At 50.2% G+C, this 113,848-nt stretch carries 109 protein-coding genes, 5 pseudogenes and 1 riboswitch (1 of these 115 cut by a window edge); of the genes and pseudogenes, 65 read left to right on the top strand and 49 right to left on the bottom strand.

Annotated elements, in window-relative coordinates:
* Positions 1-896 carry the 5' portion of an MATE family efflux transporter gene (locus B5E82_RS04950; RefSeq protein ID WP_087306389.1) on the bottom strand. 454 nt of this gene lie to the left of the window's left edge, so the window shows 896 of its 1,350 coding nt (coding positions 1-896); it begins with the start codon at positions 894-896; the stop codon falls past the left edge of the window.
* A gap of 323 nt (positions 897-1,219) precedes the next feature.
* Here B5E82_RS04950 and B5E82_RS04945 point away from each other — a divergent pair, with 323 nt between their 5' ends.
* The 16 genes from B5E82_RS04945 to B5E82_RS04870 all read left to right on the top strand — a co-directional run bounded on the left by B5E82_RS04945 (position 1,220) and on the right by B5E82_RS04870 (position 19,084).
* Positions 1,220-1,678: an Lrp/AsnC family transcriptional regulator gene (locus B5E82_RS04945; RefSeq protein WP_087306388.1), complete on the top strand. Its 459-nt coding sequence runs from the start codon at positions 1,220-1,222 to the stop codon at positions 1,676-1,678.
* An 85-nt stretch (positions 1,679-1,763) separates the two neighbouring features.
* Positions 1,764-2,600, top strand: a complete 837-nt coding sequence (locus B5E82_RS04940; protein WP_140393087.1) for a hypothetical protein — start codon at positions 1,764-1,766, stop codon at positions 2,598-2,600.
* Positions 2,601-2,717: 117 nt separating this feature from the next.
* A complete protein-coding gene (locus tag B5E82_RS04935; RefSeq protein ID WP_087306385.1) occupies positions 2,718-3,389 on the top strand; it encodes a response regulator transcription factor in 672 nt (223 codons plus the stop codon).
* A 27-nt stretch (positions 3,390-3,416) separates the two neighbouring features.
* A complete protein-coding gene (locus B5E82_RS04930) occupies positions 3,417-4,439 on the top strand; it encodes a sensor histidine kinase (protein ID WP_087306383.1) in 1,023 nt (340 codons plus the stop codon).
* Positions 4,440-4,619: 180 nt separating this feature from the next.
* Entirely contained in the window at positions 4,620-5,387 is a 768-nt protein-coding gene (locus B5E82_RS04925; protein WP_087306381.1) for an ABC transporter ATP-binding protein, read from the top strand.
* Entirely contained in the window at positions 5,380-7,365 is a 1,986-nt protein-coding gene (locus tag B5E82_RS04920; protein ID WP_087306380.1) for an ABC transporter permease, read from the top strand. The genes B5E82_RS04925 and B5E82_RS04920 overlap by 8 nt, the downstream gene beginning before the upstream one ends.
* Positions 7,366-7,480: 115 nt before the next feature.
* Complete coding sequence (locus tag B5E82_RS04915; RefSeq protein ID WP_087306378.1) at positions 7,481-10,207, top strand: DEAD/DEAH box helicase family protein; 2,727 nt, start codon at positions 7,481-7,483, stop codon at positions 10,205-10,207.
* Between the two features lie 76 nt (positions 10,208-10,283).
* Positions 10,284-10,949 (top strand): site-2 protease family protein, encoded by a 666-nt coding sequence (locus B5E82_RS04910; RefSeq protein WP_242966248.1) that lies wholly within the window; start codon positions 10,284-10,286, stop codon positions 10,947-10,949.
* Positions 10,950-11,158: 209 nt separating this feature from the next.
* A complete protein-coding gene (locus B5E82_RS04905) occupies positions 11,159-11,812 on the top strand; it encodes a GOLPH3/VPS74 family protein (RefSeq protein WP_087306376.1) in 654 nt (217 codons plus the stop codon).
* Between the two features lie 15 nt (positions 11,813-11,827).
* Positions 11,828-12,085 (top strand): helix-turn-helix domain-containing protein, encoded by a 258-nt coding sequence (locus tag B5E82_RS04900; RefSeq protein ID WP_087306374.1) that lies wholly within the window; start codon positions 11,828-11,830, stop codon positions 12,083-12,085.
* Positions 12,086-12,216: 131 nt separating this feature from the next.
* Positions 12,217-12,570, top strand: coding sequence for an arsenate reductase family protein (locus tag B5E82_RS04895; RefSeq protein ID WP_087306372.1), 354 nt, complete (start codon positions 12,217-12,219; stop codon positions 12,568-12,570).
* Positions 12,571-12,645: 75 nt separating this feature from the next.
* A complete protein-coding gene (locus tag B5E82_RS04890) occupies positions 12,646-13,245 on the top strand; it encodes a hypothetical protein (RefSeq protein WP_087306370.1) in 600 nt (199 codons plus the stop codon).
* 38 nt (positions 13,246-13,283) lie between these two features.
* Positions 13,284-14,375: an RluA family pseudouridine synthase gene (locus B5E82_RS04885; RefSeq protein WP_087306367.1), complete on the top strand. Its 1,092-nt coding sequence runs from the start codon at positions 13,284-13,286 to the stop codon at positions 14,373-14,375.
* 374 nt (positions 14,376-14,749) lie between these two features.
* Complete coding sequence (locus tag B5E82_RS04880) at positions 14,750-16,687, top strand: beta-glucoside-specific PTS transporter subunit IIABC (RefSeq protein ID WP_087306365.1); 1,938 nt, start codon at positions 14,750-14,752, stop codon at positions 16,685-16,687.
* Between the two features lie 137 nt (positions 16,688-16,824).
* Entirely contained in the window at positions 16,825-18,240 is a 1,416-nt protein-coding gene (locus tag B5E82_RS04875) for a glycoside hydrolase family 1 protein (protein ID WP_087306363.1), read from the top strand.
* Between the two features lie 4 nt (positions 18,241-18,244).
* Entirely contained in the window at positions 18,245-19,084 is an 840-nt protein-coding gene (locus B5E82_RS04870) for a PRD domain-containing protein (protein WP_087306361.1), read from the top strand.
* A gap of 103 nt (positions 19,085-19,187) precedes the next feature.
* Here B5E82_RS04870 and B5E82_RS04865 read toward each other — a convergent pair whose 3' ends face one another.
* The gene (locus B5E82_RS04865; RefSeq protein ID WP_087306359.1) at positions 19,188-19,823 is read right to left on the bottom strand and encodes a hypothetical protein; all 636 of its coding nucleotides are present in this window, start codon (positions 19,821-19,823) and stop codon (positions 19,188-19,190) included.
* 273 nt (positions 19,824-20,096) lie between these two features.
* On the opposite strand from B5E82_RS04865, the gene B5E82_RS04860 reads away from it, so the two are divergent.
* Positions 20,097-20,723 (top strand): GNAT family N-acetyltransferase, encoded by a 627-nt coding sequence (locus B5E82_RS04860; RefSeq protein ID WP_087306356.1) that lies wholly within the window; start codon positions 20,097-20,099, stop codon positions 20,721-20,723.
* A 13-nt stretch (positions 20,724-20,736) separates the two neighbouring features.
* Positions 20,737-21,096: pseudogene (locus B5E82_RS04855) on the top strand (VOC family protein); the annotation flags it as partial.
* A gap of 151 nt (positions 21,097-21,247) precedes the next feature.
* Here B5E82_RS04855 and B5E82_RS04850 read toward each other — a convergent pair.
* The gene (locus tag B5E82_RS04850) at positions 21,248-21,673 is read right to left on the bottom strand and encodes a MerR family transcriptional regulator (RefSeq protein WP_087306352.1); all 426 of its coding nucleotides are present in this window, start codon (positions 21,671-21,673) and stop codon (positions 21,248-21,250) included.
* 145 nt (positions 21,674-21,818) lie between these two features.
* Here B5E82_RS04850 and B5E82_RS04845 point away from each other — a divergent pair, with 145 nt between their 5' ends.
* From B5E82_RS04845 to dnaK, 16 genes and pseudogenes are all read left to right on the top strand, one after another.
* The gene (locus B5E82_RS04845; RefSeq protein WP_206415625.1) at positions 21,819-22,910 is read left to right on the top strand and encodes an aldo/keto reductase; all 1,092 of its coding nucleotides are present in this window, start codon (positions 21,819-21,821) and stop codon (positions 22,908-22,910) included.
* 132 nt (positions 22,911-23,042) lie between these two features.
* A complete protein-coding gene (locus B5E82_RS04840) occupies positions 23,043-24,050 on the top strand; it encodes a DUF362 domain-containing protein (RefSeq protein ID WP_087306350.1) in 1,008 nt (335 codons plus the stop codon).
* A 25-nt stretch (positions 24,051-24,075) separates the two neighbouring features.
* Positions 24,076-24,603 carry a Holliday junction resolvase RecU gene (locus B5E82_RS04835; RefSeq protein WP_087306348.1) on the top strand — a complete coding sequence of 176 codons (528 nt, stop codon included), beginning with the start codon at positions 24,076-24,078 and terminating at the stop codon, positions 24,601-24,603.
* A gap of 244 nt (positions 24,604-24,847) precedes the next feature.
* Positions 24,848-25,813, top strand: a pseudogene (gene hisZ / locus B5E82_RS18825) (ATP phosphoribosyltransferase regulatory subunit); the annotation flags it as partial.
* Between the two features lie 21 nt (positions 25,814-25,834).
* Positions 25,835-26,503, top strand: coding sequence for an ATP phosphoribosyltransferase (gene hisG, locus B5E82_RS18820; RefSeq protein WP_275533158.1), 669 nt, complete (start codon positions 25,835-25,837; stop codon positions 26,501-26,503).
* 73 nt (positions 26,504-26,576) lie between these two features.
* Positions 26,577-27,629, top strand: coding sequence for an acyltransferase family protein (locus B5E82_RS04825; RefSeq protein ID WP_087306344.1), 1,053 nt, complete (start codon positions 26,577-26,579; stop codon positions 27,627-27,629).
* Positions 27,626-28,927 (top strand): histidinol dehydrogenase, encoded by a 1,302-nt coding sequence (gene hisD / locus B5E82_RS04820; protein ID WP_087306343.1) that lies wholly within the window; start codon positions 27,626-27,628, stop codon positions 28,925-28,927. The genes B5E82_RS04825 and hisD overlap by 4 nt, the downstream gene beginning before the upstream one ends.
* A gap of 11 nt (positions 28,928-28,938) precedes the next feature.
* Entirely contained in the window at positions 28,939-29,526 is a 588-nt protein-coding gene (hisB, locus tag B5E82_RS04815; RefSeq protein ID WP_087306341.1) for an imidazoleglycerol-phosphate dehydratase HisB, read from the top strand.
* Between the two features lie 34 nt (positions 29,527-29,560).
* Positions 29,561-30,619, top strand: coding sequence for a bifunctional phosphoribosyl-AMP cyclohydrolase/phosphoribosyl-ATP diphosphatase HisIE (gene hisIE, locus B5E82_RS04810; RefSeq protein WP_242966249.1), 1,059 nt, complete (start codon positions 29,561-29,563; stop codon positions 30,617-30,619).
* A gap of 119 nt (positions 30,620-30,738) precedes the next feature.
* Positions 30,739-31,080, top strand: coding sequence for a hypothetical protein (locus B5E82_RS04805; protein WP_087306338.1), 342 nt, complete (start codon positions 30,739-30,741; stop codon positions 31,078-31,080).
* A 27-nt stretch (positions 31,081-31,107) separates the two neighbouring features.
* Positions 31,108-31,797, top strand: coding sequence for an AzlC family ABC transporter permease (locus B5E82_RS04800; RefSeq protein ID WP_087306337.1), 690 nt, complete (start codon positions 31,108-31,110; stop codon positions 31,795-31,797).
* Positions 31,794-32,120: a branched-chain amino acid transporter permease gene (locus B5E82_RS04795; protein ID WP_087306335.1), complete on the top strand. Its 327-nt coding sequence runs from the start codon at positions 31,794-31,796 to the stop codon at positions 32,118-32,120. The genes B5E82_RS04800 and B5E82_RS04795 overlap by 4 nt, the downstream gene beginning before the upstream one ends.
* A gap of 28 nt (positions 32,121-32,148) precedes the next feature.
* Positions 32,149-34,068: a DUF2142 domain-containing protein gene (locus tag B5E82_RS04790; protein WP_087306333.1), complete on the top strand. Its 1,920-nt coding sequence runs from the start codon at positions 32,149-32,151 to the stop codon at positions 34,066-34,068.
* Between the two features lie 75 nt (positions 34,069-34,143).
* Positions 34,144-34,788 (top strand): DUF3786 domain-containing protein, encoded by a 645-nt coding sequence (locus tag B5E82_RS04785; RefSeq protein WP_162610706.1) that lies wholly within the window; start codon positions 34,144-34,146, stop codon positions 34,786-34,788.
* A 116-nt stretch (positions 34,789-34,904) separates the two neighbouring features.
* A complete protein-coding gene (locus B5E82_RS04780; RefSeq protein ID WP_087306330.1) occupies positions 34,905-35,744 on the top strand; it encodes a MerR family transcriptional regulator in 840 nt (279 codons plus the stop codon).
* 220 nt (positions 35,745-35,964) lie between these two features.
* A complete protein-coding gene (gene dnaK, locus B5E82_RS04775) occupies positions 35,965-37,722 on the top strand; it encodes a molecular chaperone DnaK (RefSeq protein ID WP_087306327.1) in 1,758 nt (585 codons plus the stop codon).
* Positions 37,723-37,861: 139 nt separating this feature from the next.
* On the opposite strand, the gene B5E82_RS04770 is transcribed toward dnaK, so the two are convergent.
* Positions 37,862-38,677: an alpha/beta fold hydrolase gene (locus B5E82_RS04770; RefSeq protein ID WP_087306325.1), complete on the bottom strand. Its 816-nt coding sequence runs from the start codon at positions 38,675-38,677 to the stop codon at positions 37,862-37,864.
* Between the two features lie 344 nt (positions 38,678-39,021).
* Between B5E82_RS04770 and B5E82_RS04765 the strand changes: the two genes are divergently transcribed.
* From B5E82_RS04765 to B5E82_RS04755, 3 genes are all read left to right on the top strand, one after another.
* The gene (locus tag B5E82_RS04765) at positions 39,022-39,477 is read left to right on the top strand and encodes a flavodoxin family protein (protein ID WP_087306323.1); all 456 of its coding nucleotides are present in this window, start codon (positions 39,022-39,024) and stop codon (positions 39,475-39,477) included.
* Positions 39,478-39,743: 266 nt separating this feature from the next.
* Entirely contained in the window at positions 39,744-40,841 is a 1,098-nt protein-coding gene (locus tag B5E82_RS04760) for a glycerol dehydrogenase (RefSeq protein ID WP_087306320.1), read from the top strand.
* 52 nt (positions 40,842-40,893) lie between these two features.
* Positions 40,894-42,507 carry a hypothetical protein gene (locus B5E82_RS04755; protein ID WP_087306318.1) on the top strand — a complete coding sequence of 538 codons (1,614 nt, stop codon included), beginning with the start codon at positions 40,894-40,896 and terminating at the stop codon, positions 42,505-42,507.
* Positions 42,508-42,724: 217 nt separating this feature from the next.
* Here B5E82_RS04755 and B5E82_RS17850 read toward each other — a convergent pair whose 3' ends face one another.
* A complete protein-coding gene (locus B5E82_RS17850; RefSeq protein ID WP_140393086.1) occupies positions 42,725-42,940 on the bottom strand; it encodes a hypothetical protein in 216 nt (71 codons plus the stop codon).
* A gap of 378 nt (positions 42,941-43,318) precedes the next feature.
* On the opposite strand from B5E82_RS17850, the gene B5E82_RS04745 reads away from it, so the two are divergent.
* The 17 genes from B5E82_RS04745 to B5E82_RS04665 all read left to right on the top strand — a co-directional run bounded on the left by B5E82_RS04745 (position 43,319) and on the right by B5E82_RS04665 (position 56,854).
* Positions 43,319-45,271 (top strand): TIGR03960 family B12-binding radical SAM protein, encoded by a 1,953-nt coding sequence (locus tag B5E82_RS04745; RefSeq protein ID WP_087306313.1) that lies wholly within the window; start codon positions 43,319-43,321, stop codon positions 45,269-45,271.
* Positions 45,268-45,984 (top strand): TIGR03936 family radical SAM-associated protein, encoded by a 717-nt coding sequence (locus B5E82_RS04740; RefSeq protein WP_087306311.1) that lies wholly within the window; start codon positions 45,268-45,270, stop codon positions 45,982-45,984. Before B5E82_RS04745 ends, B5E82_RS04740 begins: the two co-directional genes overlap by 4 nt.
* A gap of 2 nt (positions 45,985-45,986) precedes the next feature.
* A complete protein-coding gene (locus tag B5E82_RS04735; protein ID WP_087306309.1) occupies positions 45,987-47,189 on the top strand; it encodes a ribonuclease E/G in 1,203 nt (400 codons plus the stop codon).
* 270 nt (positions 47,190-47,459) lie between these two features.
* On the top strand, positions 47,460-48,677 hold the full coding sequence (locus tag B5E82_RS04730; protein ID WP_087306307.1) for a MalY/PatB family protein: 1,218 nt from the start codon (positions 47,460-47,462) through the stop codon (positions 48,675-48,677).
* A gap of 96 nt (positions 48,678-48,773) precedes the next feature.
* On the top strand, positions 48,774-49,301 hold the full coding sequence (locus B5E82_RS18430; protein WP_087306305.1) for a helix-hairpin-helix domain-containing protein: 528 nt from the start codon (positions 48,774-48,776) through the stop codon (positions 49,299-49,301).
* Between the two features lie 104 nt (positions 49,302-49,405).
* On the top strand, positions 49,406-50,128 hold the full coding sequence (locus B5E82_RS04720) for a MerR family transcriptional regulator (RefSeq protein WP_087306303.1): 723 nt from the start codon (positions 49,406-49,408) through the stop codon (positions 50,126-50,128).
* A gap of 523 nt (positions 50,129-50,651) precedes the next feature.
* Complete coding sequence (gene rplU, locus B5E82_RS04715; protein WP_087306301.1) at positions 50,652-50,963, top strand: 50S ribosomal protein L21; 312 nt, start codon at positions 50,652-50,654, stop codon at positions 50,961-50,963.
* A 5-nt stretch (positions 50,964-50,968) separates the two neighbouring features.
* A complete protein-coding gene (locus B5E82_RS04710) occupies positions 50,969-51,289 on the top strand; it encodes a ribosomal-processing cysteine protease Prp (protein WP_087306299.1) in 321 nt (106 codons plus the stop codon).
* Positions 51,290-51,293: 4 nt separating this feature from the next.
* A complete protein-coding gene (rpmA, locus tag B5E82_RS04705) occupies positions 51,294-51,581 on the top strand; it encodes a 50S ribosomal protein L27 (RefSeq protein ID WP_087306297.1) in 288 nt (95 codons plus the stop codon).
* Positions 51,582-51,655: 74 nt separating this feature from the next.
* The gene (gene obgE, locus B5E82_RS04700; protein ID WP_087306294.1) at positions 51,656-52,945 is read left to right on the top strand and encodes a GTPase ObgE; all 1,290 of its coding nucleotides are present in this window, start codon (positions 51,656-51,658) and stop codon (positions 52,943-52,945) included.
* 87 nt (positions 52,946-53,032) lie between these two features.
* Positions 53,033-53,335 (top strand): ribosome assembly RNA-binding protein YhbY, encoded by a 303-nt coding sequence (gene yhbY, locus B5E82_RS04695; RefSeq protein ID WP_087306293.1) that lies wholly within the window; start codon positions 53,033-53,035, stop codon positions 53,333-53,335.
* A 69-nt stretch (positions 53,336-53,404) separates the two neighbouring features.
* Positions 53,405-54,046 (top strand): nicotinate-nucleotide adenylyltransferase, encoded by a 642-nt coding sequence (gene nadD / locus B5E82_RS04690; RefSeq protein WP_087306291.1) that lies wholly within the window; start codon positions 53,405-53,407, stop codon positions 54,044-54,046.
* Positions 54,043-54,660: a bis(5'-nucleosyl)-tetraphosphatase (symmetrical) YqeK gene (gene yqeK, locus B5E82_RS04685; RefSeq protein WP_087306289.1), complete on the top strand. Its 618-nt coding sequence runs from the start codon at positions 54,043-54,045 to the stop codon at positions 54,658-54,660. Before nadD ends, yqeK begins: the two co-directional genes overlap by 4 nt.
* On the top strand, positions 54,657-55,022 hold the full coding sequence (gene rsfS, locus B5E82_RS04680; RefSeq protein WP_087306287.1) for a ribosome silencing factor: 366 nt from the start codon (positions 54,657-54,659) through the stop codon (positions 55,020-55,022). The genes yqeK and rsfS overlap by 4 nt, the downstream gene beginning before the upstream one ends.
* 5 nt (positions 55,023-55,027) lie before the next feature.
* Positions 55,028-55,714: a DUF554 domain-containing protein gene (locus tag B5E82_RS04675; protein WP_087306285.1), complete on the top strand. Its 687-nt coding sequence runs from the start codon at positions 55,028-55,030 to the stop codon at positions 55,712-55,714.
* A gap of 82 nt (positions 55,715-55,796) precedes the next feature.
* A complete protein-coding gene (locus B5E82_RS04670; RefSeq protein WP_087306283.1) occupies positions 55,797-56,417 on the top strand; it encodes an NUDIX hydrolase in 621 nt (206 codons plus the stop codon).
* Entirely contained in the window at positions 56,414-56,854 is a 441-nt protein-coding gene (locus tag B5E82_RS04665; RefSeq protein WP_087306281.1) for a hypothetical protein, read from the top strand. Before B5E82_RS04670 ends, B5E82_RS04665 begins: the two co-directional genes overlap by 4 nt.
* Positions 56,855-56,988: 134 nt before the next feature.
* Here B5E82_RS04665 and lexA read toward each other — a convergent pair whose 3' ends face one another.
* Positions 56,989-57,606 (bottom strand): transcriptional repressor LexA, encoded by a 618-nt coding sequence (lexA, locus tag B5E82_RS04660; RefSeq protein WP_087306279.1) that lies wholly within the window; start codon positions 57,604-57,606, stop codon positions 56,989-56,991.
* Positions 57,607-57,919: 313 nt separating this feature from the next.
* On the opposite strand from lexA, the gene B5E82_RS04655 reads away from it, so the two are divergent.
* The gene (locus B5E82_RS04655) at positions 57,920-59,035 is read left to right on the top strand and encodes a DUF3048 domain-containing protein (protein WP_087306277.1); all 1,116 of its coding nucleotides are present in this window, start codon (positions 57,920-57,922) and stop codon (positions 59,033-59,035) included.
* A gap of 92 nt (positions 59,036-59,127) precedes the next feature.
* Here B5E82_RS04655 and B5E82_RS04650 read toward each other — a convergent pair whose 3' ends face one another.
* The 3 genes from B5E82_RS04650 to cysK all read right to left on the bottom strand — a co-directional run bounded on the left by B5E82_RS04650 (position 59,128) and on the right by cysK (position 62,731).
* Positions 59,128-60,198, bottom strand: a complete 1,071-nt coding sequence (locus B5E82_RS04650) for a tyrosine-type recombinase/integrase (RefSeq protein WP_087306275.1) — start codon at positions 60,196-60,198, stop codon at positions 59,128-59,130.
* A 124-nt stretch (positions 60,199-60,322) separates the two neighbouring features.
* Positions 60,323-60,528, top strand: a riboswitch (cobalamin riboswitch).
* Between the two features lie 647 nt (positions 60,529-61,175).
* On the bottom strand, positions 61,176-61,547 hold the full coding sequence (locus B5E82_RS04645; RefSeq protein ID WP_162610705.1) for a LysM peptidoglycan-binding domain-containing protein: 372 nt from the start codon (positions 61,545-61,547) through the stop codon (positions 61,176-61,178).
* A gap of 251 nt (positions 61,548-61,798) precedes the next feature.
* A complete protein-coding gene (cysK, locus tag B5E82_RS04640; RefSeq protein WP_087306273.1) occupies positions 61,799-62,731 on the bottom strand; it encodes a cysteine synthase A in 933 nt (310 codons plus the stop codon).
* A 173-nt stretch (positions 62,732-62,904) separates the two neighbouring features.
* On the opposite strand from cysK, the gene B5E82_RS04635 reads away from it, so the two are divergent.
* Positions 62,905-63,654: a tRNA lysidine(34) synthetase gene (locus tag B5E82_RS04635; protein ID WP_087306271.1), complete on the top strand. Its 750-nt coding sequence runs from the start codon at positions 62,905-62,907 to the stop codon at positions 63,652-63,654.
* A 151-nt stretch (positions 63,655-63,805) separates the two neighbouring features.
* Here B5E82_RS04635 and carB read toward each other — a convergent pair whose 3' ends face one another.
* The 7 genes from carB to B5E82_RS04600 form a co-directional block, all read right to left on the bottom strand.
* On the bottom strand, positions 63,806-67,033 hold the full coding sequence (gene carB / locus B5E82_RS04630) for a carbamoyl-phosphate synthase large subunit (RefSeq protein ID WP_087306270.1): 3,228 nt from the start codon (positions 67,031-67,033) through the stop codon (positions 63,806-63,808).
* Positions 67,030-67,491 carry a D-aminoacyl-tRNA deacylase gene (gene dtd / locus B5E82_RS04625; RefSeq protein WP_087306268.1) on the bottom strand — a complete coding sequence of 154 codons (462 nt, stop codon included), beginning with the start codon at positions 67,489-67,491 and terminating at the stop codon, positions 67,030-67,032. Before dtd ends, carB begins: the two co-directional genes overlap by 4 nt.
* 21 nt (positions 67,492-67,512) lie before the next feature.
* Entirely contained in the window at positions 67,513-68,151 is a 639-nt protein-coding gene (locus B5E82_RS04620; protein ID WP_087306267.1) for a cytidylate kinase-like family protein, read from the bottom strand.
* A 140-nt stretch (positions 68,152-68,291) separates the two neighbouring features.
* Entirely contained in the window at positions 68,292-68,813 is a 522-nt protein-coding gene (locus B5E82_RS04615) for a nitroreductase (RefSeq protein WP_087306265.1), read from the bottom strand.
* 87 nt (positions 68,814-68,900) lie between these two features.
* Positions 68,901-69,257 carry a molecular chaperone Hsp90 gene (locus tag B5E82_RS04610; RefSeq protein ID WP_087306264.1) on the bottom strand — a complete coding sequence of 119 codons (357 nt, stop codon included), beginning with the start codon at positions 69,255-69,257 and terminating at the stop codon, positions 68,901-68,903.
* 141 nt (positions 69,258-69,398) lie between these two features.
* A complete protein-coding gene (locus B5E82_RS04605) occupies positions 69,399-69,977 on the bottom strand; it encodes a S1C family serine protease (RefSeq protein ID WP_162610704.1) in 579 nt (192 codons plus the stop codon).
* Positions 69,978-70,030: 53 nt separating this feature from the next.
* A complete protein-coding gene (locus B5E82_RS04600) occupies positions 70,031-71,485 on the bottom strand; it encodes a serine/threonine protein kinase (RefSeq protein ID WP_087306261.1) in 1,455 nt (484 codons plus the stop codon).
* 236 nt (positions 71,486-71,721) lie between these two features.
* On the opposite strand from B5E82_RS04600, the pseudogene B5E82_RS18940 reads away from it, so the two are divergent.
* Positions 71,722-71,916, top strand: a pseudogene (locus B5E82_RS18940) (IS5/IS1182 family transposase); the annotation flags it as partial.
* A gap of 215 nt (positions 71,917-72,131) precedes the next feature.
* Here B5E82_RS18940 and B5E82_RS04590 read toward each other — a convergent pair.
* From B5E82_RS04590 to B5E82_RS04575, 4 genes are all read right to left on the bottom strand, one after another.
* On the bottom strand, positions 72,132-72,599 hold the full coding sequence (locus B5E82_RS04590; RefSeq protein WP_087306259.1) for an Hsp20/alpha crystallin family protein: 468 nt from the start codon (positions 72,597-72,599) through the stop codon (positions 72,132-72,134).
* A gap of 284 nt (positions 72,600-72,883) precedes the next feature.
* The gene (locus B5E82_RS04585; protein ID WP_087306573.1) at positions 72,884-73,459 is read right to left on the bottom strand and encodes a nitroreductase family protein; all 576 of its coding nucleotides are present in this window, start codon (positions 73,457-73,459) and stop codon (positions 72,884-72,886) included.
* Positions 73,460-73,590: 131 nt separating this feature from the next.
* A complete protein-coding gene (locus tag B5E82_RS04580; protein WP_087306257.1) occupies positions 73,591-74,349 on the bottom strand; it encodes an N-acetylmuramoyl-L-alanine amidase in 759 nt (252 codons plus the stop codon).
* Positions 74,350-74,365: 16 nt separating this feature from the next.
* On the bottom strand, positions 74,366-75,967 hold the full coding sequence (locus tag B5E82_RS04575) for an MBL fold metallo-hydrolase RNA specificity domain-containing protein (RefSeq protein ID WP_087306255.1): 1,602 nt from the start codon (positions 75,965-75,967) through the stop codon (positions 74,366-74,368).
* Between the two features lie 215 nt (positions 75,968-76,182).
* Here B5E82_RS04575 and B5E82_RS04570 point away from each other — a divergent pair, with 215 nt between their 5' ends.
* Entirely contained in the window at positions 76,183-77,529 is a 1,347-nt protein-coding gene (locus B5E82_RS04570; protein WP_087306253.1) for a hemolysin family protein, read from the top strand.
* Between the two features lie 156 nt (positions 77,530-77,685).
* On the opposite strand, the gene B5E82_RS04565 is transcribed toward B5E82_RS04570, so the two are convergent.
* The 10 genes from B5E82_RS04565 to B5E82_RS04520 all read right to left on the bottom strand — a co-directional run bounded on the left by B5E82_RS04565 (position 77,686) and on the right by B5E82_RS04520 (position 90,910).
* A complete protein-coding gene (locus B5E82_RS04565; protein ID WP_087306251.1) occupies positions 77,686-78,531 on the bottom strand; it encodes a deoxyribonuclease IV in 846 nt (281 codons plus the stop codon).
* The gene (locus B5E82_RS04560) at positions 78,528-79,559 is read right to left on the bottom strand and encodes a hypothetical protein (protein ID WP_087306249.1); all 1,032 of its coding nucleotides are present in this window, start codon (positions 79,557-79,559) and stop codon (positions 78,528-78,530) included. Before B5E82_RS04560 ends, B5E82_RS04565 begins: the two co-directional genes overlap by 4 nt.
* Positions 79,556-80,146: a 5'-deoxynucleotidase gene (gene yfbR / locus B5E82_RS04555; protein ID WP_087306247.1), complete on the bottom strand. Its 591-nt coding sequence runs from the start codon at positions 80,144-80,146 to the stop codon at positions 79,556-79,558. The genes B5E82_RS04560 and yfbR overlap by 4 nt, the downstream gene beginning before the upstream one ends.
* Positions 80,143-80,892, bottom strand: coding sequence for a hypothetical protein (locus B5E82_RS04550; protein ID WP_087306245.1), 750 nt, complete (start codon positions 80,890-80,892; stop codon positions 80,143-80,145). Before B5E82_RS04550 ends, yfbR begins: the two co-directional genes overlap by 4 nt.
* A 169-nt stretch (positions 80,893-81,061) precedes the next feature.
* The gene (miaB, locus tag B5E82_RS04545) at positions 81,062-82,501 is read right to left on the bottom strand and encodes a tRNA (N6-isopentenyl adenosine(37)-C2)-methylthiotransferase MiaB (RefSeq protein WP_087306572.1); all 1,440 of its coding nucleotides are present in this window, start codon (positions 82,499-82,501) and stop codon (positions 81,062-81,064) included.
* Between the two features lie 111 nt (positions 82,502-82,612).
* The gene (locus B5E82_RS04540; RefSeq protein WP_330398268.1) at positions 82,613-84,046 is read right to left on the bottom strand and encodes a phospholipase D family protein; all 1,434 of its coding nucleotides are present in this window, start codon (positions 84,044-84,046) and stop codon (positions 82,613-82,615) included.
* Between the two features lie 237 nt (positions 84,047-84,283).
* The gene (locus B5E82_RS04535) at positions 84,284-85,429 is read right to left on the bottom strand and encodes an iron-containing alcohol dehydrogenase (protein WP_087306241.1); all 1,146 of its coding nucleotides are present in this window, start codon (positions 85,427-85,429) and stop codon (positions 84,284-84,286) included.
* A 108-nt stretch (positions 85,430-85,537) separates the two neighbouring features.
* Positions 85,538-86,884, bottom strand: a complete 1,347-nt coding sequence (locus B5E82_RS04530; RefSeq protein ID WP_087306239.1) for an ATP-binding protein — start codon at positions 86,882-86,884, stop codon at positions 85,538-85,540.
* A gap of 375 nt (positions 86,885-87,259) precedes the next feature.
* A complete protein-coding gene (locus tag B5E82_RS04525) occupies positions 87,260-89,146 on the bottom strand; it encodes an ABC transporter ATP-binding protein (protein WP_087306238.1) in 1,887 nt (628 codons plus the stop codon).
* 24 nt (positions 89,147-89,170) lie between these two features.
* Positions 89,171-90,910, bottom strand: coding sequence for an ABC transporter ATP-binding protein (locus B5E82_RS04520; protein WP_087306236.1), 1,740 nt, complete (start codon positions 90,908-90,910; stop codon positions 89,171-89,173).
* A 379-nt stretch (positions 90,911-91,289) separates the two neighbouring features.
* Here B5E82_RS04520 and B5E82_RS04515 point away from each other — a divergent pair, with 379 nt between their 5' ends.
* Complete coding sequence (locus B5E82_RS04515; protein WP_087306234.1) at positions 91,290-92,171, top strand: LysR family transcriptional regulator; 882 nt, start codon at positions 91,290-91,292, stop codon at positions 92,169-92,171.
* A gap of 71 nt (positions 92,172-92,242) precedes the next feature.
* Here the strand turns inward: B5E82_RS04515 and B5E82_RS04510 are convergent, their stop codons facing one another.
* The 7 genes from B5E82_RS04510 to B5E82_RS04485 form a co-directional block, all read right to left on the bottom strand.
* Positions 92,243-94,036, bottom strand: coding sequence for an ABC transporter ATP-binding protein (locus tag B5E82_RS04510; protein ID WP_087306232.1), 1,794 nt, complete (start codon positions 94,034-94,036; stop codon positions 92,243-92,245).
* 3 nt (positions 94,037-94,039) lie between these two features.
* On the bottom strand, positions 94,040-95,764 hold the full coding sequence (locus tag B5E82_RS04505) for an ABC transporter ATP-binding protein (protein WP_087306230.1): 1,725 nt from the start codon (positions 95,762-95,764) through the stop codon (positions 94,040-94,042).
* Between the two features lie 214 nt (positions 95,765-95,978).
* Positions 95,979-96,584, bottom strand: coding sequence for a cytidylate kinase-like family protein (locus B5E82_RS04500; RefSeq protein ID WP_087306228.1), 606 nt, complete (start codon positions 96,582-96,584; stop codon positions 95,979-95,981).
* Between the two features lie 4 nt (positions 96,585-96,588).
* Entirely contained in the window at positions 96,589-97,224 is a 636-nt protein-coding gene (locus B5E82_RS04495) for an MATE family efflux transporter (RefSeq protein ID WP_087306227.1), read from the bottom strand.
* A gap of 141 nt (positions 97,225-97,365) precedes the next feature.
* The gene (locus tag B5E82_RS04490; protein WP_087306226.1) at positions 97,366-97,767 is read right to left on the bottom strand and encodes a hypothetical protein; all 402 of its coding nucleotides are present in this window, start codon (positions 97,765-97,767) and stop codon (positions 97,366-97,368) included.
* Entirely contained in the window at positions 97,767-97,901 is a 135-nt protein-coding gene (locus tag B5E82_RS18625; protein WP_275533156.1) for a hypothetical protein, read from the bottom strand. Before B5E82_RS18625 ends, B5E82_RS04490 begins: the two co-directional genes overlap by 1 nt.
* 330 nt (positions 97,902-98,231) lie before the next feature.
* The gene (locus B5E82_RS04485) at positions 98,232-98,942 is read right to left on the bottom strand and encodes a response regulator transcription factor (RefSeq protein WP_087306225.1); all 711 of its coding nucleotides are present in this window, start codon (positions 98,940-98,942) and stop codon (positions 98,232-98,234) included.
* Positions 98,943-99,249: 307 nt separating this feature from the next.
* Between B5E82_RS04485 and B5E82_RS04480 the strand changes: the two genes are divergently transcribed.
* A complete protein-coding gene (locus B5E82_RS04480; protein ID WP_087306224.1) occupies positions 99,250-99,477 on the top strand; it encodes a hypothetical protein in 228 nt (75 codons plus the stop codon).
* A 111-nt stretch (positions 99,478-99,588) separates the two neighbouring features.
* Here the strand turns inward: B5E82_RS04480 and B5E82_RS18080 are convergent, their stop codons facing one another.
* From B5E82_RS18080 to B5E82_RS04425, 9 genes are all read right to left on the bottom strand, one after another.
* Complete coding sequence (locus B5E82_RS18080; RefSeq protein WP_162610703.1) at positions 99,589-99,750, bottom strand: hypothetical protein; 162 nt, start codon at positions 99,748-99,750, stop codon at positions 99,589-99,591.
* A 146-nt stretch (positions 99,751-99,896) separates the two neighbouring features.
* A complete protein-coding gene (locus tag B5E82_RS04470; protein WP_087306220.1) occupies positions 99,897-100,679 on the bottom strand; it encodes a ZIP family metal transporter in 783 nt (260 codons plus the stop codon).
* A 146-nt stretch (positions 100,680-100,825) separates the two neighbouring features.
* On the bottom strand, positions 100,826-101,641 hold the full coding sequence (locus B5E82_RS04465) for a hypothetical protein (protein WP_087306219.1): 816 nt from the start codon (positions 101,639-101,641) through the stop codon (positions 100,826-100,828).
* A complete protein-coding gene (locus B5E82_RS04460; RefSeq protein WP_087306571.1) occupies positions 101,638-102,390 on the bottom strand; it encodes a DNA alkylation repair protein in 753 nt (250 codons plus the stop codon). Before B5E82_RS04460 ends, B5E82_RS04465 begins: the two co-directional genes overlap by 4 nt.
* 24 nt (positions 102,391-102,414) lie before the next feature.
* Complete coding sequence (locus B5E82_RS04455) at positions 102,415-102,933, bottom strand: methylated-DNA--[protein]-cysteine S-methyltransferase (protein ID WP_242966246.1); 519 nt, start codon at positions 102,931-102,933, stop codon at positions 102,415-102,417.
* A complete protein-coding gene (locus B5E82_RS04450; RefSeq protein WP_087306217.1) occupies positions 102,899-103,540 on the bottom strand; it encodes a histidine phosphatase family protein in 642 nt (213 codons plus the stop codon). The genes B5E82_RS04455 and B5E82_RS04450 overlap by 35 nt, the downstream gene beginning before the upstream one ends.
* 190 nt (positions 103,541-103,730) lie before the next feature.
* On the bottom strand, positions 103,731-104,114 hold the full coding sequence (locus tag B5E82_RS04445; RefSeq protein ID WP_087306215.1) for a 4Fe-4S binding protein: 384 nt from the start codon (positions 104,112-104,114) through the stop codon (positions 103,731-103,733).
* Between the two features lie 110 nt (positions 104,115-104,224).
* Positions 104,225-105,331 (bottom strand): slipin family protein, encoded by a 1,107-nt coding sequence (locus tag B5E82_RS04440; RefSeq protein ID WP_087306213.1) that lies wholly within the window; start codon positions 105,329-105,331, stop codon positions 104,225-104,227.
* A gap of 554 nt (positions 105,332-105,885) precedes the next feature.
* The gene (locus B5E82_RS04425) at positions 105,886-107,118 is read right to left on the bottom strand and encodes an RtcB family protein (protein WP_087306207.1); all 1,233 of its coding nucleotides are present in this window, start codon (positions 107,116-107,118) and stop codon (positions 105,886-105,888) included.
* A 270-nt stretch (positions 107,119-107,388) separates the two neighbouring features.
* Between B5E82_RS04425 and B5E82_RS04420 the strand changes: the two genes are divergently transcribed.
* Positions 107,389-107,811 carry an EamA family transporter gene (locus tag B5E82_RS04420; RefSeq protein ID WP_087306204.1) on the top strand — a complete coding sequence of 141 codons (423 nt, stop codon included), beginning with the start codon at positions 107,389-107,391 and terminating at the stop codon, positions 107,809-107,811.
* Between the two features lie 16 nt (positions 107,812-107,827).
* Here the strand turns inward: B5E82_RS04420 and B5E82_RS04415 are convergent.
* A pseudogene (locus tag B5E82_RS04415) lies at positions 107,828-108,646 on the bottom strand (SDR family oxidoreductase).
* 241 nt (positions 108,647-108,887) lie between these two features.
* A complete protein-coding gene (locus B5E82_RS04410) occupies positions 108,888-109,787 on the bottom strand; it encodes a LysR family transcriptional regulator (protein ID WP_087306202.1) in 900 nt (299 codons plus the stop codon).
* A gap of 213 nt (positions 109,788-110,000) precedes the next feature.
* Here B5E82_RS04410 and B5E82_RS04405 point away from each other — a divergent pair, with 213 nt between their 5' ends.
* From B5E82_RS04405 to B5E82_RS04395, 3 genes are all read left to right on the top strand, one after another.
* On the top strand, positions 110,001-111,281 hold the full coding sequence (locus B5E82_RS04405) for a WYL domain-containing protein (protein ID WP_087306200.1): 1,281 nt from the start codon (positions 110,001-110,003) through the stop codon (positions 111,279-111,281).
* On the top strand, positions 111,238-112,275 hold the full coding sequence (locus B5E82_RS04400) for a WYL domain-containing protein (RefSeq protein WP_242966245.1): 1,038 nt from the start codon (positions 111,238-111,240) through the stop codon (positions 112,273-112,275). Before B5E82_RS04405 ends, B5E82_RS04400 begins: the two co-directional genes overlap by 44 nt.
* Before the next feature lie 164 nt (positions 112,276-112,439).
* Positions 112,440-112,646 carry an alpha/beta-type small acid-soluble spore protein gene (locus tag B5E82_RS04395; RefSeq protein WP_087166382.1) on the top strand — a complete coding sequence of 69 codons (207 nt, stop codon included), beginning with the start codon at positions 112,440-112,442 and terminating at the stop codon, positions 112,644-112,646.
* 220 nt (positions 112,647-112,866) lie between these two features.
* Here the strand turns inward: B5E82_RS04395 and B5E82_RS04390 are convergent, their stop codons facing one another.
* Positions 112,867-113,418, bottom strand: a complete 552-nt coding sequence (locus tag B5E82_RS04390; protein WP_087306199.1) for a flavodoxin family protein — start codon at positions 113,416-113,418, stop codon at positions 112,867-112,869.
* 161 nt (positions 113,419-113,579) lie between these two features.
* On the opposite strand from B5E82_RS04390, the pseudogene B5E82_RS18815 reads away from it, so the two are divergent.
* Positions 113,580-113,729 (top strand): annotated as a pseudogene (locus B5E82_RS18815) (winged helix-turn-helix transcriptional regulator); the annotation flags it as partial.
* Positions 113,730-113,848: the final 119 nt, after the last annotated feature.

Genomic DNA, 113,848 nt, shown 5'->3' with positions numbered 1-113,848 from the left:
TGTGCGATAAAGATAGAGAATGCGTTTCCAAAATCCTGGACGGGCAGATAGGCGAAAGCGTCGATTTTTACGGCAGCGGCAAAAGCGGCCATGATCGTTGTGCCAAAGCTGTTGACCAGACCCTGGACGGCCAGAATTCCGAGATTCATAATGGACTGCTGCATACAGGTCAGAGCGGAAAAGCTGAAGATTTCCCTGATGCGGCTTTTGCGGAGACGGACATCTTCGCTTTTTCGCAGAAGATGGGGAAATTTTGCATAAGTATAGACCGCAATCCCGATGCCGGACACATACTGGGAGATTACGGTAGCCTCTGCTGCTCCGGCCACGCCCCGGTTCAGACCGGCCACAAACCAGAGATCAAGGGCAATATTCAGGCCTGCGGATACAGCCAGAAAGGTGAGCGGAATTACGGAATTTCCAAGAGAACGAAGCAGCGACGCGAAAAAGTTATAGAGGAAGATCCCCGCAAGTCCGGCAAAAATTACGATCAGGTATTCTTTCATCAGCTCCACGAGCTCCGCGGGTGTGCGGAGAAACCAGATGATCCAGTCGATGCCCGCGAAGACGAGAATATTTAAAAGAATGGTGACGATGCCCAGAAGCGCGAAGGAGGCAAGAATTCCTTCTTTCAGGCCGTGTTCATCCTTCTGTCCAAAGCGGATGGAAAATACGGTGCCGCTTCCCATGGCAAGCCCCAGAAGGATAGAAGTCAGAAAAGTCATCAAAGAAAATGCAGATCCTACGGCGGCCAGGGCGTCTGCCCCCAGATAGCGGCCTACAATCAGAGTGTCTGCGATATTATAGCACTGCTGCAGGAGGTCTCCGAGGATCATCGGAATGGCAAAGCGCAGCATGGTTTTCATAACGGGTCCGTGTGTCAGTTCATTTTCCATTGCATCTATCCACAACTTTCTTTTTGAAATATTTTAATTAACAATCGTAATATATTATAAGAAATTTATTTACAATTGTCAATTGTGAGCCAAAGCCGTTCTCGCGTGTTATAAGTCGTGTTATAAGTTGTGTTATAAGTCAAATCTGCTTTCACATGTTGGAGATATCCGGCGCTATCTGAGTTTTTTTGGCTTTTCCAGCTTTCTTGACTTTCCTTTTTAAGACATTATATAATGTCCATAGTGCTGCGCCGGAATGGAGTTGTATGAAAATGCGGCGTCTGGCGAAGCATGAACAGGAAATAGAATAAAGGAGACAGGGTATGTTTTTAGACGGACTGGATGAACTGGATCAGAAGATAGTCCGTCTGCTGATTCAGAATGCAAGAATGTCCTATTCAGAGATCGGTCAGCAGACAGGCATTTCCCGTGTGGCAGTCAAAATGCGGGTGCAGGCGCTGGAGCAGAAGGGTGTGATTGAAGAGTACACGACGATTATCAATCCGCAGAAAATCAGCGGAGCGGTTTCCTGTTATTTTGAAATTGAAACCAGGCCGGACGCGCTGATGGAGGTGGCGGAAATCCTGCGTCAGAATGACACGATTACGCAGATCTACCGTGTGACCGGGAAGAGCAGGCTCCATGTACATGCCATCGCTTCTTCCAGCGAAGAGATGGAAGCGCTGCTGTATGGGACCATCGATAAACTGCCCGGCGTGCTGGAATGCACGAATAACGTGATCCTTTCACGGATCAAAGACATCAAGGGACTGCGGCTCTGACGGCAGAATTTCAGAAGGAATGAATATTTGGAGAAAAGGAAAATCTGGCGGAACAGCCTGCGGAGGGACAAAGGAGATTACAGACATGAAAAAATATTTAGCGGCCGTTTTATTTTTATCTGGTATCATTTTTGTATCGGCTGCCGGATGCGGCGGCACACCGGCACAGGAAGAAACGGACAGCGCACGGGAACAGGAAGAGGCGGGCGGCGCACAGGCGCAGAAGGAAGAGGCGCAGGGCGGGACGGAGAACGCCCGGGCAGAAGAAGCCATCAGCAGTCTTTCGGAAGAGGCAAAGAGCGCTTATCATTCCGTACTCTATGATATCTATTTTAATCATCTGTTTCCGGATGAAAAAAGCTATGGATTTCTGGCAGACGCAGATATCTCTGAAAATGAATTTGCCATCTGTGATGTGGATCAGGACGGCTCTCAGGAGCTTCTGATCACCTACACAACTACAGATGAAGCAGGGAAGACAGAATTTATCTATGATTTTGTGAGCGCACTCGATACGGTCCGGGAGGAGTTTTTGGAGTATCCTCTGCTGACCTTCTATGACAATGGATATATAGAAGCGGGCTGGTCTCAGAGTCAGGGACTGTCTGGAGCAGATTTTCAGCCGTATACGCTGTATCAATACGATTCAGGAAGCGACACGTACGTGGCAGCCGCGCAGGTGGACGCCTGGGAACGCAGCGTGTCTGAGACAGACGAAGAAGGAAATGGATTTCCGGAAGAGATTGATGCAGGCGGCGCGGGAATCGTATATTATATTACGCCGGACGGAGAAGAGCCGGGGGAGCCTGTGGATCAGGCAGAGTATGAAGCCTGGACGGCTTCCTGGAGGGGAGAGGCCCGGGAGATGGAGATTCCCTGGATGAAGCTGACGGAAGAAAACATAAATATGCTGAAACGCTAGATATTTTAAAACGCCAGATATTTTAAAGCCCAGGTGCTTTAAAGCGGCAGCCGGCAGTACGAATTCATCTTCCGAAGGGAAACCGGGAGAAATTTCTGAGAATGGAGAAGAACAGCGATGTATCGGATTTTCATTATTGAGGATGATTTTTCTCTGGCCCGGGCCATGAAAAAACAAATAGAATCCTGGGGGCATGAGGTGCGCTGCGCGGAGGATTTTCAGAATGTGATGCAGGCCTTTATGGAGTATGATCCTCATATGGTGCTCGTGGATATTATGCTTCCGTTTTTTAACGGATACCACTGGTGCAGTGAGATTCGAAAGATTTCGGAGGTTCCGGTGATCTTTATCTCATCTGTGTCTGACAATATGAATATCGTCATGGCCATGAACATGGGCGGCGACGATTTTATTGCCAAGCCTGTTGATTTGAATGTGATGACGGCTAAAATGCAGGCTCTTCTGCGGAGAACCTACGACATGGGAAGCCGGGTTCCCGTGCTGGAACACAGAGGAGCCGTGCTGAATCTGAATGACACGTCGCTGGTATATGAAGGGCAGAAAATTGACCTTACAAAAAATGAATTCCGCATTCTGCAGACCCTGATGGAGCAGAGAGGAAAGGTCGTAAGCCGTGATACGCTTATGACAAAACTCTGGCAGATGGACGTCTATGTGGAGGAAAATACGCTGACTGTCAATGTAAACCGTCTTCGCAGAAAACTGGAGGCGGCAGGGCTGCGCAATTTTATTACAACAAAGATTGGCAGCGGTTATCTGATTGAGTAATGATGGGACAGGGAGGAAAGGAACGTCATGGACAGGGAAAATAGGAACCGGAAAAGCTGGTATTCTGTTCTGGGAAGCTTTCTTGCCAGGCGCTGGGCCGGACTGCTTCTTTTTCTGGTCTGTGCCGGCATCTTCGCGCTGGTGTTTTCTCTGTATGACCTGGAACTGGAAGCGGTTCTGTACGCAGGAGGCTTGTGCCTGCTGCTTCTTCTGGCTGTCCTGGCGGCAGACTTTTGCCGCAGCCTTGCGCGCCGCCGCAGGTATGAGGAAATCTTTCGAAACCTGCCTCTTCTCCCGGAGGAGCTGCCGGCAGCGCGGACGGTGGAGGAGGCAGATCTGCAGGAGATATTAAAAGAGCTTGGCTGCCGGATGGAAGCGGCGCTTACAGAGTGGGAGAACTGGAGACAGGAGAGTATGGATTACTATACGACCTGGGTTCATCAGATCAAAACCCCCATCTCGGTCATGCGGATGACGCTTGAGGGCGAAGATACAGAGGAACACCGGGAACTGTCCGCAGAGCTTTTCCGCATCGAACAGTACGTGGAAATGGTCTTAAGCTACCTGCGGCTCGACAGCGATTCCTCTGATTATGTATTTCAGGAATATGATCTGGACAGCATTATCCGGCAGGCTGTCCATAAATACGCTCCGCTGTTTGTGCGGAAGAAACTGCGGCTTTTCTATGAGCCTGTGAATGTGAAGGTGCTCACGGATGAAAAATGGCTGCTCTTTATTTTGGAGCAGATTTTGTCCAACAGTATCAAGTATACGCAGGAAGGGTCTGTTTCCATCACCTTGACTCCGGATAAGGTCCTGAACATCTCCGATACGGGAATTGGAATCGCGCCGGAGGATCTGCCGCGTATTTTCGAAAAGGGATTTACAGGCTACAACGGCCGTTCCGATAAGAAATCCACAGGCCTTGGACTGTATCTCTGCAAAAAAGCCGCCGGGCGGCTGTCCCATAAAATCAGCGTACAGTCAAAACCCGGGGCAGGCACGGTGGTTTCCATCGATCTGGACACGAAAATGCTCCGGACAGAATGAACGGAACAGAATGAGCCGAACAAAAAGAGCTTATAAATAATAATCTTACAAAAATGTCACATCAAAGGGCCGGAATGTCACCTGCTTCCATGGCGGCGTCCCGGCCTTTTCTGCTATTCTTTCAGTAGCCTCAGCTGACAAGAGGCATGCATGTCCCCATGAAAAGAAAGAGGTAGAAACATGGCGATTTTGGAGGCAAAATGCCTGAAAAAGATTTATACGACGCGCTTTGGAGGAAATCAGGTCCAGGCGCTTTCCAACGTATCCTTTTCTGTGGAGGAGGGAGAATACGTGGCAATTATGGGAGAGTCCGGTTCCGGAAAGACGACCCTCTTAAACATTCTCGCGGCTCTCGACAAACCCACAGGAGGAGAGGTGATTCTGGATGGAAGAAATCTTTCCTCTGTGAAGGAAAAGGAGATCTCGGCGTTCCGCCGGGACAATCTGGGCTTCGTGTTCCAGGAATTCAATCTGCTGGATACCTTTTCCATCCAGGACAATATCTTTCTTCCGCTGGTGCTGGCGGGGAAAAGCTATCGGGAGATGGCCGGGCGCCTGAAGCCTCTGGCCCGGAAGCTGCAGATTACCGATATCCTGAAGAAATATCCCTATGAGGTGTCCGGCGGGCAGAAACAGCGGGCGGCCGTGGCCCGGGCGCTGATTACGGAGCCGAAGCTTCTGCTGGCGGATGAGCCCACAGGCGCGCTGGATTCCAGAGCCACGGACAATCTTCTCCGGATTTTTGACGAGGTTAACCGGGACGGTCAGACGATTCTGATGGTAACGCATTCCACAAAGGCGGCCAGCCATGCGGGGCGCGTGCTCTTTATCCGGGACGGCCAGGTGTTCCATCAGATTTACCGCGGAGACGCGACGGAAGAACAGCAGTTTCAGAAGATATCCAATACGCTGACTCTGCTTGCGGCAGGCGGTGAGCGCCATGCGTAGAGGATTTTTTGCGAGGCTGGCCGCCGGAAATATCAAAAAGAACGGAAACACGTATTTCCCCTATATTCTGACCTGCACCTCAACGGTCATGCTTTATTATATCGTAAAGTCACTGTCCCTGAATCCTGGTCTGGAAGAGATGACAGGGGATCGGACGCTGATCTCTCTGATGGAGATGGGAGCGGGAATCATCAGCCTGTTTTCGCTGATCTTTCTCTTTTACACAAACAGCTTCCTCCTGAAACGGAGAAAAAAGGAATTCGGCGTCTTTCACATTCTTGGTCTTGGAAAGCGCCATCTGGCAGGGACCCTGGCCTGGGAATCCCTGTATGTCTTTCTCATCAGTATGGCCTGCGGCCTGCTGTTTGGAATAGCTCTTGACAAGATCATGTTCCTGGCGATCGCGAAGCTTGTCCGTGCGGAGGTTTCTCTCGGCTTCTTTATATCCGGAGAGGCAGTCTGGAGCACGGTCCGGCTTTTCGCGGTGATTTTTCTGCTGATTTTCCTGAATGCCGTGCGGCAGATTCAGGTGGCGACGCCCGTGGGGCTTCTGCGTGACAGCCAGGCCGGAGAGCGGGAGCCGAAGACGAAATGGCCTGCGGCGCTCCTGGGTTTTCTCTGTGTGGGAACCGGATATTATCTGGCCATTACCACAAAAAATCCCATTTCTTCCATCTATATCTTTTTCATAGCGGTGGCGCTGGTGGTAGTGGGGACGTATCTTTTGTTCACGGCAGGCAGCATCGCCTTTCTGAAGCTTTTAAGAAGCAATAAGGCTTATTATTATAAGACAGGGCATTTTATCAGTGTCTCCGGCATGATTTACCGCATGAAGCAGAATGCGGTCGGACTTGCGAATATCTGTATTCTGTCCACCATGGTGCTGGTGATGATCTCGGCAACGAGTTCGCTGATGATCGGAATTAGCGATGTGGTAAATTCCCGGTACCCTTATGACTTTGTAGTCTATTCCAGGGAAGATACGGAAGAAAGAAGCCAGGCGCTGTATAACCGCGTGCGGGAGTTTCAGCAGGAGCAGGGGCTTTCTGTGACAGGCGGGGTGCAGTATTCCTATCTGGTATTTTCTGCGATGAAGGAGGGGGATTCCTTCCGGGTGTCCCGGGAAGGCACTTTTCTGGACGCGGATAAGATTGTAAATCTGTATGTGATCACGCTGGATGAGTACAACGGGGCTGCCAGCACCAATGCTTCGCTCTCGGACGGCGAGATTATTCTCTATGACAGCCAGGGAGACTATGATGCTTCTTCCCTGAAGCTGTTCGACCGGGAATATCAGGTGAAAGCTGTTCTGGAGGATTTCCCGGGAAAGAGCCTTATGGCTGCCAATATTGCAAGCAGCTATTTCCTGGTCGTTCCCGATCAGCAGGAGATGGATGAGATCTATGCGAAGCAGAAGGAGGCTCTGACAGATATTGCAAGTGAACCGGACAGCTTTTATGCCTTTGATACGGACGCGGATCAGGAAGAGCAGCGTGCCTTTGCAGAGGCTTTGCTGAACCTGCTGCAGAATGGAGATCTGAAAGGCATTCCGGATTCCAGGGTGGACGCAGACGCCGTCTATCTGAAGCTGTATGGAGGCTTTTTCTTCCTGGGACTTTTCCTGGGCGTGCTTTTTCTCATAGCGGCAGTTCTTATCATTTATTATAAGCAGATTTCCGAGGGATTTGAGGACAGAGAACGGTTTGCGATTATGCGTAAAGTAGGTTTAAGCCGCAGGGAGGTGCGGTCGGCTATCCGTTCCCAGGTTCTGACGGTATTTTTCCTTCCGCTGCTTACGGCAGGCATTCATGTGGCTGCGGCCTTTCCGCTTATGTCCCGGCTGCTGGAGCTTCTTTACCTGTCGAATACCAGGCTTTACATGGCCTGCACGGCGGTCAGCTTTCTGGTGTTCGCGGTATTCTATGTGATCGTGTATCTGCTGACGGCCAGGACTTATTACCGGATTGTAAGCAGATAGTGTATTCTGACAGCAGATATGTTATACTGATTTTAAAGCGCCGCGCGGCTTCCTGCAAAGGAATGTGTCCGGTGTGAGAAATTTAAAATCCGTATGAGAAAAAGGATACCGGAAAATGAAGAATATTTACGATGGTATTTTACAGTTTCAGGGAAAATGGAGAACCTATCAGGAAAGGGTTTTGGAAAACTCCCGGAACTATCTGCTGGATGGAAAACTGCATATAGTAGCGGCGCCCGGCTCGGGAAAGACAACGCTGGGAATCGAGCTGATCCGCCGGCTGGGCGCGCCATGTCTGATTTTGTCTCCAAGCATTACCATCCGTCAGCAGTGGCTGGAACGCATCACAGAAGGATTTCTGACGGAGAGCTGCCGGGCAGAGGAGCTTTTGTCCAACGACCTGAGACAGATGAAATGTATCACGGCGGCCACTTATCAGGCTCTGTACAGCGCCATGAAGCATTATCAGGGAGAGCTGACGGACGCAGAAGAGGAAGCGGAGGAGAAAGATCCGCAGGAGAAAGATTCAGAGGGAACAGAAGACAGGGAAACAGAAGAAGTGGATTTCCGGGATTTTGATCTCTTTGAGGCGGTCAGAGCCGCCGGCATAAAAACCATCTGCCTGGATGAGGCCCATCATCTGAGGAGCGAGTGGTGGAAGGCTCTGGAAGCTTTTATGAAAAAGATGAAAGGCATGACGGTGATTTCTCTTACCGCGACTCCGCCCTATGACAGCACTCCGGGACAGTGGAAGCGCTATATGGATCTGTGCGGTCCCATCGATGAAGAGATTTTCACGCCGGAGCTGGTGAGAGAGGGCAGTCTCTGTCCGCATGAAGACTATGTCTATTTTAACTGGCCTGCCCGGAAAGAACTGGAGGAGATAAGTGAATATCAGAGACGGACGGAAAAAGTCAGGAATGCAATTCTGACGGGCGATGGGTTTGTGCAGATGATTGCTGCGCACAAAGGCCTGAAAAATCCGGAAGAATACAGCGAACGTTTTCTGGATAATCCGAACTATTTTTCGGCGCTTCTCATTTTCTGCCAGGCTGAGGGTATTCCCTTTTCTCCGTATCTCAAAAAACTGATCGGTACGAAAGGGCAGCTGCCGAAACTGACGGACAGCTGGCTGGAGATACTGCTGCAGGGATTTCTGTACGATGACGCGGATTCCTATCAGGTATCTGAAGAGCAGAGAGCGCAGCTGATCCGGGAATTGAAGGAAGCTGGCTGCATTTACAGAGGAAAGGTGTCTCTGACTCATAAGGATGCGATGCAGAAGCTGCTGGTCAAAAGCTGCGGAAAAATGGACAGCATCCGGAAGATTGCCCTGGCGGAATATCAGGCTCAGGGCGAGGATCTCCGCCTGCTTGTCCTTTGCGATTACATCAAAAAAGAGAAGCTCTCCCTTGTGGGGACGGAGCAGGATATGACCTCTGAAATCGGAGCTGTTCCCATTTTTGAGCATCTGAGAAGGATGAAGCAGGAGGGGCTTCGTCTGGGCTGTCTGAGCGGAACTGTGGTGATTGTTCCCATGGAGGCAGAGGAGAAGCTGAAGGGCCTTCTGGCGGCGAAGGGCTGCGATAGCGCTCTGACACCCCTTCGGGAAACCGGATTCGGACGGCTCCAGGTGAAAGGGAAAACTACGCATGTGGTAACCGCGGTCACAGAGCTTTTCCGGCAGGGAGATATCAATGCCCTTGTAGGCACCAAGTCCCTTTTGGGCGAGGGCTGGGACGCGCCCTGCGTCAACTCTCTGATTCTTGCCACTTATGTGGGATCGTTTATGCTGAGCAACCAGATGCGCGGCCGGACGATCCGAACTGACGGGGAGCGGCCTGATAAGACGGGAAACATCTGGCATCTTGCCTGTATCTTTCCCCAAAAGGATGGAAAGACAAGACAGGCGGACTTTTCCGGTGACTATGAGACGCTGGTCAGAAGATTTGATTCCTTTCTGGGCGTCTCCTGGAAGGAGCCTGTGATAGAAAGCGGAATTGGCCGCCTGAATATTCCGGAATTCGATTCCCGCTCCAAAATGGATGAGATTAACCAGATGATGCTTGAAAGAGCCGCAGACAGAGAGGGGCTGCGCAGGAGGTGGCAGGAGTCTCTGCGAGAGATCCGGGGCGGCATGGAAGTGGAGCAGGTGGAAGAGGTTTCTGCGAAAGAGCTTAAGACCAGTTATCTTTTCATTCATGCTCTGGGAATAGAAATCATAAATGTGGTTCTGACAATTCTCATGTATCTGGGACGTTCTTTTATTCAGATCGGCGGGGGAAGCGCCATGCAGGTCAGACTTCTGGGCATTCTCATGCTTCTGATGGCCGCCCTGACTGCCAGGTACGGGATTCTGCTCTTCCGTTTCAGCACGCCGGAGCGTAGAATGAAGCATATCAGCCGGGCGGCGGCCCGGGCTCTGGCCGAGATCGGAGAGCTGGAAGATGCGGAACACTGCAGGGCAGAAGTGGAATCCACAGACGGAATCCTGATCCGTACGTATCTGAAGGGCGGAACCATGAGAGACAAGACCATGTTTGCCAGCTGTATGGAGGAACTCTGGGGAGTGATTGATAATCCCAGATATCTGCTGACGCGGAACGCAAAATTCTGGAAAAACGGCGAATCTTATGCGGTGCCTGAGATCTTTGGAAAACAGAAGGAACGGGCGGCCGTTTTTGAAAAACATATGCGCGGCGCGCTGGGAAGATTCCGGCTTGTCTATACCCGGACGCCTGAAGGGCGCAGGGTTCTGCTGCGGGCCAGAACGCGGTCCTTTGTCAACAGGAACCAGAGCGTACTTCAGGGAAGGAAAGTCGCGAAAGGCAGATACGAGTGACAGGACAGGTACGAGGATAAACAGGCAGCAGAATGTCTGCCCTGGTTTTAAGCCACAGAAAAGAGGTATATGACGGATGAGATTTTTACTTTCCATGGGATATCTAAGGGAACTGCTTTATACGATTCCCGCTATTTTAATTGCAATTACAGTCCATGAATTCGCCCATGGATACGTTTCCTACAGGCTGGGAGATCCGACACCTGAGAGAGAAGGGCGCCTGACGCTGAACCCCTTTGCTCATCTGGATTTCTGGGGAACCCTCTGCCTGCTCCTGTTCCGGATGGGCTGGGCCAAACCGGTCCGGATCAACACGGCATACTACAGGAACCGGAAAAAAGGCATCATTCTTGTTTCCCTGGCAGGTCCCTGCATGAATTATCTGGTGGGCTTCCTTGGAATGCTGATTTTCGGGATTTTCTATAAAAACGGCAGCATTCCCGGAATCTGGTTCTACTATCTGGCCGTGATCAATATCGGACTTGGCACTTTTAATCTGATTCCGGTTCCGCCGCTGGACGGTTCAAATGTGCTGCAGGAACTTTTGCCGGGTGTGGGACGTTTTTACGCAAGAATCCGAAGATACGCGCCGCTGATTCTTGTGATCTGTCTCGCGACCGGGATTTTATGGACGCCGCTCAGCTATGCGAATGCCGGAATTTTGAATGGAATGTGGAAGCTGGTAAGGAGGATTCTGCGTATCGGTTTTCTGCCCTCCGGGGCCGGCGGCTCTTATCTGTAAAGATTCGCGTACAGAATCCGGATGAGTTTTCAAGAGGGAACGCAAATACTGCGTTCCTTTTTTCACAGCGGCCGGAATTATCATTTTCCTTGCGGCGTTATGAAACTGTTTCCAAATATAAAAAAGTTGTTGACAGGGCCGGGCTTCTATGATATTTTTATATCGTAAGTAGTAAGTAATAAGCGGTAAGAAGTAAGGAGGAAACCGATATGCAAGAACTGTCACTTACGCAGGAATATCTGCTCTGTGTACTGCGCAATAAAGGAAAGATTTCGTCTTTTGACATTGAGAAGGGTATGTGCCTGACAGGAGCCTGTGTGCTGGAGCTTCTGCTGGACGGGATTATTTCTTGGGAGGAAAAAGACAGGCTTTCATTAAGAACCCATCTCCCGGACAGGATGAGTTATCTCCGGCCGGTCTATTCCTATATCGAGCAGAAGCAGCCTGTTAAATTTAAAAAGATTGTGGAACGTAATTCTGTTACTTTTACGGATCAGAATATCAATGAAATCGTTGACGCGGTCGGCAAATCCCTGGTGGAAGCTGGCTGCGCCGCAGAAGAGAGAGGCGGACTTTTCGGCGGAAAGACCATTTATGTTCCGAACGAAAAGGCGCTGGATCGTGTGATTCAGAATATCCGCGCGGAACTTCTGGAGGACGGCGAGCTGTCCGAGGATATCATCGCGCTGACAGCCCTTCTCGATAAAAGCGGCGAATTGTCCCGGTATTTTTCCGCCTATGAAAAGAAGGCGCTGAAGGCCAGGCTGAAAGAAATTAAGGAGAATCCCCAGGTAAAAGCTTTTCAGAAGGTACTGGAAGACATTGATAACCTGTTTGTCCTGTTGATTGTCGCAGCTACCTGACAAGGAGGCGCGGTTATGTCAAGACAGAGAAGTATGGAAGCGATTCTGGCTTCCGAATACGTAACCATCGGGGAACTTACGCGGCTGACGGGAGTGCGTTACAGCACTCTGAAATTCTATACCGAGGAAGGCTTTCTCCCCTTTGAGCAGGAAGAGGAGAAGCTGACCAGGCGTTATCCCAGGGAAAAGACCATAGAACGCATCGCTCATATCAAAGCTCTCCGGGAGGAAGGAAAAACCATTCCTCAGATCCATGAGATTCTGGGGGTATAAAATCCCGGATGCGGATTTTATGGAATCCAGATATACAAAGAGCTCTAATAAATATAAAAGTCTAAATGAAAAAACAGAGCCGCAAAACAGAGCACCCGGACACATGAAATGAAAAAGGAGAGAAGAAAGCCATGAGTATTTTATTTTTACAGTATCCGCCCTGTTCTACCTGCCAGAAAGCGAAAAAGTGGCTGGACAGCCACGGGGTATCCTATGAGGCGCGCCATATCAAGGAGCAGAATCCCACTGCCGGAGAACTGAAGGAATGGCAGCAGAAAAGCGGTCTGCCCTTAAAGAAATTTTTCAATACCAACGGCCTGCTTTATAAGAATATGAACCTGAAAGAGAAGCTTCCGAATATGAACGAAGAAGAACAGTACGCCCTTCTTGCCACAGACGGAATGCTGGTGAAGCGTCCAATCGTTGTGACGGATACACAGGTCCTCGTGGGATTTAAGGAAGCCGAATGGGAGAAGTTTTTGTAAAATTGAACGACTGTAAAGCTGCTGTAAGCCTGCGCTGCCTGCGGCAGACTGAAAGAACGAAAAGGAGAAAACGTCATGCGTATACCGGGAAAGGGAGAGTGGGGCTACACGGATGCCCATAAAAGATCCCAGATTTTAAAAACCTTCCTGTTTTTTCTGATTCCCATATCCATTTTTGTGCTGGGCTATGTGACGACAGGCACGAAGCGGAATTATTTTACCATTCTGGCGATTGTGGGCTGTCTCCCGGCCTGCAAGGAGATGGTGAACGTCCTGATGTTTCTGAAGCGGCGTTCCATGCCAAAGGGACTGTACGAAGAGATAGAAGCCCATGGGGGAAAGCTCACAAGGGCTTATGAACTTGTTCTTACCACATACGAGAAGAATTATCCGGTCCACAGTCTGGTGATCAGCGGAAATGAGATTGCGGGCTATACGACCATGAAAAACACAGATTTAAAGCCTTTGCAGGATCATATTGTAAAAATGCTGAAGGAAAACGGCATTTCCGGAATTCATGTTCATATCTTTCCGGATCTGAAAACGTATCTTGACCGGGTGGATGCTCTGGCAAAGCGTGATCCGGAGGAGATTCCGTTTACGCCGGACGAGCGGTTTCCGGGGATGAATCGGGAGCAGTGTATCCGGGAGTTGATTTTGTCTCTGTCGTTGTAAAGGATACCTTTTCGGATAAATCGAGGAGAAGAAAGCGAATGCGTCTTTTAACAGTTGGAGAAAACGAAGCCGGGCAGCGCCTTTTGCGCCTGCTGGAAAAGTATATGGACAAGTCCCCAAAGAGCTTTTTCTATAAAATGCTGCGCAAAAAGAATATCACACTGAATGGGAAAAAGGCCCAGGGAAACGAGAGCCTGCAGGTGGGAGATGAGATCCGCCTGTTTCTGGCGGATGAGACGATAGACGGTTTTTCTTCCGCTGCGGGAAGAGGCATACCGGGGATGAACTCTCTGGCAGGAAGCGAAGTCCCGCGCGGCGAAGCCTTACGCGGAGGGCAGCTCCCGCCGCGGCAGAAATCCGCACAGAAGCTTACAGAAAAGCTTCCGGAGAACCTGCGTCCGGAGATTATCTATGAGGACAGGCACGTGATTCTTTTTAATAAACCTGCCGGCCTGCTTTCCCAGAAGGCCGTTCCTTCCGATGTGTCGCTGGTAGAATATCTGACGGCATATCTGCTGGAGTCCGGGCAGATCGCAGAAGAGGAGCTCCGGAGCTTCCGGCCTGGAATCTGCAGCCGCCTGGACCGGAATACCAGCGGCCTTGTGGCAGCAGGAAAGAGCCTCCGGGGTCTTCAGGAACTGAACGAGCTGTTCCGGACACGGAGCCTGCACAAGTTTTACCGCACCATTGCCGTAGGAACCATTGCGGAAACCAGACGGGCGGAAGGCTGGCTTCTGAAAAACAAACGTACCAATCAGGTACAGATCCTGAGAGAAAAAAGAGAAGGGGCTCTTCCGATCTGTACGGAATACCGGCCGCTTGAGCAGTTCCGCCTTTTCGGAAAGACGTTCACTTATCTGGAAATCAATCTGCTGACCGGACGTTCCCATCAGATCCGGGCTCATCTGGCTTCTCTGGGCCATCCGCTGATCGGGGACGCGAAATACGGAAAGCCGGAGCTGAACCGGCTTTTCCTGAAGGAGTTTGGGCTGAAATATCAGCTTCTGCATGCGTACCGGCTGGAATTCCCGGAGCTTTCGGGAGCGCTGGCGGAGGTTTCGGGCAGGTCATTTACCGCGCCGCTTCCGGCTGTGTTTTCGGAGATCCTGCAGAGCAGACAGAATGGATAAAATCCCCCTGCTCAAACAGACTGCACAAAAAGCTTTGATGAAATTTATAAAATTTTCACAAAAAATTAAGAAACTGTTGCATTCTGTATCGTTTTGTGCTACAGTATGTTCAGGTTGAAAGACAGATACATATTGATTTCACAGACGACGTGTTACTGGTCATGCAGGCAAGATCGGATGGAAATGATGATGAAAAGATTGTGGAAAGCAGTCTTGGATTGTATTCATTTTTGTCGGGTCTTTTTTTCATGCCATTTCCTGTATCCCTGTCTTTCAAGAGACATCCCGGCCGGATGTAAAAGCATCATGTAAGGAACTCCCAGCAGAGAAAAGGCGGACGCTTTTTGAAGCGGGAAAAGAAGGAGAGACGAGTTATGGATTACAACAAGGTAGCCCAGGACATTATTGATAATGTGGGCGGTAAAGCAAATGTAAAACAGGTTACACACTGTTTCACACGTCTGCGTTTTATCCTGAAGGATGAGAGCAAGGCAAAGAAGGACGTGGTAGAGCATCTCGAAGGCGTTATCTCCGTCGTGGTTTCCGGCGGACAGTTCCAGGTAGTCTGCGGCGCGAAGGTGACGAAGATTTATGACGCGGCGGTGGCGATTCTGGGAGACAGCGTGGCGGCTTCCGCTGACGAGGTGGATATCCCCGAGCAGAAGCAGAGTCTTGGAAATATGATTCTGCAGAAGATTACTGAGATCTTCACTCCGCTGGTGCCGGCTATCGCTGCGGCAGGTCTGATCAAAGGTCTTCTTGCGGCTTTTGCCAAGATTCCGGGCTTTGATTCCACGACCAGCACCTATGTGATTATGAATACGGCCAGCAACGTCATTTTCTATTTCATGCCGATTTTCCTGGCCTATACTACAGCAAAGGCGTTAAAGTGCAGCACGGTTATCTCCATGATTCTGGGCGCGTTTATCTGTCATCCGACCATTGACGCCCTGGTACAGGATGTGGCTACGAAATCTACGATCTTCGGTCTTCCGGTTATCAAGATGGAGTTCGCGGTAGGAGAATCCAGTAAGATTTTTGCTTATACCGAGTCGGTTATCCCGATTATCCTGGGCGTAATTGTACTGTATTTCCTGGAGAAACTCTTAAAGAAGATCATTCCGGAGATCCTGCAGCTGATTCTGGTTCCCGGACTGTCTCTGATTATCATGGTTCCGGTTATGCTGGTTGTAGTAGGACCTGTGGGAATCTATGTAGGTTATCTTGTTCAGTGGCTGTACACAGCTCTTTACAGCTTCAGCCCGGTACTCGGCGGTATCATCGTCGGCGGTCTCTGGGGCGTATGCGTTATCTTCGGCGCGCACAGAGCTCTGCTCCCCATCGGTCTGAACGATGTGGCCATGACCGGTACGAACACTCTGATGTGCTTCGCCGGTTCCGCGAACTTCTCTCAGGCAGGCGCGGCGCTTGGCGTTATGCTTAAGACAAAGAGCAAAGAACTCAAGCAGGTAGCGGCTTCCGCATCCCTGTCCGCATGGCTGGTAGGTATTACCGAGCCCGCCATCTATGGCTGTAACCTTCGTCTGAAGAAACCCATGATCTGCGCGGTTATCGCCGGAGCTGTCGGCGGCGGTATCATGGGTATCGGAAATGCGGTAAACACTGGTTTCGCAAACAACGGTATCCTGACCATCATGTCTTACTATGGAGAGGGAACGAGCCTTGGACAGTTCCTGGCTTATATCATCGGTATCTGCGTAGCCTTCTTTGGCGCAGCTATCCTGACCTACATCGTAGGCTTTGAGGATGTGGACGCGGCTCCGGCCGGAGCAAAGGCTCTGGAGGCTGATCTGGGAATTCCGGCTCCGGAAGTTTCCGCTCCGGTGCATACAGGTGAGAAGGTTGAAATCGCTTCCCCGGTAGAGGGAAAGGCTTATCCCCTCGACGAAGTGCAGGATGAGGTATTTGCCTCCGGCGCGCTCGGAAAGGGAATTGCAGTGCTCCCCAGCAAGGGAGAGGTCGTAGCTCCGGCTGACTGTACCGTATCCGTTCTGTATCCGACTCTCCACGCCATCGGCCTGAAGCTGGAGGACGGCACAGAGCTTCTGATTCACATCGGCATGGATACCGTTTCCATGAACGGCGACGGCTTTACAAAGCACGTAAACGAAGGAGATACCATTAAGAAGGGCACTCCGATTGTATCCTTTGATATTGACAAGATTAAGGCCGCAGGCCATGACACTACAGTCAGCGTGATTATCTCCAATACCGGAGATTTCGCTGAGGTAGAAGGTGTTCCGGCTGAGCATGCGGACCTGAGCCAGGTTGTTATCAAAGCTGTGAAATAATCCGGCCGGTCCGGTTCGGACGGCCGCACAGCGCCTGTGGAAGCATCATCTTCCGCAGAAACAATAAAGGAAACGTGTCCGCGTATGGAAGCTGGTTTTTCTGTACGCGGACAGCCATATAAAAAGGAGAACAGGATATGAGTCAACATTTTCCCGATAATTTTCTCTGGGGCGCTTCCTCCTCTGCATTTCAGATTGAGGGAGGATGGGATGAGGACGGCAAGGGTATGACCGTGGCCGACTACAATTCCTTCAAGCGTTCCGACAAGCAGGCGGACAGCAAGGTAGCCAGCGACTTTTACCATCACTGGAAAGAGGATATCGATCTGATGAAAGAGATGGGCATGAAGGCTTACCGCTTCTCCCTGTCCTGGGCGCGCATCATTCCGGATGGAGACGGAGAGGTAAACCAGAAGGGCCTTGATTTCTACAATCAGGTCATCAACTATCTGATCGAGCAGGGAATTCAGCCTCTTGTAACTTTGTATCATTTTGACTTGCCATATGCCCTGGTCACGAAGTATAATGGCTGGGAGTGCAGAGACTGCGCCTATGCCTTCGAGCGCTACGCCCGTATCTGCTTCGAGGCCTTTGGCGACAGAGTAAAATGCTGGCAGACTATCAATGAGCAGAATCTGATGATCCGTGTCAACAACCGTATGAATATCTACGTGGAGGATGACTGGGAGGCAGACCGGATGCGGGCTCAGATGGATTACCATATGTTCCTGGGACACGCGCTGGCTGTGAACGCCTGCCATGAGATGGTGGAAGGCGGAATGATTGCTCCCGCCGTATCCTCTACCTGCACCTATCCGCTGACGAATAAGCCGGAAGATGTATGGGCCGCGAAGATGAACGACTGGTTCAAGACCAATTACAGCCTGGAAATGTATACGAAGGGCGAATATCCCGGCTATTACATGCGGTATCTGAAGGAGCGGAATATCGTACCGAAGATGGAAGAGGGCGACCGGGAGATTCTGAAGAAAGCGAAGATCGACTATATTGCCCTGAATTATTACCGGACGCTCTGCGCCAGCTATCTGTCTGCGGACGAGGACCATCCCATTGGCTCCCGGGTATTCCGCGGAAACGAAGTAGATTTTGACCAGTACGGCTACTGTCGGGACGAGAAGAACGAAAACCTGAAGGCCAGCGAATACGGCGCTCAGATCGATCCCATGGGACTCCGGATCGTGCTGAACGAGTATTACCGCCTTTACCATCTGCCGCTGATCATTACGGAAAATGGTCTCGGCATGGCGGATGAGCTGACTGAGGACGGCCGCGTGCATGACGACTACCGGATCGACTATCTGCGCAGCCATATCAAAGCGATTGGGGACGCTATCGAAGACGGCGTCGAGATGATGGGTTACTGCCCCTGGTCTGTGATGGACCTGTTGAGCTCCCATCAGGGCTTCCGGAAGCGCTACGGCTTTATCTATATCAACCGGGATGATTTTGATCTGAAAGATCTGGCCCGGATTAAGAAAGACAGTTTTTACTGGTATCAGAACGTAATCAAGACAAACGGGGAGAGCTTGTGATCACATGCGTGTAGTGAAAGTGCTGAACAATTCTCTGGTCCTTGCCCTGGACGACGCGGGGCAGGAGACCATCCTCATGGGCAAGGGAATCGGTTATCATAAATCTATAGGGTATCAGTTTCAGGAAAGCGAGATTGAAAAGGTCTTCGTCCTGAAGGACAAGGTGGTATCGAGGAATATCATCCGACTGGCTGCTGAGACGGACGCAGTCTATTTTGAGCTGGCAAAGTCCGTGATCGACTATGCCATTGAAACCTATGGAATGAAGCTGATGGATCATATTTATCTTTCTCTGACGGACCACCTGTCCTTTGCGGCCAGGCGGATCCGGGAGGGAATCGTTCTGCAGAATTTCTACACGCTGGAAATGAAAAAGTTCAATCCCAATGAGTTTCAGGTGGGTGAGTACGCGGTGTCTCTGATGAGTGAACAGCTTGGCATGGAGGTTCCTATGGATGAGGCCGGCAATATTGCCTTTCATTTCATCAATGCTCAGTACGATCACCCTTACAACAGCCAGAACCTGCTGATTGCCAGTACGGTCAGCGACATTCTGGATATTGTAAAGTACAGCTTTGGCATCACCTACAATGAAGACAGCACGCCCTATTCCCGGTATGTGACCCATGTGCAGCTTTTTGTGCAGCGCCTAGTCAGCCGGAACCAGCTCCCGGATGAGAAGTCCAGTCTTCTCTATGAGCAGATCTCGGCGGTCTGCCAGAAGGAGTTTGAGTGCGTGGAAAAGATTCAGATCTATGTGATGGACAAGTTCCGGCAGAAGCTCACAAGCCAGGAACGGATGTATCTGGCTTTACATATCCACCGGGTGCTGGAGGAGCAGTAATCGGCATATTTTGTCTGACGATTTACAGACAGGCGGGAAAGAAAGGCTTTCAAGACTTTTCATTCCCGCCTGTCTTCTGCTTCCGTTTTCTGCTTTCGGTTCGTTATTCAGCTTCTTCAGAAGCAAATTCCAGTGTCACTGCCTGAATCAGCTCCATCTGGCTGAGATTTGATGTGTCATAATAATCCTGAAGACGGCAGCTGTAGGCAGTATTTCCGGTTGTGTAGGACAGAATTGCCACAGGCACTTCCGTGTTCGGTTCCATTTCCTGAAATTCCGGAAGAAAAGTCCTAGTACAGGCCATCGGTTCCCGGCCGGCAGGAGGGTCCGTCTCATAAGTCATGCTGCTTCCGTCCAGTTTAAAACAAAATTCCAGGGAATAATCCTTTCGTACCTGCATGGTAAAAAGGCCTTCTGTCTCTTTTGTCATTTCCTGCTCATCCAAGAAGATTTTGCCGCTGTCTGCCTCTTTCCAGTTTCTGTCTTCCCCCAGAGTGTAAAGCCTTACGATGAGTTCTTCCGTCCCTGCCGGCGCGCGGAACGTAAGAATCAGGGAATTCATATCTGTAATGCCAAGGGCAGACAAAAGCGCTCGCTCGTCTTCTGTCAGTTCATACGGCGCGGCGCCGTTTTTTTCCGAAGCCGCAGCATCTGCAGAACTGTCATTGCATGCAGTCAGACTCAGAAGAACAGCGGATAGAACTACAGCGTTTAATAATGCTTTGAAGATTTTTTTCAATAAAATCCCCCCTTTTTGAAAAACAAACCTGGCGCTGCAATAATCTTATCCTCAGTTGACGGGAGGCGTGTGTGTCCTTGTCAACTGAGGGTATAAACAGTATAGCAGATAACTGATTTTGCAGCAATAAAGTGATAGGAAAAATGACGCCCGGGCGCTGTTTTTCCGGGAATCCGAGAGGCCAGAACCGCTCTTTTTCGGGTATTGCGGATTCGCTGCTTTCGTACTATAATAAAACGAAATTACACAAAAAGGAAAAGGGAGAGAACAGGCATGAGTGGAAGCGATTATACCATACGCCCGGAGGCGCCTTCTGATTATCGGGCCGCAGAGGAACTGACACGGGAAGCTTTCTGGAACGTATATCGTCCCGGATGTACCGAACACTATGTACTGCACTGCTTCCGGGAACGGGAAGAGTTCGTGCCGGAGCTGGATCTGGTTATGGAAAAAGACAGAAAGCTCATCGGACACATAATGTATGCACGGGCGGAGATCCAGGCCGATGACGGAAGAAAAATTCCGATCCTGGCCTTTGGCCCCATCAGCATTGCGCCGGAATACCAGCGGAAAGGCTATGGGAAGATTCTTCTGGATGATTCCATGAAAAAAGCAGCGGACCTGGGAGCGGGCGCGATCTGCATTGAAGGAAATCCTGATTTTTACGGAAAATCCGGCTTTGTTACCGCCAGCACAAAAGGAATTCATTACTTTGCGGAGCCCCGGGAGGCGGAAGTGCCCTATTTCCTGGTCAGAGAGCTGAAAGAAGGATACCTGAACGGCGTCACCGGCACTTACCGGCCGCCGGAGGGGTATTTTATTGACGAGGAAGAGACGGAGCAGTTTGATAAGAGCTTTCCGCCAAAAGAAAAGCTGAAGCTGCCGGGTCAGCTTGTGTGAAAAGGTGGGGACTATGAAGCTGAAAAATATTCTGCTTGTGGTGGAGGACGTGGAACGTTCCAGGAAATTTTATCACGATCTGTTCGGCCTGGATGTGATTCTGGATCTGGATGGAAACGTGATTCTGACAGAAGGTCTCGTTCTTCAGGACGCCCGTGTCTGGGAGAAGCTGATCGGAAAGCCTTTTACCTGCGGCGACAGCGATGCGGAACTGTATTTTGAAGAAAATGAGCTGGATACCTTTCTGGAAAAGCTGAACCTGTATCCGCAGGAAATTCGTTTTCTGAATCCCCTGACGGAGCACGGCTGGGGACAGAGAGTGATTCGCCTTTACGATCCGGACGGCCATCTGATAGAAGTGGGAGAGCCGATGGAAGCTGTGGCAAAGCGGCTTTATAAAAGCGGGCTGTCTCTGGAAGAGACTGTGGCAAAAACGCAGTATCCGCTGGAATATGTAAAAGAAATCTGTGAAGAGTCCTAAAAAACCGGCCAGGCTGATTCTGGCCGGTTTTTTAGGACTGGCCTCAGATTCTGCGTCCGGAATTCCGAAGAAAATCCTGATATTCTTTCTGGGCGGCGGCCTCAGAGCCTGTTCGGGCCGCAATTTCATAATAATCCAAAGTATCCTGGGAATGCTTCAGCGCTTTTTGCAGGGATTCCATTTTTTCTATCAGACGTTCCACATGGCTGCGGAAGATTTCAAAACGTTCCTGCAGGGTAGCGTCCCCTTCTTTGACCAGAGTCATAAAATAGCGGATTTCTTTTATCTGGAGCCCTGACTGTTTAAAACATTCGATCAGCTCAAGCACATAGAGATCCTCATCTGAAAAAATACGGTATCCGGATTCTTTCCTGCGCAGGTCAGGCAGAAGCCCTTCTTTATCATAATAGCGCAGAGTCGGAATCGAGAGGCCGGTAAGCGCGGAGACTTCCTTTATCGTATATGTCATAAGTGTTCTCCCTTTTCATGGAAAATGTTCGGTTATACCTGCGGAACAGGGTCTTGACTCTAAAGTTCACTTTAGAGTTATACTATAAGAAAATCAGGGTGTCAAGTAACTTGCAGAACACTGGAAAGTCAGGGAGAAACTTATTATGAATACGGCAGAAAACAGAGGAAAAGAAAGAGAAGCAGGAAGACAAGAAGCAAAAGAAGGACAGGTACGCCGCAGGGAATTCGCAGACGGCGTCTGTCTGTCAGAGCTTGGCATGGGGGCGATGCGCCTTCCTCAGACGGAAGAGGGATTTGCGAAACCCATTGACCGGGCAGCCGCAGAAGAACTGATTGATTACTGTATGGCGCATGGCGTCAATTATTACGACACTGCTTACATTTACCATGGAGGACAGTCGGAGGCCTTCCTTGGCAGAGCGTTGAAGAAATACCCCAGGGAATCCTATTTCGTGGCGGACAAATTTAATGTGCAGGCGGAACCGGATTTTGAAAAGCAGTTCGAGGACCAGCTTTCCCGTCTGCAGCTGGATTCCATTGACTTTTATCTGCTGCATGGCATGACGGATAAGCTGGTTTCCGACTATCTCGATCATGGAGCGCCGGAATACTTTCTGAAGCAGAAGAAGGCGGGAAAAATCAGGTATTTCGGGTTTTCCTTTCATGGCTCCCCGGAGGCGCTGCGCAGGATTCTGTCCCGTTACCCCTGGGATTTTGTACAGATTCAGCTGAATTATTACGACTGGTTCCATGGAACGGCCAGGGAACAGTATGAAATCCTCCGGGAGCAGAACATTCCCATAATGGTAATGGAACCGGCTCACGGAGGTATGCTGGCAGACCTGCCCGGAAAAGGAAGGGAAACACTTTTGCGGCTTCATCCGGAAGCTTCCCAGGCTTCCTGGGCCTTCCGCTTCCTGCGTACGCTTCCCGGAATCGCGGTAATCTTAAGCGGCATGTCGAAACTGGAGCAGGTAAAGGACAATATTCAGACCTTTTCTGAGCCCGCCGCGCTGACAGAGCAGGAACTGGATATTCCGTTTCTGCTGGCTGCGTACAATGAATACAGGACCGGAGGAGAAAAAGACCTGTCCTCCTGGCGGCTGGCCCGGCTCGCCGCGCTGCCAGAAGAAAGGCAGCCGTCAGCCTGTATCGGCTGCGGCCAGTGTACGGCTCACTGTCCCCAGGGGCTGGACGTTCCCGCTTATATGAAGGAAATGGCGGAGCTGATGTGAAGCCGCAATCGTTTATAGGGCTAGAACAACAGGTTGATTCCCAAATGCGGGCGGATGTGGTACAATAAAAAAAATCCCATAATGAGGATTGAATATGTATCAGAATCTGTATGAAAGAAGGAGGAGTTTCAAATGTCCAATCAGAAACCAGTTCCGGGAACCGGAGGAGATCATTACATTCCTTATGAACAGAGAAGCGGAAAAGAGTCTGTAGTATATTTTACAAGGGATTTATCTGCGGAAGGTCTGCGCAAGATTTATGCCCGTATAAGCGGCTGTCTGACCGGAAAAGTGGGAATTAAGCTTCATACCGGGGAGCCTCACGGGCCGAATATCATTCCCCGACCCTGGGTGGAGGAACTGATCAGAAAAGAGCTTCCGGAGGCGGCGATTGTAGAGACGAATACCTACTATGACGGCGGCCGCTATACGACGGAGGATCATAGAGAAACCCTGAAGACCAACGGCTGGACGTTCTGCCCGGTCGATATCATGGATGAGGACGGGACAACGGCGCTTCCGGTAAAAGGCGGAAAATGGTTTGCCGAGCTGGAGATGGGAAAGAATATTCTGAATTACGATTCCCTGTTCGTGCTGACTCATTTTAAGGGACACAGTAAAGGCGGCTTCGGCGGTTCTAATAAGAATATCGGCATCGGCTGCGCAGACGGCCGTATCGGAAAGGCCAGAATTCACACGACGCCGGGTTCCGACGATCAGTGGGATATCTCGGACGAAGAATTTATGGAACGCATGACAGAATCCGCCAAAGCAGTGGCGGATCATTTCGGAGAGCATATCAGCTATATCAATGTAATGCGCAACATGTCCGTGTCCTGTGACTGTGAGGGTACGGCGGCAGAGCCGGTGGTGACGCCGAATGTGGGAATTCTGGCTTCCCTGGATATCCTGGCTGTCGATCAGGCTTCGGTGGATCTGGTGTATGCCATGAAAGAAGAGGAACATCACGCGCTGGTGGAGAGAATCGAGTCCCGCCATGGCCTGCGCCAGCTGACTTATATGAAAGAGCTTCATATGGGAAATGACAGATACCATCTGATTGACATTGATAACGGCGATCAGGAGATTTCGCCGGCGGATGGGGTAAAGAATCTGGCTCCCTTCCAGAGCGCGGAATAATCTCCGGAAAGAGGACGAAAGAATTATGGCGACCTGGAATTCCAGAGGCCTCAGAGGTTCTACCCTGGAGGAACTGATCAACCGGACCAATGAAAAATACAGAGAGCAGGGACTGGCGCTGATCCAGAAGGTGCCGACTCCGATTACTCCGATCAAGATCGATAAAGAACACCGGCATATCACGCTGGCCTATTTTGACCAGAAAAGTACCGTGGATTACATCGGAGCCGTGCAGGGAATTCCCGTCTGCTTCGACGCTAAAGAGTGCGACAGCGATACCTTCCCGCTTCAGAATATCCATGAGCATCAGGTGAAATTCATGGAAGACTTTGAGAAACAGGAGGGCGTCGCCTTTCTGATTATCTTCTTCTCCCACCGGAATGAGCTCTATTATCTTTCCTACCGGAGGATGCGGGAGTTCTGGGACCGGGCGGCTGCCGGAGGGCGCAAAAGCTTCCGGCACGAGGAGCTTTCGCCGGAGTTTGTGCTGAATCCCCACGGGGGCTATCTGGTGCCTTATCTGGATGGAATTCAGAAAATGATGGATACGTAGCGCAACTGTTCAAGGCTTTTGCGTTTTATGGTGTCTGAAGAGCCAAATGACCATGAAACCCTGATTTGCGGGGCTTTGTGGTCATTTTTTGTGTTTTGGAATACGATTTTGATACACAGACAGGCTGGTGAAAAGTCATTGATGCGGAAAAGACGCGCCGCCTGTCCCCTTTTGCACGTTGCACATTTCCGGCAGAATATGTTACAATACAGGATAGATTTCAGCTAAAGGAGCGTTCACCGATATGAAAAACCAGAATCCGATCTTACATACGCCCGAGGGCGTGAGGGACATTTACGGCAGTGAGTTTGTGCAGAAGTTTGAACTGCAGCAGCTTCTCTACCGTGTCCTCGCGGAACGCGGCTACCAGGGCATTGAAACGCCTACTTTTGAGTTCTTCGATGTATTTTCCCGAGAAGTGGGAACCGTCCCTTCCCGGGAGCTTTATAAATTCTTTGACAAGGAAGGCAATACGCTGGCGCTGCGCCCGGATATGACGCCATCCATTGCCCGTGCCGTGTCGAAATATTTCCATGACGAGACGCCGATCCGTCTCTGCTATATGGGCAATACTTTTATCAACTACGATAAATATCAGGGCCGTCTCAAGGAGACAACCCAGCTTGGCGCGGAGCTCATGGGCGAGGAAAGCGTCTCTGCGGATGTGGAGCTTCTGTCGGTGCTTGTGGAAGCCCTGAAGGCGGCGGGACTGGAAGAATTTCAGGTGAGCGTGGGACAGGTGGAATTTTTCAAGGCCCTTCTGAAGGAAGCGGGCATCGGAAGCGAAGCGGAAGAGAGCCTGCGCCGGCTTATTTCTGACAAGAACCGGTTCGCGGCGGAGGAGCTGCTTGCGGACTATGAGCTTTCTCCGAAACTTCGTGAGACTTTTCTGGAAATGGCCACGCTTTCCGGTTCTGCGGAAGCCCTCGAGAAGGCCAGAGCCCTTACAGACAATCCGGAAGCGCTGAAGGCTCTCGGCCGTCTGGAAGATATCTACAGAGGTCTGAAGGAAAAAGGGTTTGAAAAATATATCAGCTTCGATCTGAGTATGCTGAGCAAATACAATTACTACACCGGAATTGTGTTCCGGGCGTATTCCTATGGCTATGGCGAACCGGTGGCCAAGGGAGGCCGCTACGATACTCTGCTTTCTCATTTCGGGCGGGAGCTTCCGGCGGTCGGCTTTGCCATTGTGGTGGATCAGCTCCAGAGAGCGCTGAACAGCAGCGAGATCCGGAAAGAGGCAGCGGGACCAGAGGGGACGCGGTATCTGACCTTCGCGCTGACCAAGGGACGTCTGGCAAAAAAGACCCTGGAGCTTCTGGAACAGGTGGGAATCACCTGCGAAGAGATGAAAGATCCGGACAGCCGGAAGCTGATCTTTGTCAACGACGAGCTGAAGCTGAAATTTTTCCTTGCGAAAGGGCCGGACGTGCCGACCTATGTGGAGTACGGCGCTGCTGATATCGGCGTGGTGGGAAAGGATACGCTGGTGGAAGAAGGGCGGAAGATGTATGAAGTGCTGGATCTGGGCTTTGGCAAGTGCCGGATGTGTGTCTGCGGTCCGGCTTCCGCACGGGAAAAGCTGGCCCACCAGGAGCAGATCCGGGTGGCGACCAAGTATCCGGATATTGCCAAGGATTATTTTTATAATCAGAAGCACCAGACCGTAGAGATTATCAAACTGAACGGTTCCATCGAGCTGGCTCCGCTGGTGGGACTTTCCGAGGTCATTGTAGATATTGTGGAGACAGGCTCTACCTTAAGAGAGAACGGCCTGGAGGTGTTGGAAGAGATCATGCCGCTTTCCGCGCGCATGGTGGTAAATCAGGTGAGCATGAAGATGGAAGCGGAGCGGATCACAAAGCTGATTCAGGCTCTGAAGGCGGCGCTTTCCTGACAGACGCAGATTCTTCCAGATACAGGATGTTTGTATAACGACTGTGCCCTAAAACGACTGACAGGAGGATTTCATGCCGCGGAAACGACTGACTTATCTGGATATGGCAAAAGGCGTGGGAATTTTTCTTGTGGTCCTGGGCCATATCGAATATATCCAGGAGGATACCCTGAAATGGATTTCCTCCTTTCATATGCCGCTGTTTTTTGTGATAGGCGGCATCCTGAGCTATGCAAAGCGGAACGAAAAAAAGCCTTTTTTTACAGCGCTTGCGGGAAAAGCCAGGGGAACCCTGCTTCCGTACGCCGCTTTTACTATTATGCTTCTGGCTGTGAATACCTTTGGGCTCTTTTTTGATCCGGGGGATCTTACGGCTTCCCAGCTGGCAAGGCAGTATGTGGACGCTGCGACCGGATACGGGATTCATATTCTGTGGTTCCTGCCGGCCTATTTTACCGCGGGAGCTCTGTTTCTGCTGTTGGACAGAAGGTTTCGGCCCGGACTGAGGAACGGAGCGGTTCTTATTCTGTCCCTGCTGGCTTTAGGTATTACGGTAGCCTTTCATCTGGACCGGTATGTGTCCATGAACCTGACGCTTGCAGGCTATGCCGGGATGGATCTGCTGATCACGGTTCTGCGGGGAATTCTGGCCATGCCGTTTCTGCTGGCGGGCTGGTATCTGGGGCTTTTGGAGGAAAAGCTTTTTTCGGGAAGACGGAAGGAAAAAGGACGCCTTATCTGTCTGGCTCTCGGACTTCTCATGATTCCGGGCAGCCTGCTTGCTCTGGCGTCCCCGGTCTTTGACCTTCATTATCTGTACGTGGAGCCCCTTCATTACCTGACGGCCCTTCTGATCTGCACCGGTCTTCTCGGCCTGATGAGAGCTCTTCCGGAAAGCCGGATTCTGTCCTGGCTGGGGAGAAACTCACTTGTGATTATGTGTACACACGCCGCGTTTTTCGTGGTATACTATGTATCGTTAGGAATGTTTTTTATCGACAACCGGATTCCGCTGCCGCAGCCCCTGTTCAATCTGGGAACCGCCGTATTTGTCTGTGTGGCTGAAATTCCGATTGTCTGGATTTTTAACCGATATTTCGGATATCTGCTTGGGAGGAAGTCATGAGAGTTATCACACTGGATGAGAACAGCCGGAAAAACCTTCTGGACGAGCTGTTGAAAAGAAGCCCCAACCACTACGGGGCGTATGCGGATCGGGTGAACGCGATCATTGAGGATGTGAAAAAGGATGGAGACAAGGCGCTGTTTTCCTATACGGAGCGTTTTGACGGCGTGCATATAGACGCCGGAAGCATCCGCGTCACAAAAGAAGAGATCGAAGAGGCGTACCGCCTTGTGGACCCTGAGCTTCTGGAGGTCATCCGGAAGGCTCTTGTCAATATCCGCAGCTACCATGAGAAACAGAAACGGTACAGCTGGTTTGACAGTAAGCCGGACGGCACGCTTCTGGGCCAGAAAATCAGCGCCCTTGCGTCCTGCGGCGTCTATGTCCCGGGCGGGAAGGCGGTCTATCCGTCTTCCGTGCTGATGAACATTGTGCCGGCCAAGGTGGCCGGAGTGGAACGGATCATCATGACAACCCCGCCCGGAAAGGACGGAAAGGTCTGCGCCAATACGCTGGTGGCGGCCTGCGAAGCCGGGGCGGATGAAATCTACAAGGTGGGCGGCGCCCAGGCCATCGCGGCGCTGGCTTACGGAACGGAAAGCGTGCCGAAGGTAGACAAGATCGTAGGCCCCGGAAATATCTATGTGGCCCTGGCGAAAAAGGCGGTCTATGGTTTCGTAAGCATCGATTCCATCGCCGGTCCCAGCGAGATTCTGGTGCTGGCCGACGAGACAGCCAATCCCCGCTATGTGGCGGCGGATCTCCTAAGCCAGGCGGAGCATGACGAGATGGCCTCTGCGATTCTTGTGACCACCAGCAGGGAACTGGCAGAGAAAGTACAGACAGAGATCAACGGCTTCCTGGAGAAGCTTTCCAGACGGGCCATTCTGGAGAAATCCCTGGAAAATTACGGCTATATTCTGATTGCGGACAGTATGGAGGAGGCTGTTAAAGCAGCCAATGAGATTGCTTCAGAGCATCTTGAGATTGTCACCCGGGACCCCTTCCAGGTGATGACGAAGATCCGGAATGCGGGAGCTATCTTTATCGGCGAATATGCCAGCGAGCCCCTGGGCGACTATTTCGCGGGACCGAACCATGTGCTTCCCACCAACGGAACGGCGAAGTTCTTCTCGCCCTTAAGCGTAGACGATTTTATCAAGAAATCAAGCATTGTCTATTATTCCAGGGAAGCCCTGGAGACTGTACATGAGGATATTGAGACCTTCGCGAAGGCGGAGGGACTGACGGCCCACGCCAATTCCATCGCGGTAAGGTTTGAAAATCAGGGAAAATAAGGAGGAATGACATGGAACGTACCGCAGCGGTTACAAGAACCACAAAAGAGACGGATATCGCAGTCAGACTGAATCTGGACGGCAGCGGAAAGGCGGAGATTTCCACAGGAATCGGCTTTTTCGATCATATGCTGAACGGCTTTGCCCGCCACGGACTCTTTGATCTGAACTGTCAGGTGAAGGGCGATCTGGAGGTGGACTGCCATCATACCATAGAAGATACGGGAATTGTACTGGGACAGGCTATCCGGAAAGCTGTGGGAGACAAGAAGGGAATCGTGCGCTACGGAACCTGTATTCTTCCCATGGACGAGTCTCTGGTGCTCTGTTCCCTGGATCTGTCAGGGCGTCCTTATTATGTTTCTGATGTGGAATTCCCGACAGAGCGGGTGGGAGAGATGGACACCCAGATGGTAAAGGAATTTTTCTATGCCGTTTCCTACAGCGCGGCCATGAACCTGCATTTTAAGATGCTTTCCGGCGGGAACAGCCATCATATGATCGAGGGAATGTTCAAGGCCTTCGCCAAGGCGCTTGATATGGCTGCAGCCCATGACCCGAGGATAACAGACGTATTGTCAACGAAAGGAAGTCTTTGATATGAGCGAACAAAACACAGCGGTAATCCGGCTGATGGCCGGAAAGGTAAAAGGAGAGGAACGGGACGCGGCGGTCCTGGCCAGATATTACAGTGACAACGGAGCTGACGAGATTCTGGTCTTTGATCTGTCCGACGCGGATGAGGATCACGAGCTTTCCATCGGAGTGTTAAAGGAAATCTGCCGGGCGGCAGAGGTTCCGGTAAAAGCCGGAGGACGTATCCGCAGACTGGAGGATGTGAAGAAATATCTGTATGCCGGCTGTGAAAAGGTGATCCTCAATTACGCGAGACAGGATAACATTGACCTGACCGAGGAAGCTTCCAAGCGGTTCGGAAAGGAGAAAATCGCGGCCTCTGTGGACAGCTCCGATGTGGTCAGCGCTCCGGCGGCCCTCGTAGAGGAATATGTGAGCGAACTGATCTATATCAATGAGCTGAAGCCCTTTGAAGAGCGTCTGCACCCGCTGAACTGCAATATGGAGTGGTCCGAGTTCAAGCTGGGACCGGATGGTCTGGTGCCCGTGGTGGTCCAGGATTACCGGACGGACGAGGTACTGATGGTGGCTTATATGAATGAAGAAGCTTTTCAGAAGACCATTGAGACGGGCAAGATGACGTACTGGAGCCGGAGCCGTCAGGAGCTCTGGGTCAAAGGTCTCACCAGCGGCCATTTCCAGTATGTGAAGGAGCTGATTGTAGACTGCGATCTGGACACCATTCTGGCAAAGGTGTCTCAGACCGGAGCGGCCTGCCATACCGGAAATAAGTCCTGCTTCTTCCACGAGATCGCAAGGACAGAGTACAAAAATACGAATCCGTTGAAGGTCTTTGAAAATGTCTATAAGGTGATTGCAGACCGGAAAGCACACCCGAAGGAAGGCTCTTATACGAACTATCTGTTTGACAAGGGCATCGACAAAATCCTGAAGAAAGTGGGAGAAGAGGCTACCGAGCTTGTGATTGCGGCCAAAAATCCGGACCCGGAGGAAATCAAGTATGAAATGTCCGATCTGCTTTACCATGCCATGGTGCTGATGGTGGAGCGGGGCGTGACCTGGGAGGACATCACGGCGGAGCTGGCCAACCGCTGACGCCGCGCAGACGCGCAGTGGGGATTTAAAGGCCCCTGCTGCGAAAACTTCCTTTTCATATGTTTTCCGCCTGTCTCATAGGATAGAAGAAAGGAAGACAGAAATGAGGAAGTGCGGCTATGGCAAAAAACGAAAGACGGGGCGGACAGTACCGGAAGATGCTTCTGGAACAGCGGGGGCAGGCGCCTGAGACGGAGGAGCCGTCCGGCGGCGCTTTTTTCCGTATCCGCCTTTATGTCTGCATCTGCCTTTTTGTGGCTTATGTAATTCTCGATTACACCAAGGCGTCCATCGGCACGGTGGACAGCAGCCGGATTTACGCGGAGATCGAGAGGGATATGACAGATGAAATGGAGCTGCGGGAGGCCTGGTCGAATGCCGTAAATTCCATCTGGGTGTCTGATTCAGAGGAAGACTCTGTTCCGGAGGAAGATGAAAGCACGCAGACGGAAGAAGACTAAAATATGGTAAAGTGAGAGTTGCCCAAGATGAAAGAGACAGTCAGATTTGCGTTTTTGAAAACCATCCCGGTGATGCTGGGATATCTTTTTCTGGGGCTTGCGTTTGGACTTTTGCTGCAGGAAGCGGGCTACAGCTTCTGGTGGGCGCTGCTTGCCAGCACAATCGTCTATGCAGGCTCCATTCAGTTTGTTCTGGTCAGCTTCCTTGGCGGAGGGACAAGCCTTCCGGCCGTGGCGGTGATGACCCTTCTGATCAACAGCCGCCATGCCTTTTACGGCTTAAGCTTTGTGGAAAAATTCCGAAAAATGAAGACCTATCCCTATATGGTCTTTTCCCTGACTGACGAGACCTATTCCCTGCTCTGTTCCTTAAAGACGCCTGCGGGGGTGGATGAGAAAAAAGCGATGTTTCTGATCTCCCTGTTTGATCAGATATACTGGATCGCAGGTTCCGTGGCAGGAGCTGCTCTGGGGCAGGTTCTGCCCTTCGACATGACGGGAATCGATTTTGCCATGACGGCCCTTTTTGTTACCATCTTTGTGGATCAGTGGCGTGAGGCAAAGTCCCATCTGCCTGCCGTCGCCGGCCTTATTTCTGCCGTCGTCTGCCTCCTGATCTTTGGCGGAAACAATTTCATCCTGCCGTCCCTGATTATTACGGTAGGCGTCCTGATGGGGCTGAGGGGAAGACTTGAGCAGGAGGTGAAAGAAGCATGACAAAGGAACGGGCGCTGATCATTATTCTGCTTGTGGCAGTCTGCACCCTGATTACCAGACTGATTCCCTTTGTGCTGTTTGGCGGAAAGCGCCAGGTGCCCAAAGCAGTGGAGTATCTGGGGCAGATTCTTCCGCCTGCGATTATGGCCACTCTGGTGGTATACTGTCTGAAGGGAGCAGATCTTTTTTCTGCTTCCCACGGAATTCCGGAATTCGTGTCTGTGGCAGTCACAGCCCTGCTGCATGTCTGGAAGCGGAATGTGCTTTTAAGCATTGCCGCGGGAACCGCCTGCTATATGTTCCTGGTGCAGGTGGTATTTTAAACGGTAAAAACAGATTTGGAGAAATGAAATGATGCTGAAATCGATAAGAAACCGAAAATGGGTGCTGGCGGGAGCTGCCGCTTTGCTCTGGCTTCTCATCTGCCTTCTGGTAACTCCTGTATATACGACGGTTACCCTGACTTACGCGGAAGATCCGTCCGGAGAAGTGATTACGACCGTTTTTGCCGGTCCCGGAGAAAATGTGTCCGCTTCCGATGCCAAAAGCCGCGTGGTCAACAGCGGCGTGGCCCGGATTTCCTGGCTGGACTTAAAGTATGGAAACCACTGTTCCTTAAAGCGGATCGATCCGGTGGATCAGGCTTACAGTGGAGGGGAACTGACAGTAGACAGCCTGACGGTGCGGGAAAACGGAATTGTGGTAATTTCTCTGGAAGGAGAAGAACTGAAGGAATATTTCACCGGAAATGAGCAGGTTTCCTTCTCTGACACGGATACCTTTACCTTTTCTGTCACAGGAGAAGATCCGCAGCTTCTTCCCACGGCAGAATTCCAGAATCTTTATACACAGGGAAACCTCCCGGTATTCCTTTTGGGCTGGCTCGTATCCGGCCTTCTTATCCTGCTTCTGGCGCTGCTGGTACGCTGGGTGCTGATTCAGGTGCGGGACGGCTCCCTGCTTGTGAAAATTACCTGCCTTCTGTTTCTGGCCGGCGTACTGGGCGCTGTGCTGATGGTCGTTTACACGGCTCTGCGCAGTCCCTTCTGGCTGAATCCGGACGAGTATGACGTAAAAGCGGCGGTCCTCTATTACTTTACGCATTTTATGCCGCCGGATATCCGCAGTGATATCATCAACGACAGTTATCCGGTATACGGCACCTCCCGGCATTTCGAATTCAACATGTTTTATTTTTACGCAGGCAAGCTCGGACAGTTCTTTTCAGACGCAGCAGTCCAGATCCGCCTGTTCAGCCTGCTTATTTTCGGTATGATGGCAGGCCTCGTCATAAAAAACATACGGAAAAATTACGCGCTTCTGTTCGTATTTCTGCTGACGCCCCAGGTGTGGTACATCTTCAGCTATTCGACCTCGGACGCCCTGGACTTTTTCATGGGATTCCTGTGCCTCTACGAGCTGATTGAGAAGGACAGTATGCTGAACCGGGTCTTAAGGGAAAGCTTCCGAAGGCGGCATATCCTGTATTATGCCCTGCTTTCCATCCTGTTTCTGCACATATTCTGGGCCAAGGCCACCTTCTATACGGTGCTGATGTTCCTGTTCTTTATCCTGCTGATCCGGATGCTGTTCCAGGAGAAGAAGGGAAGAGGACCTTTGTTCCGTAAATATCTGATTCTGGCGGGGATTACGTTGGGACTGTTTGCCATCCGGTATATGATTACGGATTTCCCCTATTATGGTTTCGATAAGCTTGGCGTGATTCTGGATGTGACAGAGCAGAAGGCCGAGTATGGGTACAAGCCTTCCACACCGGCCATGGAAGCTGCCTACTCCATGCGTTTCTTTGAGAAGGGAATTTCCCTTGGAGAGCTGCTGACCCAGTACGATTTTCATACGAATCTGTTCCGCACCTTCGCAGGCTTCTTCGGAAGCTATGCCTTTGGGGAAGCAGACTGGTACTATCTGGTTATGGGCATTCTTTACCTTGTGCTGCTGGGACGCACGGTTCAGCGCCTCTGGAAGCAGAAAAAAGCCATTTACCGCTGGGAAATTGCGGCTGTGGCTTTCACCTGCTTTATCCAGTACGTGCTGATCGTGGGCAACTCCTGGTTCGTGGACTTCCAGCCTCAGGGGCGGTACCTGCTGCCGATTCTGTTCTTTATCGCCTACCTGATATCCCGGGTTGACCGGGTATGGGAAGACAAGGTGCTCCGAACGGTGCTTGTATGCACCTGCGTCCTTTCCCTGTACTGCTTCTGGCATGTGGGAATTCCGAACCTGGTGCCGGATACGGTGGTGCTGCCATAGGAGGCTGCCGTAAGCCCCCTGCTGCGCTATAAGGGCTGTAAGTGGCAGTTGATGCCGGAAAGGAAGGACAGACATATGAATTCTCAGAATCAAAGCAGCGGTCGTACATCCAATTATGAAATCATGAAGCGGCAGATGCAGAAGGAGTTTCTGAAATATGATCAGGAGAAGATGATACAGAAATTTCATCTGGAGAGTGATACAGATTCGATATTTATCCGTTTTGTCAGCAAAGATTACCGGATAGACCGGAAAGATGGCACTGTCAGCGGTTCCGGTGATCATTTGAGGACATTTCAGGAAGCAGGCTATAATGAAGCCATGACGATCTATGATGTGCTTTGCTATTCCAGGGATGAATGCTGTCTGTCCGGGGAATTTGTGAACATGCAGAGTCTTTCTTCTGTCATGGCAGGAAGCGCCAGTTCCGTGGGAGACGGCCTGTTTTCCGGGAAAGTTTTCCGGTTTGACCACAGAGAGGAAGCCCTTTCTGCCGCCTGCCAGAGCCTGGGCGGCGTGAAGGCCGGACGGGGCGATGTGGCTTATCAGCTCCCGCTTTTTGACTTTCTTCCGGTAATATTCCAGTTCTGGAACTCGGACGAAGAATTTCCGCCCAGCCTGCAGTTCTTCACCGATAAAAATATGCTGGAATATATGCATTATGAGACTGTGTGGTTTGCCATGTCACATCTTCTGGAAAGAATAGAGGAAAACATGTGAGCGGAAAAGAAAAGAACGGGATTTTTATGCGGAATTCCTTGACTGTAAACCGGGTTTATACCCTATAATGAAGCCAGAAAGAGGGCGAAAACCCGAAACGTCAGGAGGCGGCGCATATGACAATCGCAGAAGTAGAAGAGAGGACAGGGCTGACCCGCTCAAACATCCGGTTTTATGAAAAGGAAGGTCTGCTTAAGCCTTCCCGGGAGAAAAGCAGCGGATACCGGAATTATTCCGAAGAGGATGTGGACTGCATTCAGAAAATTGCGTTCTTAAGAACGCTTGGAATCTCTGTGGAGGATATCGGGAAAATCATATCCGGAAAGCTGTCTCTGTATCAGACAGTGGAACGGCAGAGCAAAAAACTGCAGGAAAATCTGAAGGCTGCGGAAGCGTCCGCGCTTGCCTGTGAGAAGCTGCTGAAGTCTGGTCCGGTCAGCTTTGAGGAGCTGGATGTGGAGCAGTATACCACAGAGACGGAGGATTACTGGGAGCGCGGCAAATCCGCGTTGCGGTATGATTTTGCCGGGCTTCTCCGCCGCCTGGGAAGCAGGAGGACCTGGGTTATCCTCTGGGTGATCAGCCTGTTTACCGCCATTCTTTCCTGGCCCGGACTGCCCGCGGAGATTCCCATACAGTGGAATCATGGGGAAGCTGTATCTATGGCTCCTAGAGCCTGTATTTTCATATATCCGGCTGTCATGATCGTGTGGCGCATGATTTTGATTCCTTATCTCTATATGACACTCTGGAATACACGGTTTGGAAGTCTTATCGCGGAATATGCGGTGAATGGGCTCTGCTTTGCGGGACTTACCGCAGAAATCTTTACTGTCTTTTACGTCCATGGCGTCATCCGGACAGGAATCTTCCCGCTGCTTGCCGTGGACGGGGCGCTTCTGCTGATGCTTTTGGTGCTGGGCCTGTGGGAACTGAACCGCCAGCTGGAAGACTGAGAAAACAGGTAAAGTGCCGCGCAGGAACGCTGCTGCAGTTTTTTGTTCTGCCGTCTGGTAAAAAGACCCTAAAAAGAATTAAGAAAGTATAAAATCTGTTGACACTCCATTTCAGACTGCTATGATAAACTATAATTGCTGAATGCAGGAAGAATGCGGCTGTGAACCATACTGCCGCCAGCGGAAATAAATTTATCTTAGATACAGGAGTGACAAAAAGATGGGCAAGGTAATTGGTATTGATCTGGGTACGACGAACAGCTGCGTCTCCGTGGTGGAGAACAATGAGCCGGTGATTATCCCGGCCTCTTCCGGCGGGACGACGACGCCGAGCGTGGTAGCTTTTACCAGGAACGGAGAACGGCTGGTAGGAGAAGCTGCCCGCCGGCAGGCAGTGACGAATACGGAGCGCACCATCAGTTCGGTAAAACGGCATATGGGAACGAAGTGGAGCATCCGTATTGACGGAACGGAATACAATCCCCAGACTATCAGCGCCATGATTCTGATGCAGCTTAAGAAAGACGCGGAGGATTTCCTGGGAGAGCCGGTGACAGAAGCGGTGATTACCGTGCCCGCGTATTTTAATGATATACAGAGGCAGGCCACAAAGGACGCCGGCAGGATCGCAGGTCTGGAAGTAAAACGAATCATCAACGAGCCCACCAGCGCGGCTCTTTCTTATGGACTCGACCACGGCGAGCCCCAGAAGGTCATGGTATATGATCTGGGCGGCGGCACTTTCGACGTGTCTGTGATCGAGATTGGAGAAGGCGTCATCGAAGTGCTGGCTACAGCCGGGAACAATCATCTGGGCGGCGATGATTTTGACCAGAGAATTATCGACTGGATGGTAAAAGAATTCAAGGCGCAGCAGCATGTGGACCTGACCGGAGACTTTGCGGCCATGCAGCGCCTCCGGGATGCGGCAGAGCAGGTGAAAAAAGAGCTGTCTGCCACAGAAAGCTCCCAGATTCTTCTGCCATATCTGACCCAGTACAAAGGTACGCCTCTTCATCTGGACATGACACTGACGCGGCCAAAATTTGAAGAACTGATCTGGGATCTGATCGAGAAAACAGCGGAGCCTGTAAAAAACGCCCTGAACGACGCGGGACTTGCCGCTTCGGAATTGAACCGCGTTCTGCTGGTGGGCGGTTCCACGAGAATCCCGGCCGTACAGAGAAAGGTGCGGGAGCTGACCGGAAAAGAGCCCTCCAAAAATATCAATCCGGATGAATGTGTAGCCAAAGGCGCCGCGATTCTGGGAAGCACCCTGCAGGGAAATGCCCTGACAGCGGCCGGACAGGAGCTACTTCTTCTGGATGTGACGCCCATGAGCTTTTCCATCGAGACGGTCGGCGGCGTCGCCACCCGCGTTATCGAACGCAATACCACGCTTCCGATCCGCTATTCCCAGATTTTCTCCACGGCAGCACCCTACCAGCGCAGCGTAGAGATCAACGTCCTGCAGGGCGAGCGGACCATGGCCCGGGACAATAAGAGCATCGGAAAATTCAAGCTGAAGGGTATCAAGGCCGCGCCGGCCGGCGTGCCGCAGATAGAGGTAACTTTTGACATCGATACAAACGGCATTCTGAAAGTGTCCGCAAAAGACATGGATACCGGAAAGGAGCAGTCCATTGTCATCACTGCGGACGACCGGATGTCGGACGCGGAGATCGAACAGGCCATCCGGGACGCCCAGAGTTATGCCGGCCAGGATCAGATACGCCGGGACGCTATCGAGCTTCTTGACGAATCGAGAAAGCTGTGCAACGAGACGGAATTAAGCCTGAAAAATGCCGGAAAGACGCTGGACAGGGCTGCGAAAAAGCAGATCAAGGCTGACAGCACAAGGCTTCAGAAGCTGATCGGAAAGTGCCGTCTGGAAAAGGTGACGGAAGCCGAGCTTGCCGAGATCCGGGAGGCAAAGCAGATCCTCCAGAACAGCGTGGACACCTTGATGCGCAGGTAAGCAGACAGGCTGTTATTTCGGAAACTGGTGTCTGTTTTATAAAATGTAATCCAATCCTTATGTCTGGTAAATCAAAAAATATGCAAAAATAAAGTGTACACTGCTGGCAAGGTGTACACTTTTGCTGTAATGGAAGGAATCAAAGGGTTTCGGCGAATTTTTCTATCAACGTATTCACTTCTTCAGGCGCATCAGTATTGGAATTATGCCCTGCATTTTTTATCCACGCGATTGGAATTCCGGTATTTTTATGCCATGCTTTATTATACCGGATACAAGAACCCGCATGGTCCTTTTCTCCGCATATCAGCTGTGCCGGACATTTTATCTTGTATGGAAGGCCGGCTTCCATTGCTTCTGCCAATATTTTAAAACCGTGTCCTGCTATCCGGGCATATCTTTTCTGGCTGCCATCGTAGGTCATCATAATTTCATGCATCAGCTTCCTTCCATACGAAGATGTGGCGACGCCCTTTGTTCCGGTTTTCAGCAAGGACTTCCATGGATAATATCGATATACCGGTTCCATTCTTTTAAGAAGCCATAATTCGATTTTTGTCACATAGTTTCTTTGCAGAGGTGCTGAATCAATAGAAACAAATCCCTTCAATTTGTCAGGAAACAGCTCCGAATATGCCTGCCCAACGTAACCACCCATGGACTGTCCTATTATAACCGGAGAATGAATATTTTCCAGACACAAAATGTCATCCAGCCATTTGGCTTTATCCATCAACGAAAAATCAAATTTGAATGGCCATGATTTTGCATGCCCAGGCGCATCCCATACAAGCACATTGTATTTTCCCTCGAAATATTCGATCTGCTTATCAAACAGTCGATGATCTGCGGTTAACCCCGGCAGAAAAATCAAGGTGATATGTTCAAAGCCCTGTTCCATATTTATCCAATAATGAATATCCCCGCAAGGAGTCTTATATACCCTTTCGTTCATTGCAATTACTCCGTTTCGTGAAGTTCCAATTTGCCGCTGGCACCATGATACTATGGCCGGCCATTTTCAGCAATAGATACGTTGAAACTTGTGGAAATAAAACGATTGCCAATGCTTTAACTGTGAAAGATACAAGTCAAACTGGAGGCGTCTGGTTTTATCATCTGCGCGATCGGGATTTGGCATATGCGGTGAAACAGTGAGCAGTATAAACCTCCCGGTATTTATGCAGTTACCAAAAAGAGGCTTCTTCCATAAAGAGACAGGAGCTATAATAAACGCAGAACTGAGAAACAGACTGTTTCAAAAAAGCAAATCCGATAAACCACGGGGAGGTTTTCAAAATGAACATCTTATTTATCAACGGAAGTCCCAACAAACATGGAAACACGGCGAAGCTGGCGGAGCTGCTGCTGGATGGAAACAATTATGAGACGCTGAATCTGACAGATTATAAGCTGTATTCTTATGGACAGAACTTTGCAGACGATCAGTTTGAGGAAATTCTGGCAAAGATGAAAGCGGCGGATATTCTCGTTATCGGTTCCCCGGTCTACTGGCATAGTATGTGCGGCGCAGTCCGGAATCTGCTGGACCGGTTCTATGGCCCGGTAAGCTCCGGTTCATTAGCCGGGAAGAAACTGGCTTTTGTATTCCAGGGCGCGGCACCGGAAGCCTGGATGCTGGAAAAAGGTGAATATACCATGAACCGCTTTGCCAGACTGTACGGAATGGAGTATGCGGGAATGGTGACCCGCGGCAGTGAAGCGAAAGCCGTGGCAGGGAAACTGGGGCTCTAAATGAGAAAAACACCAGGCACAGAAAAAATCATCCTATAAAACAAGAGAAAGAAACGGCGGGAAGTCTTGGATTTCCTGCCGTTTCTTTCTCTGCAGACGCATAGTTTCTGAATTGACGGGCGGCAGGCGCCATGATACAATCAGTCTGTATCACGGTGGTACGTCCCAAGCTTCAGGGCTCCCCGCTTTGGAGCTGGAGATACGATACCGGTGAAAACAGAAGCACGGAGAAAAGACAAGAAAAAACAGGACAGGAGGAATCAGGAATGGCAAAGATTTTGATCAGCCCGGGACGCTATGTGCAGGGCGCAGGAGAGATGAAGAAGCTGGGAACTTATGCGGCAGTGTATGGGAAAAAGGCTTTGGTTCTGATTACAGAATCCGGATATAAAAGGAGCAGCGCTGTCATTGAAGAAGGATTCCAGAACGCGGAATGCAGTATGACAGTAGACTATTTCCAGGGAGAATGCTCTAAAAAGGAAATCAGCCGGATCTGCGCGCTGATGGAAGAAAAGGGCTGTGATCTGATGATCGGAATCGGGGGCGGCAAGACGCTGGATACCGCGAAGGCGGCAGCCTATTACAGAAAGGTCCCGGTAATTATCTGCCCGACGATTGCCTCAACAGATGCGCCCTGCAGCGCTCTTTCGGTTATTTACAGTGAGGAAGGCGTATTCGAGGAGTATCTGTTCCTTCCGGCTAATCCCAATATGGTCCTGATGGATACAGAGATTATCGCAAAATCACCGGTTCGTCTGACAGTCGCCGGCATGGGAGACGCCCTTGCCACATACTTTGAAGCGCGGGCCTGCCGGGACAGCGGAGCAGCCACCTGCGCTGGCGGAAAGGTGACGGGAGCCGCGATGGCTCTGGCGGAGCTCTGCTTTGACACACTGATGGAGGAAGGCGTCAAGGCCAAGCTGGCGCTGGAGGCAGGGGCCTGCACGGAAGCAGTCGAAAGGATCATCGAAGCCAACACCCTTTTGAGCGGAATCGGTTTTGAAAGCGGCGGTCTGGCCGGCGCTCACGCGATTCACAACGGCTTTACGGTGCTGGAGGAATGCCATTCCATGTATCACGGAGAGAAGGTAGCCTTCGGAACCATTACGCAGCTGGTGCTGGAAAATGTGCCGACAGATGAGCTGGAGGATATCATAGATTTCTGCATTGAGCTTGGACTTCCCGTAACCTTAAAGGAGCTGGGAATCACAGATCCCACGCCGGAAAAAATTATGGCCGTGGCGGAAGCAGCCTGCGCTCCCACCGATACCATTCACAACATGCCCTTTGAGGTAACGCCTGAAAGCGTAGCGGCGGCGATTCTGGCGGCAGACCGTTACGGCAGGTATTTTCTGGGCGAGTAGAAGTGAATAAAAGAGAGTAAAAAGAGCAAAAAAGGGCTGTGAGAGGGGCATTATGAAAAAATTATTGAAAAAACTGGTTTTGCTTTTGGTTCTGGCGCTGGCTGCGTTTCTATATTACTACGTGGCTCTGCCCGCCTTTAATATCCATTCCATCGAAACCTGGTTCTTTCTGATCGTTGGATGGCTTGTGCTGGTACTCCTTTTTTCGTTTCGGAAATTTGATTTTTCCCGAAAAGGAACGGTTCAATATCATGATAAAAAGGGCTTTAGCTTTACGAAGGCAGGCCTGGCGGTATTGGGGATAATGATTCTGGTACTGGCTGTGGGAACACTGCTTTCTTCGCCCATCATCAACGCCAGGAGGTATCAGGGGCTTTTAAAGGTGGAGGAGCGGGAGTTTTCTGAAGACATTCCCCAGCTGGATTACGACCAGATTCCGCTTCTGGATAAGGATTCTGCGGAGCTTTTGGGAAACAGAAAGATGGGAAGCATGGTGGAATATGTATCCCAGTTTGAGGTCAGCAGTCTCTACACCCAGATCAATTATAAGGAAAAACCGGTGCGCGTGACGCCTCTGGTATATGCCAGCCCGATCAAATGGCTCACGAATCAGAGCGGCGGAATTCCGGCCTACATCAGGATTGATATGACGACCCAGGAGACGGAGTGCGTGAAGCTGGAGAAGCCGATCCGCTATTCGGAATCCGAATATTTCAACCGGAATATTTACCGTCATCTGCGGTTCCGGTATCCTACCTATATTTTCGACAGCATCAGTTTTGAGATCGATGATGAGGGTACGCCTTACTGGATCTGTCCGGTGAAAAAATTTAATATTGGTCTCTGGGGCGGACAGACCATCGGAAAGGTGGTGCTGTGTAATGCCCAGACAGGAGAATGCACCAGCATGGACGTGCAGGATGTGCCGGAATGGGTAGACCGGGTGTATTCCGCGGATCTCCTGATTCAGCTCTATGACTATTATGGGAGCCTGCGGCATGGCTATTTCAACAGCATTCTGGGGCAGAAGGACTGTCTGAGAACCACAGAAGGATATAATTACATCGCTATGGACGACGACGTCTGGGTATATACGGGCGTGACCTCCGTATCCGGCGATCAGTCTAACGTGGGCTTTGTGCTGATGAATCAGCGTACCATGGAAACCCGCTATTATGCCTGCGCGGGAGCGGAAGAGTTTTCCGCCATGTCGTCAGCAGAGGGCCAGGTACAGCATCTGGGCTATAAAGCCGCATTTCCGCTGCTCCTGAATATAGCTGATGAGCCTACCTATTTCCTGGCGCTCAAGGATGAAGCGGGACTGGTGAAGAAATATGCCATGGTTAATGTGCAGCGCTATCAGATCGTAGCCATCGGGGATACGGTGCCTGAATGTGAGGAGGCCTATATTTCTCTTCTGAACGACAATAACATTATTGCGGAGGAGGGCGCCGAGACGCAGAAGCGCAGCGGCGTGATTGCCAGAATTGTGGAAGGCGTCATCGACGGGAATACCCATTATTACATTTTCCTGGAAGGCTCCGAAAGCATTTTTGATGTGGCCCTTTCTGATTTTGTCGAAATTGTAAGGTATCAGGCGGGGGACCGGATTACCCTGGAGTATCTGGAAGGAGAAAAGACCTGCCGTGTGACCGGAATATCCTGAGCGGTCTCCAGACAGCAGGAACATACAGACGATACAAAGCTTTTTTAAACATGTTGTAAAAGGAGGGTCCGTTCCGGTCAGGATGGGCTCTCCTTTTACAGCTTTTTTCTTAATTTTTTTCATCCGGTTTGAAAGGAAGAGAAAATATGATACACTGAAATTACAAAAAGATATCAGAGATATGAAAGAATATATCTGAGATCATGTAACAGATATATCATTTCTTTTGAAGAGGAAAATAATATGGATGAAAACTGCAAAGCGGAACTGCAAAAATTTTTTTCTGTCTCAGCTGTGATTTTTCTGGTTGTTTATCTTGTTTTTCTGATGTTGTCTTTTTTTTCAAATTCCTTTTCCATTCCTCTTTTTGCAGGTCTGATGTTTGTTGAATTTTTTCTTTTACTGTTCTGCTCGCGCTCTGCTGCATTGTCATGATATATGTCCTGAAAATCAAAAAAGAGCAGGATATGATCCTGCTGGTTATCGCGCTGTATAACAGTTCTTTTTTTGATAAATCCATATGTGCCCTGCGCAGGCTGAAGCAATTGCAGTCATTGGCACAGAGAGAAAAATAATAACATCTAATATAATTGAAGTTCCGTGAAATTCAGTATATTATAATAGGCAGAACAGGAACAGCAGTGACGAGGCGGCCGGTATTCTGATATTGACTTTTTCACGGGAACGATTTATATTCAAAGACAGCTTGTGTCAGAATGCAGGACCCTGAAGTTCTGTTTTTAAGTAAAAATCATGTAAAAGGAGAAAAGTTGTAATTGTGTGCTCATACACAATATCATAAGTGCTCAAAATGAAAAAATTAGCTTTAAGCGATGAAATCTTATTGAAAATAGACAAGCCTGCCCGGTATCTCGGAAATGAGATCAACGCAGTCATCAAGGACCCGGAGCAGGTGGACATCCGTTTCTGTATGTGCTTTCCGGACGTGTACGAGATCGGCATGTCCCATCTGGGTATCCAGATCCTCTATGACATGTTCAATCAGCGGGAGGATGTCTGGTGCGAGCGCGTCTATTCTCCCTGGGTAGATCTGGATCAGCTCATGAGAGAAAAGAACATCCCGCTGTTCGCGCTGGAATCCCAGGACCCGGTGCGGGAATTTGACTTTCTGGGAATTACGCTCCAGTACGAAATGTGCTACACGAATATTCTTCAGATTCTGGACCTGAGCGGTATCCCGTTGAGTGCCGCAGAACGTACCTGGGAGGACCCGATCGTGATTGGCGGCGGGCCCTGCGCCACAAATCCGGAGCCGCTGGCGGAGTTTTTCGATCTCTTCTATATCGGAGAGGGCGAGACCTCTTACTTTGCCCTGCTGGATGCTTACAAGGAAGTGCGGCAGAAATGCGGAAGCCGGAAAGAGTTTCTGGAGCGGGCGGCACAGATTCCCGGAATCTACGTGCCTTCTTTCTATGAAATTACCTACCAGGAGGATGGAACTTTGGCTTCCATGGAGCCGGTAAATCCCCATGCGCCCAGAAAAGTGGAAAAGCAGGTAGTGACCGACCTTACTCACACCTACTATCCGAAGAAACCGCTGGTGCCTTTCATCAAGGTCACCCAGGACCGTGTGGTTCTGGAGATCCAGAGAGGCTGTATCCGCGGCTGCCGTTTCTGCCAGGCGGGGATGCTGTACCGGCCCACACGGGAGCGGTCTCTGGAAATGCTGGAGCAGGCAGCCCTTGATATGCTGGAAAGCACCGGACACGAAGAGATCTCGTTAAGTTCCTTAAGTTCCAGCGATTATTCGCAGCTTCAGGAGCTGGTGACGTTTCTTATTGACACTTTTGGAAACAGGGGCGTCAATATTTCCCTGCCTTCCCTGCGCATTGACGCTTTCTCTCTGGACGTTATGAGCAAGGTGCAGGATATCCGTAAGAGCAGTCTGACCTTCGCGCCGGAGGCCGGCTCCCAGCGTCTGCGCGACGTGATCAACAAGGGCCTGACCGAGGAAGTGATCTTGGAAGGAGCAGGACAGGCTTTTGAGGGCGGCTGGAACAAGGTGAAGCTTTATTTTATGCTGGGCCTGCCCACAGAGACAGAAGAAGATCAGAAAAGTATCGCCTGGCTTGCGGAGCGGATTGCCCGCCGGTATTATGAGATTCCCAAAGATCAGCGGAACGGAAAATGTCAGATTACCGTCAGCACCTCTTTCTTTGTGCCGAAGCCTTTCACGCCCTTCCAGTGGGCCCGCATGTGCACCCGGGAGGAATTTCTTGAGAAGGCGCATACGGTAAACACGGAAATTAAAGCTCAGCTGAACCGCAAGAGCATCAAATACAACTGGCATGAAGCAGATGTCACAGTGCTGGAGGGAATCTTCGCCCGCGGAGACCGGAAAGTATCAAAGGCGCTCCGTCTGGCTTACGAGAAGGGCTGTCTTTTCGATTCCTGGTCTGAGCATTTCCATAATGAACTCTGGCTGGAAGCCTTTGAGGAAGCGGGCATCGACATCTCTTTCTACACGACGCGACAGAGAAAAACGGATGAGCTGTTCCCCTGGGATTTCATCGACATCGGTGTGACGAAGAAGTTCCTGCTGCGGGAGTGGGAGAGAGCTCACGAGGAAAGCGTTACACCCAACTGCCTGATGCAGTGCCAGGGTTGCGGCGCAGGCCGTTACCACACCGGCGTATGCCCCGGCGCGTCCGCGGGCGGCCCGGTACAGAAAGTTCCCACAGGCAGCGCCCCGGTTTCTTCTGAAACCGCACAGGAAATCCAGGAAGGAGGAAATCAGGCATGAAAATCCGCATCAAATTCCGTAAATACGGTATCATGAAATTTATCGGTCATCTGGATATCATGCGCTATTTCCAGAAGGCCATGCGCAGGGCTGATATCGACATCTGTTATTCCAGCGGTTTCAGTCCCCATATGATTATGTCCTTTGCGTCCCCGCTGGGCGTGGGACTGACCAGCGACGGCGAATATCTGGATATAGAGATCGGAAACGAGCAGTCCTCCGCGTCTGCGGTGAAGCGCCTGAATGCAGTGATGGCAGAAGGGGTCGAGGTCTTATCCTTCCGCAGAATTCCGGAGGAAAAGGCGTCAAACGCCATGTCTCTTGTGGCTGCTGCCGATTACGAAGTACGTTTCAGGGACGAAAAATTTCTTCCTGACAATTTGGCGGAAGCCTGGACTGCCTTTTATCATCAGAGCGCCATTCCCATCGTCAAGAAGACGAAAAAGGGAGAGCGTGAGCTGGACTTAAAGCCTCTGATCTATCAGGCGGAATGCCGTCCGTCTTCTGATGGAAGCTGTATCTTCCTGCGTCTGTCAGCGGGCAGCGCCGACAATATTAAGCCGGAGCTTGTGATGGAAGCTTTTGCGGCTTACGCAGGCTTTTCGATTCCGGGGTTTGCCCTTCTGATTCACAGAAAAGAGCTTTATGCCGATACGGGCCTGGAGGGAGCAGGGCGCTTCGTAAGCCTGGAAGATCTGGGAGAGGAGTTTTAGGGATGGAGGAACAGGGAATTTTTCTCGTGACCCGGCTTTCTGTCCACGGAAAAGAAAAGATTGTCAGCGCATTTTATGAAAACGGCCGTGCTGCGGAGCTTTCCTGTATGTCTTCCGGCACAGACTCGCTTCTTGGAAATATTTATGTGGGAAAGGTGAAAAACATCCTTTCAAACATCAACGCAGCGTTCATAGAGATCGCAGACGGCGTGCTCTGTTATTATTCCCTCGCGGAAAACGACACGCCCCTGTACACTTCACCTAAAAAGAAGGAGAAGCTCGTCCCCGGCGATGAGCTTCTCGTGCAGGTAAGCCGGGAAGCCGTCAAGACAAAGGCTCCGACTGTCACCTGCAATCTGAACTTTGCCGGGAAATATCTGGTGCTCACCACCGGGAAAAAGAATCTCGGCATTTCTTCTAAGCTGGAACAGACAGAACGGCAGCGGCTGCGCCAGATTGCGGAACCTTTTCTTCAGGAAGACTTTGGCATCATCGTCCGCACCAATGCGGCGGGAGCCGGGGAAGAAGAGCTGAGAGAAGAACTGACCCGCCTGACTGCCCTTGTACGGCGGACACTGGAAACCGGACGGAACCAGACATGCTTTTCCCTTGTGTATCGGGAACCTCCCGTCTACGCGGCCAGAATCCGGAGCCTCCCCCAGAACCGGCTTGGTAAAATTGTGACTGATGACCGCATTCTGTATGAGGAGCTTTTCAGTTATCTTTCGGAATATCAGCCGGAAGATTTGAATAAACTGCAGTTTTATGATCAGGAAGCCCCTTCTCTGAACAGCCTTTACGGGATTGGAGGGGCGCTGGAAGGGGCTCTGCGGGAGCGTGTATGGCTGAAATCTGGCGGTTATCTGGTGATTCAGCCTACGGAGGCCCTCACGGTGATCGACGTGAATACCGGGAAATATCAGGGACGAAAAAAGCAGCAGGATACGTTCCTTAAGATCAACAAAGAAGCAGCCGCCGAGATTGCCAGGCAGCTCCGCCTGCGGAACCTGTCCGGCATCATCATCGCAGATTTTATCGATATGGAGGCGCAGGAAGATCAGAAGGCGCTTATGGATTATCTGGCCTCTGAGCTGAAACACGATCCGGTCAAGACGACGCTGGTGGATATGACGGCGCTGGGACTGGTGGAAATTACGCGCAAAAAAACGCAGAAGTCGCTTTTTGAGCAGGTATACAGTGACTGAGCATGGACGCCCCGCCGCCCCGGTTTCCTTCCAGAACTCGCTTGCGCTCCTGTCAAGCGTAACGGTACTAAGGTTTCCCGGGCCCAAAAGCGGCCCGGGAAACCAAGTGCCGACGCTCTCCAAGGGTTCTTTCAGGAAACCGGGGCGGCGGGGCTGTTCGTGACAGGCCCTGCACACCTCCGGAAAAAGCCGTGCCGGCAAAAGGGCTCAGGATTGAGGCATGCCGTTTAAAAGTGGACAGCATTGACAGGAGAGAAAGGAAGGCAGTGTATGAAGTACGACTTTACGACAATTATGGACCGGCTTGGAAAGGACGCCATAGCGGTGGATATTCCAAGTTCCGGCGGCGGAAATGGCTTTTTTGCAGACGCGAAAATAAAGGACGGCTTTTCTGTGATCCCCATGTGGGTGGCGGATATGAATTTTCCCGCTTTCCCGGAGATCCCCAAAGCAATCTCTGAACGTGCTGCACATCCGGCTTACGGGTATTTTCAGCCCACAGAAACGTATTTTGACAGCATCATCCGGTGGCATGAGGAGCGTTTTGGCACCACGGGTCTTACGAAGGAATGTATCGGATATGAGAACGGTGTGCTGGGCGGAGTGGTGAGCGCCCTGAAGATTCTCTGTCAGCCCGGGGATTCCATTATCACCCAGTCTCCCACCTATATCGGTTTTACGCACTGCGCGGAAGACAATGGCTGGAATCTGGTTCTGAATCCGCTCATACAGGATGAGCAGGGAACGTGGCGGATCGACTACAGGGATTTGGAGCAGAAGCTGTCCGGAGGCGGTATCCACGCCGCCATTTTCTGTTCGCCGCACAATCCTGCCGGCCGTGTATGGGAAGAGTGGGAAATCCGGAAGCTGATGGATCTTTACCAGAAATATGACGTATATGTCATTTCGGATGAGATCTGGGCGGATCTGACCATGCCCGGATACCGCCATATTCCCACACAGATGATTTCTGAAGATGCCCGGATGCGCACAATTGCTCTGTACGCTCCGTCAAAGACCTTTAATCTGGCCGGTCTTGTGGGCTCTTATCATGTGATTTACAATTCCCTGCTGAGAGATCGAATCACAAAAGCGGGAGCTGCCACCCATTACAATTCCATGAATGTACTTTCCATGCACGCTCTGACTGCCGCTTACAGCAAAGAGGGACAGGAGTGGCTGGACGAGCTTCGCCAGGTCCTGAAAGACAATCTGGAGTATGCAGTTTCTTTTATCTATGACAATTTTGCAGGAATCCGGACGACCATGCCCCAGGGTACCTACATGCTGTTTCTGGACTGCACAGACTGGTGCCGGGAACACCATACGACGATTGACGCTCTGCAGAAAGCAGGCATCGAAGTGGGCGTGATCTGGCAGGATGGACGGCCTTTCCACGGGGACTGCCACATCCGCATGAATCTGGCGCTGCCCCACAGTCTTGTCGCAGAAGCCTTCGACCGTCTGAAGAAATATGTCTTTATATAAATACCTAAATTAGCGTCGGCATACTAAGGGAAATTTCCCCTCACATTTCCAGGCATTTATGATGCCGGTACCCAGCCAGAGAGAGGAGGTGCGCTTATGAGTGAACTCAGAAAAATCCCAAATGTAGGAAAGCAGACGGAGCAGGATCTGATTGCCATGGGTTACCGAAGCATTGAGTCCCTGCGCGGCAAACGGGCCGAGGAACTCTACGCAGAGGAATGCCGTCTAAGAGGATTCGAGCTCGACCGCTGCCAGCTCTATATTTATCGCGCGTTGGAGTACTATCTGAATACGGAAAATCCAGATCCGCAGAAATGTAAATGGTGGTTCTGGAAAGACGATTTTTATCTGCCCGCCCCCTGCGGCGCTGTCTGTACAGAATGTGCGCGCTTCCCATCGGAGTGTGCTGGCTGCCGCAAGATCGAGGGAAAGGTCTTCTGGACAAAATATCTGAACCGGGAACGCTGCGCAGTATATGACTGCTGCGTAAAAGACAAAGGACAGCGTACCTGTGCAGACTGCATGGAACTTCCCTGCGAGCGCTTCACGAAAGACCCTACGCTCACCGACGAGCAGAATGAGGCAGGTTTGAAAAAGCTGTTAAAAAATCTTCGGCAGCTATAACAGGAGAAAGTCCTTATCCAGGTGCTCTGACATAAAATTTCTGAAAACCCTTGACCCTGACGCTGCGTTATAGCTTACAATGGCCTTACACGGGAGGGATAGTTATGCGGACAGTAAAAGAAGTAAGCAGACTCACAGGGGTAAGTGTGCGCACCCTGCATTATTACGATGCAATCGGTCTTCTGAAACCTGCAGAAGTAACGGAAGCGGGTTATCGGCTGTATGACGATACGGCACTTGGCCGTCTGCAGAATATTTTACTGTTTCGGGAACTGCAGTTTCCACTGAAGGAGATCAAAGCAATTCTCGACAGCCCGGATTTTGATCCGTCGGAAGCTCTGGCACAGCAGATCAAACTGTTGGAACTGCAGTATCAGCATATAGGAGAACTTATCTCTTTTGCCCGTGAAATCCAGAAAAAAGGAGTAAGAAACATGGATTTTCAGGTTTTTGACACGAAAAGGATGGAAGACTATAAGTCAGAAGTAAAGGAAAGATGGGGCGGCACCAGAGAATATCAGGAATATGAGCAGAAACAGGAAAAAGCCGGTGATTCCGCTGAAGCAGGACGGCGGATGATGAATATATTTGCTGAGCTTGGAGCGCTGAGGCAGCTTCCGCCATCCGACAGAGCAGTACAGGAAAAAATCATTGCTCTGCAAAAAATTATTACAGATAATTACTATACCTGTACTGACAAAATTCTTGATGAGCTGGGAAAAATGTATGTGGACGACGAGCGCTTTAAGCGCAATATCGACAAAGCCGGCGGCGAAGGAACAGCCAAGTTTGTAAAAAGAGCCATTGAAATTCACTGCGCCAGATAAGCATCTCGTGATTTCCAGTAGCTTTTCCAATACCCTGCCCGTGCTGTTTTACGCACAGTGAAGACATTTTTATTTGTGTCTTTCTGACGGGCTATATCGGACAGAGCATGAAGCGGAAGCGCCTGCCGGCTGAGATATTCCCGGAAGAACCCTTGGAGAGCGTCGGCACTTGGCTTGCCGGGCCGGTTTTTGGTCCGGCAGGCCTTAGTACCGTTACGCTCGACAGGAGCGGAAGCGGGTTCTGGAGGGAATACTCAGCCGGCTGGCGGTCACCACGTATCTCTGTCCAATACAGCACATCATCCCAGGCACAAAGCAAAAATTTCTGAACCCCCTCTTGACAGCCCGGTATGCCTGTGCTATTATATTACGGATGCCGCACAACGAGGTATAAGTATGCGCTTTTTTATCCGTTCTAGTTTCATCCGGCCGCTTTTTCAGGCAGAGGAAGAGAAGGGAAATGGGCAGAAGGAAAAGACGCGTCACCAAAATTGGCGAGTAAATAATCAGGAGGTGCCACAGAATGTACGCAATCATTGCAACAGGTGGTAAACAGTACAAAGTATCCGAAGGCGATGTAATCAAAGTTGAGAAGCTTGGCGTAGAGGCAGGCGAGACTTATAACTTTGACCAGGTTCTGGCAGTCGGCGGAGACACTCTGACCGTAGGAACCCCGACAGTAGCCGGCGCTACGGTAACTGCATCTGTAATCGGTGACGGCAAAGCAAAGAAAGTCATCGTTTACAAGTACAAGAGAAAATCTGGATATCACAAGAAAAACGGCCACAGACAGCAGTACACGGCAGTTAAGATCGAGAAGATCTCTGTTCAGTAATCGTCATGACAGCCGTTACCATATATAAAAGATCCGGACAGTATACCGGCTTTTCCATAGAAGGACATGCCGGATACGGCGAGGAAGGCGAGGATATTGTGTGCGCGGCGGTCAGTGTGCTGTCACTGAATACGCTGAATTCCATAGAAGCCTTCACAGAAGACAGTTTTTCGGGGGAACAAAAAGACGGCTATTTAAGCTGCAGCTTCCCGGAGCCATTGTCTGAGAAAGCCGTACTGCTGGTGGATTCCATGGTACTTGGACTGACAGACATTGAACGAAGTTATGGAAAATCATACATCAGGATTGCATTCAAGGAGGTGTAATATCATGTTACAGATGAACCTTCAGTTGTTCGCTCATAAAAAGGGAGTAGGTTCCACAAAGAACGGCCGTGATTCCGAGTCCAAGAGACTGGGAGCCAAGAGAGCTGACGGACAGTTTGTAAAGGCTGGAAACATTCTTTACAGACAGCGCGGAACCAAGATTCACCCGGGTGTGAACGTAGGACGCGGCGGAGATGATACCCTGTTCGCTCTGACTGACGGAATCGTAAGATTCGAGAGAAAGGGAAGAGATAAGAAGCAGGTTTCTATCGTTCCGGTAGCAGCAGAATAAGTTACTTTGAGGCTTCAAGTCGTCAGATTTGAAGCCTCTTTTACCATCAGACAGCTTTTTGCAGGAGATTGATAATGTTTGCAGACAGAGCGAAAATATATATCCGTTCCGGCAAGGGCGGCGACGGACATGTAAGCTTCCGCAGGGAGCTGTATGTGCCCAACGGCGGCCCGGACGGCGGCGACGGCGGCCGGGGCGGCGACGTGATTTTTGAAGTGGATGAGGGGTTAAATACCCTCTATGATTACCGCCACAGAAGAAAATTCAAGGCGGAAGACGGAGAAGAAGGCGGAAAACGCCGCTGCCACGGAAAAGACGGCAGCGATATCATATTAAAGGTTCCGGAAGGAACTATTATAAGAGAAGCGGAGAGCGGCAAGGTGATCGCAGATATGTCAGGTGAAAACCGGCGCCAGACCATCTTAAAAGGCGGACGGGGCGGCGCTGGCAATCAGCATTTTGCCACCTCTACCATGCAGGTGCCCAAGTATGCCCAGCCGGGACAGCCGGCTCAGGAGCTTGAGGTGCTGCTGGAGCTGAAAGTCATCGCGGATGTGGGACTGGTAGGCTTCCCGAATGTGGGAAAATCCACGCTTCTTTCCCGGGTGACGAACGCGCAGCCCAAGATTGCCAACTATCATTTCACCACTCTGACACCCAACCTGGGCGTGGTGGATCTGGAAGGCGGCGGAGGTTTCGTCATCGCGGATATTCCGGGACTGATCGAGGGCGCTTCCGAAGGAGTGGGCCTGGGACACGAATTCCTGCGCCATATTGAGCGTACCCGCGTACTGATTCATATGGTGGACGCGGCTTCCACGGAAGGCCGTGACCCGATCGAAGATATTTACGCAATCAACAAAGAATTAAAGGCCTATAATGAAGAGATCGCAGGCCGTCCCCAGGTCATCGCGGCCAACAAGGTGGATGTGCTGGGAGAAGATACCGAGCCCATAGAGAGGCTGAAAAAAGAATTTGAGCCCCAGGGAATCCGCGTGTTCCCCATATCCGCAGTGGCGGGACAGGGCTTAAAGGAGCTTCTTTACTATGTGAAGGAACTTCTGGACGCTGCGCCCCAGGAAGCCATTGTCTTTGAGCCGGAGTATTTCCCGGGCGAGGAGCTGGTGTATGTAAATCTTCCGTATACAGTGGTCAAATCAGAAGAGGAAGAGGGCGTCTACATTGTGGAAGGCCCGCGTATTGAAAAAATGCTTGGTTATACCAATCTGGATTCGGAAAAGGGCTTTGCGTTCTTCCAGAAGTTCCTGAAGGATACGGGAATTCTGGATGAGCTGGAAAAAGCCGGAATCCAGGAGGGTGATACCGTGCGGATGTATGGCCTGGCCTTTGATTACTACAGATAGACCGCTTTGATAATTACCGATATACAGAAATAGAATGCCTTTCTGCGCCGGCCTGGCTGCCGCAGAAGTAAAGGAGAAAATAGAATTATGACAAGCAAACAACGGGCCTATTTAAAAAGCCTTGCCATGACCATGGACCCCATTTTTCAGGTGGGGAAAGCTTCTGTTACGCCGGAGCTCATCGGCGCTCTGGAAGAGGCTCTCGCGGCCAGAGAACTGATTAAGCTCAGCGTGCTGCAGAACTGCGCGGACGAGCCCCGGGAGATTGCAGAGATGATTGCAGACAGAACCCGTTCCCAGGTCGTTCAGGTCATCGGCAAAAAGATCGTTCTTTACCGGGAAAACAAGGATGAAAAGAATGAGAAGAAGAAAATACAGCTTCCGATGTAGCTGTATTTTCTTTCCGAAGCCGGAGAGAAGACCGGCGGGGTATAAGCAGGAGAAGGACAGGCAGGACTTATGGATACCGTAAAACGAAAGAAGGTAGGAATTCTGGGAGGGACCTTTGACCCCATTCATACAGGACATCTGATCCTGGCTGAAGAGGCCTGCGAGGCCTTTTCCCTGGACTATGTGCTGATTATGCCCAACGGAAATCCGCCTCACAAGGCAGGACAGGTGCATGCCAGCATGGAGCAGCGCACCAGAATGGCTGAGCTGGCAGTGGCAGACAATCCTCATTTACGCGTCTCTGATTTTGAGCGGACGCCGCAGGATTATCACTATACCTATGAGACGCTGGAATTTCTGACGGAAAAGAATCCGGATACAGATTATTATTTTATTCTCGGCGCAGACTCCCTGATGCTTTTCCATACCTGGAAAGAACCTCAGCGGATCTGCGATCGGTGCGTTATTCTGGCCGCGGTGCGGGATGGAATGCGGCCGCTGGAGCTGGAAAGCTGGATAGAAGCTTTAAATAAGCGCTTCGGAGCCCGGATCTATCCGCTTTCCACTACAAATATTGATATCTCCTCGAATATGATTCGGGAAAAGGTACAGAACCGCCGTAGTATCCGGTATTATGTCCCGGCTCCGGTGGAAGCCTACATTTACACAGAAGGGCTGTATCAGCCGGGGAAGGAGACGGGACGTGAATGAAAAATTATGATATGAAATCCTATCAGAAAAAAATCAAGCATGAGATGGACGACGGGCGTTACCAGCATACGCTGGGCGTCATGTATACCTGTGCCGCTCTTGCCATGCGATACGAATACGACATTCAGAAGGCTCAGCTGGCCGGCCTCCTTCATGACTGCGCCAAATGTATTCCAAATGGAAAAAAACTGAAACTCTGTGAGAAGCATAACATTCAGATCACAGAAGTGGAACGCCGCAATCCTTTTCTGCTCCACGCAAAACTGGGTGCGTTCCTGGCGATGCATGAATACGGCGTCAATGATAAGGAGATTGTCAGCGCCATCTTAAACCATACCACCGGAAAGCCCAATATGTCTCTGCTGGATAAAATTGTATATGTGGCAGATTATATTGAGCCCCGGCGCAATAAGGCGCCCAATCTGCCGGAAGTGCGGAAGCTGGCATTTCTGGATTTGGACGCAGCTCTCTACAAGATACTTTCCGATACTCTGGATTATCTGGACGAAGGCTCCGGAGAAATTGACGAGATGACAATGAAGGCCTACGAATACTATAAGGCAGAACGGCAGGCTGCGGCCGCCGGACCGGACGAGAAGGAGGAAAATCTATGACACAGACACAGTCAAAGCAGATGGCCAGACTGGCCTATGAAGCCCTGGAAGATAAAAAGGCGCGGGATATCCGTATCCTGGATATTTCTGAAATCTCGGTTCTGGCCGATTATTTTCTCATTGCCAGCGGCTCCAATAAAAATCAGGTGCAGGCTATGGTAGACAATGTGCAGGAAGAGCTTCACAAAGCCGGCTTTGCGCCCAGACAGATAGAGGGATATCAGACAGCCAGCTGGATTCTTCTGGATTACGGCGATATTATTATTCATATTTTTGATGAGGAAAACCGTCTTTTCTATGATCTGGAACGTATCTGGAGAGATGGTTCCGTCATTTCTCCGGAAGCCTTAAAGGAGGCATAACATCAATGATACTGACAGGAGTCATCATCAATGTCGCGGCAATCATTATCGGCAGCGCTGCCGGACTTCTGCTCAAAAAAGGAATTCCGGACAGCATGGGAGATTCTGTTATGAAGGCCATGGCTCTCTGTGTCCTTTATATCGGGATCAGCGGTTCTCTGGACGGTGAAAATGTGCTGATCGCCATTATTTCCATGGCACTGGGAACCGTGATCGGAGAGGCCCTTTCTCTTCAGGAGCGTCTGGAAAAGCTGGGCGCTCTGATTCAGTCAAAATGCCGTCCCTCTCCAAACGGCGTGTCCGTGGCGGAAGGGTTTGTCAGCGCAAGCCTTCTTTTCTGTATCGGAGCCATGGCGATTGTAGGCTCCCTTCAGAGCGGCCTGTCGCTGGATCACAGCACTCTTACCGCAAAAGCTCTGATTGACGGTATCGCAGCCGTCGTACTTACGTCCAGCCTGGGAATCGGAGTTATGTTCTCTGCCTTTCTCTGCCTGCTCTATGAAGGAACCATCACCGTATGCGCCAGGTTTATCGGACCATATCTTACCACCTCTGTCATCAATGAGATGACCTGTGTGGGCTCTCTGCTGATTATCGGGATCAGCATTAACATGATGTTTAAAAACAAAATACGCGTTATGAATTCCATACCGGCTGTTTTCCTGCCCATCCTGCTGTGCCGGTTCATGTAAAAAATGAAGAAGCGGATGATTATGTAAAGCTGAGAAATTCAATGGGATTCCGGTATGGGTTTCCCGGAAAGGAAGAAAAGCTATGAGCAGTATCCGGAAGATCACACAGGTTACAGATAATCGTTTTCTCAATATGTTTGATCTGGATGTCATACATCGTTCGGGAAAGCCTGGACTCTATCACATCGCTTCCCGTGCCCGCAGCATCGAAGAGCTGAAGCTGTCTACCAGAATAAACAAAGCAGACGGGGTCATTATTTACGCGCTTTATGGGGAAAAAAGAGACAGAGTTGTGCTGATTCGGCAGTACCGTTACAGCATTGCCGGTTATATTTATGAATTTCCTGCAGGGCTGGTGGATGAGGGAGAGGATTTCCACGCCGCCGGCGTCCGGGAACTCAGGGAAGAAACAGGGCTGACCTTTCATCCCATAGAAGTGGATGACATATATTCAAAGCCCTATTTTACCACCATCGGGATGACCGACGAATCCTGCGCGGCCGTATATGGAACAGCTGATGGAATCATCTCCGGCGAGGGGCTGGAAGACAGCGAGGAGATTGAAGTGGTACTTGCGGATCGGACGGAGATCCGGAGAATTCTAAGGGAAGAAAACGTCTCTCTGATGTGCGCTTATATGATGATGCATTTTCTGCATGCAGACCCCGAAAACCCGTTTTCGTTTCTGGAGGTGAAAATATGACCCTGGAGGAACAGCTGGAATTCTGGCATCAAAACGATGAATACGAAAAAATCATTGAAGAGCTGGAAAAAATTCCAGATACGGAACGCAGTCATAAACTGACAGGACTTCTGGCACGGGCATATGAAAACGCTGCAGGCGGCACGGAGCATCCGGAGTATCATCTTCACGCAATAGAGCTTTTAAAAAGCGCGGTAGAAGAAGAGGACCCCAACTGGAATTTCCGTATGGGCTTCGCGCTCTACTGGCTGGACAGAGAGGAGGAGGCCGTGCCTTATTTCGAGCGTATCTTCACACTGATTGATTCTGATCCGGAGACCCAGGCTTTCTGGGCTGACGCAAGAGAACTTCTCGATTACTGCCGCCAGCAGGCCGCGCGAAAGAGACAGGCACAGAACCATGAGCCTTACCTGTCCATATCTCAGAGAATATGGTAGCGTCGGTGTAGAGGGATAACTCTCTTTACACCGACGCTAACGCCGGCGTAGAGGGATAACTCTCTTTACACCGGCGTTCTTATATTTTTAAATATTTTTTAAATGTTTTCAAAATCTTTATGACGTCAATACATTCATCGGAAAAAGCGGAAAACTCCGAATACTTTTCCGAGAATCTGGCAGTCCGGTACAATGATCGGGGACATCGCGTCATTTTCCGGCTGCAGACGGATGTGATCGGCCTCGCGATAAAAGGTCTTGACAGTCGCCGAATCGTCTACAAGAGCTACCACCATATCGCCGTTCCGGGCGGTCTGGCTCTGCTCTACAATGATGGTATCTCCATCAAAAATTCCTGCGTTGATCATGGAATCCCCCTGGACTTTCAGCATAAAACACTGTTCGTTCGGCATGAACTCCATGGGAACCGGGAAGTAGGATTCTATATTTTCCACAGCCAGAATCGGCTCTCCGGCAGCCACCTTTCCTACAATCGGAACATTGACCACCTCTCTGCGGGCCAGATTGAAATTATCGTCAATAATCTCGATAGCCCGGGGTTTGGTAGGATCTCGGCGGATATAACCGTTCTTTTCCAGAGTCTCCAGGTGAGAGTGAACGGAAGAGGTGGATTTAAGATCCACAGCTTCGCAGATATCACGCACCGAGGGGGGATACCCTTTGTTGATAATCTGAGATTTTATATATTCAAGAATTTCGGATTGTTTTTTTGAAATCTTTCCATAAGCCATGCTTGCGCTTCCTCCTTCTGCGGCCTCGGTGTACCACTGAAATACATTCGTTTATTTATTCAAGTATAGCATATGTCTGCACCGGATGCAAACAAATGTTTAGAAAATTTGTTCTGGTTCCCTGTGACCGCAGGAAACAGGAATTGCTACGCTGCAAATGTAAACGTTCCATGAACTTTAAATGAACATTTATTTTTTTCTGGTATACGGTTACATTTTATGCTATAATTATTACTAAATTATTACACCCTCAGCGTCCCGCTTATGGTGTTTTTATTTGCTGGGGGAAGACCACACAGGAAGGAACCAGAAGATGAAAAGACATGTGAAATGGCTTCTGCTGGCCTTGAGCTTTGCCTGTCTTGCAGGCACAGCCGGCTGTGGAAGCAGCGAAGAAGTTACGGCGGACAGCTTCTCCACAGAGGAGGAAGTGATTCCGGAGGAAGTGGAAGCAGAAGAGCCGGAAGAGGAGGAGGTAGAAGAAGTCGCCCCCGAAGGAATGTACCGCAGTGAATTGACAAATGAGTGGATCAGCGAGGATTTGAAGGATCAGCGTCCGATTGCGGTCATGGTTGACAACGAGAAGACAGCCCTTCCCCATTATGGGCTTTCACAGGCAGATATTGTCTATGAGATGATGAACAGCACACAGAACGGACAGATCACACGTTTCATGGTACTGTTCAAAGATTACGACAGCGTCCGCCAGATTGGAAGCGTCCGCAGCGTGCGTCCTACCAATCTTATGATTGCTCCGGAATGGAATGCGATTGTCTGCCATGATGGAGGACCTTTCTATATTAACACCTTCCTTGCCAATGATTATGTTGATCATTTCAGCGGAACCTTTTCCCGCGTAGACAATGGCAAACCCCGCGAGTTTACAGAGTACATACTTCCGGGAGATATGGAAGACAATTTCAGCAATTCCAGCGTAGACCGCAATTATAATGAATACGCCCCCACAGAACCGCATTTTGAATTTGCTTCTGAGAGCAATCCGGTGGATCTTTCCGGAGAAGCAGGCAGCACGGCGTGTACGCTTGTCGATCTCCCGTTCCCGCATAACGGATCAGAGCTCAATTATGATGAAGCCTCAGGGACTTATCTGTATTCCGAGTACGGTTCCGCTCATGTAGATCCGGGCAACAATAACCAGCAGCTTGCGTTCAAGAATGTGATTCTTCAGAAAATGAGCTACAATCAGCTGGACAATCACGGATATATGGTATGGAACTGTCTGGCGACCGGCATGGAAGGCTACTACATTACGAACGGGCAGGCAATTCCCATTACCTGGAGCAAGATCTCAGATACAGACCGCACCATCTACTACGACATGACAGGGGATGAAATTACAATCAATACCGGAAAGACCTATATCGCTTTTGTAGCGGATGAAGTATGGGATGAGCTGGTAGTCCAGTAACCGGACAGAATACAGACAAAGTAAAATGGACTAATGGACTGCGGCAGCCGAAAGAAAACGATGTTTCGGCTGCCGCGTTTTTTATCGATATCTTAGTCCTCGCGGAGTCTTACGGCTTTGGCCGCTCTGCGGCGCCGGTTTTCATCCTGAGCCGCATAATGCTTCCGGGTGGTATTTACGTCCTTATGTCCCAGCACATCGGCTACCAGGTAGATATCGCCCGTTTCCTGATACAGAGTGGTTCCGTAAGTACTGCGGAGCTTGTGAGGCGTAATTTTCTTCAGGGGCGTCACCTGACGGGAATATTTCTTCACCAGATTTTCCACCGCGCTTACACTGATTCGGCGGTTCTGGGTGGAGTAGAAGAGAGCGCGCTCGTGGCCTTCCTGAGGAATTACATGTTTCCGGCTGCCTTCGATGTAGTCCCTGAGCGCTTTTTCCACCTCTTCTCCAAAATATACGATCATCTCAGAGCCGCCTTTCCGGGTCACTTTGATTCCGTTATTATTAAAATCAACATCTGTAATGTCAAGTCCCACACATTCCGACACACGAATACCCGTTCCAAGCAGAAGCGTAACGATGGCCAGGTCCCGTTCCTTTGTTTTTTCATAATAGACCTTTTTCTGTCCTGTCAGCTGATCGCCTCCATGCTCAATAAAGTCCAGAAGCCTGGCCGTCTCATCCGCGTCCAGCCGGATGATGGCTTTATCATGAAGTTTCGGCATATCCACAAAAACAGTTGGATTCGTGCGAATCATCTGGCGCTTATAGTAGTAAGCATAAAAACTTCTCAGGGCCGACATCTTTCTCTTCAGCCCCCGTTCTCCATTTGTCACAGAGGCCGTAGAACCATCTTCCTCATCCTTCTGATACAGCTTCAAATACTCCTGATATTCTTCGATATCCACCGCTTCCAATCTGTCCAGATCCTCTGCTTTAAAATCGGTGGTTTGATAATTCTTATAATATGGATTTTCCTCAATCAGGAAGCGGAAAAACACCCGGATATCATACGCATAGGAAATGCGCGTGCGTGTGGATGTGGTGGGCTCCACAGCTCTGAAATAATCTTTCGCAAAAGGAGGAAGGGTTTTCAGGATATCCCGCAGCTTCTGTATATTGGTCATATCTGTCTGTTCGTGATAACTTCTGTATTCCATAGTAGGTAATCCTTTCTGTTTTCTCCTGGTAGTTTTATTTTAATTGACGGTGTCCATATCAGATGCTATAATGGATCTGTACAATTCCATATATAAAAGATATAAAGTGCTGTCCGTTTTTTGCTCATACGTTCGTATGGATAGTATCCAGAATGATAATATATGAATAATACGGACAGAAAAGGGAATCAGGTGAAAATCCTGAGCGATCCGGTCACTGTAATCAGGGAGCATTCCCTTCGCAATCCATTGTACAGCAGACTGTATGAGAAGGAAAGGGAAATGTGATGATCTGTAAGCCAGGAAACCTGCTTGATATCTAAGGAGAGACTTCCGAAGAAAGTTATATTCCTGTTAAAAGAAAATGCTAAAAGTTTTCTTTTTGCTGTGTCTGTTTTCCTCTGAAGCAGGCATATTTTATTTTATGGAATGCTCAGTAAAAATGTGGAACCGTACAGATACCGGGACAAAATCTGGACCGCAAAGCAGGGCCTGACAGACTGTGACGGCATTCGGTCTGTTACATCCTGTGAATATTCCAGAACAGCAGCTAAATGTGAGCCTGAATCCCCGGCTTAAATCATTTAACATATTGCAGTTACAGTTCCGGTTTGCTTTTGCATCTGCCTGACCAGTTCCTGATAATTATCAAGGAAACGGTTCGGGCAGATGTTTTTTATAGCATTATTTTAAGCGCAGCTGTCTTTAACACAAAGAAAGAAGAATCAGCGGCTGCAGGAAAGAGAAAGAGACGCATGGCCTCAGCCTCATGGTTTGTATGTGCCGCAAGCTGTAAATAACTGGAGCTTTAAACGGCGTTTCCGGCTTTTCTGGGGCAATCTATGAGAAAAACATGGATTTGTCGCATAGATCTCTCTGCTTCTCTATCGTAACACATCACTGATTTTTCGTCAACCAATACGTTAAAATCCAGTTAAAGAAAATTTCTTACAAAAAAAATAAGCCGTGATTTTACATCACAGCTTATATTCTGTAGAATAATACGGAAGAATCAGATATTGTCCTGATACAATATCATCTATACTGGCAAGAGAATTCAATTCCTGAACTTCTCTGATATAATCCTCACGGGACTCATAATGCTCATCCATATAATCAGAGGCCAGATCCCAGATAGTGTCTCCTGGCTGAATCTCCACATTGGTGTAATATTTATAATATGTGATTTCAGGCTCCTTTGCCTCAGCTTCAGACAGAAAACTGCCAAAAATAACCGCCAGCGCCAAAGCCAGGCAAAGGGATGAAATCAGAAGCATAATATTCCTTTGTCTTTTGTAATGTCTTCTGTAAACTCTTTTTCCAGTGTAAGTTCTCTTTCTTTCGTACATAAGATGTGCCTCCCCAAACATGCTCTCCATTCATGCAGCAGACATTTCGAACAGTTGTTCTTTATGTTTGTATTATAAAACACGAACATTCGTTTGTCAATACATATGTTCGGAAAATATGTTCGAAAATAGCAGACAAAAACGTTCCGGATAAAAATCCGGAACGTTTCCACAGGCCGCACAGTGCCCCGTTTCTCTCCTGTCCCCCGTCTTGGGTGAGGCTTTATTTGATTTGACTTATCGGATTTGCTTTATTCTGTAAACAGAGGTGTCGAATAGTACCGGTCTCCCGAATCAGGAAGCAGGGCGACAATGGTTTTTCCTCTGTTCTCCGGTCTCCTGGCCAGTTCAACAGCCGCCCAGAGCGCCGCTCCGGAAGTGATTCCCGTCAAAATTCCTTCTTTTTTGGCCAAAAGTTTTCCTGCGGCAAAAGCGTCATCGCTTTCTACCGGAATAATCTCATCATATATTTCCGTATTCAGAACCTCAGGTACAAAGCCAGCGCCTATTCCCTGCAGTTTATGCGGGCCACTGGTTCCCTTTGACAGCACTGGAGAATCTGCCGGTTCCACAGCCACTATTTTTACTTCAGGCTTCTGCTCTTTCAGGTACTCTCCCACTCCTGTCAGCGTTCCTCCCGTACCTACACCTGCCACAAAAACGTCTACCTGACCGTCTGTGTCTTTCCAAATCTCAGGCCCGGTGGAAACTCTGTGAGCGGCTGCGTTGGCCGGGTTTTCAAACTGTCCGGGGATAAAACTGTCCGGAATTTCAGACGCCAGCTCCCTGGCTTTTTTGATTGCTCCGCTCATTCCTTCCGCGCCGGGCGTAAGTACGATTTCGGCGCCGTAGGCCTTCAGAATATTGCGGCGTTCCACGCTCATGGTATCCGGCATAGTCAGAATCATGCGGTATCCTTTGACAGCGGCGATCGCAGCCAGACCGATGCCTGTATTTCCGGAAGTGGGCTCTATGATAACAGCTCCTTCTTTTAGAATTCCTCTGTTTTCCGCATCCTCAATCATGGATTTCGCTGCCCGGTCTTTGACGCTTCCGGTAGGATTTAAGTATTCCAACTTCACCAGAATTCTTGCCTGCAGCCCCAGCTCTTTTTCCAGATTTTCAGCCTCCACCAGGGGCGTCCTGCCGATGAGTTGAAGAATATTATTATAAATCTGTGCCATATACCTCATTCCTCCTTTTCCCGTTTACCGGTATCTTAAACCAGCCCGGAGAAAAAGTCAACGCTTCATCTTATAGAGAAAAAAGCCGGCCCTTCATCTTTTTCTTGCCAGTCTCTGCAGGGACAGTTATAATGGATAAAGCACCTTAAGAAAAAGGAAAGGAATAAAAATCAATGAAATTGCAGCAGCTTTTAAGTTATACACGGCGTGCCGTGGATGATTTTCATATGATAGAACCGGGAGATCGGATTGCGGTAGGCATTTCAGGTGGAAAAGACAGCCTCACCATGCTTTATGCGCTTCATGGACTGCGCCGCTTTTATCCTGCCCCTTTTGAGATAGAGGCCATTACTGTAGATCTGGGATTTCCGGATTTTGATTTAAGCCCCATCAAGGCGCTCTGCGAACAAATGGGCATACATTATACCATAGTAAAAACAGATATATACGAGGTGGTTTTTGAAATCCGCAGAGAAAGCAATCCCTGCGCGCTGTGCGCAAAGATGCGCAAAGGCGCTCTGAACCAGGCGATCAAGGAAACCGGCTGCAATAAAGTAGCCTACGCCCACCACAAAGACGACGTGGTGGAGACCATGCTTCTCTCCCTGATTTTTGAGGGACGTTTTCACTCTTTTGCTCCGGTAACATATCTGGACCGCATGGACCTGACAGTGATCCGTCCGCTGATGTATGTAGATGAAGCGGATGTCATCGGCTTTCGGAACAAATACCAGCTTCCGGTCTGTAAAAGCCCCTGCCCGGCCGACGGGCATACCAAACGGGAATATGCCAAGCAGCTGCTTCAGCAGCTCTGCCAGGAAAATCCCGGCGCCAAAGAGCGGATGTTCCGGGCTGTCGCAGATGGAATCTACAGCCCTTACAAGGACCTGGAATATGTCCGGAATCTGCGGAACCTGACATAGAGAGCATAAAAATTCTATCCGGGAATACCCGCGGACATGCCAAAAGACGCGTGCAAAATAAAAATGGAAACCGGCTCCATACTGATAGACCGGTTTCCATTTTTATTTTACGGCTTTACAGCTTCAGAAACTTATTCTGCCCCTCTATTTACTATCCCTCTTCTATCTCACTGTGAAATTCCTGCAGGGATTTTACCTCCAGTTTTCCGCCTTTTTCCCGTACTTTGCGGATGCCTTCTGTGGTGGCGATAGCGGCCGCCATGGTGGTCATATAGGGAATCTTTCCTTTCACGGCAGCCTTGCGGATATAGCTGTCGTCGAAACGGCTTTCCTTGCCGGAAGGCGTATTGACGATGAGCTGAACCTGTCCGTTTGCAATGGCGTCATATACATTGGGACGCCCCTCCTGCAGTTTCTTGATCTTTTCAGCAGGAATGCCGGCCTCACGGATCATGTCGCAGGTCCGTCCGGTCGCAAGGATCTTAAAGCCATCCTCGTAGAAACCGCGGGCCACCTGAACTACCTCCGGCTTATCCCGGTCACTTACGCTGATAAGGACGGTTCCTTCCAGCGGCAGCGGCGTCTGTGTAGCTTCTTCGGCCTTGTAGAATGCTTCTCCGAAGTTGGAAGCCAGACCGAGCACTTCACCTGTGGAACGCATCTCCGGTCCCAGAAGAGGATCTACTTCCTGGAACATATTGAAGGGGAAGACGGCTTCCTTTACACCGTAATGGTGGAACTTTTTCTCCTTCAGCTGCGGTACGGGAGATGGAGTTCCTGTCAGCTCTTCTGTGATTACCTGAGTCGCCAGCTGAACCATCTGAATATTGCAGACCTTAGATACCAGAGGCACGGTGCGGGACGCTCTGGGATTGGCTTCCAGAACGAATACTTTTCCGTCCTCGATGGCATACTGCATATTCATCAGTCCGCAGACATGCATCTCCTCTGCAATTTTCTTTGTATAATCCTTGATGGTCTTGACATTCTCCTCTGAAATATTCAGAGAAGGGAGAATGCAGGCCGAATCTCCGGAATGAACGCCTGCCAGCTCGATATGCTCCATGACAGCCGGCACAAAGGCATGGGTTCCGTCGCAGATGGCATCTGCCTCGCATTCCATAGCGTGGTGAAGGAAGCGGTCAATCAGAATCGGACGGTCCGGAGTCACGCCTACGGCAGCCTGCATGTATTCTTTCATGCTTTCCGGATCATGTACAACCTCCATGCCGCGGCCTCCCAGCACATAGGATGGGCGCACCATCACGGGGTAGCCGATCTTCTCAGCAATCTCCAGAGCTTCATCCACGTTCACTGCCATACCTGCTTCCGGCATGGGAATTTCCAGTTTTTCCATAATCGCCCGGAACCGGTCGCGGTCCTCGGCCAGATCGATGATCTCCGGACTGGTTCCCAGAATCCGAACGCCGTTCTTTTCCAGATCTGCCGCCAGATTCAGAGGTGTCTGGCCTCCAAACTGCGCAATGACTCCCACCGGCTTCTCTTTTTCATGAATGCTCAGCACATCCTCCAGAGTCAGCGGCTCGAAATACAGCTTGTCAGAGGTATCATAGTCCGTAGATACCGTCTCCGGATTGCAGTTTACGATGATAGTCTCAAAGCCCAGCTTTTTCAGGGCAATGGCCGCATGAACACAGCAGTAGTCGAATTCGATTCCCTGGCCGATTCGGTTGGGTCCGCCTCCCAGAATCATAATCTTGGGACGGTCCGTATTGACTGTGCTCTTATCCGGCGCATTGTAAGTGGAATAATAATAAGCACTGTCTTTGGTTCCGCTTACATGGACGCCTTCCCAGGCCTCTGTCACTCCTATCGCTGTTCTGGCCTTCCGAATCTCATCTTCGGATACTTCAAGGATCTGTCCCAGATAACGGTCGGAAAAGCCATCCTGTTTTGCTTTCCGCAGAGCCTCCGGAGCCGGAACACTGCCTCTGCCTTTCAGAAGCTCTTCCTCTTCTTCTACCAGCTCCCGCATCTGCTCGATGAAATACGGTTTAATCCGGGTCAGCTCATAAAGCTCTTCTGTTGTAGCGCCCTTGCGGATCGCCTCATACATGATAAACTGGCGCTCGCTGGTGGCTGTATGAAGCAGCTTCAGAAGCTCTTTTTTCGTCTTGCTGTGGAAATCCTTGGCAAACCCCAGACCATAACGTCCAATCTCCAGGCTTCGGATAGCCTTCTGGAAAGCTTCTTTATAGGTCTTGCCAATGCTCATAACCTCGCCCACGGCGCGCATCTGCGTTCCCAGCTTATCCTCCACGCCCTTGAATTTTTCAAAAGCCCAGCGGGCGAATTTGATTACTACATAGTCTCCGTCCGGTACGTATTTATCCAGTGTGCCGTACTTTCCGCAGGGAATCTCATCCAGCGTCAGTCCGGAAGCCAGCATGGCGGAAACCAGAGCGATGGGGAAACCGGTAGCCTTGGATGCCAGAGCCGAGGAACGGGAGGTACGGGGATTGATCTCGATTACAATATCCCGGTCTGTCACCGGGTCATGAGCCCACTGCACGTTCGTTCCGCCGATGACCTGAATGGCCTCCACGATTTTATAGGATTTCTCCTGCAGACGCTTCTGCACCTTTTCCGGAATCGTAAGCATGGGCGCTGAGCAGAAAGAATCGCCGGTATGTACGCCCAGAGGATCGATATTTTCGATGAAACATACGGTGATGATATTGTTTTTGCTGTCGCGGACCACCTCAAGCTCCAGCTCTTCCCAGCCCAGGATGGATTCCTCCACAAGCACCTGGCCTACGATACTTGCCTGCAGTCCTCTTGCCACAACCGTCTTCAGCTCTTCCACATTATAGACAAGGCCGCCGCCTGCGCCTCCCATGGTATAGGCGGGGCGGAGAACGACCGGATAGCCGAGTTTATCCGCGATTGCCACAGCCTCGTCCACGCTGTAGGCCACCTCGCTGCGGGCCATCTCGATGCCCAGACTGTCCATTGTGTGCTTGAACTCAATCCGGTCCTCGCCGCGCTCGATGGCATCTACCTGAACGCCAATGACCTGAACGCCATATTTGTCCAGAACGCCGGCCTTCGCCAGTTCTGAACAGAGATTAAGACCGGACTGGCCTCCCAGATTCGGAAGAAGCGCGTCTGGCCTTTCTTTCTCAATAATCTGCGTCAACCGTTCCAGATTCAGCGGCTCAATGTAAGTCACATCGGCTGTTCCCGGATCGGTCATGATCGTGGCCGGATTGGAATTTACAAGTACAATTTCATAACCCAGCTTTTTTAAAGCCTTGCAGGCCTGTGTGCCGGAATAATCAAATTCGCAGGCCTGACCGATGATAATGGGACCTGACCCGATAATCAGTACTTTGTGGATGTCCTGTTTTTTACTCATTTTTTCTTCTCCCTGTATATTTCTGAATCCAATAATATGGTAAAGGGGCCGTCATTGACCAGCTCTACCTTCATATCCGCTCCAAATTCACCCTGTTCTACCACAGGAATCTCCCGGCGGCAGGAGTCTATCATATATTCGTACAGTTCTTTAGCCTTTTCCGGATCTCCCGCATCCGTAAAGCCCGGCCGGTTGCCGTGTCTGCAGTCCGCGTACAGCGTAAACTGAGAAATCAGCAGCAGCTGACCGTCCACGTCCTTCAGCGATTTGTTAATCTTTCCGTTTTCATCCGAAAAAATGCGCAGGCCGATCATTTTCCGAACCAGACGGTCTGCGTCCTCTTTGGTGTCTTCCCGGCCTACACCCACCAGGACCAGATAGCCCTGGCCGATCTGGCCTATCACACTCCCGCGCACCGTCACCGATGCGCGGGAAACTCTCTGTATTACAAGCTTCATTTACTCTTCCTCTGCTGCCTGTCAGATCCTTTCATGCTCTCTTTCCTTATATGCCACAAATTCCCGAATCATATGGATGGAGCCGTCTATGCCCAGACTTGCTGTATTCAGGCAGAGATCATAACCTGTCGCCTCGCCCCATTTCTTATTCGTATAATAATTATAGTAGCTGGCGCGGCCCTTGTCCGTCTTCTGAATCAGATCCTTCGCCTTGGCATCCGTCACATCGTGACGGCGGGCAATCCTCGCGATCCTGGACTGCATATCCGCATAGAGATAAACGTTCACCACGTTCGGAAAATCAGCAAGCGCATAATCCGCGCAGCGTCCTACGATCACGCAGGGCCCTTCTTTTGCGATATCCTTGATTGCGTTAAACTGTGCCAGAAAGATCTTGTGGTTCAAAGGCATCTCCGCGAAAGCCGCTGTGGAATGGCCCATGGAATAAGTATCCATTACAAGAGAATACAGGAAACTGTTCGTGGGCTTTTCATCGTAGTTTTCAAAGATTTCCTGGCAGAATCCGCTGTCTTTCGCCGCGCGCTCCAGAAGCTCTTTGTCGTAGAAAGGAATCTTCAGCTCCTCCGCCAGCTTTTCTCCGATATCATGTCCGCCGCTTCCGTACTGACGGGCAATTGTTATAATTGTGTTATTTGCCATATACCTCCGTCTCCTTTCCGGTATTTCTTGTGTATATTATACAACATATCTATTCAAAAGAAAACCGGAACTTCGCAAATTATCGCAGCAATTCTGTCACAACACCCGAATACTCCGTACAGAGGAACTGTTTCTGTAAATTATCTGGCATAATATATGTAAGAAGCCTTCCTGTCTGCCGCTTTTTTCGGCTCTTTGGCAGGATATCCGAGAATACAGTGGCCGATTCCTTCATAGTCTCCCTCTATACCAAGGGACTTCAGAATCTCCTTTCCTTCTTCACTCTCGAACTCTTCCTTTGCCCTGTGAATCCAGCAGCTTCCGATGCCCAGATCCTGAGCCGCCAGCATCAGATTTTCCATCACGAGAGCGCCGTCATACACATGCGTCGGCACAGTTTTATCTGCCAGTACGATCAGCACCACAGGAGCTCCATAAAAGGGGTCCATGTCCGTCCCCATGATTTTGGCATTCATCCTGGAAAGCCTGTCTCTCAGCTCCTTATTGGTCACTGCCACAATGATTGCGGACTGTCTTCCCATTCCGCTGGGAGCCCAGGTTCCGGCTTCCACGATTTTTTGGAGCGTCTCCTCCGGAATCATATCCGGCTTGTAGCTTTTTACACTTCTTCTCTCTCTGATAGTCTGCAGCGTCTCACCCATGAAAAAGCCTCCTTCTGAATTCAAGACCTGTACCAGGCAAAATAGTTAACATAATTATTTTATGTAAATTGCGATGTTTATCTTTGCTTATGCAAGCATCTCTTCTTTTTTGGAGAGGATCGCCTCCACGGCTTTGCAGGCATCGCAGAAGCAGTTCTTTGCTCCAGCTGCTTTTGCCTTCCGGCCCTCTTCCGCTACATTCTTTGCGTTGTCACCGAAGATTTTCTGACCCATCTCAGATTCGGCAAGACCGATCAGAGCATCGATGGAAACCAGGTCTTCCTCAAGCTCTGCAAGATATTTTTCTGTTTCTTCTTTTTCTTTGTCTGTTCCGACAGCCGCAAGCCAGTTCTGCGCCGCTTCCTTCGCTTCTTTGCAGCAGCTGGGAGCCGCAATCAGGGCATTCGTCTTTTCTGTTACAAAATCCAGAATCTGTTTATCCATTTCAAGTCTCTCCCTTTCTCTTAGATTTCTGAAAGAAAATATCCTGCAGAAATTTACAGAAAGATTCCTGCAGACGTTCCTCAGACTGGGTTTATTATAGCATAATCAGGGCAGATTTGGAAATGAAAACTTCTCTCTAATTCAAGGTAAATTATTGACAATGCTGTATAAGTCATCTACTGGTATCGCGCAGCTGGTGCTATCTTCTGCTGTCTCTGAATATCTGGCAGAAATGATACCTGTCAGTTGGCCGGACATATTTAACAGAGCTCCTCCAGCGTTTCCGGGAATAACAGCTGCGTCTGTCTGGATCAGTGTATTAGGAAAGCCGTCGACAGGCATTGAACAATTTAACATTTTTATTTTTCCGGTTGTCATAAACTGTCCATTTCCGAGCTCACTGCCGACAGCCACAACCTGTTCATCTATCTGAAGATCCGCAGAACTACCTGGTTGGATGAGTGAAATATGAGAAGCAGTATCTGATGACAAGTCTGAAAGACTTACACCAATCACAGCTATATCGTGCTCCAAATCTGTACCTTTTATGAAAGCCTCTGCAGTGGTCCCGTCATCAAAACCAACACTTAATGTCTGAGCGCCATCTATCGTATGATTACTTGTGACAATAAGAATCTCATCCTCTGTCTGAGCCAATATAACGCCAGAACTACAGTTTTGATTCTCATACATTAGCCCCTGTCCAAACCAGGTCGCCATTTCCTGAGCGCTCTGATGACTGACAGCTACCAGCGACGGCATGACCTTTTCTATCATCTCTGATACAGAAGTTCAAGCGGAACTGTACCGGAAATAACGGCTATCGTACTATCTACTTTTTCGATTTTAAATAAAGTTCTGTGAGAACGTTCTGTCTGAATTTTCATCTGAGCCGACTCGTTATCTGTTTGCAATTCACACAGTTCCATCAGAGACGACGGGATTTCCAGCTCAAAAGACTGATCGTCAATGGAAAATGAAAGCTGTTCCATCGCACCCACAGAATGCTTTTCATTCAAAAATATGACAGTGCAGAGTATCATTATCACTGCGGCAGCTCCTGCCAGCAGTTTTACAGACAGCAAATGAGATTTTGGAGCGTTTGCCTGTGCCGATTCCGTTCCCATCTCTGCTGCCTTATTTTCCGGCAGTTCATCTTCCGAACCGTTTGGGAGAGACATCATATCTTCTTTGGTACCTTTCAGGCTGTTCTCAGCCTGCAGTGATGGCTTTTGCGCTTCTGCAAAGAGGGACATGTCTGTCTGCGGGTACAGTTCTGCCAGCAATTCCTCTATGGAACTCCAGCGGTCCTCCGGATTCAGCTTCATTCCTTTTTCAATGACATGCGAAAAAGAGCTCGCCACTTGAATCCCCGGCAGCTGCTCCAGAGGTATCAACTCATCTTTCTGCTTTCTGTCTGACGCATTCTGAGGTCTGATTCCGCTGACCATCTGATAGAGCACGGCGCAGCAAGCATAGATATCCGTCCAGGGCCCCTGACGGCCATCCGCGCGGTACTGTTCTTCCGGCGCATAACCCTGCTTCAGAATCACGGTAAGATTCTCCTCTCCCAGTGAAGAATATTCCCTGGCCGCCCCGAAATCAATAAGCGTCAGCGAGCCGTCCGGACTTAAAATCAGATTCTCCGGGCTGATATCCCGATGCAGAATTCCCCGCTTATGAAGCTTTTCCACCGCTTCCAGAACAGGGCGCATCAGCATCAGGGTTTCTTCCTGTCCATAAAGCGCCCCTGTTTCCCTCATATAACGCATCAAACTGACCCCGGATACATAATCCATGACCAGATAGCAGGTCCCATTTTCCTCTAAGAAATCTCGAAATCCTACAATGCCATCTATGTCGTGGGCTTTCGAAAGAGCATTGCCTTCCTTTCTGAAACCGCGCAGTGCTTCCCGAAAACCGCGTTCCCACTCCGGAGACGCTGGTAATACCTGTTCTCCTTCTCTTTTTGCCATTTCAGCCGGGAAAAACTCTTTTACAGCCACCGGCGTTTCTTTCACCAAATCCATTGCTATGTAGATGAGTCCGAAGCCGCCTGCTCCAATCCCGCGGCCGAGCAGATATCGTCCTCCTATAATTGAAAAGGCAGGGATAAGCCTTAAGTCCATGTCAGTCTTTTCCCATGTAAAGCCACAGTGTGGACAGGGTTTTTCTGCGTCCTCCCATTTTCCCATGCAGCCGGGGCACAAATGATTTACGTCAAACATATCTGGCAACTCCTTTCATTCTACTCCATTTTTTCATTATGCCATTGGAGCCATCTAAAATGAAGAGAATCCCACAAAACAACTGTGCGGGAAAATGCCGGAAATCCTGTCACACTTTGGAGCACAGTCAAAAATGGGAGATGCGAAACTTCATGCGGTATTTATGATTTTTTTATCAGCTCCCTTTATTTTATGAAGGTATCTGGCCCTGTTCAGGTATTTGGATCAAAAAAGGGAATCTTACTTATCAGATGGTCCGCCGTCTGGAGAAAAGCGGTGAGCTGTCAAAAGAAACCGTATTCATTGATGGGACGAAGCTGGAAGCCTGTTTCAATAAATATACCTTTGTCTGGAAGAAATCCGTAGGAAAATGGGAAGCAAAGATGTATGGGCGGATTCAGGAAGCAGTCCGTCTCCTGAACCAGGAGCATGCCAAGATCCAAAATGGACGGACAGGAAGCCATCTGTTTGAAGTAAAAGCGCATAGAAAAAGCGGAAATCAGAAAGGTCTTATTAAAGTACAGCAAAAATCCGGTGTCCTACTCTGAAAACAGAGAAGGCACCGGATTTTTGAATGTAACGAGCGGCACTTCCGCTCAATCATCCGTCATTGATGAAAAGGCCTCTTAATTTATCTGCACTTTCCTTACTCAATCGTAATATATTTCGACTCTTCCACTTCCGGTTTCGCTTCCTTCTTCGGAATCGTCAGCTTCAGGATACCATGCTTAAACTCGCCCTTGATATCCTCCTGCTTTACGGCGTCACCCACATAGAAACTCCTCTGGCAGGCTCCTGCATAACGCTCTCTGCGGATATACTTCTCGCTCTTCTTATCCTGTTCATCTTTGTCCAGGCCTCTTGCGGCGCTGATGGTCAGATATCCGTTCTCCAGGGATACCTTTATCTCATCCTTCTGGAATCCCGGCAGATCCATCTCAAGCTCATAAGCTGTATCCGTCTCCTTAATATCTGTCTTCATCATATTTTTGCCTCTGCGGCCATACAGCTTTTTCTCGATCTTCTTCATATCGCGATCGTCCCAGAACGGGAAATTAAACATATCATCAAAATCATCAAAGAAATCTTTTCCAAATACACTCGGTGTTAACATATTTATCGCTCCTTTTATCTGAATCCATTGGTTTTTGTTTTTATCTGGAGGTTCTGGTTCCGGGTTCCTATCGGTTCCTTTTCCTTTCCCTCTTGACAATACATATCATAGTCCTTTTTGTTAGCACTGTCAATGAACGAGTGCTAAAATGTATTAAGGAATTATAAATTAATTATAAAAGAAAAATTAAATATATAATATCAATTGTTCCTTTAATATAATCTGACAATTCATTTCCAATTTTTTGATAAAAGGCAGAAAAATTCCCCTGTTGATACATGTTCTTACAGAATGATATCCTCCAGCCTGCGCTTGGGTACATAATGAACATCGTTTTCATCCCGGTAATAAGCTGTACTTCCGTCTGCGCCCACCTCAGTGAGAATGACTTTTTCAGCCGGTTTTCCAAGGGCCACCACAAGATTCGGTTCTATTCCTTCCGAAAGGCCCAAAAGACTTTTCAGCTCCGGCTTCCGGAAGCTTCCGATCATGCAGCCCCCAAGTCCTTTTTCTACGGCCGCCAGAAGAATCGTCTGGGCCGCGATTCCCACATCACGCTGAAACCGCGTGGTATTGGCGCTGATATTCATATCCTGACAGATAATGATAAAAGCAGAAGGACCCATTCCGGAATGAGGAAGCTGCGTGTCTTTCAGCGCGCGGGCCCACATGGTCAGAGGCAGAATTTGTTCCACTTCTTCTTTCTCAAAGGCAATGTAGTATTTCAGCGGCTGTTCGTTGACGCTGGAAGCGGTGTATCTTGTCAAGTCCACAAGCTCCAGAAGTTCCTCCCGGCTGAACCGGAAGCTTTCGTCAAAACCGCGGTAACTTCTGTTTTTCATTACCAGCTCCTTTAACATATCTCTTTCATTCCCCTTTCTTCTTTTCTTCACTTCTTTCTGAAAAGCAGGATGTCCGGGGATGCATGCTCCCCGGACACTCCATTGTATCACATGATCAGACCATATAGTATCAGATAAACCGGCTGCTGTTATCCTCTGTCAAGGCTTGCAAGGATTCCATATGCGATTCCCTTGGCTACGTCATTCTGGTAGCTGTCCTCCGCCAGGCTTCCCGCGTCTGTATCGCTGCTGAGGTAGCCGGGCTGTACCAGAACTGCCGGCATCTCCGTATCATTCAAAATTGTATAGCTGCCGGCTGATACGCCGCCGTCTGCCGCGCCCGTCTCTGCGGTAAGATCCGTCTGGATATTCTCAGCCAGAGCTTTGCTCTGCTTATCTCCCTGACGGAAGCAGGTCACTGCCCCTGACAGGGAAGCATCTGTCTCTGAGTAATTGCAGTGCACGCTCACCAGAAGATCCGCGCCTGATTCGTTTGCAAGAGCCGCTCTTTCTTCCTTGGAAAGGCGGGTATCATCCTCTCTTGTGAGAACCACCTGATATCCCTGGCTCTCCAGCATGATTTTCAGCTTGGAGCAGATCTTCAGATCTATCTCCTTTTCAACGGCTTCTCCGCTGCTCATTCCGGTGTCTTCTCCACCATGTCCCGGGTCCAGGGCAATGACAAAAGTCTCCCCTTTCGCGGAAATATCTGAAGACCCAAGGCCCACCAGCCGGATTACCTGGTAAATGGAAAACGCCAGAATCACGACGCATACGGCAATTGCCGCGCCAATCAGAATCTTTTTCCGTCTTTTTCTTCGCTGAAGTTCTTTCTGCCTCCTTTTTTTCATTTCCATTTTCCGGCGGCGCTGCGCCGGAGTCAGATGCTGTTTTTCATTTGTGTCCATCCTTTTTTATCCCCCGTTATTTTTCCCATTTATCGCAAAGCGCCTGAATCTGATCCGCGAATTTTGCCAGATCCTTATTGGCAAAGCCTTTGCTCTTTTCTATCAGGCTCATCAGACGCTTTCCGCAGTCTACAAGCCTGTCATAGACCGTTGAGGTCTGTTTTGCCGCTTTCGCGCGCTTCACGACGCGCTCCCGGCTGCCTTCCGCAACGCGGACGTTCGAAACCAGGTCCCAGCTTTCTCCGCTGTAAGGCGCCGCCGTGCTGTAGCCATGCTCGCTGCGCAAACATTCCGCAAAGCTGTCACAGACCTGATCCTCGCCGTGGACGATAAAGACCCGTCTGGGTTTTGTCCGGAGCCCGTCTATCCATTGAATCAGTCCCTGTTTGTCCGCGTGTCCGCTGATGCCTGCCAGCGTCTCTATTCGAGCCCGGACTTCCACCGGCTCGCCGAAAAGCTTTACTTCCTCCGCGCCTTCCACCAGAGACCGTCCAAGAGTGCCCACTGCCTGGTAACCTACAAACAAGATGGTGCATTCCGGACGCCAGAGGTTATGTTTCAGATGATGGCGGATGCGGCCCGCTTCACACATGCCGGAAGCGGAAATGATCACCTTCGGATCTTCCTCAAAATTGATGGCTTTGGATTCATCACTGGTAATCGAGAGCCGGAGTCCCGGAAAGCTGATGGGATTGACGCCGGCCTTTACCAGAGCAAGCGTCTCCTCGTCGAAACACTCATACATGTTTTTGTTGAAAACTGTGGTGGCCTGTACTGCCAGCGGGCTGTCCACATAGACATGAAAATCTCCGTGTCCGCTGACCAGTCCTCTGCTTTTGATCTCCCGGAGAAAATACAGCATTTCCTGGGTACGTCCTACGGCAAAGGAAGGAATCACCACATTGCCGCCCCGGTCGAAGGTTTCCTGAAGGACCTTTGTCAGGGCGCTGATATAATCCGGCCGTTCCCCATGGCTTCTGTCTCCGTAAGTGGATTCCATAATAACATAATCTGCCATGTCTACCGTGCGCGGGTCCTTCAGAATTGGCTGATGGATATTTCCGATGTCTCCGGAAAAGAGCAGCTTGCTCTCCTCCCGGCCTTCCTTCAGCCAGATTTCAATGCAGGCAGAGCCGAGCAGATGCCCCACATCTGTGAAGCGGATTTCGATCCCGTCCGTTATCTGGATGCGTTCTCCGTAAGGACAGCCGCAGAAAAGCTTCATGACTCCGTCCGCGTCCTCCATGGTGTAGAGCGGCACATATTCCGGTTTTCCGGCTCTTTTGGCTTTCCGGTTGCGCCATTCCGCCTCAAACATCTGAATGTGGGCACTGTCGCGGAGCATAATCTCGCAGAGATCCCAGGTGGCGTAAGTGGTGAAAACCGCTCCGCGGAAGCCTCTTTTATAGAGCAGAGGCAGAAGACCGGAATGATCAATGTGCGCGTGAGTCAGAAATACATAGTCGATATGAGCGGCATCTACGGGGATATCCTGATTTTCATAGATATCAGGCCCCTGCTCCATGCCGCAGTCTATCAGCATGATTCTGCCGCAGGCTTCCAGCATATGACAGCTTCCCGTGACCTCATGGGCCGCGCCAAGAAACGTCAGCTTCATTGTCTCATCTCCTTATGTTGTTGTATGAAATTTTTCTTTGTCCGGCACATGGCCGGCTTTCGTTTACTATCTTACCGATATTATACCGTCTGGCAGTATAAAAAACAACAAATTCAAGAAAAATTAAAATTTTCTTGAGCAATGTGAAAATATGTGCTAAAATTGAAAACGTTATATATATTTTTATTTTCTTTATTTTAGGAGGTTTTATTTCTATGGATTCTGACCCTGACAATTTATGGCTGCAGTTACTATTGCTTGTATTTCTGACGGCATTGAATGCTTTTTTTGCCGGCGCGGAGATGGCGCTTGTATCCGCCAGCCCCAGCAAGTTGTCGCAAAAAGCCGAGGAGGGCAACAAAAAGGCTGCCCAGGTCCTGGAGCTTTTAAAAGAACCCTCACGTTTTCTTTCTACGATACAGATCGTGATTACATTGGCAGGATTTTTCAACAGTGCTTCTGCCGCTACCGGTATTTCCAGAAGACTGGAAGCTGTATTGGTGAACTTACATATCCCCAACAGCGACACCCTGTCCGTAGTTGTGATCACTCTGATTCTTTCCTATTTTACCCTGGTATTAGGAGAGCTGGTGCCAAAGCGTATCGCTCAGCAGAAGGCGGAATCCTTCAGCATGTTTGTAGTAGGCCCGATTCGGGTTTTTTCAAAAATCACATCGCCGTTCGTAAAACTGCTTTCTGTATCTACCGGACTGGTGCTTCGTCTGGTGGGAATGCATGATGAGGTATCGGAAGAGAAAGTATCGGAAGCAGAGATCCGCGCCCTGATCGAAAATGGCGTGGAGTCCGGTTTGTTTGACGAATATGAATCGGAGATGCTTGACTCTGTATTTGAGTTTGACGATATTCTGGCAAGGGAAGTCATGACTTCCCGTACGGATGTCTATGCCATCGATGTGGACGAACCGCTCTCTTCCTATCTGGATGAGATGCTGGCTACACGTCATTCCAGGATTCCGGTATACGAGGAAGATATTGATAATATTATCGGTATTCTGTATATGAAAGATTTTATTCTGGAGGCAAGGCGCTGCGGTTTTGAACATGTGGATATTCGTTCTCTGCTCCATAAGCCATATTTTGTACTGGAAAGCAAAAATATTGACGAACTGTTCAAGGAGCTTCAGGACTCCCATCAGTATATTGCCGTACTGATAGACGAATACGGCGGATTCTCCGGAATCGTAACCATCGAAGACCTGGTGGAAGAGGTTATGGGTCCCATCGATGACACAGGAGATGACGATGATGAACCGAAGATTGAGGAGATCGACGATCATACCTGGCTGCTCAAAGGTCTGGTAACTATCAACGATCTGAATGATGAGCTGGATACCGAACTGGAATCTGAAAGCCACGATACCATATCGGGACTTCTTCTGGATGAGCTTGGATACATTCCGGAAGAGAATGATCTTCAGACTGTAGAGCTCGACGGACTCCGTTTCGAGATACAGAAGATTCAGGACAAGCGGATCGAGCAGATTCTGGTAACAAAGCTTCCAGAAGAGGACAGCTCCGAGGAAGAAAAGAAAGATGCCTGAGTCCGGCTGACCGGAAGACAGACATAAAAACCAGATAACGAAAATCAAATACCGCCTGATATCTGTCCGGCCCGGCGGCCGGATAAGGTATCAGGCGGTATCTGCGTCTCTGTTCTATTCTACTCTCTTCTGTTCTCTCTTCTTTTTTCTACCCTTTTATTCTTTTTTGGTTTCCCCATATGCTTCTCTCAGCATGGAAATCTCTTTCATCCAGCCTGCGTCGTCATTGGGGGTCTCAAGAATAAAGGGCAGTTCCCGAAGCGCGGGGTGATGGATGATCCGCACAAAGGCCTCCCACCCAATCTGTCCCTCTCCTATCCGGGCATGACGGTCCTTGTGACTTCCCAATCCATTCATGCTGTCGTTGATGTGGATGGCTTTCAGGCGCTTCAGGCCTATGACCCGGTCAAATTCCTCAACAACTTCTTCCAGCCGGTTTACGATATCATAGCCGCCATCCCAGACATGGCAGGTATCCAGGCAGACGCCCATCTTTTCTGAAAGGCGGACCTTATCCAGGATCGCGCGCAGCTCTTCAAAGTTTCTTCCTATCTCGCTGCCCTTTCCGGCCATGGTCTCCAGCAGAACCGTGGTCGTCATTTCCTCATACAGACACTCATTCAGAAGATCCGCAATCTGTCTGATTCCCGTCTCCACTCCCTGCCCCACATGGCTTCCGGGATGAAAATTATAATAATTTCCCGGGGTATATTCCATTCGGGCCAGATCTTCTGAAAATGCCTCATGAGCGAAACGCCGTACTTCCGCTTTGTCCGAGCAGGCATTCAACGTATAGGGCGCATGAGCGACGATCTTTCCATACCCTTTTTCTTTCCATAAGGCCAGAAACTTTCCCACATCAGATTCTGAGACAGCTTTGGCGCTTCCTCCCCGGGGATTGCGGGTGAAAAAGGCAAAGGTGCTGGCCCCCAGCTTCAGCGCCTGCTTTCCCATTGCCTCATACCCTTTGGCCGATGAAATGTGGCTTCCTATCTTCATCATAGCGCCAGCTCCTTCAGCGTGACGCTCACCCAGCCGCTGCCGTATTCTTCGCTTTCATAATTAAAACCGGCTTCCAGTCCTACCGGAGAGTAAAAGTAAAAGCTCTGGTCCGGATCGTTCAGGATAGAAAGAAACACTTCATCGCTGAGATTGTCCAGATAAGCAACTGCGCCATTCTGTGTCTGATTCTGGGATCGGAAACGCATCACCAGCTCCTCGTCCACTGTTATCATTTCCCCGGGCTCTAACAGTTCTCCGGTCTCCAGATCAAAAGTCAGAGCCGATACACGCGGAAGCGTCCCCTGATCTCCATAAAGACTGTGCTGAAATACAATGCTTATCATCTCCTCATCCATGTAGGTGACATAGCCCAGGGTGGAAGTTCCTCCGGAATACTCCTGATAACTGTCTCTGTATTCCAGAGCCGCCTGTGTAATTTTTCTGTTTACCGCGCTGTAATCCCCGTCCCCATCCAGCAGCGGGTAGGTGGAATAATAGGTGCAGTAGTCCTCTTCATCGTCCGGCGTAATGGAATCCACGATCCAGGAGATTCCATAGCTCAGATCTGTCCTCGTGGAATCTACAATCTCTCTGTAATAGGGATCATCCTCATCCGGAACATAGTACCCGGAATCATAGCCATAATCGTCGTAGTAATCATCGTCATAGTAGCCGCCGTCATAATAACCGTTGTCCCAGGAGCTTTCCGAATTTACTGTTTTCCCTATGGAACTGAAGAAAAAGGCAGCGGCAAGGATCAGCAGAATCAGAAGGAAGCCTGCGCCGGTGACTGCAAGAGCAATCATCAGCCCCTTTTCCCTGTGCTTCTTCTGCCGCGGCTGCATAGCCGGCGCACTCTGATAAGGCTGCCGCTGAGACTGTCCATAAGCTTCTGCCGTCCGGGAGCTGTCCTGCGTCTGAGAACCGCCAGCCGCTCTGCGGTCCGTATAGCCGCAGCTTCTGCATACGCCATTCTGCATCAGAGCCCCGCATCGGGGACAAAATCCGAAATCCTTATTTTCGCTCATGCCTCTCCTCCTGTAAGTTCATCAAGATTTTTTCCGTATGCGTCTATAAAATACTCCAGAAAAAGCTCTGTCTCCGGAAGCTTCATACTCCGGATATGGTTCAGAGCCATCTCTCTGGCACTGATAAACTCCCGGTTTCCCGCCTGCTCCTCTTCAATACATTTGATGTAGGCAGACAGCTTGTCCGCCGCCTTCACCAGTTTCCAGAGATAGGCGTCTTCTTCCTTTTTTTCAAATATCTCAAGATAGGCATCCTGCATACGTTCCGGAAGCATGGACAGCAGCGTCCGGGAAGCCTGATGCTCGATATCTTTATAACTATCCTTGATCCGGGAATTATAGTATTTTACCGGTGTAGGCATATCACCTGTAATGATCTCGGTGGCATCGTGGTACATGCCGAATACCGCCGCTTTCTGAGCATCCAGTTCTTTTCCCAGGCAGGTGTTCCCGATCACCGCCAGGGCATGGGCGATCATGGAGACCTCCAGACTGTGCTCGCTTAAGTTTTCCTGCCGGGAATTGCGCATCAGAGCCCAGCGGTCAATGTATTTCATCCGGGACATCATTGCAAAAAAGCTGTTCATAATCCGCCTCCTTCTCCGCCGGAGAAGCCGTCTTTTTTCCCTTTCTTCTTTTCTGAAGCTTTCTTTTCCGTAATCAGACAGATATTACTGACCAGAAAACTGCTGTACTTTTTGACGTATTTTTCAAATTCCTGCCAGGAAATATAGTATTCTTTTCCCCAGGAAGAGATCTGCAGATAGCCGTTCTCCAGTCCTGTCACCACCACAAAATGAGCCTTTACCTCGGCGGCGGGAAAATACAGTCCGTTCTCCTGACGATACAGACAGAGCTTGTGTTTTCTCCAGAACGGAATGTTCTGGCCCACAGCCAGAAGAACCGGCAGATCCCTGGCCAGGCTTTCTTCTATACGTGAATACAGCTTTTCATGGCTGATACACCATCGGGCCCGAAAATCCATCTTATAATGGCGGAAGTAGCGGTTCATGGCGTGGGGAACCAGAAATCCTGGCACCCCAAAGCCCGGAATAATGCCCAGATATCTTCTGCGTATTTTCCGCAGGTAACGCTCATACCTGGGGTATGACAGATTTCCGTCTTCTCTCAAAATTCCATACTGCAGATCGGTACTGCAGGAAAGGCGGTGGATTCCCATATACAAAAGCACATCCCCCATGGCGACCACCCCGCAGCCATATTTCTGCATCGTGCGGGAACTGCACCAGGTCTGGCTTCCGCCATATGAGAGTCCGTTCTGTGTCTTGACGGAAAAATAGGGATACCGCAGGCAGCAGCGCTTCATTTCCATATACGTGTCCTCGTTTCTCTTCAGTGTCAGCGGTCAGGACGGCAGGTCCGGCACGCTGACCCCGGCTTTTCTTCAGAATTTTATTATAACATAATCCATTCCGGCTGTCACCTGAAAAGGCCGGGCTCCGGCTGTCCGGCTCCCGGCCTGGAATATATAAAAGGTTGATTTAAGATGACGTTATCACGGTCCCCATATAATAGAAGCCCTTACATTCCTCCAGCCGTACGGTAAGGTACTCTCCGATCCGGGAAGCGTCTCCCGGAAAATGGACCAGAAGATTATTGCTCATTCTTCCGGTCAGGTAACCGGGCTTATGATCATTTACCTCCTCCGCCAGTACCTCCTGCACAGTTCCGGCAAACCGGGCAGTCTGCTCTTTTGCCTGTTCCTGCACCAGGGCCAGCAGCCGGTCAAACCGATCCTTTGTCACCTCCGGCGGCACCTGATCCTCCATGGCTGCTGCCGGAGTCCCGGTTCTCTTGGAATAGATAAAGGTGTAGGCATTGTCATAGCGCACCTGGCGCACCACATCCAGCGTATCCAGAAAATCCTCCTCTGTCTCTCCCGGAAAACCCACGATGATATCTGTGGTCAGAGAAATATCCGGAATTTCTCTTCGGATCTTTCCTGCAAGTTCCAGATACTGCTCCTTGGTATACCGCCGGTTCATGGCCTTCAGAATCCGGGTGCTTCCCGACTGCAGAGGCAGATGCAGGTGGCGGCAGATTTTCTTTGAAGCTTTCATGGCTTCAATCAGCTCGTCTGAGAGATCCTTCGGGTGAGAGGTCATGAACCGAATCCGGCGGATTCCCTCGATCTCTTCCACTTTTTTCAGAAGCTCCGCAAAGGAGAGGGGTTCCTCCAGAGTCTTTCCGTAGGAATTCACATTCTGGCCAAGCAGCATGATTTCTGTCACGCCGTCCGCCGCCAGGGTTCGGATTTCCTTTAGAATGTCCTCCGGTCTCCGGCTTCGTTCCCGACCGCGTACATAGGGAACGATACAGTAGCTGCAGAAATTATTGCAGCCAAACATGATATTGACTCCGGATTTAAAGGAGTATTTCCGCTCCACGGGCAGATCCTCCACGATCTGATCGGTTCCCTTCCAGATATCTATGATCTGTCCTCCGCATTCCAGACTCTCAGCCAGAAGCTCTGCGAATTTGAAAATATTGTGGGTGCCGAAGATCAGATCCACAAAACGGTAGCTTTTTTTCAGCTTCTCAATGACCTCCGGTTCCTGCATCATACAGCCGCAGAGCGCGATGCGAAGGCCCGGCCGTTCCTTTTTCCGGTGTTTTAAAAGCCCAAGATGACCGTACACTTTCAGGTTGGCGTTTTCCCGGACCGTGCAGGTATTGTAAATTATAAAATCAGCTGTCTCCGCCTCTGCCGGCTGATAGCCTGCCTGCTCCAGAATTCCGGCAAGCTTCTCGGAGTCCCGGGCATTCATCTGGCAGCCGAAGGTCGTCACGCAGAAAGTCAGCGGGCGGCCAAGCCTCCTGCTTTCCTCCTGCACCTTCCGTCTACATACCTCTATAAAATAGTACTGGCGCTCCGGCTCCGCAGCCGGAGCCAGAGCCTGAATTTCCGCGTAATTGCTCATGTCTCTTTCCTCATACTTTCCAATATCACGCCCCGCAGATCCGCCGGGCATAGAACTCTTCTGTCATAGTAACTGATTCCGCAGCTTCCTGCAAGTATTTTCAGGCCAGATTCAGACCAGACACCGGAAGGGCTGGACCACAAAGCCGAAGACAGCCCAGGCGATCCGCTTCATCAGCGGCGCGGTCTGGATCTCCAGATGCTCCGGAGCTTCATAGGTGTCTGCGTCAATGATTTTTCTGGAATCCTCCTGCATGGCCATCAGATATCCCTCCAGCTCCTGATTCAGTTCCTCGCTCTGCACCACAAGCATCAGCTCCGTGTCCACATAGGTGCTGCGCAAATCCAGATTATAGGAGCCTATCACAGATAAATCCCCGTCAATCAGCGCGCTCTTCCCGTGGTTGGAGATGCCGCCGTCGTATTCATAAAGGGGGATTCCTGTAGCGACCACCTTATCTTTATGGCGCAGATAATCGCTGGAAGCCACAAAATTATCTCCATTTTCCACAGAATTCAGCAGAATCCGGATATCCGGGACCTTATCGCCAAGCTCTGTCAGGCGCTCATACATCCAGGAGTTGCAGACGACATAGGGAGACTGAAAAATCACTCGTTCCCGGGCCTGTCCCATCAGCTCTGTCAGCTCATAAAAGAGCACCGGTTCTTTCCCATAAGGGTGTGTAGGATTGGACAGCAGCGTAATCTTTCCTGACTCATAGGTATGCGCCTCATAATCCCAGGAGCCATCGAACAATTCCGGATATTCCGCAGTCAGGGAAGCGTACCGTTCTTTCAGAAACGTCTTTTCTTCTTTGACTTTCTTCTTTTTGGCCAGCGCCTCATTATCATGGAAGGGTTTGCAGATGTCCAGATTCCAGACTCCTTCAAAATAAGCTTCCAGCTCTTTTAAAGAGGTGTCGGGATTTCCCGGCTCCGTATTATAGACCAGAACCTCCCGGTCATAGCTTACATTCTCATCCGTATAATTTCCGATAAAGTAATCAAAGGTGTTGCGTCCGCCCAGAAGATAGGCTTTTTCATCCACGATCACATACTTGTCATGCATCCGCCCCATCAGTTTCCAGGGAGTCAGAAGATTTAACGGGTTGTAGATGCGGATCTCCACATTCGGGTGGGACGACAGGGCATAGAATAGCTCTCTGCCTTCCATGCGGACCGCGCCGCTGACTCCGTCCACCAGAATCCGGATCTTCACGCCTTCATCTGCTTTTTCCTGAAGAACCGCCAGGATATCCCTGGTGCTTTCGCCTTCTCTCATGTCAAAGGTGGAGAGAATAATGCGGTCCTCCGCCTGGCTTAAAAGCCGCATACGCTCTTCCCAGGCGCTCATATTCGTCTCCAGGAGAGCGGTCCGTTCCGGCCCTGTTCCATTCATGCGGAAGCTTTTTGAACCGAACCCGCCGGCTGTATTCCCGTCAATCTTCGGATACGCGAAAAAAGGAGCCACAGCCCCCATAATCAGATAAGCCAGTATAAACAGCAGCAGGCAGGTGATCTTATGCCGCTTGAAAAATCGTATCATAGGTCTTTTCCTCATCCGTCTTCTCTACACTGTTCTGCCTTGGTTTTCCACATAAAAATCCGGAGAGGAGTCTTGCAGAATGGATTCCTCTCCGAACAGTATTGTATAATCAAAGCCCCATGATTGCAACTCTTTTTTCGTGGAACAGGCGCTTTGCCCCGGCAGACGCTTCCCGGCTGATAGACGAACCTCTCCTCTTCCCGCCGGTAGATAGAAAAGTATCTATGAAAGCCTGCGTTACATACATTCCATCAGAATCTCATAGATCTCATCGCGGCCAAGTTCCCGCGGATTGCATTTGATCACATTGCAGGTATCTGCCACATTCTTTAAAAGCTCCGGCGTGATCTCGGTCTTCGAGCGAAGCTCACCCATCTTTGTGGGAAGTCCGCATTCTTTGATAAAGGCCGCAAGAGCCTCCAAGCTCTCCCCGGCGCTTTCCACGCCGAAGACCTCTTTGCCGAACCGCTCGAATTTCTCCTTTGCGTCCTTTACAATATGACGGTAATAAGCCGGATGGATCACGGCCAGTCCCTGTCCGTGGTTGCAGTCCGTATAGGCTCCAAGCTGATGCTCCAGCTGATGAGCCTGGAAGTCTGTGACTCTGCCCACTTTCAGGATTCCGTTCTCCGCCATTGCGGAGTCCCACATCAGGTTGCTCCGGGCCTGAATGTCATTGATATTCTTCAGAAGACGGCGCATATTTACCACTGTATTGCGCATGATCGCAAGGGCTACGTCATCCGATACGTTATCCTGGTCAGAATTTCCGAAGTAAGTCTCCATGGCATGGCTTAAGGTGTCAAAGGCTCCGGAAATCACCTGCATATGAGGCAGGGACATGGTGTACTCCGGGTCCAGAATGGCAAACCTGGGAGCCGCCGCTGCCATGCCGGCCTTGATGATTTTCTCCTCGTTGGTGATCACGGCCCCGCCGTTCATCTCCGCTCCCGTACCGGAAGCCGTCACCACCGCGCCCATGGGAAGCACTTCTGTAGGAAACTGATGCTCTGTCATCTCCATCTCCCAGAGATCTTTGTCCGTCTTTGCCTGAGCCGCCACGATCTTGCAGCAGTCAATAACGGAGCCGCCGCCCACAGCCAGAATGAAATCAATCTTCTGCTCCTTTGCCAGTTTTGCGCCCTCCTGCACCTTTACGTAGGTGGGATTCGACATGATGCCGGAGAAATCTGTCACGGTCTTGCCCGCGTTCTCCAGGATCGTCTTCAGCTCATCGTAGATTCCGTTTTTCTTTACGGAACCGCCGCCGTAGGCCAGCATTACATTTTTCCCATATCCGGAAACAGCTTCCGCCAGATGCTCTCTCGCTGCTCCCTCGCCGAAATAAACTTTTGTCGCGTATTCATATACAAATTTCTGCATGATCCGCATCTCCTTCCTGACTGTTATTATAGGCTTTTTCTTCTTTTTATAGAAGAAACAATGTGTTGGTCAGTGAAAACCTGCGGGTTTGCAGAGGAGGCATTTTCATTAAAGAAAAACCTGCCGCTGTTCCAGCGCCAGCCCAATGAGCCGGTTCACCTGGTCAGCCATAAATAAGGGAATATTCAGAACATCATCGTCCAGCTTCAAATTATTCAAAGAAAACCGGATACGGAGCCTGGTCTGATCCGGGAACAGTTCTTTGAATTTCCGGAGGCTTCTGCTGGTGGTATTCGCCTCAGATTTGACCTCCACAGGAAAAATATCATTTTCACGCTGAACCAGAAAATCCACTTCATAGGGCGGATTACTCTGGTTCCAATACCGGGGAGCTGCTTCAAACTGCGTAACCAGGGTTTGCAGAACAAAGTTCTCAGTCAGTGCGCCCTTGAACTCGGTGAACAGGCGACTGCCCTCACCGAAGGCTGTAGGGGCCAGCTGGGACAGACGGCGGAGCAAACCCACATCCACCAGATAAATCTTAAATGCGGACAGATCATCATAGGCAGACATGGGCAGGCCGGGAGCGGTGCTGCGGTAGACCTTATGCACCAGCCGGGCATCCACCAGCCACTGCAGGGCGTCCTCGTATTCACGGGCTCTTGCGCCCTCTTTGACCACCCTGTAGAGAAACTTCTTATTCTCCCTTGCCAGCTGGGACGGGATGGACTTCCAGATCATCGATATCTTCGGAAACTCACTGACATTGGGGTGTTTTGCAAAGTCACGCTCATAGGCGCCAATAATATCAGACAGGGCTTCCTGCATGGCGGAGACGTCCCGCGCTTCCGTCCACATAAGCACAGGTTCCGGCATTCCCCCGGTGACATAGTACATCTTGAGCTTCTCATAGAGAGGATTGAAAAAGGCGTCAGGAATCGGCTCGATGGTATCCACGCCCTCCAGATACTCCGCCAGATTTCCGTCACCATTGGCAAGCAGGAATTCCGTGAAGGTCATAGGGTCGATCTGCATGAAGTTGACCTTGCCCACCGGGAAGGAAGATGGCCTGGCCAAAGCAATCCCCAGCAGAGAACCGGCACAGGCCATGTGATACTGCGGAGCATTCTCGCAGAAATACTTCATAGAGTTGATAACCTTGGGACAGTCCTGCACTTCGTCAAAAATAATGAGGGTCTTTTCCGGTACAATCTTCTGACCGCTGGCCAGCATCAGATTTTGCAAAATACGATCCACATCCTTGGTAGTCTCGAAAAACTGCTTGTACTCTTCGTTCTCATCAAAGTTAAAATAAGCTGTATTCTCATAATAGCGCCTGCCGAATTCTTTGAGAACCCAGGTCTTACCCACCTGGCGCACACCCTTTAAGATCAGCGGTTTGCGGTAAGGAGAATTTTTCCAGTCCAGCAGCTTCTTCATAATCAGTCGTTCCATATACACACTCCTTCACGCTTTTATTAATATATACATGCATTAAAATCACATTTTTATTAAAGTTTTTGTGTATTGCGATCACATTTTTATTATATTCTGCTTCCGTCAAAATTACAACCATCATCACGAAAATATTTAATTTCAGATATACAGAACTTTTTCCATTACAGCAAAACCGCCGTACAGGTTTCCCTATACGGTGGCAGAGCCACAATATGTTCCGGCACGGCAGCAGCCATTTCTCTGCGCCTATGTCTTCAAATCCACATCCATGCGGATACTTGTTTGCGGGAATTGAAACGGCGGGAAGCCTTCTTGGGGCTTTCCCGCCTTGATTATTGTGCGGAACACTGTCTCGCAAAATCAGTTTGTAAACTAATCCGCAAAATTTCCGGTATACAGCTGGTAATATTTTCCTTTCTGCGCAATCAGATCGTCGTGGGTTCCGCGCTCGATGATCCGGCCCTGCTCCATTACCATGATACAGTCCGAATTCTTGACCGTGGACAGACGGTGGGCGATTACAAAGGTGGTGCGTCCCTTCATCAGCGCGTCCATGCCGGCCTGCACCAGCTTCTCGGTACGGGTATCGATGGAAGAGGTCGCCTCATCCAGGATCAGGGCAGGCGGATCTGCCACAGCCGCGCGGGCGATGGCCAGAAGCTGGCGCTGTCCCTGGCTTAAGTTCGCTCCATCTCCAGTCAGCATGGTCTGATAGCCGTCGGGCAGACGGCGGATAAAGCCGTCGGCGTTGGCCAGCTTTGCGGCCTTGATGCATTCTTCGTCGGTGGCGTCCATCTTGCCGTAGCGGATATTGTCCATGACCGTTCCGGTAAACAGGTGGGTATCCTGAAGCACGATTCCCAGCGAGCGGCGCAGATCCGGCTTTTTGATCTTATTGATATTGATATCGTCATAGCGGATTTTCCCGTCCGCGATATCGTAAAACCGGTTGACCAGGTTCGTAATCGTGGTCTTGCCCGCGCCTGTAGCGCCTACAAAGGCAATCTTCTGTCCCGGCTTCGCGTACAGCGTAATATGATGCAGCACAATCTTGTCTTCCGTGTAGCCGAAATCCACGTCGTCGAACACCACGCCTCCTTCCAGCTTCCGGTACGTAACTGTTCCGTCCGCCTTGTGCGGATGCTTCCAGGCCCACAGATTTGTGCGTTCTGCGGATTCTGTCAGACTGCCGTCTTCATCTTCCTTTACATTCACCAGCTCCACATAGCCTTCATCCTTCTCCGGCTCCTGATCCATCAGATCAAATACACGCTGGGCTCCGGCCGCCGCGTTTACCACGAAGTTGATCTGCTGGCTTACCTGGGTAATCGGGTTTGTGAAGCTCTTATTCAGTCCCACGAAGGTAACGACAGTACCGATGGTCACGCCGGCCAGGCCGTTGATACCGAGAATGGCTCCCACAATGGCCACCAGCGCGTAGCTGATCCAGCCGATATTGGCATTTACGGGCATCAGCAGGTTTGCGTAGCCGTTGGCCTTATTTGTGCTGTCCCGAAGCTTCTCATTTACCTTATGAAAGTCATCCATGGCTTTCTCTTCATGGCAGAAGACCTTGACCACCTTCTGGCCGTCCAGCATTTCCTCGATAAAGCCGTCTACCGCGCCCAGGTCAATCTGCTGGCGGATGTAATATTTTCCGGACAGTCTCGAAAAGGTCGAGGTCACCAGAAGCATGACCACAGCCGTCAGAATGGAAATAACCGTCAGCGCGGGATTCAGAAGTATCATGGTGACAAGAGTCGCCGCCATGGTGATGACAGAGTTGATAATCTGGGGAATACTCTGGCTCAGCAGCTGCCGCAGAGTATCCACATCATTGGTATAGACGGACATGATGTCGCCGTGGGCGTGGGTATCAAAATATTTGATGGGAAGAGATTCCATTCTCCGGAACAGATCGTCTCTTAAATGCAGCATAGTTCCCTGGCTCACATTGACCATAATCCGGTTATAGGTGAACGCCGTTATAACGCCCAGCCCCATCACGCAGGCCAGGCGGACCAGATCTGCGGCCAGGCCGCTGAAATCTCTGGAGCCGTTCGCCAGCATGGGCGTAATATAATCGTCCACCAGGGTCTGAGGGAAGGTCGCCCCCACAACCGTGGCGATGGCTGTAATCAAAATACAGGCAATGACGAACAGAAACGGGATTTTATAATAATGGAGCATATAACGAATGACTCTTTTAATCAATTTTGTGGCTATGCCCACTTCAGGTCTTGATTGTTTTTTGTTCATAGATCTGTTTTCCTCCTTCCTGATTTACGCGGGCTGGTCGAAGTCACCGCCGCCTTCCATCTGGGAATGATAAATTTCCTGATAGATGGCGTTGTTCTCCAGCAGATTTTCATGGGTATCAAAGGCGTCGATACGGCCGTCGTCCAGCACCAGAATCCGGTCCGCAGACTGTACGCTGGAAATACGCTGGGCAATGATGATCTTCGTGGTGCCGGGGATCTGCTCCGCGAACGCGGCGCGGATCTTCGCGTCCGTAGCCGTATCCACAGCGCTGGTGGAATCGTCCAGAATCAGTACCCGGGGCTTTTTCAGAAGGGCCCGTGCAATACACAGACGCTGCTTCTGTCCGCCGGAGACATTGGAGCCTCCCCTTTGAATCATCGTATGGTAGCCGCCCGGCAGCCGGTCGATGAATTCATCGGCGCAGGCCGCCCTGCAGGCTGCCACGCACTCCTCGTCTGTGGCGTCCGGATTGCCCCAGCGCAGATTATCCAGAATCGTTCCCGAAAACAGGGTATTCTTCTGAAGCACCACGGATACCTGGTTTCTTAAGACTTCCGTATCATATTTGCGCACATCCACGCCGCCCACACAGACAGAGCCGTCGTCCACATCATAGAGACGACAGATCAGATTTACCAGGGTGCTTTTTCCCGCCCCCGTACCGCCGATGACGCCGATGGTCTCGCCGCTGGCAATGTGCAGGTCGATATCAGACAGGGATTTCTCACCGCTGCCATGCTTATAGGAAAAGTTTACATGATTAAAATCAATACGCCCGTCGGGAACCTCCATCACCGGATTCTCCGGATCGCCCAGGTCCGCTTTCTCATTCAGCACCTCGCTGATACGGCGGATGCTGGCAAGCGACATGCTGATCATAACTACCACCATGGAAAGCATCATCAGGCTCATCAGAAGAGACATGATGTAGCTGAACAGACTGGTCAGATCGCCGGTGGTCATGGAACCGCCCACAATGTACTGAGCGCCGAACCAGGAGACGGAAATAATGCAGAAGTACACAGCGACCATCATGGCCGGGTTGTTGAAGGCCAGAAGCCCCTCCGCTTTCACAGAAAGATCATAAAGCATTTTGGAAGCTTTTGAGAACTTCACATTCTCATAGTTCTCCCGGACAAACGCCTTAACCACACGGATGGCGGATACGTTTTCTTGGACGCTGGCATTCAGATCATCGTACCGCTTAAAGACCTGATTGAAAATTTTCAGTGTAATCACCATGATGGAACCGATGACGATGACCAGAAACACCACGGCAATCAGGAACATGGCGCTCAGGCGCGGGCTGATAATCATGCACATGGCAAAGCTGAAAATCAGATTCAGCGGAGCCCGGACAGCCACGCGGATCACCATCATGAACGCATTCTGCACATTGGTGATATCTGTGGTCATTCGGGTCACCAGGCCCGGCACGCTGAATTTGTCAATATTGGAAAAGGAAAAGGTCTGGATATTGGCGTAGATGGCCTCACGCAGATTGGCCGACAATCCGGAGGACGCGGCCGCGGCGTTCCTACCTGCCATTGCGCCGAAAATCAGGCTTAAAAAGGCCATGAGCACCATCAGGGCTCCGTACCGGTAGACCACCGGCAGATTGCTGACTTCCAGTCCACGGTCTATGATAATCGCCGTAACAAAGGGCATCAGAATCTCCATAATAACTTCCAGGGCAGTCAGTCCGATACATAAAAAGGTATTTCGTTTGTACTGCTTAAGCTGCTGCAACACTTTTCTCACGTTTCAAAAACCTCCTGTCTGTTTTCATTTTACATCTTCCTGTACCTCGCCTTTTCAGGCTGGGCAGAAGTATTCTTCATTCTCCAAATGGTCCGGCTGCGGCGCAGTCTTGCGCCCGGCTGAAAGAAGCGCCTGTATGTATTCCTGTCAGCCGGGGGCATCCGTACCGTATAAAATACTAACGTACATTTTTATAAATGTAAAATCGAAAAATGTTATAACATATAAAAATATTTTATAGTTATATATTGTAATTTCTTATCTTCCATCCCCCATTCTTTTTTCTTGCTTTCTGAATCCGGATCTGCTATAATTCATCAATATATTTTATAAGATACTATCAATCTTTTTTATAATCAGATATTACAGGAGACTTTTTATGAATACCATACAGTTAGAATGTTTTGTGACCGCGGCGGAGCACCTGAGCTTTTCCAAGGCTTCCCAGGTCTTAAAAATCACGCAGCCTGCGGTCAGCCATCAGATTCAGTCTCTGGAGGAGGAGCTGGATGTAAAGCTTTTTGACCGCACAGGAAGGAATGTGTCGCTTACGCCGGAGGGCTTCCTGTTCCTTGCCGACGCGCGGCTTATCCTGAAGACCGCTCTCTCTGCAAGGGAGCGGCTGGGAAGACCGGAACATCTGCTGCCCCTGGAGCTGGGCTGCCACGACTACACGGAGCTGAAACTGTTTCCTCCTGTTCTCAGGAAGCTCGCGGGAGAATTTCCCCAGCTCCGGCCCTCCATCCGGGTGAATCCTTTTCCCTCTCTTCTGCAGCTGGTGGAAAATAATCAGGTACACGCGGCTCTGGGCATCCGAGGTGAACAGAAGAAATCCCCGCTTTCTTTTAAAGAGCTCTGCCAGGCTCCCGTAGTCTGTATCTGCTCCCCGGAGCATCCCCTTGCCGCCTGTCAGTCGCTGTCCAGGCGGCAGCTTACGGGAAGCTTCGTCGCCTGCTCTCCCCGCCAGATTCCGGATTTCCTGTTCACCATTCAGAGCCGTATCCTTTCAAACCTTCCCTCCGAGCACAGATATCTGGCAGAAAATATAGAAAGCACCTTAGCCCTTGTAAGGGCGCAGATGGGATATACCCTCTACCTGGATATCATTCCTGCCAGAGAGCCGGGCCTCTGCTACATTCCCGTAACCGGCTTTCCGAAGATTTCTTTCGGAATCTATTATCAGAAAAATCACGATCATCCTGTGCTGAAACGGTTTCTTGCCCTGATGTCCGAATATATGAAGGACTCTGCCCCGGCATAGGGCAGAGTCCCTGTTACAGCAGTATTTCGTATTTTATAAAACCTGCGGCAGCTCCTCTGGGCAGAACCGCATTATTCAAACTGACTGTAATACAGCTTCGCGTAAGCACCGTTCTTTTCCAGCAGTTCTTTGTGGCTGCCCTGCTCGATGATAGTTCCCTTTTCCATAAACAGGATAATATCCGCGTCGCGGATTGTGGAAAGCCGGTGGGCGATCACAAAGCTGGTGCGTCCGCTCATCAGCTTCTTCATAGCCTTGCCGATCTCCACCTCGGTACGGGTGTCCACGCTTGAAGTCGCCTCGTCGAGGATCAGAATCGGCGGATTGCAGAGGAATACTCTGGCAATTGTCAGAAGCTGTCTCTGTCCTGCGGACAGATTGGAAGCCTCGTTGTCCAGCACCGTATCATAGCCCTTGGGCATGGTGCGGATAAAATAATCCACCTTCGCGGCCTTCGCTGCGGCAATGATCTCCTCGCGGGGCGCGTCTGCCTTCCCATAAGCGATGTTTTCCGCAATCGTCCCGCCGAACAGCCAGGTATCCTGAAGCACCATGCCGAAGTTGTGTCTCAGTCCGCTCCGGCTCATGTCTGTGGATGCCACCCCGTCTATGGTGATTCCTCCTCCATGAATCTCATAGAAGCGCATCAGCAGGTTGATAAGCGTCGTCTTGCCCGCGCCTGTACTCCCCACTACCGCAATCTTCTGTCCGGGCTTCGCCTCAAAGCTGATATCCTTCATCAGCAGCTCGCCCGGATCGTAGCCAAAGCTTACATGCTCGAATGCAATATGCCCTTTGGCGCGCTCTGCCGCCGCTACATTTGCTTTGTCCGGGACTTCCTCTTCCTCATCAAGGAGCTCAAAGGTACGCTCCGCGGAGGCGATGGCCGACTGCAGAGAGTTGATCATATAAGAAGCCTCGGTCATCGGCTCGGCAGTCTGGTTCACATACTGGAAAAACGCCTGCACGACGCCGACGGTCATTCTTCCCTCGATCATAGCCTTTCCGGCGATCACCGCGATCACCACATGGGCGATACGGGTCAGCAGACGGATCAGAGGGTTCACGCAGTTCGTCAGGAAGTCTGCCTTCTGGCTGGCGATCCGGTTATCCTCCGCAGCCGCCCGCACCTGCTCAATACTCTGTTTTTCATGGTTATAGGCCTTGATTACGTTTCGTCCCTTATAATATTCCTCTGCAATACCTGTCAGGACTCCGATGGTCTCCTGTCTTGCCGCCGCGCTCTCCAGGCTTTTCTTCGCGACCATGTTTGTCACCAGTATGGCCGCCAGCATAAAGAGCAGGAAGATCACCGTCAGCGGCACGCTGTACAAAAACATAACGATCAGAGAGCCGATAATGGTGCCAATCGCCACAATCAGTTTCAGAAGACCGGTCTGCAGCACCTCCGCCACCTTATCCAGGTCGCTGGTCACACGGTTTAAGATCTCTCCCGCCTTGTTCCGGTCGAAGAACCGTAAGGGAAGCCGGTTCAGCTTGCAGGAAATCTCGGTACGCAGAGAGCAGGTCAGAGTCTCCGCCACGTTTGCCATCAGGTACGACTGAAGATAATAGAAAATCCAGGTGAAGAAATACTGGATCATCAGCTGTACCAGCTCTCTTCCCATATGGTTCCAGGTGATTACAAAGGGAGTTCCATTCTTCCAGGCGCTCTGGATGTTCGTCCAGAGCAGATCAATTACTCTGGCGCTGTAAAGGGGATTCCAGATACTAAGGCCCACATAAATCACAATCGAAACCGCCACCACAGTCAGGCGGATTCTCTGTCCGTGGAGCCTCTTTGCCAGACGCGCAGCCGTCTTCCATACATTCTGCGCCTTATTTGTATTATGATTCTGAACCATGTCCTACGCCTCCTTCGTCTGTGAATCTGAGATTTCCCGGTATACCGGGCAGTTTTCCATCAGCTCGTCATGAGTTCCTATGCCCGCCATTTCGCCCTCATGGATCACGATGATCTGATCCGCATGGCGGATGGAGCTGACTCTCTGGGCAATGATCACCACAGCCGCATCCTCCGTCTCAGAAGCAAGGGCCTTGCGGAGAGCCGCGTCCGTCTTGAAGTCAAGAGCGGAAAAGCTGTCGTCGAAGATATACAGCTCCGGCTTTTTCACCAGCGCTCTTGCAATGGAGAGACGCTGCTTCTGGCCGCCGGAGAAGTTGGTTCCGCCTTGGGCCACATAAGAATTCAGGCCGTCCGGCAGTGAACGGATAAAGTCTCCCGCCTGGGCTACATCTGCCGCGTGCATCAGTTCTTCATCTGTGGCGTCTGGTCTGCTGTATCTTAAATTATCCGCAATCGTTCCGGAGAACAGCCACGCCTTCTGCTGGACATATCCGATATGATCCCGGAGATTTTTCTGGGTCATCCGGCGGATATCTGTGCCGTTTAAGCAGATCTTTCCCGCCGTCACATCATGGAACCGGAGCATCAGAAGCGCGATCGTAGACTTTCCGCTTCCGGTTCCTCCGATAATAGCCGTCGTCTCGCCCCGGCGGCAGGTAAAATTCAGCCGGTGCAGCGTATTTTCCTCTGCGTCCGCGAACCGGAAGGACACATCGCGGAAGGAAAGCACTTCCTTATTATCCGGGTCCTCCTTCGGGTCCTCGGATACCAGGTCCCGGATCTCCGGCTGACAGTCCAGTACCTCACGAATTCGCTCGCAGCACTCCAGGGCTCGCGGCAGGGTCAGAATCACCATCTGCGCCATCATCAGAAAGAACAGCACCATCATCGCGTATTCGATCACTGCGGTAATATCGCCGATCTGAAGATGGCCTGCGCTGATACGGCCGCCGCTGAGCCAGTATACCACTACGACGAAAAAATTAATGCAGAAGAATGACAAACCGTCCAGATTCGCGAAGCGGCGGTTTGCCCGGATAGAGGTGTCCGCATAGTCAGAGTATGCCTCCGCCATACGCGCTTCCTCCCGCTTTTCATTATTAAAGGCGCGCACTACCCGGACACCCGTGATATTTTCCAGCAGTACCGTACTCATACGGTCCAGCAGTTTCTGCAGCTTTCGAAACAGCGGAGCGGCGCTCTTCATAATGCCGAAGGCAAGCAGCAGCACAACAAGAACCACTCCCAGCAGAAGGAAGCCCATTTCCACATCCAGCCGGAAAGCAAGCGCCAGCGCCAGCACGAAAATCACCGGCACCGGCAGAATCATCTGAATACAGCTCGTTACCGCAAACTGAATCGTAGTCACATCCGATACCGTACGGGTCGTAATAGACGCCGTACCAAACTGTCTGAAATCATAGATCGAGAGCTTCAGCGATTTCTTATAGACAACCTCCCGCATGTCTCTGCCCAGTCTTGCCGACAGGACAGCGCAGGTATAGCCGCCTGTGATGGCGCATACGCCTGATATCAGGGATGCAATTCCCATCTGGATTCCTGTTCCCAAAAGAATGCTAAAATCGCTTCCCGATGTCCCTTCGTTCAGAATTTCCGCCGCCAGGGTCGGGATATACAGAGCTCCTGCCACATCGATAACTAAAAACAAAACCGTGGCCGCGCACAGTTTCCAGTGCGGCTTCAAAAATTTTAAAATCAGTTTCACAACTCTTCCATCCTTTCTGTAACTTGTTCTTTATGGTCAACTGCCCTGTATGGACAGATTGCCAGCCATAAAAACCATCAGCAAATGCCTGCCGGGTGTATCGCACAAAAAATGCGCCCGGTTATCCTGACAATAACCGGGCGCACCCGACATCTTCTCCGATCCTGCAGCTGCGGCTGCAGGTCCTCAGATGATTGTATGATTAGCATGAATTTTACTGCATAAAAAGCTTTGCAAGCACAGGAACCATTTCCTTGATCACTGTCTGGGTCGTATTCACGCACAGATCATAGTTCAATCTGTCTCCCCAGCGTCTCCCTGTGTAATCCTGATAATACTTTGCCCTCTTTTTATCAATCAGGGCTATGTTCTGTCTCAGTTCCTTATCTGTCAGTCCTTCCTCTCCGGAAGACTTCTCCCGGCAGCGGCGTATTCTGCTCTCCATATCCGCATAGATGAAAATACGATACGGCTGTTCTTCTCTCAGAATATAGTCCGCGCACCGACCCACAATCACACAGTCCGACTGCTCCGCCATCTCTTTAATAATGCGCGTCTGCTCCTGATAGACGGCTATGCACTGCTCAAAGACCGGGTCCAGCAGCGGGTAGAAGCTTCTCCCTATGGTAATCGGGAAGGAACGGAACCGGTGGTGTTCCACAATATTCTGTACATATTCTTCCGAAAGAGCTGTTCTCTTTGCAATCTGGCTTATGATTTCGTGATCATAATATGCAATTCCCAGTTCTTCTGACAGTCTGCGGCCAAATTCTCTCCCACCGCTTCCAAATTCACGGCTCACCGTTATAATCCTGTTCATACTCTTACCTCCCCGTCTGCGCCAGCTTTTTTGTATAGCCGGCCATCTTCCAGATCACATATACTGCTATAACCGCCTCCGTAAACACCATCGCAAACCAGATGGAATCCGGACCTGCCACAGCCGGAAGCAGATTAATCCCGGGCGCAATCCTCAGAATCTCTGCTGTGGGCGACATAAAAATTCTTACATACACATTCGTCACCGCAAGGCTTAAAGCCGTCCAGAAGATACTGAAAAACGCCGCCGTTCCCAGGGCATATTTTAAAGTCTCCCGGACTCTTCCGCCATTTCCTGCACCAAAGTTGGTTGAAATAATCGGCTGGGCCGCCTGCCCCACGCTGTAGGCACAGCACTGGACAAAAGAGCTGATATTGACAATGATTCCGTATACAGCCAGCGCGTTCGTTCCCAGATATTTTACAATCTGTCTGTTAAACAGAATCGTAAGAATTCCCATCGCCACATCAATAAAGAATGTGGAGAATCCGGTCACTGTAATTTCGCGTAGCTTGTAAAGCAGCCTCTCGGGTCTGGTCAGACGGAGCGTATTCTTTTTGGAAAAGAAGTGGGACAGCATCACAAAGAAGGTGAGGGCGGACCCAATCGCCGTCGCAAGTCCCGCGCCAAAGGCACCCATGTCGCAGGTAAATACAAAAAAGCCGGATAAGGTGCAGGCGTTTCAGCCTGTGCCTTATCCGGCTTATCATTTCTTTTGAATGATTTGCCTCCGAGCAAGCACCACCTATTATAATACTTACATTTTTGATGTCAACACTTTTTATGAAATTTTCTGTAAATCACCGTAACAATAAAAACCTGTATCCGCAAGGCTGCTGCTTTCCAGATACTGCTCCAGCTTCTTCACGTCGAACCGCGGAATATAATTCTTTTTCATAAAGCTGATTTCCCTCTCGCTTGCCGGATGGAAGTTATACTTCGATACCTGCCCCGTAATATCATATAAACCTTCTCCAAAGGCAAGGGCACAATGCTCCTCTGCCCGGTTGATCATAAGACAGGAATTCCGGATTCTCCAGTGCAGAAACTGGGCAAACCAGAAACATCCTCCGTTCAGGAACAGTTTTTCCCAATTTTTTACGTCTGTTCTTGACGCAAAATAGGCTTCCAGCCGCCAGAGCACTGCTCTGTAACGGGCTTCTGCATCCGCTGCTCCCATCATCAGGCCTGCTCCTGTCTTCTCAGCTGTTCGATCTCCCGTCTGATTCTACGGCATATGCTGAAATTATCTTTGTCATTCCTCTCAAGACGGTTCAGTCTGTCTTTCAGCAGCATGATTTTCTGTAAATTATTCATTTTAAGCACATCCTTTCTGATAATTTTGAACATAAAAAATGCGCCCGGTTATCCTGACAATAACCGGGCGCACCCGACATCTTCTCGACAGCCAGACAGCTTCTTCCGGATGGATGTGCAGGCACATCCTCCAGGTCCGCTATCCTGGGAACCATTGCGATGGTTCGTCCTCCGATGATCTTATTCTATTATTATGTTCTGAAACGAAGTGTATTCTAATACATTTTTTCAGAAAGATCAAGTACTTTTTTCTGGTAATTTTCACATTTTTATAGCTCATTTTTTATGCAGCTCTGCAGCTGCTGCGTGCTCCTCCAAGGGACGCTCTTACTACCCGCGGCCAGCTCCCGCGCTCAGGCGTTCCCGTCCGTCCGCCCAGGTATATCCAATCCCATATACTGTCTTGATATAACGGGGAGCGCCCGGATTGTCCTCCAGCTTATCCCGCAGACGCTTCACGAGCACGGTAAGGGCATTCTCATCCGCATACTGGGTACTGTCCGCCCAAATCCGCTCGACGAGCTCATTTCTTGAAAGCGTCAGTCCCCGGTTCTCCACGAGAAGCTGCAGCAGCTTCTGCTCTGTCCTGCTCAGATCCACCTTCCGGTCTCCTTTTGAAAATTCCATCCGCTGAAAAGAAAAGTAAAAGTCTCTGGACTGATAGACCTGCAGCCTGCTGCTTCTCGTCTTTCGAATCTGATTGTTCACCCTGGCCCGCAGCGCCATCAGACTGAAGGGCTTCGTGATATAGTCGTCGGCTCCCGATTCCAGGCCCGCCGCCGCATCCTTCTCCATGTCCCGGCCCGTCAGAATCACCACCGGAATATGGTATGTCTCTTTAATATTCTTTAAAAATTCCACCTCGTCTCCGTCCGGCAGATTCAGATCGAGAATGACAAGCTCTACCTTTTGTTTTTTCAGAAGTTCATCTGCTTCCTTCAGTCTGAATGCCTGCAGAAACAGATAGCTCTCCGCCTTCAGTGCCAGCGCGATGCCGTTATTTAAAGCCCTGTCCTGTTCTACAATTAATATCTTATGCATATTCCTTCCTCATTCCGGGCTCCTGCCTGCCCGCCTGTCAACATCCTTTTAAAATAAAACGATTTTTTCGCTGGGATTTCTTCCTTTTTTATTTCGATTTTATTATAAATCCGCAAGCTTTCATTCCCTTTACATCTTTCTTAAATATTTCTTAATTTTTACATGACTATTACAAAAATATTTCGTTTATTACAGTCGTCGGAAAATACTTTGATTTTTAGACTTTTAGGAGTACAATATAGATACAGGTATCGTTTTTCGTTTCAGGACGCATACTGATTATAGAAAGAACGGAGGTCGGAATAAAATGAAAGAATATGAGGTAATCCAGGAAATCACCAATGCCTGCGGTGGCAGCAATGTTCCCCAGACTACTATCTCTGAGATGGAGCTGGACGATATTGAAGCTTACGTAAAGAGCAGGCACCCGAAAGATTTTGACCGGGCTGTCAAAGAAGAGATGGAGGGCGGCGGAATCAAATATACGCTGGCTCTGGGCGCTGTCACCTACAAATACGTATTCAATGAGATCTGAGTCTGGTTTTCTGTCCTTCGGGGCATCTATCCGGCAGCGCCGCAAGGCGTATTCAGAATTCCGGGGCAGCCGCGCTTGAGCGGCTGCCCCGGAATTATTTTCCATCCGTACTCAAAGTCTGCACTTCTCCAGCACATACTGCCGGAAATCCTGAACTGCCGGAGACATAAAAACAAGATTGTCATGAATCATATAAAAACTCCGCTCACTGGCAGGAGACTCTATGGGAAGAATGTTCAGCTCATTCACAATGGGAAAGGTCATCGGCGCCATCGGCGGACTGCTGGACAGGCACTTCTCTTTCGTCTCTTTTCTTTCTTCGAAAAAGCGGCGGCCGCAGAACACTCCGGCCGCGACTCATATATAAAGCAGACATAACGCAGATATAAAGCAAAACCGGAACTGGCGCACTAAAGTATCTATCCCAGGGCCACATCCAGCGTCATCATCAGCGTAAAGCCAAGCGCAAAGAAAACTGTTCCGATATTGGAATGTTTCCCGGATGACATCTCCGGGATCAGCTCCTCCACTACCACATACATCATGGCACCTGCGGCAAAACTTAACAGATAGGGCAGAGCCGGCAGCACTACAGAAGCTGCCAGAATCGTAGCAAGAGCTCCGATGGGCTCCACGATCCCGGAAAGCACGCCATACAGAAAAGCCCTCGTCTTTCCCACTCCCTCCGAGCGGAGAGGCATGGAAATGATAGCTCCCTCAGGGAAATTCTGAATGGCGATTCCCAGGGAAAGCGCCAGGGCTCCCGCGGCCGTAATATACGCATTGCCTTCCGCCATGCCTGCGTAGACGACTCCCACCGCCATTCCTTCCGGAAGATTGTGAAGAGTCACAGCCAGCACCAGCATGGTTGTTCTCTGCAGATGGCATCTGGGGCCCTCACATTCACTGCTGTTCATATGGAGATGGGGAATCACATGATCAAGGAGCAGCAGAAACAGGATTCCGATCCAGAAACCCGCTGCTGCCGGCACAAAGGCCCAGCTTCCCATATCCGCAGCCTGATCCATGGCCGGAATCAGAAGGCTCCAGATAGAAGCTGCCACCATGACGCCCGCCGCAAAACCTGTCAGCGCCCGGTGCACCATTTCGTGAAGGGCACGCTTCATGAAAAATACCATGGCCGCCCCCAGTGAAGTCCCTAAAAACGGAATCATAATTCCTCTTATAACTGTTCCCGTCATCTGTCCGTTTCTCCTTTTTATATAGTTAGTCATAACTAATCTTTTTTCTCATTATATAACATGGCAGTACAGATGTCAAATTTATGTCCATGCAATGAAGCTGTCTTCAAACTGCGCAAAACAGTCTGCAGCAGACACAGCAGATGCTATTCTGCCGCAAACGCCGCAGCTCTTACAACTGTGATCTCCCAGCTGTCGAAATAGTCATCCGGAAGAGGCTCATACCAGCCGTCCGACGGAGCCTCAAAGGAAACCACGAACACCCTGTCTTTCACCAGCATACTGGCCTCCGTATAGTTCGTAGCCACCTTCTTCTCTCCTTTATAATAATCTATCTGGAAAGAAGCCGTGGAAATGTCTTCTCCCGTATCGTTGACACATTTTGCCACAATCCGGTTATCCGCAAGCCTTGCCTGCTCCTCAATCCGGATTCCTGCAGGATCGGCAGTCTTTTCATCCGCCATCCGATCGCCGGAAAACAGTACTTCCACATGATCATACTGTTCCGATGTCAGGCTGGGCGCAAAACGTAGGATCTGCTCGCTTCCGGCAAACAGATTGTACAGATACAAGCCGGAATAATAATCTACAATCTGATCATTTCCATCGTAAAAAAGCATATCCGCCTGAATATAGCTGTAATCCTGCTCTGATATGTTCTGCACCGTAAAAATCTGATCTCCCTGTTCCGGGCTGGGTTCTATGGTATAGGCAAAGTTCTCGGCCGGGATAGATTCCGACAGATAGTATTCCTCCTCCACTCCATTCGGACTTTCCGGGTCCTCTGCTGTCAGCGCCCCATCCGTCCTATTTCCTGCCGTTCCTGCTGTTTCCGCCGATTCCTCAATTTCTGTCGTTTCCGCCTCCAGCTCTTCCGAACTGATACCGCTCCGAAGCATGCAGCCTGACGCAGTCAGTACAAAACAGAGTCCCATGATGCCTGCCGCAATCCTTCTTTTCATATCTGACCCCTCCCGTCCATATGATTTCCACTTTTCTTCCGTTTCATCGCGCGAATCTGTCCTTTTGTTTCCGGACTTACCCGGTATGATTCTGTGATTTTCTGCAGGGCTTTGTTATAGGTCCAGTCATCCAGCCGATTCTCCCTCAGATACTGATATGTCTCTTCCGGAAAATGTACAAAATATACGGAGACCGCCCAGGCCACCGCCATACGCACATAGTAATGATCCATATGAATCCCGTCAAAATACGCAAACGCGTCCTGCAGATATTCTTTCTTTACAAAATGGCTTAACAGCATTACCACCGCAAAACGGATCTCATAGGGCTTCTCCGACTGAACATAAGGCTTTAGAAACTCCCAGTAGAGCTCCGGATACTTTTCCGCGTCCTTTAAGGAGCCGCAGAAAATATCACAGACTGCCCAGTTTTCAATTCTCGGCAGAAATGCCCGCACGCGGCGCAGGCGTTCTTCCGGCGTCATCTTTGCTCCGGCAGTCACCAGTCCCTGAAGAATATCATTTTCATACCAGGCGCGGTCATTTTCCTCCAGAAAGGTTTCCCAGTCACCTTTTATGATCTCCTTTGCCAGCTTCCGGAGTTCCGGTGTGCGCACACCCATCACATTCTCCGTTCCCGGCAGCAGTTTACTGTGAAAATCCCGGTATTTCAAATCTGACAGCTCCCGGAGCCGTTCTGTCAAGCCCGGCACTCCTGTATTCTGTTTTTCTGTGTTCTGTTTTTCCATATTCCGCTCCATTGTTCTTCCGCTTTACAGCGCTCCTTCCAGCTTTAAAAGATATTCCTTGATATCCAGGGATTTGTTCTTTCCCATATAGCCGGTCAGGCTTCCGTCTGAGCCAATCACCCGGTGGCAGGGAACGATAATCGCAACCGGATTGTTCCGGTTGGCCATCCCCACTGCCCTGCTGCCCCTGGGGCATCCGATCTGCCGGGCGATCTCTCCATAGCTTCTCGTCTCCCCATAAGGAATCCGTAAAAGCGCCTGCCAGTCCCGAAGCTGAAAATCCGTTCCATGAAGAGAAAGCTGCACCTCAAACTTCTTCCGTTTTCCCGCAAAATACTCCTGAAGCTGTCCGCAGACGGATTTCAGAAAAGGCGTCTCCTCCTCCTGGACCTCCGCGTACTGCTCTGTCTCCCCGAAGGCAAGGCTGCAGAGTCCCTTTTCGTCAGCCGTCAGCTCCAGCCTTCCCACAGGCGACTGATAATACATTTTTCTCATCATTTCAGGCCGGTTATTCGATATAATTTGTACTTCTTTTCTCGTCATAATAAATCACATTCTCCTGCAGAACCCGGGCCTTTCCGTCCTTTACCTCAACAATGGAGACACCGCAGTTCTTATGTACACCGCCTTTCCAGAAATCCTTCAAATCCGTAATCAGCAGACTGGATAAAAGCCCTTTGACACAGGCGCCATGGCCGGAAAGGAGGATGGTTTTCTCCCGGTTGTCCGGATTTTCAATCAGCTCCGTCAGGAAATCCGTAGTCCGCACACAGAGCTGGGCGATAGACTCTCCGCCCTCCGGCGGATTGTAATGAGCCGGATTCTGAAAAAAATTCACAAACTCCGGATCAGGTATGCTATAGCCTTCTTTCCCGCAGCAAAGTCCTTCATAAGGACCGAAGCTGATTTCTTTCAGTCTCTCATCTTTGATAATCGGAATCCTGCGGTCCCCGCGCATAATTTCCGCCGTCTGAACAGCTCGCTGCAGGGGACTGGTATAGATCTCATCAAAGGGAATCTCCTTCAGCGCTTCCGCGGTCAGACGCGCGGCCTCAATCCCATTCTGGTTCAGGGGAATATCTGTCGCGCCCTGGAGAAGACGTTTTGTGTTCCAGTCGGTCTCTCCATGGCGGATAATGTAAATCTGCATGATGTTCACTCCTTCTTTTTGAATGAAACTCCAGGCTCAGGCATACCGGAAAAGGATACCTGTGCCTTTTTTATCATAGCACACAGACCGTTTTCTGTATAGTAGCGAAAAGCCCCCGTTAAAAAAGGGATGCCCCGGTTTTCCGAAGCATCCCTGTATCTGCGGAATCAAGAAACTTCTCCCGCGTTTTTTATGACTCTACAACCTCCAGCACATCCATCGGGCAGGCTTTCGCGCAGATGCCGCAGGCGATGCACTTGGAAGCGGTGGGGGAGCTTTCCGCCTTTACCATCAGTCCGAACGGACAGGCCTCCACGCACTTTCCGCAGCCGGTACACAGCTTTTTATTTACCATGTATACGCCCTTTGCGTTCTGCTTGATCGCGCCGGCCTCGCAGGCCTCCGCGCACTTTCCGCACTGGGGACATGCCAGCGGACGCACACTCTTCTTCTCTACAATCTGAATGCAGGATTTGTCCGGATCAAATTCCTTATAGAAGCTTTCAGAGCAGGCTCTGACGCACTCCAGACATGCCATACAGGTAGATCCTTTTTTTACCATCAGTTTCTTCATCTTATCTTTCCTCCAGCCTTTACTAAACGTCTTTCGACGTTTTTTCCAGTTTACCATTAATGAAGAATTTTCTCAACAGTAAAATTTCGGCCAGAAGGATTCTGAGAGTTTTAATCCTTCGGCAGCGCCAGCGCAGCCAGCTGCTCCAGAATATTTCCTGCGCCGCTTAAGGATATGGAGCCTACCCGGTCGCAGATACGCTCCAGGTACTCCAGCTCCTTTAAGCGGTAGAGGACCTTGTTCTCTTCCATCAGTTTTGCCGTATTCAAAAGGCTTCTGGTGGAGGCCACCTCCTCTCTTCGCATGATCACGTTGGCCTGTGCTTTCTTCTCCGCTACCAGCACCGTATTCATAATGTCACGAATCTCGCCGGGCAGGATGATATCCTTGATGCCTGTATGCAGGATCTCCACACAGTATTCTTCCTGCGTTCCCTGAATCTGCTTCATCAGGAAGCGCCCGATCTCTTCTTTCTGCGCAAGCAGCTCATCCAGACGGAAGCCACCGATATACTCTCTGGCCAGCAATTGAATCCGTGTATACAGAAGATTTGCCACATTGTCGGTTTTCTGCATCAGCTCCAGCGGCCTTGTGATGCGGTAGCTGCACAGAATGTTCAGGCGGACGCCCACCTTATCCGAGGTCAGGATCTCCTGCCCGGAGATCTCAAGCTGCTGTACCTTCAGGCTGTAAAGTTTCATGCTGACCTCATGGGCGTAGATCCAGTAGAAATACGTCCCGGAGGAAAGCTGCTTTTCAAACTTTCCGTCTATGTACAGAAGCCCTGTCTCCCCCTCACCGACGGAAAACCGCTTATAAAGGCGCACCGGAATCAGATGGCGGTACATGGCCGGGACCTGCTCCTCCGTCATCTCCGTTCCCGTCACATTGACAAGACGGATTTCGTTCTTCTCAAACACATTCCAGTAGAGCGCTTCTCCTTCCATGATGACCTGCCTATAGACTCCGTTTACCAGGTGAAAACCGATACAGTCATCCGGAATCTGAACCCGGACTACGCGGGAGGCAAATTCCGGCTGCTCCATCAGAATTTCTGCCGGAAGCCCCTTCGTATCCACCTTTCCCGTCATTTCCGTGATTTTCAGCTCCCATCCAGACATCGAAAGGATTCTGTATTTTCCTGCAAACAGGATTTTCTTCAGAATCCCGTTTTTAAAAAGATAACCGCATTCCTGCGTCTTAATTACATACTTCATGTTCTTCTCTCCTTTTTCATGGAAGCGCGTCCGGGCTTTCCCACCCCGGAAACGGGGACAAAAGCCTTCCGGCGCTTTGGAAAAGAGAGGGCCCTTCCGCTTCCCAAAAAGCGAAGCGCTGTCTCTTCTCTTCCGCGCCGGTTCCCGGCTCTGTGCTGCCTTTTCCGCAGGCCGGGTCTCTGGCTGAAAAGCCATTCTGCATAAGCTTCCCGGCTTTTTTCGCCAGTCCCCGGGGAACCGCCCTGAACACATACTCCCGCCATAAACTGCACTTTACAGGTGCACTGGTGACGGATTTGAACCGTCTGCTGCCATTTACGATTGCTTTTACCGCTTAGCTACCTGTCTCTCACAGGGGAGGATTCGAACCTCCGTAACATCGTTGTTTCTCCGCCGTTTTCGGCATACCGGCGGCCTACCAGACCGCGGCACCGCCCAGGCAGAAAGCCTGAAGCCCCGGGAAAAAAGCGGAATCTATTTCCACCGGAGTCCTTTGCTCCGGAAGAAAGCATTTCCCATGTTCTTCGAACACGTCCTTTCAAGGGTATGCCATATCATCCCTTGACCACACCGATGGTGGAAAGCCGGCGGACCGGAACCACCAGATCTTTCTGGTTTTCCATCACGCGGTCAATGTCTTTATAGGCAAACCGGCTCTCTTCTGCCACATCTTTTTTGTTCTTCTTTCCAAGAACCACGCCCCGGTCCTTCAGATCTACCATGACCTCTTCACAGGTGAAGGCATCCATGGCGCCCTTCCGGGAATAAGCCCTGCCCGCTCCATGGGAGGAAGAGCAGAAGCTCTCCGGATTTCCAAGGCCCCGCACCACATAGCTGTAAGAACCCATGGCCCCGGGAATCACCGTCAGCTCGTCTTTTCCGGCACGGACGGCTCCTTTTCGATGTACCCACACCTCTTCCCCGCAGTGCTGCTCCAGCGCCGCGTAGTTGTGATGACAGTTGATCTCCTCCTGGTATTCCAGGGTAAGCTCCGTGTATCTGCCTATCCACTTCTCCAGCACGGCTTTCACCGCCAGCATCATCTTCTCCCGGTTCTCGCGGGCAAATTCCATGGAAAGGTTCATCCAGTTCAGATACTGACATCCCTCCGGCGTATCTGTGGGCAGGAAGGCCAGCCGGTACTCATCCGGAACCTGGCTGTACCAGCGCCTGTTCTGCTCTCTCGCTTTCTGGTGGAAATAATCGCAGACTGCCTTTCCAAAATGACGGCTCCCGGAATGAATCATCACAGACAGCAGCCCTTCCTCATCTTCCTGAAGCTCGATGAAATGATTCCCGCCGCCCAGTGTCCCAATCTGAAAATATCCCGCTTCCAGCTGTCCCAGAAGCTCTCCGTTCTCTTCATAAAGGGAAAATTCCTCCATCGCCCTGTCCAGTGTATAGCAGGGCATCGCTGTCTTGTGATGGGCAAAGCCTGCGGGAATATTCCGGAGAATGTCTCCCACGATCCCCTGTACCAGATTTCCGCAGCCTGTCATGGTCTCCTTCAGGACCGCCACAGGAATATTCGTCTTCACATAAGCCATGCCGCAGCCAATATCCACGCCCACCGCATTGGGGATTATGACGTCCTTTGCCGCAATCACGCCTCCTATGGGCATTCCCATTCCCGCATGGGTATCCGGCATCAGGCAGACCCAGCCTCTCAGGAAAGGAAGCTCTGTCAGATGATACGCCTGCTCTCTGCAGGAAGCCTCCAGCTCCTTCTCATTTTCCAGCCATATTTTTAAAGGGTATCGTCCCGTTTCATTCTGCAGTATAAACATTCTTTTTTTCTCCTTCCCTCTTCGTTGTGCCTTTGTTATGAGTCTATTATAGAAAAAGAAAATGGCAGAATCATCTAAAAAAAGGTGCGAAGTTATTTTTTCCTTGCGTCCCGATGGATTCTGCCTTATAATCGTTCTATATTTTAAATGTAAAAAAGAAATTGGAATTCTGCCCCGCAGAATTCTACGGGTGAGCACCTACCGGCAGTCAGGCTGATGTCTGGCTGCCTTTTATTGCTCACCCTTTTACAGATAACAGGAGGTATCCCCATGATTCATTACATCTGGCCCATCGCCCTGGTGGTCCTTGCAAACGTCGTCTATAACATTTCAACCAAATCCACGCCCGCAGGCGCCAATGCCTTTCTTTCTCTCGCAGTCACCTATCTGATCGCAGGCATCTGCGCCATCCTTTTGTACCTGCTGCAGGGCGGACACCAGAAGTTCACTGCCGAGCTGTCAAAGCTGAACTGGACTTCCATTGCCCTGGGAATCAGCGTGGTTGCTCTGGAATTCGGCTATATCCACGTCTACCGCGCCGGCTGGACGGTAAATACCGCCTCGCTTGTGGCAAATATTGCCCTTGCCTGCGTACTGGTTTTCGTGGGCTTTTTCCTGTACAAAGAAAGTCTCTCGCTCCGGCAGCTCATCGGCATAGGTGTCTGCGTCTTCGGTCTTTTTCTTATCAAATAGAGCAGGCTGGCCAGCTTCAGGCTTCCGGCTTCAGCGGGCCATAAAAATAGGAAGCTGTGGCGCCGCCGTCGATCAGGAAATCCGCACCGGTAATAAAAGCGCCCTTCCGACTCATCAGCAGCTCCGCCACATTCGCCACCTCATCCGCAGTGCCGGGGCGTCCCGCCGGACATTTGGCAAACATATTCCTGTAAAAGTCTCCCCGGGGACCGTCGAACTCGTCCAGCGCCAGAGGCGTAACGATAATACCCGGAGAAATCGAATTAACGCGGGCGCCTTTCTTCCCCCATTTCACCGACTCCGCCATCACGCGCTTCTCATTGCAGCGCTTGGCCAGCTGGTATGCGTGAAGCGTATCCCGGATATTTTCGAGCTAAAGGATGGAAAGCTTCAGGAGCTCTTCCGGCGGCGTACAGGCAAGCTGCTCGTCCTCTTCCGGCGTGAGCGCCGGCATCCTGTGGCCAGACTGGCTGGAAATGGTCACGCCCACACCGCCCGGAGCAATCACCTTTCCCACCTCTTCCAGGAGTACAGCAGTGCCATATAAATCCACCTTCAGAATCGCCTCGACCGGAGCCTGGCTCGGCGACACGCCTGCTGCGTTTACCAGCATCGCAACCGGCCCGTATTTCTGCCCTTCGGCAATCATGCTCTGAATCGATTCCCGGGAGGACAGGTCCATCTCCACCGCCTTCGTATCGAATCCCGCTTCACTCATCATTCTGGAAACAGTCTCTGCATGTTCTGCTTTTTTGTCCCCTATCACGATTTTCATTCCATATCCCATGCGCCGTGCGATGGCCATGCCAATCTGTCCCGCCCCGGTTAAAAGCATTACGTCTTTCATATGATAACCTTCCTTTCCTGTTTGCCTGGTTTTCTTTCTGGCTTTCTTTCTGGCTTTATTTTAGGGCTTGGGGTACTGCCTTTCAATCTGGATTTCTTTTGTTTCGGATAAGTTTTGCTTATGCGGCAGTCTGAACGCGTTCATGGAACAGATGTAGAAAGAAAAAAGTATCCCTGGCGGAATACTTACGCTGCCAAAGTGCAGGAGTTCCGCCGGGGATACTTTGCGGTTATCCGTTTTTTCGTTTTTCCAAAAGCTTTTTGAGCGTATCCGCAAACTCCTCGATATAATAATTCGCCTGCTCTTTCCGCCAGAAAGCACAGTAATTGCGCATAATTTGACGCTCTCCCTGACAAATCGGAAGCCTGCAGATGAAATCTCCGGCAGGCGGCAGAGTACCCACGCTTTCTATGGGCAGAAAGCCCCTGCCGCTGACCACAAGCAGCCTTCCCTTTTCCAAGCTGTCCGCAAACAGATAATTCCCGCCAAATCCAAGCGTATGCTGGTAGTATTCCTGTTCTGCGTCCTGCTGCTCCCGGGAAGAGATAAGGATACAGGGCAGCCGCTTTAACTCCTCCAGCCGGACGAATTTCTTTCCGCTCAGAGGATTGCTCCGGGAGATCTCCGCGCAGCAGCCGCACTGGGTCAGTTCAAAATTGACATAGGTATCAGAAAAGGCCCTCCGCTGATCGCTCAGGATCAAATCGACCTCTCCGGAGCGCAGCAAATCATACAGCTCTTCGTGTGTACCGTCCACAATGTGAATGGAAACCTCCGGATATATTTTGGAAAATTCCGCAACTGCCTGGTGCAGCTCCAGTCCGCTATAGCACCGCAGATACCCGATACGAAGCTGAAGCTCCCGATCGGTTCCAAGCCGCCTTGTCTCCTGCACCAGCTCCTCCACCTGAGCCAGAACCGCCCTGCACTGGGAATAAAAATATTCGCCCGCCGCAGTCACCGTAAACTTACGGTTCCCCCTGTGAAGCAGTTCCACGCCCAGCTCCTTTTCCAGCGTTCGGATCTGCTGGGAAATAGCTGACTGGGAAATATAGCACTGCTCTGCCGCCTCTGTAAAGCTCCCGCATTCAACGACGGCCGCAAAATATTTCATCTGTCTGAGCAGCATCCGCTTTTTCTCCTTTCATTCTCTCAACGAAACAGAGTAAATCATGTCTTTTTATTTTAGCACAAAGGGTCCTGTTTCGCCAATAGAACTACGGAAAGACCAGTGTTCTTTGGCTGCCCAATTATTTGAATATCCGTCCCGGACTTGAGGAAAGCGGAAGAATATATTATAATTTTTTCAGTTTATTTGCTTTTTCACAATAAGGAGCACCCCATGTCTGATTTTCAGGAATTAATCAAAAACTTCGACCGCATCCGTGACTATATGCGCCAGTTCTTTCTCTACGGCTTCAAGGTCCGTGGTGAATTCGCCGCAAAAAGCGGCCGGACATACGACAATGAACGCCGGAGAATCGAAAATTACCTGGCTGATTATATCCATTCCGATTACACATCCAAAGGAAAACAGGTCTCCATCCGTATGGACAGCAAGCAGATCCTCTCAAATCCCCTGTACGCCGCCTGGAAATCCAAGAGCTTCACAGACCGGGATCTGCTGCTTCACTTCTTCCTGCTGGACCTGCTCTCCGATGGAAACGCGCGGACGGTGCCGGAGCTTGGCGACGCCATCTCCCTGCTGTACGGAGAAGAACTGGACACCCAGATCATCCGGCTCAAATGCAGGGAATACGAAAAACTGGGCATCCTGCTTTCCCAGAAAACAGGAAAATTCCTTGCCTACCGGCTGGCGCCGCCGCTGCGCCTGGAAGAACCGCCTCTTTATGACACACTTCTGAATGCTGTAAAATTCAGCTCAGAGACAGCGCCTTTCGGCTTCGCAGGCAGCGCCATTCTGGACCGGGAATTTCTCTCCAACGATCTGTTCTGCTGGAAGCACTATTTTATGGTGCATACACTGGAGGACGAAGTGCTTCTGACGGTGCTTACAGCCATGCGGGAACATCGTTTCCTTTCTTTTGAGAATCACAGCACCCGTTCCGGCAAATCTGTCGTTCTGGAGGGACTTCCGCTTCAGATTTTTGTGAGCACCCAGACCGGCAGACGCTATCTCTGTGTCTATTTTGCTCCGAAACGGCGCTTCAACTGCCTGCGCCTGGACTGTATCTTCAAGCCAAAACTCCTTGCCGTCTGCCCGGAATATGAACGTTACAGAGAAAAGCTCCGGCAGAACCTTCCCCATTGCTGGGGCGTGTCCTTCGGGGGCAGAAGCCGCATGGAGACCCTGTCCATGAAGCTGTACATAAATGAAGCCTGCGAAAGCCATATCATCGGACGGCTGCAGCGGGAAGGACGCGGCGGAGAGCTCCTGCGCATCCGCGAGAATATCTGGCTTTACACAGGAACCTTTTTTGACACCAATGAGATGCTGCCCTGGATCAAGTCCTTTACAGGCCGGATTCTTGATCTGCAGTGCACCAATCAGGCTGTGCTGGACAAGGTGACGGCCGATCTGGAAACCATGTATCAGATGTACGGAAAGGAGGCGGAAGATGATGCCGCAGAAAGAAACGCTGGAACATCTGTCTTTATTTGAAGAAGTATACGGCTCCTATTTTCAGGCGGTGCGCAGCGTCCTGGAGCATGCCTCCCTCACCCCGCTTTCGCTGCAGGATATGTATGAGCTTGTCAGCTCCTGCGCCTTTGAAGAAAGCGCTTCCGGCATAATTCCGAAGCTCACAGACGGACCTTGGTCCTCCCTCCTTGAAAAAACCGAAGAAAAGACCTGGAAAAGCAGGCTGAATTCCGCTTCCCTGAAGCCTCCTCTGACTACCCTTCAGAAATCCTGGCTCAAGGCTCTTCTCTCGGACAGACGCTTCCGCCTCTTTTTCACAGAAAGACAGCTGGAAAGGCTTTCTGAAGATCTGCAGGACATTCCGGCGCTCTATGAGCAGTCTGACTTCCATTATTTTGACCAGTATGCAGACGGCGATCCTTATGAGACGGCTGAATACCGCGCTGTGTTTCAGACCGTTTTAAAAGCCCTGACCGAAAACAAAGCGCTCTTTGCCGCTTACGAGGGCGGAAAAGGAAACTCCATGACACTGGAGGTTCTGCCCTGCCGTCTTCAGTATTCCCAGAAGGACGACAAATTCCGCCTGCTGTCCGTCAGCTTCCGCCGGGGCCGGATCGGTTCCCCCACCATACTGAACCTTGGCCGCATAAAGGCCTGCCATCTGTCCCGGACTCCGGTGGAACGCTTCGACCGGAACCGTTTTATTCTGTCAGAACAGAAAAGCGAACCGGTACGCATCCGCATCGAAAACAAACGAAACGCTCTGGAGCGGTGCATGCTCCATTTCGCCAATTACGAAAAGCAGACCATTTACGAGCCTGACACTGACACCTGGCTTTGTTCTCTTTTCTATGATCCGTCGGATGAAACGGAACTTCTGATCGAGCTGCTTTCCTTCGGCCCGGTCATCCGGATTCTTGGTCCGGAAAGCTTTCTTAAGCAGGTGTGCGAACGGGTAAAGCGGCAGCATGAGCTGTTTTACGGCGATGTTCAGGATACTCAGGATTCTTTTTAAAAAGCTGTAAAAAATTATCAAAGCAACAAACAACTGCCAGTGTATTCGCCTGATTTTTTCGCATAATAACTCCTGTAACAAACAACAACAAACGGCAGACAGCCGCCTTTTCAAATCAATTTCAAGGCAAATTATTTTCTGTCTGCAGTAAGGAGGAGTTTATTATGTCCAGTAGATCATCTAACACCGCAGCAGTCCCGGAGGCAAAGGGCGCACTTGACAAGTTCAAGTACGAGGTAGCCAGCGAGCTTGGCGTACCCCTGACCGACGGCTACAACGGAAACCTGACTTCCAAGCAGAACGGCTCCGTTGGCGGTTATATGGTTAAGAAAATGATCGAGGCCCAGGAGAGACAGATGGCCGGCAAATAAGCCCGGACCGTTTCTCCTGAAACAAAAATGAAGTCAAACACCCCGCAGCGAGCTGATGGGGAATAAAAGAAACGCGGCTTCCGGTTAATCCTGCCGGGCCGCGTTTTCTTTTTTGTGTTATGCGTTCTGTCCCTGAAATTTTTTATTCATAATTCTAAAGATAGCTATACAAATGTTATTTCTGCTGCCCTCGTAAGGTTTTCCCAAAAGATATCTCCACTTACTGAATTGATTTTCCAAGTTCATACGCCTGTTGAATTTCAGGTTTATCTTTAATATCTCCTACGCTCATATTCCCGCCAGCGAGAATATGACCAAGACTTTTCCAGCGCAAATGCTCCATCAGATGGTCATAATAGGTAAGTACATCCTCGAATCCATAACCTTCTGCCGCCATCAGAAGAACTGAGGCTCTGTCATGCCCTCTGAGAAGGTTGCCATCACCTTCCTCTAAAGCAAATAAGCGATCAATAGCAGTTCTGAGCTGGCCGCTCATATTCCAGTAATAGAGAGGAGTTGCCAGCACCACCACATCGCATTCTTTTATTGCCGGATAAATCTGAGCCATATCATCCTTTTGTACACACGGACATTCTTTGCTGCTGTGCCCTCCAAAACAGCCTTTACAGCCATGAATATCCATACTGTCAAGGAAGAACTCTGTCACCGTATGCCCGGCACTTTCTGCACCTTCGGTAAAGGCTTTTACAAGCATGGAGGTATTGCCTTTCTTTCGGGGGCTTCCATTTAATATCACAATTTTTTTACTCATTAAGCGCTGCCTCCTTTCATATTTCATGCTTACCTGAACAAAATTGACTTTTTCAAGTACTGATATTATAATCATAGCAAGAATGAAGTTAAAAGCAAGTACGCACATTAAAGTGCGATACTTACAATTAAGTTAAATACTTACCTGAAGGAGAGTGTAAAATGAGCGAAAGATGTATAGCAAACGAATGCCTTAGCTCAACTGGCTTCAGCTACACGCTGTCACTGATTAACGGAAAATATAAAATGACGATATTATATACCTTAATGGAGTTTGGTGTCGTCCGATTCAATGAAATGAAGAAGTATATCGTAAGCGCTTTATAATCGGCCGGATCGTCAGGCTCCAACTTTTGTGAGATACTTCAGATAGCTGGAGTAATTCACTTCCTCTCTGGTTCTCAGATTCGCAAAAGCTGGATTTCAACTAC

Origin of the sequence: Lachnoclostridium sp. An138 (assembly GCF_002160765.1) — a bacterium.
Lineage (GTDB): Bacteria > Bacillota > Clostridia > Lachnospirales > Lachnospiraceae > Laedolimicola > Laedolimicola faecalis.
This window is presented reverse-complemented; position numbering and strand designations above follow the sequence as displayed.

What these genes read in the sequence shown, in the direction of transcription:
- B5E82_RS04755 (WP_087306318.1), top strand. Translation starts at nt 40,894, where the DNA reads ATGAAAAAATTATTGAAAAAACTGGTTTTGCTTTTGGTTCTGGCGCTG.
- B5E82_RS04410 (WP_087306202.1), bottom strand. Translation starts at nt 109,787, where the DNA reads ATGCTGCTCAGACAGATGAAATATTTTGCGGCCGTCGTTGAATGCGGG.
- B5E82_RS04560 (WP_087306249.1), bottom strand. Translation starts at nt 79,559, where the DNA reads ATGAGCGAAAATAAGGATTTCGGATTTTGTCCCCGATGCGGGGCTCTG.
- B5E82_RS04765 (WP_087306323.1), top strand. Translation starts at nt 39,022, where the DNA reads ATGAACATCTTATTTATCAACGGAAGTCCCAACAAACATGGAAACACG.
- B5E82_RS04645 (WP_162610705.1), bottom strand. Translation starts at nt 61,547, where the DNA reads ATGTACGAAAGAAAGAGAACTTACACTGGAAAAAGAGTTTACAGAAGA.
- B5E82_RS04655 (WP_087306277.1), top strand. Translation starts at nt 57,920, where the DNA reads ATGAAAAGACATGTGAAATGGCTTCTGCTGGCCTTGAGCTTTGCCTGT.
- B5E82_RS04745 (WP_087306313.1), top strand. Translation starts at nt 43,319, where the DNA reads ATGAAAAAATTAGCTTTAAGCGATGAAATCTTATTGAAAATAGACAAG.
- B5E82_RS04550 (WP_087306245.1), bottom strand. Translation starts at nt 80,892, where the DNA reads ATGGAAATGAAGCGCTGCTGCCTGCGGTATCCCTATTTTTCCGTCAAG.
- B5E82_RS04525 (WP_087306238.1), bottom strand. Translation starts at nt 89,146, where the DNA reads ATGAACAAAAAACAATCAAGACCTGAAGTGGGCATAGCCACAAAATTG.
- B5E82_RS04940 (WP_140393087.1), top strand. Translation starts at nt 1,764, where the DNA reads ATGAAAAAATATTTAGCGGCCGTTTTATTTTTATCTGGTATCATTTTT.
- B5E82_RS04735 (WP_087306309.1), top strand. Translation starts at nt 45,987, where the DNA reads ATGGAGGAACAGGGAATTTTTCTCGTGACCCGGCTTTCTGTCCACGGA.
- B5E82_RS04885 (WP_087306367.1), top strand. Translation starts at nt 13,284, where the DNA reads ATGCGTCTTTTAACAGTTGGAGAAAACGAAGCCGGGCAGCGCCTTTTG.
- B5E82_RS04870 (WP_087306361.1), top strand. Translation starts at nt 18,245, where the DNA reads ATGCGTGTAGTGAAAGTGCTGAACAATTCTCTGGTCCTTGCCCTGGAC.
- B5E82_RS04395 (WP_087166382.1), top strand. Translation starts at nt 112,440, where the DNA reads ATGTCCAGTAGATCATCTAACACCGCAGCAGTCCCGGAGGCAAAGGGC.
- nadD (WP_087306291.1), top strand. Translation starts at nt 53,405, where the DNA reads ATGGATACCGTAAAACGAAAGAAGGTAGGAATTCTGGGAGGGACCTTT.
- B5E82_RS04650 (WP_087306275.1), bottom strand. Translation starts at nt 60,198, where the DNA reads ATGGAATACAGAAGTTATCACGAACAGACAGATATGACCAATATACAG.
- B5E82_RS04900 (WP_087306374.1), top strand. Translation starts at nt 11,828, where the DNA reads ATGTCAAGACAGAGAAGTATGGAAGCGATTCTGGCTTCCGAATACGTA.
- miaB (WP_087306572.1), bottom strand. Translation starts at nt 82,501, where the DNA reads ATGAGCAATTACGCGGAAATTCAGGCTCTGGCTCCGGCTGCGGAGCCG.
- B5E82_RS04540 (WP_330398268.1), bottom strand. Translation starts at nt 84,046, where the DNA reads ATGATACGATTTTTCAAGCGGCATAAGATCACCTGCCTGCTGCTGTTT.
- B5E82_RS04470 (WP_087306220.1), bottom strand. Translation starts at nt 100,679, where the DNA reads ATGACGGGAACAGTTATAAGAGGAATTATGATTCCGTTTTTAGGGACT.
- dtd (WP_087306268.1), bottom strand. Translation starts at nt 67,491, where the DNA reads ATGAAGCTTGTAATACAGAGAGTTTCCCGCGCATCGGTGACGGTGCGC.
- B5E82_RS04895 (WP_087306372.1), top strand. Translation starts at nt 12,217, where the DNA reads ATGAGTATTTTATTTTTACAGTATCCGCCCTGTTCTACCTGCCAGAAA.
- B5E82_RS04710 (WP_087306299.1), top strand. Translation starts at nt 50,969, where the DNA reads ATGACAGCCGTTACCATATATAAAAGATCCGGACAGTATACCGGCTTT.
- B5E82_RS04835 (WP_087306348.1), top strand. Translation starts at nt 24,076, where the DNA reads ATGGCGACCTGGAATTCCAGAGGCCTCAGAGGTTCTACCCTGGAGGAA.
- B5E82_RS04420 (WP_087306204.1), top strand. Translation starts at nt 107,389, where the DNA reads ATGATTCATTACATCTGGCCCATCGCCCTGGTGGTCCTTGCAAACGTC.
- B5E82_RS04875 (WP_087306363.1), top strand. Translation starts at nt 16,825, where the DNA reads ATGAGTCAACATTTTCCCGATAATTTTCTCTGGGGCGCTTCCTCCTCT.
- B5E82_RS04580 (WP_087306257.1), bottom strand. Translation starts at nt 74,349, where the DNA reads ATGGACACAAATGAAAAACAGCATCTGACTCCGGCGCAGCGCCGCCGG.
- B5E82_RS18430 (WP_087306305.1), top strand. Translation starts at nt 48,774, where the DNA reads ATGAGTGAACTCAGAAAAATCCCAAATGTAGGAAAGCAGACGGAGCAG.
- B5E82_RS04405 (WP_087306200.1), top strand. Translation starts at nt 110,001, where the DNA reads ATGTCTGATTTTCAGGAATTAATCAAAAACTTCGACCGCATCCGTGAC.
- B5E82_RS04845 (WP_206415625.1), top strand. Translation starts at nt 21,819, where the DNA reads ATGAATACGGCAGAAAACAGAGGAAAAGAAAGAGAAGCAGGAAGACAA.
- B5E82_RS04860 (WP_087306356.1), top strand. Translation starts at nt 20,097, where the DNA reads ATGAGTGGAAGCGATTATACCATACGCCCGGAGGCGCCTTCTGATTAT.
- B5E82_RS04675 (WP_087306285.1), top strand. Translation starts at nt 55,028, where the DNA reads ATGATACTGACAGGAGTCATCATCAATGTCGCGGCAATCATTATCGGC.
- B5E82_RS04390 (WP_087306199.1), bottom strand. Translation starts at nt 113,418, where the DNA reads ATGAGTAAAAAAATTGTGATATTAAATGGAAGCCCCCGAAAGAAAGGC.
- B5E82_RS04825 (WP_087306344.1), top strand. Translation starts at nt 26,577, where the DNA reads ATGCCGCGGAAACGACTGACTTATCTGGATATGGCAAAAGGCGTGGGA.
- B5E82_RS04460 (WP_087306571.1), bottom strand. Translation starts at nt 102,390, where the DNA reads ATGGAAAAACAGAACACAGAAAAACAGAATACAGGAGTGCCGGGCTTG.
- B5E82_RS04440 (WP_087306213.1), bottom strand. Translation starts at nt 105,331, where the DNA reads ATGAAGTATGTAATTAAGACGCAGGAATGCGGTTATCTTTTTAAAAAC.
- B5E82_RS04850 (WP_087306352.1), bottom strand. Translation starts at nt 21,673, where the DNA reads ATGACATATACGATAAAGGAAGTCTCCGCGCTTACCGGCCTCTCGATT.
- B5E82_RS04840 (WP_087306350.1), top strand. Translation starts at nt 23,043, where the DNA reads ATGTCCAATCAGAAACCAGTTCCGGGAACCGGAGGAGATCATTACATT.
- B5E82_RS04785 (WP_162610706.1), top strand. Translation starts at nt 34,144, where the DNA reads ATGAATTCTCAGAATCAAAGCAGCGGTCGTACATCCAATTATGAAATC.
- B5E82_RS04510 (WP_087306232.1), bottom strand. Translation starts at nt 94,036, where the DNA reads ATGGTTCAGAATCATAATACAAATAAGGCGCAGAATGTATGGAAGACG.
- B5E82_RS04490 (WP_087306226.1), bottom strand. Translation starts at nt 97,767, where the DNA reads ATGATGGGAGCAGCGGATGCAGAAGCCCGTTACAGAGCAGTGCTCTGG.
- cysK (WP_087306273.1), bottom strand. Translation starts at nt 62,731, where the DNA reads ATGGCACAGATTTATAATAATATTCTTCAACTCATCGGCAGGACGCCC.
- B5E82_RS04450 (WP_087306217.1), bottom strand. Translation starts at nt 103,540, where the DNA reads ATGCAGATTTACATTATCCGCCATGGAGAGACCGACTGGAACACAAAA.
- B5E82_RS04610 (WP_087306264.1), bottom strand. Translation starts at nt 69,257, where the DNA reads ATGGATAAACAGATTCTGGATTTTGTAACAGAAAAGACGAATGCCCTG.
- B5E82_RS04730 (WP_087306307.1), top strand. Translation starts at nt 47,460, where the DNA reads ATGAAGTACGACTTTACGACAATTATGGACCGGCTTGGAAAGGACGCC.
- B5E82_RS04575 (WP_087306255.1), bottom strand. Translation starts at nt 75,967, where the DNA reads ATGAAGCTGACGTTTCTTGGCGCGGCCCATGAGGTCACGGGAAGCTGT.
- rplU (WP_087306301.1), top strand. Translation starts at nt 50,652, where the DNA reads ATGTACGCAATCATTGCAACAGGTGGTAAACAGTACAAAGTATCCGAA.
- B5E82_RS04535 (WP_087306241.1), bottom strand. Translation starts at nt 85,429, where the DNA reads ATGCAGAAATTTGTATATGAATACGCGACAAAAGTTTATTTCGGCGAG.
- B5E82_RS04620 (WP_087306267.1), bottom strand. Translation starts at nt 68,151, where the DNA reads ATGGCAAATAACACAATTATAACAATTGCCCGTCAGTACGGAAGCGGC.
- B5E82_RS04910 (WP_242966248.1), top strand. Translation starts at nt 10,284, where the DNA reads ATGAGATTTTTACTTTCCATGGGATATCTAAGGGAACTGCTTTATACG.
- carB (WP_087306270.1), bottom strand. Translation starts at nt 67,033, where the DNA reads ATGAGTAAAAAACAGGACATCCACAAAGTACTGATTATCGGGTCAGGT.
- B5E82_RS04670 (WP_087306283.1), top strand. Translation starts at nt 55,797, where the DNA reads ATGAGCAGTATCCGGAAGATCACACAGGTTACAGATAATCGTTTTCTC.
- B5E82_RS04740 (WP_087306311.1), top strand. Translation starts at nt 45,268, where the DNA reads ATGAAAATCCGCATCAAATTCCGTAAATACGGTATCATGAAATTTATC.
- B5E82_RS04720 (WP_087306303.1), top strand. Translation starts at nt 49,406, where the DNA reads ATGCGGACAGTAAAAGAAGTAAGCAGACTCACAGGGGTAAGTGTGCGC.
- B5E82_RS04600 (WP_087306261.1), bottom strand. Translation starts at nt 71,485, where the DNA reads ATGTTTGACGTAAATCATTTGTGCCCCGGCTGCATGGGAAAATGGGAG.
- rsfS (WP_087306287.1), top strand. Translation starts at nt 54,657, where the DNA reads ATGACACAGACACAGTCAAAGCAGATGGCCAGACTGGCCTATGAAGCC.
- B5E82_RS04930 (WP_087306383.1), top strand. Translation starts at nt 3,417, where the DNA reads ATGGACAGGGAAAATAGGAACCGGAAAAGCTGGTATTCTGTTCTGGGA.
- lexA (WP_087306279.1), bottom strand. Translation starts at nt 57,606, where the DNA reads ATGGCTTATGGAAAGATTTCAAAAAAACAATCCGAAATTCTTGAATAT.
- B5E82_RS04770 (WP_087306325.1), bottom strand. Translation starts at nt 38,677, where the DNA reads ATGAACGAAAGGGTATATAAGACTCCTTGCGGGGATATTCATTATTGG.
- B5E82_RS04665 (WP_087306281.1), top strand. Translation starts at nt 56,414, where the DNA reads ATGACCCTGGAGGAACAGCTGGAATTCTGGCATCAAAACGATGAATAC.
- B5E82_RS04400 (WP_242966245.1), top strand. Translation starts at nt 111,238, where the DNA reads ATGATGCCGCAGAAAGAAACGCTGGAACATCTGTCTTTATTTGAAGAA.
- B5E82_RS04915 (WP_087306378.1), top strand. Translation starts at nt 7,481, where the DNA reads ATGAAGAATATTTACGATGGTATTTTACAGTTTCAGGGAAAATGGAGA.
- B5E82_RS18080 (WP_162610703.1), bottom strand. Translation starts at nt 99,750, where the DNA reads ATGGCGCCGATGACCTTTCCCATTGTGAATGAGCTGAACATTCTTCCC.
- dnaK (WP_087306327.1), top strand. Translation starts at nt 35,965, where the DNA reads ATGGGCAAGGTAATTGGTATTGATCTGGGTACGACGAACAGCTGCGTC.
- B5E82_RS04515 (WP_087306234.1), top strand. Translation starts at nt 91,290, where the DNA reads ATGAATACCATACAGTTAGAATGTTTTGTGACCGCGGCGGAGCACCTG.
- yhbY (WP_087306293.1), top strand. Translation starts at nt 53,033, where the DNA reads ATGACAAGCAAACAACGGGCCTATTTAAAAAGCCTTGCCATGACCATG.
- rpmA (WP_087306297.1), top strand. Translation starts at nt 51,294, where the DNA reads ATGTTACAGATGAACCTTCAGTTGTTCGCTCATAAAAAGGGAGTAGGT.
- B5E82_RS04790 (WP_087306333.1), top strand. Translation starts at nt 32,149, where the DNA reads ATGATGCTGAAATCGATAAGAAACCGAAAATGGGTGCTGGCGGGAGCT.
- B5E82_RS04480 (WP_087306224.1), top strand. Translation starts at nt 99,250, where the DNA reads ATGAAAGAATATGAGGTAATCCAGGAAATCACCAATGCCTGCGGTGGC.
- B5E82_RS04905 (WP_087306376.1), top strand. Translation starts at nt 11,159, where the DNA reads ATGCAAGAACTGTCACTTACGCAGGAATATCTGCTCTGTGTACTGCGC.
- B5E82_RS04615 (WP_087306265.1), bottom strand. Translation starts at nt 68,813, where the DNA reads ATGGGTGAGACGCTGCAGACTATCAGAGAGAGAAGAAGTGTAAAAAGC.
- B5E82_RS04585 (WP_087306573.1), bottom strand. Translation starts at nt 73,459, where the DNA reads ATGTTAAAGGAGCTGGTAATGAAAAACAGAAGTTACCGCGGTTTTGAC.
- obgE (WP_087306294.1), top strand. Translation starts at nt 51,656, where the DNA reads ATGTTTGCAGACAGAGCGAAAATATATATCCGTTCCGGCAAGGGCGGC.
- B5E82_RS04795 (WP_087306335.1), top strand. Translation starts at nt 31,794, where the DNA reads ATGACAAAGGAACGGGCGCTGATCATTATTCTGCTTGTGGCAGTCTGC.
- B5E82_RS04635 (WP_087306271.1), top strand. Translation starts at nt 62,905, where the DNA reads ATGAAATTGCAGCAGCTTTTAAGTTATACACGGCGTGCCGTGGATGAT.
- B5E82_RS04760 (WP_087306320.1), top strand. Translation starts at nt 39,744, where the DNA reads ATGGCAAAGATTTTGATCAGCCCGGGACGCTATGTGCAGGGCGCAGGA.
- B5E82_RS04445 (WP_087306215.1), bottom strand. Translation starts at nt 104,114, where the DNA reads ATGAAGAAACTGATGGTAAAAAAAGGATCTACCTGTATGGCATGTCTG.
- B5E82_RS04465 (WP_087306219.1), bottom strand. Translation starts at nt 101,641, where the DNA reads ATGAAAAGAAGGATTGCGGCAGGCATCATGGGACTCTGTTTTGTACTG.
- hisIE (WP_242966249.1), top strand. Translation starts at nt 29,561, where the DNA reads ATGGCCGGAAAGGTAAAAGGAGAGGAACGGGACGCGGCGGTCCTGGCC.
- B5E82_RS04500 (WP_087306228.1), bottom strand. Translation starts at nt 96,584, where the DNA reads ATGAACAGGATTATAACGGTGAGCCGTGAATTTGGAAGCGGTGGGAGA.
- B5E82_RS04425 (WP_087306207.1), bottom strand. Translation starts at nt 107,118, where the DNA reads ATGTTTATACTGCAGAATGAAACGGGACGATACCCTTTAAAAATATGG.
- yqeK (WP_087306289.1), top strand. Translation starts at nt 54,043, where the DNA reads ATGAAAAATTATGATATGAAATCCTATCAGAAAAAAATCAAGCATGAG.
- B5E82_RS04485 (WP_087306225.1), bottom strand. Translation starts at nt 98,942, where the DNA reads ATGCATAAGATATTAATTGTAGAACAGGACAGGGCTTTAAATAACGGC.
- B5E82_RS04805 (WP_087306338.1), top strand. Translation starts at nt 30,739, where the DNA reads ATGGCAAAAAACGAAAGACGGGGCGGACAGTACCGGAAGATGCTTCTG.
- yfbR (WP_087306247.1), bottom strand. Translation starts at nt 80,146, where the DNA reads ATGAACAGCTTTTTTGCAATGATGTCCCGGATGAAATACATTGACCGC.
- B5E82_RS04935 (WP_087306385.1), top strand. Translation starts at nt 2,718, where the DNA reads ATGTATCGGATTTTCATTATTGAGGATGATTTTTCTCTGGCCCGGGCC.
- B5E82_RS04890 (WP_087306370.1), top strand. Translation starts at nt 12,646, where the DNA reads ATGCGTATACCGGGAAAGGGAGAGTGGGGCTACACGGATGCCCATAAA.
- B5E82_RS04945 (WP_087306388.1), top strand. Translation starts at nt 1,220, where the DNA reads ATGTTTTTAGACGGACTGGATGAACTGGATCAGAAGATAGTCCGTCTG.
- B5E82_RS04590 (WP_087306259.1), bottom strand. Translation starts at nt 72,599, where the DNA reads ATGTTAACACCGAGTGTATTTGGAAAAGATTTCTTTGATGATTTTGAT.
- B5E82_RS04565 (WP_087306251.1), bottom strand. Translation starts at nt 78,531, where the DNA reads ATGATGAAGATAGGAAGCCACATTTCATCGGCCAAAGGGTATGAGGCA.
- B5E82_RS04780 (WP_087306330.1), top strand. Translation starts at nt 34,905, where the DNA reads ATGACAATCGCAGAAGTAGAAGAGAGGACAGGGCTGACCCGCTCAAAC.
- hisD (WP_087306343.1), top strand. Translation starts at nt 27,626, where the DNA reads ATGAGAGTTATCACACTGGATGAGAACAGCCGGAAAAACCTTCTGGAC.
- B5E82_RS04605 (WP_162610704.1), bottom strand. Translation starts at nt 69,977, where the DNA reads ATGGCGACCTGGTTTGGACAGGGGCTAATGTATGAGAATCAAAACTGT.
- B5E82_RS04455 (WP_242966246.1), bottom strand. Translation starts at nt 102,933, where the DNA reads ATGACGAGAAAAGAAGTACAAATTATATCGAATAACCGGCCTGAAATG.
- B5E82_RS04570 (WP_087306253.1), top strand. Translation starts at nt 76,183, where the DNA reads ATGGATTCTGACCCTGACAATTTATGGCTGCAGTTACTATTGCTTGTA.
- B5E82_RS18625 (WP_275533156.1), bottom strand. Translation starts at nt 97,901, where the DNA reads ATGAATAATTTACAGAAAATCATGCTGCTGAAAGACAGACTGAACCGT.
- B5E82_RS04495 (WP_087306227.1), bottom strand. Translation starts at nt 97,224, where the DNA reads ATGGGTGCCTTTGGCGCGGGACTTGCGACGGCGATTGGGTCCGCCCTC.
- hisB (WP_087306341.1), top strand. Translation starts at nt 28,939, where the DNA reads ATGGAACGTACCGCAGCGGTTACAAGAACCACAAAAGAGACGGATATC.
- B5E82_RS04530 (WP_087306239.1), bottom strand. Translation starts at nt 86,884, where the DNA reads ATGGAACGACTGATTATGAAGAAGCTGCTGGACTGGAAAAATTCTCCT.
- B5E82_RS04920 (WP_087306380.1), top strand. Translation starts at nt 5,380, where the DNA reads ATGCGTAGAGGATTTTTTGCGAGGCTGGCCGCCGGAAATATCAAAAAG.
- B5E82_RS04880 (WP_087306365.1), top strand. Translation starts at nt 14,750, where the DNA reads ATGGATTACAACAAGGTAGCCCAGGACATTATTGATAATGTGGGCGGT.
- B5E82_RS17850 (WP_140393086.1), bottom strand. Translation starts at nt 42,940, where the DNA reads ATGACAATGCAGCAGAGCGCGAGCAGAACAGTAAAAGAAAAAATTCAA.
- B5E82_RS04925 (WP_087306381.1), top strand. Translation starts at nt 4,620, where the DNA reads ATGGCGATTTTGGAGGCAAAATGCCTGAAAAAGATTTATACGACGCGC.
- B5E82_RS04800 (WP_087306337.1), top strand. Translation starts at nt 31,108, where the DNA reads ATGAAAGAGACAGTCAGATTTGCGTTTTTGAAAACCATCCCGGTGATG.